Annotated in this window: 111 protein-coding genes, 4 tRNA genes and 1 pseudogene (1 of these 116 running past the window's edge); 67 read left to right on the top strand and 49 right to left on the bottom strand. The window is 60.4% G+C overall.

The window, feature by feature from the left end:
• Nucleotides 1-1,214 carry the 3' portion of a PleD family two-component system response regulator gene (locus tag ABK249_RS14795; RefSeq protein ID WP_037150132.1) on the top strand. 157 nt of this gene lie to the left of the window's left edge, so only the last 1,214 of its 1,371 coding nucleotides appear in the window; its start codon lies beyond the left edge, outside the window; its stop codon occupies nucleotides 1,212-1,214.
• Nucleotides 1,215-1,998: 784 nt separating this feature from the next.
• Here the strand turns inward: ABK249_RS14795 and rpmG are convergent.
• The 7 genes from rpmG to ABK249_RS14760 form a co-directional block, all read right to left on the bottom strand.
• Nucleotides 1,999-2,166 (bottom strand): 50S ribosomal protein L33, encoded by a 168-nt coding sequence (gene rpmG / locus ABK249_RS14790; RefSeq protein ID WP_003547442.1) that lies wholly within the window; start codon nucleotides 2,164-2,166, stop codon nucleotides 1,999-2,001.
• A 91-nt stretch (nucleotides 2,167-2,257) separates the two neighbouring features.
• Nucleotides 2,258-3,442, bottom strand: coding sequence for an MFS transporter (locus ABK249_RS14785; RefSeq protein WP_037150131.1), 1,185 nt, complete (start codon nucleotides 3,440-3,442; stop codon nucleotides 2,258-2,260).
• A gap of 10 nt (nucleotides 3,443-3,452) precedes the next feature.
• Nucleotides 3,453-4,103 (bottom strand): NUDIX hydrolase, encoded by a 651-nt coding sequence (locus tag ABK249_RS14780; RefSeq protein ID WP_227705107.1) that lies wholly within the window; start codon nucleotides 4,101-4,103, stop codon nucleotides 3,453-3,455.
• Between the two features lie 32 nt (nucleotides 4,104-4,135).
• Nucleotides 4,136-4,588 carry a DUF983 domain-containing protein gene (locus tag ABK249_RS14775; RefSeq protein ID WP_037150129.1) on the bottom strand — a complete coding sequence of 151 codons (453 nt, stop codon included), beginning with the start codon at nucleotides 4,586-4,588 and terminating at the stop codon, nucleotides 4,136-4,138.
• Nucleotides 4,589-4,590: 2 nt separating this feature from the next.
• Nucleotides 4,591-6,882, bottom strand: a complete 2,292-nt coding sequence (rnr, locus tag ABK249_RS14770; RefSeq protein WP_227702554.1) for a ribonuclease R — start codon at nucleotides 6,880-6,882, stop codon at nucleotides 4,591-4,593.
• Nucleotides 6,883-6,953: 71 nt separating this feature from the next.
• Nucleotides 6,954-9,620 (bottom strand): type I DNA topoisomerase, encoded by a 2,667-nt coding sequence (gene topA, locus ABK249_RS14765; protein ID WP_227702555.1) that lies wholly within the window; start codon nucleotides 9,618-9,620, stop codon nucleotides 6,954-6,956.
• A 254-nt stretch (nucleotides 9,621-9,874) separates the two neighbouring features.
• Nucleotides 9,875-10,135, bottom strand: coding sequence for a hypothetical protein (locus tag ABK249_RS14760; protein ID WP_227702556.1), 261 nt, complete (start codon nucleotides 10,133-10,135; stop codon nucleotides 9,875-9,877).
• A 371-nt stretch (nucleotides 10,136-10,506) separates the two neighbouring features.
• Between ABK249_RS14760 and ABK249_RS14755 the strand changes: the two genes are divergently transcribed.
• The gene (locus tag ABK249_RS14755; RefSeq protein WP_200883944.1) at nucleotides 10,507-10,746 is read left to right on the top strand and encodes an XRE family transcriptional regulator; all 240 of its coding nucleotides are present in this window, start codon (nucleotides 10,507-10,509) and stop codon (nucleotides 10,744-10,746) included.
• Nucleotides 10,743-11,972, top strand: a complete 1,230-nt coding sequence (locus ABK249_RS14750; RefSeq protein ID WP_037150121.1) for a type II toxin-antitoxin system HipA family toxin — start codon at nucleotides 10,743-10,745, stop codon at nucleotides 11,970-11,972. The genes ABK249_RS14755 and ABK249_RS14750 overlap by 4 nt, the downstream gene beginning before the upstream one ends.
• Before the next feature lie 496 nt (nucleotides 11,973-12,468).
• Here the strand turns inward: ABK249_RS14750 and ABK249_RS14745 are convergent.
• The 4 genes and pseudogenes from ABK249_RS14745 to ABK249_RS14730 all read right to left on the bottom strand — a co-directional run.
• Nucleotides 12,469-12,782: pseudogene (locus tag ABK249_RS14745) on the bottom strand (DNA-processing protein DprA); the annotation flags it as partial.
• Nucleotides 12,783-12,846: 64 nt separating this feature from the next.
• A complete protein-coding gene (gene plsY / locus ABK249_RS14740; protein ID WP_037150118.1) occupies nucleotides 12,847-13,464 on the bottom strand; it encodes a glycerol-3-phosphate 1-O-acyltransferase PlsY in 618 nt (205 codons plus the stop codon).
• 12 nt (nucleotides 13,465-13,476) lie between these two features.
• Nucleotides 13,477-14,763 (bottom strand): dihydroorotase, encoded by a 1,287-nt coding sequence (locus ABK249_RS14735; RefSeq protein ID WP_227705108.1) that lies wholly within the window; start codon nucleotides 14,761-14,763, stop codon nucleotides 13,477-13,479.
• An 11-nt stretch (nucleotides 14,764-14,774) separates the two neighbouring features.
• Complete coding sequence (locus tag ABK249_RS14730; RefSeq protein WP_227702557.1) at nucleotides 14,775-15,716, bottom strand: aspartate carbamoyltransferase catalytic subunit; 942 nt, start codon at nucleotides 15,714-15,716, stop codon at nucleotides 14,775-14,777.
• A gap of 201 nt (nucleotides 15,717-15,917) precedes the next feature.
• On the opposite strand from ABK249_RS14730, the gene ABK249_RS14725 reads away from it, so the two are divergent.
• On the top strand, nucleotides 15,918-17,570 hold the full coding sequence (locus tag ABK249_RS14725) for an acyl-CoA dehydrogenase family protein (protein ID WP_227702558.1): 1,653 nt from the start codon (nucleotides 15,918-15,920) through the stop codon (nucleotides 17,568-17,570).
• On the opposite strand, the gene ABK249_RS14720 is transcribed toward ABK249_RS14725, so the two are convergent.
• Entirely contained in the window at nucleotides 17,552-18,487 is a 936-nt protein-coding gene (locus ABK249_RS14720) for an AEC family transporter (RefSeq protein ID WP_227702559.1), read from the bottom strand. The two genes, ABK249_RS14725 and ABK249_RS14720, sit on opposite strands and share 19 nt — an antisense overlap.
• 180 nt (nucleotides 18,488-18,667) lie before the next feature.
• Between ABK249_RS14720 and ABK249_RS14715 the strand changes: the two genes are divergently transcribed.
• From ABK249_RS14715 to ABK249_RS14705, 3 genes are all read left to right on the top strand, one after another.
• Nucleotides 18,668-19,312 (top strand): TetR/AcrR family transcriptional regulator, encoded by a 645-nt coding sequence (locus ABK249_RS14715; RefSeq protein WP_227702560.1) that lies wholly within the window; start codon nucleotides 18,668-18,670, stop codon nucleotides 19,310-19,312.
• Nucleotides 19,313-19,435: 123 nt separating this feature from the next.
• Nucleotides 19,436-19,606: a hypothetical protein gene (locus ABK249_RS14710; protein ID WP_210052457.1), complete on the top strand. Its 171-nt coding sequence runs from the start codon at nucleotides 19,436-19,438 to the stop codon at nucleotides 19,604-19,606.
• The gene (locus tag ABK249_RS14705; RefSeq protein ID WP_037150111.1) at nucleotides 19,603-19,938 is read left to right on the top strand and encodes a DUF6105 family protein; all 336 of its coding nucleotides are present in this window, start codon (nucleotides 19,603-19,605) and stop codon (nucleotides 19,936-19,938) included. Before ABK249_RS14710 ends, ABK249_RS14705 begins: the two co-directional genes overlap by 4 nt.
• Here the strand turns inward: ABK249_RS14705 and ruvX are convergent.
• On the bottom strand, nucleotides 19,872-20,369 hold the full coding sequence (gene ruvX / locus ABK249_RS14700; protein WP_227702561.1) for a Holliday junction resolvase RuvX: 498 nt from the start codon (nucleotides 20,367-20,369) through the stop codon (nucleotides 19,872-19,874). The two genes, ABK249_RS14705 and ruvX, sit on opposite strands and share 67 nt — an antisense overlap.
• A gap of 126 nt (nucleotides 20,370-20,495) precedes the next feature.
• On the opposite strand from ruvX, the gene ABK249_RS14695 reads away from it, so the two are divergent.
• The 5 genes from ABK249_RS14695 (at nucleotide 20,496) to ABK249_RS14675 (ending at nucleotide 23,924) form a co-directional block, all read left to right on the top strand.
• Nucleotides 20,496-21,197 carry a metal-dependent hydrolase gene (locus ABK249_RS14695; protein ID WP_227702562.1) on the top strand — a complete coding sequence of 234 codons (702 nt, stop codon included), beginning with the start codon at nucleotides 20,496-20,498 and terminating at the stop codon, nucleotides 21,195-21,197.
• Nucleotides 21,198-21,306: 109 nt separating this feature from the next.
• Nucleotides 21,307-21,594: an Asp-tRNA(Asn)/Glu-tRNA(Gln) amidotransferase subunit GatC gene (gene gatC / locus ABK249_RS14690; protein WP_037150105.1), complete on the top strand. Its 288-nt coding sequence runs from the start codon at nucleotides 21,307-21,309 to the stop codon at nucleotides 21,592-21,594.
• A 55-nt stretch (nucleotides 21,595-21,649) separates the two neighbouring features.
• Nucleotides 21,650-23,131, top strand: coding sequence for an Asp-tRNA(Asn)/Glu-tRNA(Gln) amidotransferase subunit GatA (gatA, locus tag ABK249_RS14685; protein WP_227702563.1), 1,482 nt, complete (start codon nucleotides 21,650-21,652; stop codon nucleotides 23,129-23,131).
• 20 nt (nucleotides 23,132-23,151) lie between these two features.
• Entirely contained in the window at nucleotides 23,152-23,622 is a 471-nt protein-coding gene (locus tag ABK249_RS14680; RefSeq protein WP_227702564.1) for a GNAT family N-acetyltransferase, read from the top strand.
• 26 nt (nucleotides 23,623-23,648) lie between these two features.
• The gene (locus ABK249_RS14675; RefSeq protein ID WP_037150101.1) at nucleotides 23,649-23,924 is read left to right on the top strand and encodes a hypothetical protein; all 276 of its coding nucleotides are present in this window, start codon (nucleotides 23,649-23,651) and stop codon (nucleotides 23,922-23,924) included.
• 48 nt (nucleotides 23,925-23,972) lie between these two features.
• Here the strand turns inward: ABK249_RS14675 and ABK249_RS14670 are convergent, their stop codons facing one another.
• Nucleotides 23,973-24,230, bottom strand: coding sequence for a YjhX family toxin (locus ABK249_RS14670; protein ID WP_037150099.1), 258 nt, complete (start codon nucleotides 24,228-24,230; stop codon nucleotides 23,973-23,975).
• Between the two features lie 309 nt (nucleotides 24,231-24,539).
• On the opposite strand from ABK249_RS14670, the gene ABK249_RS14665 reads away from it, so the two are divergent.
• The 6 genes from ABK249_RS14665 (at nucleotide 24,540) to ABK249_RS14640 (ending at nucleotide 28,678) form a co-directional block, all read left to right on the top strand.
• Nucleotides 24,540-25,049: a GNAT family N-acetyltransferase gene (locus ABK249_RS14665; protein ID WP_037150097.1), complete on the top strand. Its 510-nt coding sequence runs from the start codon at nucleotides 24,540-24,542 to the stop codon at nucleotides 25,047-25,049.
• A gap of 76 nt (nucleotides 25,050-25,125) precedes the next feature.
• Complete coding sequence (gatB, locus tag ABK249_RS14660) at nucleotides 25,126-26,628, top strand: Asp-tRNA(Asn)/Glu-tRNA(Gln) amidotransferase subunit GatB (RefSeq protein ID WP_227702565.1); 1,503 nt, start codon at nucleotides 25,126-25,128, stop codon at nucleotides 26,626-26,628.
• A gap of 60 nt (nucleotides 26,629-26,688) precedes the next feature.
• Nucleotides 26,689-27,195: a GNAT family N-acetyltransferase gene (locus ABK249_RS14655; RefSeq protein WP_227702566.1), complete on the top strand. Its 507-nt coding sequence runs from the start codon at nucleotides 26,689-26,691 to the stop codon at nucleotides 27,193-27,195.
• 25 nt (nucleotides 27,196-27,220) lie between these two features.
• Nucleotides 27,221-27,682, top strand: a complete 462-nt coding sequence (locus tag ABK249_RS14650) for a GNAT family N-acetyltransferase (protein ID WP_037150091.1) — start codon at nucleotides 27,221-27,223, stop codon at nucleotides 27,680-27,682.
• A 102-nt stretch (nucleotides 27,683-27,784) separates the two neighbouring features.
• Nucleotides 27,785-28,183 (top strand): NADH:ubiquinone oxidoreductase subunit NDUFA12, encoded by a 399-nt coding sequence (locus ABK249_RS14645; protein ID WP_227702567.1) that lies wholly within the window; start codon nucleotides 27,785-27,787, stop codon nucleotides 28,181-28,183.
• Between the two features lie 75 nt (nucleotides 28,184-28,258).
• Nucleotides 28,259-28,678 (top strand): DUF2155 domain-containing protein, encoded by a 420-nt coding sequence (locus ABK249_RS14640; protein WP_037150291.1) that lies wholly within the window; start codon nucleotides 28,259-28,261, stop codon nucleotides 28,676-28,678.
• Between the two features lie 3 nt (nucleotides 28,679-28,681).
• Here ABK249_RS14640 and aat read toward each other — a convergent pair whose 3' ends face one another.
• The 6 genes from aat to ABK249_RS14610 form a co-directional block, all read right to left on the bottom strand.
• On the bottom strand, nucleotides 28,682-29,299 hold the full coding sequence (aat, locus tag ABK249_RS14635; RefSeq protein ID WP_227702568.1) for a leucyl/phenylalanyl-tRNA--protein transferase: 618 nt from the start codon (nucleotides 29,297-29,299) through the stop codon (nucleotides 28,682-28,684).
• 244 nt (nucleotides 29,300-29,543) lie between these two features.
• On the bottom strand, nucleotides 29,544-30,890 hold the full coding sequence (gene accC, locus ABK249_RS14630) for an acetyl-CoA carboxylase biotin carboxylase subunit (protein ID WP_037150085.1): 1,347 nt from the start codon (nucleotides 30,888-30,890) through the stop codon (nucleotides 29,544-29,546).
• A gap of 5 nt (nucleotides 30,891-30,895) precedes the next feature.
• Nucleotides 30,896-31,363 (bottom strand): acetyl-CoA carboxylase biotin carboxyl carrier protein, encoded by a 468-nt coding sequence (gene accB, locus ABK249_RS14625; protein WP_227702569.1) that lies wholly within the window; start codon nucleotides 31,361-31,363, stop codon nucleotides 30,896-30,898.
• A 28-nt stretch (nucleotides 31,364-31,391) separates the two neighbouring features.
• Nucleotides 31,392-31,832 carry a type II 3-dehydroquinate dehydratase gene (gene aroQ, locus ABK249_RS14620; protein ID WP_037150081.1) on the bottom strand — a complete coding sequence of 147 codons (441 nt, stop codon included), beginning with the start codon at nucleotides 31,830-31,832 and terminating at the stop codon, nucleotides 31,392-31,394.
• A gap of 130 nt (nucleotides 31,833-31,962) precedes the next feature.
• Complete coding sequence (locus ABK249_RS14615) at nucleotides 31,963-32,724, bottom strand: DsbA family protein (protein ID WP_037150078.1); 762 nt, start codon at nucleotides 32,722-32,724, stop codon at nucleotides 31,963-31,965.
• A 322-nt stretch (nucleotides 32,725-33,046) separates the two neighbouring features.
• Nucleotides 33,047-35,932, bottom strand: coding sequence for an Rne/Rng family ribonuclease (locus ABK249_RS14610; RefSeq protein WP_227702570.1), 2,886 nt, complete (start codon nucleotides 35,930-35,932; stop codon nucleotides 33,047-33,049).
• 731 nt (nucleotides 35,933-36,663) lie between these two features.
• Here ABK249_RS14610 and ABK249_RS14605 point away from each other — a divergent pair.
• The 4 genes from ABK249_RS14605 (at nucleotide 36,664) to ABK249_RS14590 (ending at nucleotide 42,485) form a co-directional block, all read left to right on the top strand.
• Nucleotides 36,664-37,809 carry an N-acetylmuramoyl-L-alanine amidase gene (locus tag ABK249_RS14605; RefSeq protein ID WP_152601112.1) on the top strand — a complete coding sequence of 382 codons (1,146 nt, stop codon included), beginning with the start codon at nucleotides 36,664-36,666 and terminating at the stop codon, nucleotides 37,807-37,809.
• Between the two features lie 252 nt (nucleotides 37,810-38,061).
• Entirely contained in the window at nucleotides 38,062-40,518 is a 2,457-nt protein-coding gene (locus tag ABK249_RS14600; RefSeq protein ID WP_227702571.1) for a penicillin-binding protein 1A, read from the top strand.
• A 109-nt stretch (nucleotides 40,519-40,627) separates the two neighbouring features.
• Nucleotides 40,628-41,759, top strand: a protein-coding gene (gene prfB, locus ABK249_RS14595; protein WP_161784755.1) for a peptide chain release factor 2 whose coding sequence is annotated in 2 segments (ribosomal slippage) — nucleotides 40,628-40,696 and nucleotides 40,698-41,759 — 1,131 coding nt in all. Because the reading frame shifts where the segments join, the coding sequence is not laid out codon by codon here.
• Nucleotides 41,760-41,891: 132 nt separating this feature from the next.
• Nucleotides 41,892-42,485: a LysE family translocator gene (locus tag ABK249_RS14590; RefSeq protein ID WP_037150061.1), complete on the top strand. Its 594-nt coding sequence runs from the start codon at nucleotides 41,892-41,894 to the stop codon at nucleotides 42,483-42,485.
• Between the two features lie 183 nt (nucleotides 42,486-42,668).
• On the opposite strand, the gene ABK249_RS14585 is transcribed toward ABK249_RS14590, so the two are convergent.
• Nucleotides 42,669-43,871: a multidrug effflux MFS transporter gene (locus tag ABK249_RS14585; RefSeq protein WP_037150059.1), complete on the bottom strand. Its 1,203-nt coding sequence runs from the start codon at nucleotides 43,869-43,871 to the stop codon at nucleotides 42,669-42,671.
• Between the two features lie 169 nt (nucleotides 43,872-44,040).
• Between ABK249_RS14585 and ABK249_RS14580 the strand changes: the two genes are divergently transcribed.
• Nucleotides 44,041-44,697, top strand: a complete 657-nt coding sequence (locus ABK249_RS14580; RefSeq protein WP_052182831.1) for a TetR/AcrR family transcriptional regulator — start codon at nucleotides 44,041-44,043, stop codon at nucleotides 44,695-44,697.
• Between the two features lie 4 nt (nucleotides 44,698-44,701).
• Here ABK249_RS14580 and ABK249_RS14575 read toward each other — a convergent pair whose 3' ends face one another.
• On the bottom strand, nucleotides 44,702-45,475 hold the full coding sequence (locus ABK249_RS14575) for an NAD kinase (protein WP_037150056.1): 774 nt from the start codon (nucleotides 45,473-45,475) through the stop codon (nucleotides 44,702-44,704).
• A 253-nt stretch (nucleotides 45,476-45,728) separates the two neighbouring features.
• Here ABK249_RS14575 and ABK249_RS14570 point away from each other — a divergent pair.
• Nucleotides 45,729-45,804: transfer RNA gene (locus ABK249_RS14570), tRNA-Thr, on the top strand.
• A 287-nt stretch (nucleotides 45,805-46,091) separates the two neighbouring features.
• On the opposite strand, the gene ABK249_RS14565 is transcribed toward ABK249_RS14570, so the two are convergent.
• Nucleotides 46,092-46,169 (bottom strand) — tRNA-OTHER (locus ABK249_RS14565).
• Between the two features lie 7 nt (nucleotides 46,170-46,176).
• The gene (locus ABK249_RS14560) at nucleotides 46,177-46,377 is read right to left on the bottom strand and encodes a hypothetical protein (protein ID WP_348863202.1); all 201 of its coding nucleotides are present in this window, start codon (nucleotides 46,375-46,377) and stop codon (nucleotides 46,177-46,179) included.
• Nucleotides 46,378-46,491: 114 nt separating this feature from the next.
• Here ABK249_RS14560 and ABK249_RS14555 point away from each other — a divergent pair, with 114 nt between their 5' ends.
• Nucleotides 46,492-46,719, top strand: a complete 228-nt coding sequence (locus tag ABK249_RS14555; RefSeq protein WP_348863201.1) for a helix-turn-helix domain-containing protein — start codon at nucleotides 46,492-46,494, stop codon at nucleotides 46,717-46,719.
• Nucleotides 46,720-46,826: 107 nt separating this feature from the next.
• Nucleotides 46,827-46,973: a hypothetical protein gene (locus tag ABK249_RS14550; protein WP_348863199.1), complete on the top strand. Its 147-nt coding sequence runs from the start codon at nucleotides 46,827-46,829 to the stop codon at nucleotides 46,971-46,973.
• Nucleotides 46,974-47,030: 57 nt separating this feature from the next.
• On the opposite strand, the gene ABK249_RS14545 is transcribed toward ABK249_RS14550, so the two are convergent.
• The 17 genes from ABK249_RS14545 to ABK249_RS14465 form a co-directional block, all read right to left on the bottom strand.
• A complete protein-coding gene (locus tag ABK249_RS14545) occupies nucleotides 47,031-50,069 on the bottom strand; it encodes a hypothetical protein (protein ID WP_348863197.1) in 3,039 nt (1,012 codons plus the stop codon).
• A 74-nt stretch (nucleotides 50,070-50,143) separates the two neighbouring features.
• Nucleotides 50,144-50,878: a hypothetical protein gene (locus tag ABK249_RS14540; RefSeq protein ID WP_348863195.1), complete on the bottom strand. Its 735-nt coding sequence runs from the start codon at nucleotides 50,876-50,878 to the stop codon at nucleotides 50,144-50,146.
• Nucleotides 50,875-52,371 (bottom strand): tape measure protein, encoded by a 1,497-nt coding sequence (locus ABK249_RS14535; protein ID WP_348863193.1) that lies wholly within the window; start codon nucleotides 52,369-52,371, stop codon nucleotides 50,875-50,877. The genes ABK249_RS14540 and ABK249_RS14535 overlap by 4 nt, the downstream gene beginning before the upstream one ends.
• Before the next feature lie 18 nt (nucleotides 52,372-52,389).
• Nucleotides 52,390-54,036, bottom strand: coding sequence for a terminase large subunit (locus ABK249_RS14530; RefSeq protein WP_348863208.1), 1,647 nt, complete (start codon nucleotides 54,034-54,036; stop codon nucleotides 52,390-52,392).
• Complete coding sequence (locus tag ABK249_RS14525) at nucleotides 54,008-54,415, bottom strand: phage terminase small subunit P27 family (RefSeq protein WP_348863192.1); 408 nt, start codon at nucleotides 54,413-54,415, stop codon at nucleotides 54,008-54,010. The genes ABK249_RS14530 and ABK249_RS14525 overlap by 29 nt, the downstream gene beginning before the upstream one ends.
• A 7-nt stretch (nucleotides 54,416-54,422) precedes the next feature.
• Entirely contained in the window at nucleotides 54,423-54,719 is a 297-nt protein-coding gene (locus tag ABK249_RS14520; RefSeq protein ID WP_348863190.1) for a head-tail connector protein, read from the bottom strand.
• 111 nt (nucleotides 54,720-54,830) lie between these two features.
• Complete coding sequence (locus ABK249_RS14515) at nucleotides 54,831-55,184, bottom strand: HNH endonuclease (RefSeq protein ID WP_348863189.1); 354 nt, start codon at nucleotides 55,182-55,184, stop codon at nucleotides 54,831-54,833.
• Between the two features lie 164 nt (nucleotides 55,185-55,348).
• Nucleotides 55,349-55,780: a hypothetical protein gene (locus ABK249_RS14510; RefSeq protein WP_348863187.1), complete on the bottom strand. Its 432-nt coding sequence runs from the start codon at nucleotides 55,778-55,780 to the stop codon at nucleotides 55,349-55,351.
• 63 nt (nucleotides 55,781-55,843) lie between these two features.
• Nucleotides 55,844-56,980: a phage major capsid protein gene (locus ABK249_RS14505; protein WP_348863185.1), complete on the bottom strand. Its 1,137-nt coding sequence runs from the start codon at nucleotides 56,978-56,980 to the stop codon at nucleotides 55,844-55,846.
• A complete protein-coding gene (locus tag ABK249_RS14500; RefSeq protein WP_348863183.1) occupies nucleotides 56,977-57,513 on the bottom strand; it encodes an HK97 family phage prohead protease in 537 nt (178 codons plus the stop codon). The genes ABK249_RS14505 and ABK249_RS14500 overlap by 4 nt, the downstream gene beginning before the upstream one ends.
• A complete protein-coding gene (locus tag ABK249_RS14495) occupies nucleotides 57,494-58,714 on the bottom strand; it encodes a phage portal protein (RefSeq protein WP_348863181.1) in 1,221 nt (406 codons plus the stop codon). The genes ABK249_RS14500 and ABK249_RS14495 overlap by 20 nt, the downstream gene beginning before the upstream one ends.
• On the bottom strand, nucleotides 58,711-59,382 hold the full coding sequence (locus tag ABK249_RS14490) for a hypothetical protein (protein WP_348863180.1): 672 nt from the start codon (nucleotides 59,380-59,382) through the stop codon (nucleotides 58,711-58,713). The genes ABK249_RS14495 and ABK249_RS14490 overlap by 4 nt, the downstream gene beginning before the upstream one ends.
• Before the next feature lie 635 nt (nucleotides 59,383-60,017).
• Entirely contained in the window at nucleotides 60,018-60,215 is a 198-nt protein-coding gene (locus ABK249_RS14485; protein WP_348863178.1) for a hypothetical protein, read from the bottom strand.
• Between the two features lie 148 nt (nucleotides 60,216-60,363).
• Nucleotides 60,364-61,884 carry an AAA family ATPase gene (locus ABK249_RS14480; protein WP_348863176.1) on the bottom strand — a complete coding sequence of 507 codons (1,521 nt, stop codon included), beginning with the start codon at nucleotides 61,882-61,884 and terminating at the stop codon, nucleotides 60,364-60,366.
• Nucleotides 61,859-62,104: a hypothetical protein gene (locus tag ABK249_RS14475; protein ID WP_348863174.1), complete on the bottom strand. Its 246-nt coding sequence runs from the start codon at nucleotides 62,102-62,104 to the stop codon at nucleotides 61,859-61,861. Before ABK249_RS14475 ends, ABK249_RS14480 begins: the two co-directional genes overlap by 26 nt.
• A 25-nt stretch (nucleotides 62,105-62,129) precedes the next feature.
• Entirely contained in the window at nucleotides 62,130-62,372 is a 243-nt protein-coding gene (locus tag ABK249_RS14470; protein ID WP_348863173.1) for a hypothetical protein, read from the bottom strand.
• A complete protein-coding gene (locus ABK249_RS14465) occupies nucleotides 62,369-62,575 on the bottom strand; it encodes a helix-turn-helix transcriptional regulator (protein ID WP_348863171.1) in 207 nt (68 codons plus the stop codon). The genes ABK249_RS14470 and ABK249_RS14465 overlap by 4 nt, the downstream gene beginning before the upstream one ends.
• A 164-nt stretch (nucleotides 62,576-62,739) precedes the next feature.
• Here ABK249_RS14465 and ABK249_RS14460 point away from each other — a divergent pair, with 164 nt between their 5' ends.
• Together ABK249_RS14460 and ABK249_RS14455 are read left to right on the top strand one after the other, a co-directional pair.
• Nucleotides 62,740-63,963, top strand: coding sequence for a tyrosine-type recombinase/integrase (locus ABK249_RS14460; protein ID WP_348863170.1), 1,224 nt, complete (start codon nucleotides 62,740-62,742; stop codon nucleotides 63,961-63,963).
• Nucleotides 63,964-64,083: 120 nt separating this feature from the next.
• Nucleotides 64,084-64,455, top strand: a complete 372-nt coding sequence (locus ABK249_RS14455) for a hypothetical protein (protein ID WP_052182822.1) — start codon at nucleotides 64,084-64,086, stop codon at nucleotides 64,453-64,455.
• A 633-nt stretch (nucleotides 64,456-65,088) separates the two neighbouring features.
• On the opposite strand, the gene ABK249_RS14450 is transcribed toward ABK249_RS14455, so the two are convergent.
• Nucleotides 65,089-65,409, bottom strand: coding sequence for a BrnA antitoxin family protein (locus ABK249_RS14450; protein ID WP_037150054.1), 321 nt, complete (start codon nucleotides 65,407-65,409; stop codon nucleotides 65,089-65,091).
• Entirely contained in the window at nucleotides 65,399-65,656 is a 258-nt protein-coding gene (locus ABK249_RS14445) for a BrnT family toxin (RefSeq protein ID WP_348863167.1), read from the bottom strand. Before ABK249_RS14445 ends, ABK249_RS14450 begins: the two co-directional genes overlap by 11 nt.
• Nucleotides 65,657-66,576: 920 nt before the next feature.
• Between ABK249_RS14445 and ABK249_RS14440 the strand changes: the two genes are divergently transcribed.
• The 8 genes from ABK249_RS14440 (at nucleotide 66,577) to ABK249_RS14405 (ending at nucleotide 75,212) form a co-directional block, all read left to right on the top strand.
• Nucleotides 66,577-66,936, top strand: a complete 360-nt coding sequence (locus ABK249_RS14440) for a hypothetical protein (protein ID WP_052182821.1) — start codon at nucleotides 66,577-66,579, stop codon at nucleotides 66,934-66,936.
• Nucleotides 66,937-68,276: 1,340 nt separating this feature from the next.
• The gene (locus ABK249_RS14435) at nucleotides 68,277-69,317 is read left to right on the top strand and encodes a substrate-binding domain-containing protein (RefSeq protein ID WP_037150045.1); all 1,041 of its coding nucleotides are present in this window, start codon (nucleotides 68,277-68,279) and stop codon (nucleotides 69,315-69,317) included.
• A 67-nt stretch (nucleotides 69,318-69,384) separates the two neighbouring features.
• A complete protein-coding gene (gene pstC, locus ABK249_RS14430; RefSeq protein WP_037150042.1) occupies nucleotides 69,385-70,845 on the top strand; it encodes a phosphate ABC transporter permease subunit PstC in 1,461 nt (486 codons plus the stop codon).
• Entirely contained in the window at nucleotides 70,842-72,197 is a 1,356-nt protein-coding gene (gene pstA, locus ABK249_RS14425) for a phosphate ABC transporter permease PstA (protein WP_227702572.1), read from the top strand. Before pstC ends, pstA begins: the two co-directional genes overlap by 4 nt.
• A gap of 35 nt (nucleotides 72,198-72,232) precedes the next feature.
• Nucleotides 72,233-73,024, top strand: a complete 792-nt coding sequence (gene pstB, locus ABK249_RS14420) for a phosphate ABC transporter ATP-binding protein PstB (RefSeq protein WP_037150284.1) — start codon at nucleotides 72,233-72,235, stop codon at nucleotides 73,022-73,024.
• Between the two features lie 42 nt (nucleotides 73,025-73,066).
• The gene (phoU, locus tag ABK249_RS14415; protein WP_037150036.1) at nucleotides 73,067-73,780 is read left to right on the top strand and encodes a phosphate signaling complex protein PhoU; all 714 of its coding nucleotides are present in this window, start codon (nucleotides 73,067-73,069) and stop codon (nucleotides 73,778-73,780) included.
• A 42-nt stretch (nucleotides 73,781-73,822) separates the two neighbouring features.
• Nucleotides 73,823-74,509 (top strand): phosphate regulon transcriptional regulator PhoB, encoded by a 687-nt coding sequence (phoB, locus tag ABK249_RS14410; protein WP_037150033.1) that lies wholly within the window; start codon nucleotides 73,823-73,825, stop codon nucleotides 74,507-74,509.
• Between the two features lie 13 nt (nucleotides 74,510-74,522).
• Nucleotides 74,523-75,212, top strand: a complete 690-nt coding sequence (locus ABK249_RS14405; RefSeq protein ID WP_037150030.1) for a winged helix-turn-helix domain-containing protein — start codon at nucleotides 74,523-74,525, stop codon at nucleotides 75,210-75,212.
• A gap of 85 nt (nucleotides 75,213-75,297) precedes the next feature.
• Here the strand turns inward: ABK249_RS14405 and arsK are convergent, their stop codons facing one another.
• Genes arsK through ABK249_RS14390 form a run of 3 tightly spaced genes read right to left on the bottom strand, consistent with a single transcriptional unit; the run spans nucleotide 75,298 to nucleotide 78,307 of the window.
• Nucleotides 75,298-76,533 (bottom strand): arsenite efflux MFS transporter ArsK, encoded by a 1,236-nt coding sequence (gene arsK / locus ABK249_RS14400; protein WP_037150027.1) that lies wholly within the window; start codon nucleotides 76,531-76,533, stop codon nucleotides 75,298-75,300.
• Complete coding sequence (locus ABK249_RS14395) at nucleotides 76,530-77,933, bottom strand: FAD-dependent oxidoreductase (protein WP_348863163.1); 1,404 nt, start codon at nucleotides 77,931-77,933, stop codon at nucleotides 76,530-76,532. Before ABK249_RS14395 ends, arsK begins: the two co-directional genes overlap by 4 nt.
• Nucleotides 77,934-77,986: 53 nt before the next feature.
• Nucleotides 77,987-78,307, bottom strand: coding sequence for an ArsR/SmtB family transcription factor (locus ABK249_RS14390; protein ID WP_037150282.1), 321 nt, complete (start codon nucleotides 78,305-78,307; stop codon nucleotides 77,987-77,989).
• A 250-nt stretch (nucleotides 78,308-78,557) separates the two neighbouring features.
• Here ABK249_RS14390 and ABK249_RS14385 point away from each other — a divergent pair, with 250 nt between their 5' ends.
• From ABK249_RS14385 to ABK249_RS14250, 28 genes are all read left to right on the top strand, one after another.
• The gene (locus ABK249_RS14385; RefSeq protein ID WP_227702573.1) at nucleotides 78,558-80,024 is read left to right on the top strand and encodes an NAD(P)-binding domain-containing protein; all 1,467 of its coding nucleotides are present in this window, start codon (nucleotides 78,558-78,560) and stop codon (nucleotides 80,022-80,024) included.
• Complete coding sequence (locus ABK249_RS14380) at nucleotides 80,017-80,652, top strand: 2-hydroxychromene-2-carboxylate isomerase (protein ID WP_227702574.1); 636 nt, start codon at nucleotides 80,017-80,019, stop codon at nucleotides 80,650-80,652. Before ABK249_RS14385 ends, ABK249_RS14380 begins: the two co-directional genes overlap by 8 nt.
• Nucleotides 80,652-81,653, top strand: a complete 1,002-nt coding sequence (locus ABK249_RS14375) for a dipeptidase (RefSeq protein WP_227702575.1) — start codon at nucleotides 80,652-80,654, stop codon at nucleotides 81,651-81,653. The genes ABK249_RS14380 and ABK249_RS14375 overlap by 1 nt, the downstream gene beginning before the upstream one ends.
• Nucleotides 81,654-81,783: 130 nt before the next feature.
• A complete protein-coding gene (locus ABK249_RS14370) occupies nucleotides 81,784-82,866 on the top strand; it encodes an ABC transporter substrate-binding protein (RefSeq protein WP_227702576.1) in 1,083 nt (360 codons plus the stop codon).
• A gap of 24 nt (nucleotides 82,867-82,890) precedes the next feature.
• Nucleotides 82,891-83,958, top strand: coding sequence for an ABC transporter ATP-binding protein (locus ABK249_RS14365; RefSeq protein WP_227702577.1), 1,068 nt, complete (start codon nucleotides 82,891-82,893; stop codon nucleotides 83,956-83,958).
• Nucleotides 83,955-84,836, top strand: coding sequence for an ABC transporter permease (locus tag ABK249_RS14360; protein WP_227702578.1), 882 nt, complete (start codon nucleotides 83,955-83,957; stop codon nucleotides 84,834-84,836). The genes ABK249_RS14365 and ABK249_RS14360 overlap by 4 nt, the downstream gene beginning before the upstream one ends.
• Nucleotides 84,837-84,844: 8 nt before the next feature.
• Entirely contained in the window at nucleotides 84,845-85,639 is a 795-nt protein-coding gene (locus tag ABK249_RS14355) for an ABC transporter permease (protein ID WP_227702579.1), read from the top strand.
• 7 nt (nucleotides 85,640-85,646) lie between these two features.
• On the top strand, nucleotides 85,647-87,140 hold the full coding sequence (locus ABK249_RS14350) for a carboxylesterase/lipase family protein (RefSeq protein ID WP_227702580.1): 1,494 nt from the start codon (nucleotides 85,647-85,649) through the stop codon (nucleotides 87,138-87,140).
• 164 nt (nucleotides 87,141-87,304) lie between these two features.
• Nucleotides 87,305-88,210, top strand: a complete 906-nt coding sequence (locus ABK249_RS14345; RefSeq protein ID WP_265105675.1) for a LysR family transcriptional regulator — start codon at nucleotides 87,305-87,307, stop codon at nucleotides 88,208-88,210.
• Between the two features lie 264 nt (nucleotides 88,211-88,474).
• Nucleotides 88,475-89,446: a LysR family transcriptional regulator gene (locus ABK249_RS14340; protein ID WP_227702582.1), complete on the top strand. Its 972-nt coding sequence runs from the start codon at nucleotides 88,475-88,477 to the stop codon at nucleotides 89,444-89,446.
• The gene (locus ABK249_RS14335; RefSeq protein ID WP_407722060.1) at nucleotides 89,446-90,933 is read left to right on the top strand and encodes an NAD(P)-binding domain-containing protein; all 1,488 of its coding nucleotides are present in this window, start codon (nucleotides 89,446-89,448) and stop codon (nucleotides 90,931-90,933) included. Before ABK249_RS14340 ends, ABK249_RS14335 begins: the two co-directional genes overlap by 1 nt.
• A gap of 34 nt (nucleotides 90,934-90,967) precedes the next feature.
• Nucleotides 90,968-91,885, top strand: coding sequence for an ABC transporter permease (locus ABK249_RS14330; RefSeq protein WP_227702584.1), 918 nt, complete (start codon nucleotides 90,968-90,970; stop codon nucleotides 91,883-91,885).
• Between the two features lie 12 nt (nucleotides 91,886-91,897).
• Nucleotides 91,898-92,755, top strand: coding sequence for an ABC transporter permease (locus tag ABK249_RS14325; RefSeq protein WP_227702585.1), 858 nt, complete (start codon nucleotides 91,898-91,900; stop codon nucleotides 92,753-92,755).
• Complete coding sequence (locus ABK249_RS14320; RefSeq protein ID WP_227702586.1) at nucleotides 92,752-93,942, top strand: M24 family metallopeptidase; 1,191 nt, start codon at nucleotides 92,752-92,754, stop codon at nucleotides 93,940-93,942. Before ABK249_RS14325 ends, ABK249_RS14320 begins: the two co-directional genes overlap by 4 nt.
• Before the next feature lie 7 nt (nucleotides 93,943-93,949).
• Nucleotides 93,950-94,960: an ABC transporter ATP-binding protein gene (locus ABK249_RS14315; RefSeq protein WP_227702587.1), complete on the top strand. Its 1,011-nt coding sequence runs from the start codon at nucleotides 93,950-93,952 to the stop codon at nucleotides 94,958-94,960.
• Entirely contained in the window at nucleotides 94,957-95,874 is a 918-nt protein-coding gene (locus ABK249_RS14310; RefSeq protein WP_227702588.1) for an ABC transporter ATP-binding protein, read from the top strand. Before ABK249_RS14315 ends, ABK249_RS14310 begins: the two co-directional genes overlap by 4 nt.
• Before the next feature lie 4 nt (nucleotides 95,875-95,878).
• Nucleotides 95,879-98,149, top strand: coding sequence for a molybdopterin-dependent oxidoreductase (locus tag ABK249_RS14305; RefSeq protein WP_227702589.1), 2,271 nt, complete (start codon nucleotides 95,879-95,881; stop codon nucleotides 98,147-98,149).
• A gap of 4 nt (nucleotides 98,150-98,153) precedes the next feature.
• Nucleotides 98,154-98,645: a CMD domain-containing protein gene (locus ABK249_RS14300; protein WP_227702590.1), complete on the top strand. Its 492-nt coding sequence runs from the start codon at nucleotides 98,154-98,156 to the stop codon at nucleotides 98,643-98,645.
• Complete coding sequence (locus ABK249_RS14295) at nucleotides 98,642-99,220, top strand: peroxidase-related enzyme (protein WP_227702591.1); 579 nt, start codon at nucleotides 98,642-98,644, stop codon at nucleotides 99,218-99,220. Before ABK249_RS14300 ends, ABK249_RS14295 begins: the two co-directional genes overlap by 4 nt.
• Nucleotides 99,221-99,239: 19 nt before the next feature.
• Nucleotides 99,240-99,626 carry a RidA family protein gene (locus tag ABK249_RS14290; protein ID WP_037150271.1) on the top strand — a complete coding sequence of 129 codons (387 nt, stop codon included), beginning with the start codon at nucleotides 99,240-99,242 and terminating at the stop codon, nucleotides 99,624-99,626.
• 3 nt (nucleotides 99,627-99,629) lie between these two features.
• Nucleotides 99,630-100,772 (top strand): PLP-dependent cysteine synthase family protein, encoded by a 1,143-nt coding sequence (locus ABK249_RS14285; RefSeq protein ID WP_348863156.1) that lies wholly within the window; start codon nucleotides 99,630-99,632, stop codon nucleotides 100,770-100,772.
• Nucleotides 100,773-100,849: 77 nt separating this feature from the next.
• Complete coding sequence (locus ABK249_RS14280) at nucleotides 100,850-102,352, top strand: ABC transporter substrate-binding protein (protein WP_227702592.1); 1,503 nt, start codon at nucleotides 100,850-100,852, stop codon at nucleotides 102,350-102,352.
• Between the two features lie 61 nt (nucleotides 102,353-102,413).
• Nucleotides 102,414-103,256 (top strand): alpha/beta fold hydrolase, encoded by an 843-nt coding sequence (locus tag ABK249_RS14275; RefSeq protein WP_037149973.1) that lies wholly within the window; start codon nucleotides 102,414-102,416, stop codon nucleotides 103,254-103,256.
• A gap of 196 nt (nucleotides 103,257-103,452) precedes the next feature.
• Nucleotides 103,453-103,806 carry an ArsR/SmtB family transcription factor gene (locus tag ABK249_RS14270; RefSeq protein ID WP_037149968.1) on the top strand — a complete coding sequence of 118 codons (354 nt, stop codon included), beginning with the start codon at nucleotides 103,453-103,455 and terminating at the stop codon, nucleotides 103,804-103,806.
• Entirely contained in the window at nucleotides 103,803-104,330 is a 528-nt protein-coding gene (locus ABK249_RS14265) for an arsenate reductase ArsC (RefSeq protein ID WP_037149964.1), read from the top strand. The genes ABK249_RS14270 and ABK249_RS14265 overlap by 4 nt, the downstream gene beginning before the upstream one ends.
• On the top strand, nucleotides 104,327-104,761 hold the full coding sequence (gene arsC, locus ABK249_RS14260; RefSeq protein ID WP_227702593.1) for an arsenate reductase (glutaredoxin): 435 nt from the start codon (nucleotides 104,327-104,329) through the stop codon (nucleotides 104,759-104,761). The genes ABK249_RS14265 and arsC overlap by 4 nt, the downstream gene beginning before the upstream one ends.
• Nucleotides 104,762-104,810: 49 nt before the next feature.
• Nucleotides 104,811-105,884 (top strand): ACR3 family arsenite efflux transporter, encoded by a 1,074-nt coding sequence (gene arsB, locus ABK249_RS14255; RefSeq protein ID WP_037149959.1) that lies wholly within the window; start codon nucleotides 104,811-104,813, stop codon nucleotides 105,882-105,884.
• A gap of 168 nt (nucleotides 105,885-106,052) precedes the next feature.
• Entirely contained in the window at nucleotides 106,053-106,517 is a 465-nt protein-coding gene (locus ABK249_RS14250; protein WP_227702594.1) for a hypothetical protein, read from the top strand.
• A gap of 7 nt (nucleotides 106,518-106,524) precedes the next feature.
• On the opposite strand, the gene ABK249_RS14245 is transcribed toward ABK249_RS14250, so the two are convergent.
• From ABK249_RS14245 to ABK249_RS14235, 3 genes are all read right to left on the bottom strand, one after another.
• On the bottom strand, nucleotides 106,525-107,829 hold the full coding sequence (locus ABK249_RS14245; RefSeq protein ID WP_037149953.1) for a UDP-glucose dehydrogenase family protein: 1,305 nt from the start codon (nucleotides 107,827-107,829) through the stop codon (nucleotides 106,525-106,527).
• A gap of 230 nt (nucleotides 107,830-108,059) precedes the next feature.
• A complete protein-coding gene (cysQ, locus tag ABK249_RS14240) occupies nucleotides 108,060-108,845 on the bottom strand; it encodes a 3'(2'),5'-bisphosphate nucleotidase CysQ (protein ID WP_037150268.1) in 786 nt (261 codons plus the stop codon).
• Between the two features lie 5 nt (nucleotides 108,846-108,850).
• Complete coding sequence (locus tag ABK249_RS14235) at nucleotides 108,851-109,759, bottom strand: TrmH family RNA methyltransferase (RefSeq protein ID WP_037149950.1); 909 nt, start codon at nucleotides 109,757-109,759, stop codon at nucleotides 108,851-108,853.
• A 204-nt stretch (nucleotides 109,760-109,963) separates the two neighbouring features.
• On the opposite strand from ABK249_RS14235, the gene ABK249_RS14230 reads away from it, so the two are divergent.
• The 3 genes from ABK249_RS14230 to ABK249_RS14220 all read left to right on the top strand — a co-directional run.
• Nucleotides 109,964-110,048 (top strand) — tRNA-Tyr (locus ABK249_RS14230).
• 25 nt (nucleotides 110,049-110,073) lie between these two features.
• A tRNA-Gly gene (locus tag ABK249_RS14225) sits at nucleotides 110,074-110,147 on the top strand.
• 267 nt (nucleotides 110,148-110,414) lie between these two features.
• A partial coding sequence (locus ABK249_RS14220) for a GTP-binding protein (RefSeq protein WP_244520023.1) occupies nucleotides 110,415-110,540 on the top strand: 126 nt, incomplete at its 3' end.

Here is a 110,540-nt window from a genome sequence, read left to right as displayed (position 1 = left end):
ATATCATGATGCCAGGCCTGGATGGCTTCGAGGTCTGCGAGCGGCTGAAAGCCAATCCGCGCACCGCCCATATTCCGGTCGTCATGGTGACCGCGCTTGATCAGCCGTCTGACCGTGTGCGCGGCCTGAAGGCCGGTGCCGACGATTTCCTGACCAAGCCGGTCAACGACCTGCAGCTCATCTCGCGGGTGAAAAGCCTGGTGCGGTTGAAGACGCTGAGCGACGAATTGCGCATTCGGGCCGACACTGCACATAATCTTGCGCTCGAGGACATCCTGAAGGGCACGGACGGTCGCGACGAACCGGCCCAGGTATTGCTTGTCGATGGCCGCGCGAGTTCCCAGGAGCGCATCATCAAGGCACTGAAGCCGGTGGCGGACGTGATCGCCATGTCGGATCCGCAGGCAGCACTTTTCGAGGCGGCGGAAAATCCGATCGATCTCGTGATCGTCAACGCCAATTTCGACGAATACGACCCCTTGCGTCTCTGCTCACAGCTTCGTTCTATTGAGCGCACCCGTTTCCTGCCGCTGCTTCTGGTGACGGACCTGGGCGCCGACGATGTCGTCGTCCGCGCGCTCGATCTCGGCGTCAATGACTACATCGTCCGGCCGATCGATCCGAACGAACTTCTTGCCCGCGTGCTCACGCAGATCAAGCGCAAGCGCTACAATGACCGTCTGCGCATGAGCGTCCGTCAGACGATCGAGCTTGCCGTGACCGACGGGCTGACTGGCCTCAACAATCGCCGTTATCTCGACAATCATCTGAAAGTGCTGTTCAACCGGGCAGCCGCGCGGTCCCGCCTGTTGTCCGTTTGCATCACCGACATCGACCGCTTCAAATCGGTCAACGATACCTACGGACACGATGCGGGCGACGAAGTGCTGAAGGAATTCGCCGCGCGTATCCGCTCGACGGTGAGGGGAGCCGATCTTGCCTGCCGCTACGGCGGCGAAGAATTCGTGGTCGTCATGCCCGATACGGACGCGGTTGCGGCGGCCGCAATTGCCGAGCGTCTTCGCGGCATCATCGAAAGCCAGCCCTTTGCCCTGAAGGCGGCCGGCGCCACGCTCAATATAACGGCCTCGCTTGGGATTGCCTGCAACACTTACGGCGCGGAGACCCCGGAGCAGCTCCTGAAGCAGGCCGACCGCGCACTCTACGAAGCCAAGTCGGGCGGCCGTAACAGAGTGGTCGCGGCTGCTGCGTAAGAGCTGTATAAGAGAATTGTCTTGCGGACGGTAATGCAGCCATGCGCGCGAGTTGGGCGCTGTGGAAAAAGCCATTTGATCTATCAATTTTTATAGGCCAGACCAATTTTTTGCGGGTCGGAATTGGTGTAAGAATTTTTATGAATAGTAGTCGGGAAATCCAGCTGCAGTGCAGCATCCGGGTGGCTGCGGATGTATCCAAGGTGTCTTCAGATCAGTTGCACGAGAATAGATAAGCCAATTGGCTCTCAGGTTTTGTCGGTCTTGGAGGGATAGACAGCGCCTGTTCAAGATATTCTTAGGCACTGTCGGCCAATTTCTAAGATTCCAGAACCATCGGGAAACAAGATATCATGGATATGTTTTTTGATGAATATTCGAAAGCACTCAGCAGCGTGTTCTTTCGGCGCCGATTTTAACCAACAACCAAAACAGATCAAATTCCGAATTAAGAATCTGTTGATTTTCTTCCCATTTTGCGCAATTTTGACCGCAATAAAGAAAGAACTCCCGAAGGGGAGATCAATACCCCATGATGCTCAGGTCCGCCGCATCTCCTGGGTCGTGGGGTCGGTCGACCGGCAGGCATGCCAAAGCGGTTCCTCGTGCCGTGATTGCAGGCTGGTCGACCCCCGTTTGAAGGCGCCGCTCCAAGGCCATGGAGCGGCGCCTTTCCGTTTCCGGGCAGCCTGCCACATCCTGAGCACAGTTTTCGGAAAAAAGACAAAAAGAAAAGGCGCCTGGGCCTGTCGGCCAGCGCCTTCCGACAACCATACGATCAAGCTTACTTGATCTTGGTTTCCTTGAATTCGACGTGCTTCTTGGCAACCGGATCGTACTTGGTTTTCGTCATCTTGTCCGTCATCGTACGGCTGTTCTTCGTCGTGACGTAGAAGAAACCGGTGTCAGCCGTCGACAGCAGCTTGATCTTGATGGTCGTAGCTTTCGCCATGGTGGTTCTGCCTCTGAGAAAAATGAAGCCGTGGACGCGGGTAAGCTCCACGGCAAAATCTGGCGCGAAATTACAAATCGCGCCCGAAAAGTCAACTCCGTTTTGACCGGAAAAGTATCCGGCAGGCGGAAACAGCGACATAGAAGCCGAAGAATCCCGCAAGCGCCCAGGCAAAACCGTCATTGCCGGCGACATCGATGGCCGCCCCGATCCCCTGTGGACCTGCCACCGTACCGACGGCATAACAGAAGATGAAGGCAGCATTGGCGGCGGCGAGATCCGGCCCGCTGAGACGCGCTCCCAGATGCGCAAGTCCTACCGTATAGAGGCCGGACACGCAGCCGCCCCAGAAGAACAGGACGACCGCCATCATCAGCCAGTTCTGGATGAGGAAGGGCAGTGCGAGCGAACCGATGACGCCGAGGACCGCCATGGCAGTCAGCAGAGGGCGCCGGTCCTTGAGTTTGTCGGAGAAAAGGCCGAGCGGGATCTGGAAGGCCATGTTGCCGATACCCATTACGGTCAATAGCACGGCCGTCTGGGGCTCGGTGAGAGATTCGCGAAGCGCATAGATCGGAAAGAGTGACAGGCCACCTGCCGAGACCGCACCGAAGGCGAAGACTGCCGCGGTCGCCGTTGGCACCAGGAAGATATAGTGAAAGAAATGCCGATCCGGCTTCGTATCCAGCACGGGACTTTCATGCCGGGCAATGAAGATCGGGATAACGGCGAGCAGAATGACGCCTGCGCCAACCAGGAAAGGCAGGACACCGTCGCTGCCCAGCGCAGAGAAGAGCAGCGGGCCGATCGCGAAGCCGATCGCCAGCACGGTCGCATAGATGCCGAGCACAAGGCCGCGGCGGCGCGGCGGAGCCGCTTCGTTGATCCAGAATTCCGACAGGATGAAGAGCGTCGTCGTCGCGCCATGGAAGGTGAAGCGGAGCGGAAACCACATCCAGAAGTCATCTGCATAATAGAAGCCGATAGCGCTCAAAGCCGCGATCAGCACGGCCAGCATCATGGTCTTTGCGACGCCGTGGTCATGCGCCAGCTTGGTGGTGACGGGAGCGGCGAACATGGAGGCGATGCCGGCCATGGCCGCGTTCAGTCCGATCAAGGTCGACGGTATGCCACGTTTTTCAAGGATGATGCTGAGGAGAGGCAAACCGAGGCCGATGGCGATGCCGACCGCGCTGATGGCGGAAATGGCGGCCATCAGCGACGGCCAGTGTATTTCCTCGACATGGCCGTTGGCGTCAGTCGTCGGCTGAGGCATTCATTATTCCTTACAGTCGGCTGCGGACGAATCGTCCGTGACGCATGAAGTAGAAGGAGACCGGACTGCCAAACGGTAAAGATGGATCGGTAGCCATCAGGTTTCGCACATCCTCCAATACCGCCTGCGTGATGCGCGGGAGTTTCAGACCGTAAAGCTCTGCAATGTCAAGCCAGCGCACATCCTGAAGTTCGCTGGAATCCTTGAGATGCCTCATGTCGAACAGGGTCTCGTCCGAAAAGGCGAGGAAGAAGCGGGTGTCGTAGCGTCGCACGTTGCCGGGCGGCGTGATCGCACGGGCGACATAGCGCAGCCGCGAAAGATCCGCAGCCGCAACCCCTGCGAGACCGGTTTCCTCATGGAGTTCCCGCAAGGCCGCCAGCGCCAGCGCCCGCGCTCGCCTTGATGTCATGCGGGCTGAGGTGCCGGCAAGCAGCTTTTCGGAGACGAGCGGGTCGAGATCGGCGCTGAACGGGAGCGTATGGTCTCCGGCATCGCGCCGCCCGCCGGGAAAGACATAGACATCCGGCATGAAGACATGTCCACTGCCGCGCCGGCCCATCAGCACCCGCGGCCTTTCCGCAGAACGATCGATCAGGATCAGCGACGCAGCATCCTTGGGTCTCACGCCCGCAATCCGGGCATGTTTCAGCGCGTCCATGGCGGATGGCGCGTCTTCCTCGGCGGATGAAATCATGAGATCGGCCCGCCTCGACCGGGATCGGTGGCCTCGTGGTCCGTGCCTCCGAAGCCGTGCATCTTCAGCGCCCATTGCAGGCCGATGACGCCGCCCTTGATCGGCTGGATCGTAAGAATCGCGGCAAGAATCGCGAGCGGCACCCAGATGGCAAGATGCACCCAGGGCGAGACGCGGAAGGCCATGTCGGTCAGCATGTAGCCGGTCAAAAGCACGTGGCCGACCACGAGGATGACGAGATAGGCCGGCAGGTCGTCGGCGCGGTGGTGAAAGATTTCCTCGCCGCAGACGGCGCACGCATCGACCGGCTTTAGGAAGGCCCGGAACAGACGGCCGTCTCCACAATGAGGACAGCGGCAAAGCATACCTCGCCTGATCGAGCGTCCCAGCGGCCGTTCAGGCTCCCGTGCTCCGCCGTATCGGATCGCCTGTTCGCCCTGTTGTACCATTCCTATCTCCTTCGGCCGCTGCGCGGCGGCCGGGTTCCGGGGTTTGCCCGGCCGGTGGATCGGCCGCGCCGCCCCGATTTGTGGAAGGAGCGGATCGCGGTTGGCAGTTTCTTGCCCTCGCTCAGCATTTCGAACCGTAGCGCGCCGGCAAGCGGAATTGCCTCCGCAAGCCGCACATCGACCGCATCGCCGAGCTGATAGCCCAGACCGGTTTTCTCTCCGGACAGCGCTTGATGCGCTTCGTCGTAGATGAAGTAGTCGTTGCCGAGCGTGGATATAGGGATGAAACCATCTGCGCCATAGGTCGGAAGCGAGACAAATAGTCCCGATTTGGTCACGCCGGAAACGCGGCCTTCGAATTCCTCGCCGATGCGGGTCGAAAGATGGTGGGCGATCAGACGGTTGATCGTATCGCGTTCAGCCGCCATGGCGCGGCGTTCGAATGTCGAAATCTCGGCGGCAATGTCGTCGAGCTGGGCTTCCTCTTCCGCGCTGATGCCGCCTTCGCCAAGCCCCAATGATCCGACGAGCGCACGGTGCACGATCAGGTCCGCATAACGGCGGATCGGCGAGGTGAAATGCGCGTATTTCATCAGGTTGAGGCCAAAATGGCCGATGTTCTCCGGGCTGTAGATCGCCTGGCTTTGGGAGCGCAGCACCATTTCGTTGACCATGGTCTGGTGTGGGGTGTCGAGCGCCTTGGCGAGGATGCCGTTGAAGGAATTGGCGCGAAGCTGTCCGCCCTTGACCATCGAGATGCCGATCGTCGCCAGAAATTCCCGAAGCGCTTCCTGCTTGGAAAGCGCCGGCGTGTCATGAATACGGTAGACCAGCGGTTGGCGCTTCTTCTCCAGCGTTTCGGCGGCGGCGACGTTCGCCTGGATCATCATCTCTTCGATGAGCTTGTGGGCGTCGAGCCGATCGGGCACGAAGACGCGGTCAACGGTGCCGTCGGGCTTCAGAACGATCTTGCGCTCCGGCATGTCAAGCTCGAGCGGCTGACGGCGGTCGCGCCCGCGTTTGAGCACCGAATAGGCATGCCAGAGCGGTTTCAGGATTGGTTCGAGCAGCGGCCCGGTCTTGTTGTCCGGCCGGCCGTCGATCGCGGCCTGCGCCTGTTGGTAGGAGAGCTTGGCCGCGCTCTTCATCATGATGCGATGGAAAGTGTGACCCGCCTTGCGGCCTTCCTTTGAGAACACCATGCGCACGGCGATTGCCGGCCGGTCTTCGCCTTCGCGCAGCGAGCAGAGGTCGTTGGAGATGCGTTCAGGCAACATCGGCACGACGCGGTCGGGGAAATAGACCGAGTTGCCGCGCTTCAACGCCTCGCGGTCGAGAGGGGAGCCGGTGCGCACGTACCACGAGACATCGGCGATCGCCACGGTGACGATCACGCCGTCCGGATTGTCGGGCGAGCGGTCCGGTTCGGCATAGACCGCATCGTCATGGTCCTTGGCGTCGGCGGGGTCGATGGTGATCAGCGGTAGGTCGCGCCAATCTTCCCGTTTCGCCATGGTGGCGGGTCTTGCCGCGGCCGCCTCGTCGAGCACGGCCTTCGAGAAGACATGCGGGATGCCGTGAGCATAGATGGCGATCATCGAGATCGCCTTTTCCGAAGCGACGGAGCCGATGACCGAGAGGACGCGCGCGCGCGGCAGGCCGAAGCGGCCGGAGCGGGCGACTTCCGTCTCGACCAGGTCGCCATCCTTCGCCTCGCCGAGATCCTCGCGCTCGATCACCATTTCCTCGCCGCGCCGGTCAGTCGGCAGCAGCCGGATTTCGCCGCTGGCAAGTTGTTTGACGACACCGAGCGAGGCATTGGTACGGCGGTCGATGAGTTTGATGATTCTGGCGGTATAGGCTGGCCCGGTGCGGTCCTTGTTCGGGAAGATTTTCGCCAGAACCCGGTCGTTTAGGCCAGCAGCCGGGACCTTGGCTTTGCCCCGGCCTTCCGACGGCTGCCGGATGAGTACGGCTGGAGCCACGCCGAGTTCTTCGTCCCATTCCGCCGGGCGTCCGATCAGGTCGCCGTCCTTGTCACGGGTCGTGATGTCGAGCACGGTGACCGGCGGCAGGGCGCCGGGACGCGAAAGCGACTTGCGGCTCTTGGTGAGGAGGCCTTCCTCTTCCAGCGTCCTGAGCAGGTCCTTGAGCTCAACCCGTGTCTCCCCTTTGAGCCCAAAGGCCTTGGCGATCTCGCGCTTGGAGGCGCGATCGGGGTTTTCGGCGATGAAGTCAAGCAGGACTTCGCGTGGCGGCACCGCGCCTTGAACAATGACGGGCTTCTCGCTCATCGAAGAGGTTTTCCCGCGCACGGTTCTGTCGGGGCGTCTGCCTGAAGGTCTCGATCTGTCGTGCGGTTCTCTCACGTTCCCGTCTTCTTCGCCTTGGGTGCCGCCTTCTTTGTTGTGGCCTTGGCTGCCGTCTTGGCCTTCGTCGCAGTCTTTTTTGTGTCGCCGCCGGCTTTGGCTGCGACTTTTTTCGGCTTCGTCTTGCCGGCCGAAGCCTTGCCGCCCTTTTCGACGATGAGGGCGATTGCCTGTTCCATCGTCACGCTCTGCGGGTCCATGCTCTTCGGTAGCGTGGCATTCACCTTGCCCCAGTTGACATAGGGGCCGTAGCGTCCGTCGCGCACGGTGATAGCTCCGCCGTCCGGATGGTCGCCGAGTTCCTTCAGCGCCGTCGGCGTGCCGCGGGTCCGGCCGCTCGCGCCGTTCTTGCTTTGCTTTTCGGCGAGAACGGTGACGGCGCGGTTGAGGCCGACGGTGAACACGTCCTCGACCGCTTCCAGGTTGGCATAGGTGCCGTCATGCAGCACAAAGGGACCGTAGCGCCCGATGCCGGTCGAGATCATCTTGCCGGTTTCCGGATGCTTGCCCACGTCGCGCGGCAGGTTGATCAGCGCGAGCGCCTTTTCGTAATCGATGTCTTCTGGCTTCCAGCCCTTTGGCAGCGAGGCGCGCTTGGCGTCCTTGCCGTCGCCGCGCTGGATATACGGTCCGAAGCGGCCGGAACGCAACGTGAGCTGTTCGCCGGTATGCGGATCGGCGCCGATCGCCTTCGGTTCGTTGAGGCCGTTCGCTTCTGCCTCCGCGCCCCCTTCGGAGGAAAGCTGGCGGGTATAGTTACATTCCGGATAGTTGGAGCAACCGACGAAGGCGCCGTACTTGCCGAGCTTCAGCGAAAGCTGGCCGGTGCCGCAGACCTGGCAGATGCGCGGATCGCTGCCGTCCTCGCGCTTCGGGAAGACGAGCGGTGCCAGCGCCTCGTTCAGCGCATCGAGCACGTTGGTGACGCGCAGCTCCTTGGTATCCTCGATCTGGGCGAAGAAGTCCTGCCAGAATTCGCGCAGCACCTGCTTCCAGTCGAGCTCGCCGGCGGAAATCTTGTCGAGCTTTTCTTCGAGATCGGCGGTGAAATCGTATTCCACGTATTTCGTGAAGAAGCTTTCGAGGAAGGCCGTCACGAGCCGGCCCTTGGCCTCCGGCACCAACTTTCGCTTGTCGATCGTCACGTATTCGCGGTCGCGCAGCGTCGTGAGCGTCGCGGCATAGGTGGAGGGGCGACCGATGCCAAGCTCCTCCATCTTCTTGATCAGCGAGGCTTCCGAATAGCGCGGCGGCGGTTCGGTGAAATGCTGGCTTGCATCCACCTTGCGCTTGTCGAGCTTTTCGCGCGCATTGATTTCGGGGAGGCGGCCATCTTCTTCATCCTCCTCGGTTTTATCGGCATCTTCACGGCTGTCGACATAGGCGGCGAGGAAGCCGTCGAAGCGGATGACCGAGCCAACTGCTCGCAGGCCGGCTTTCTGGCCGTTATTGTCCGCCAGAATCTCGACCGTAGTGCGCTCGATCTCTGCGGATGCCATCTGGCTTGCGATGCCGCGCTTCCAGACAAGCTCGTAGAGGCGGGCCTGGTCGGCATCGAGATAGCGGCGCACCTTGTCCGGCGAGCGGTTGAAATCGGTCGGCCGGATCGCCTCGTGGGCCTCCTGGGCATTCTTCGCTTTGGTGGAATAGAAGCGCGGCTTTTCCGGCAGGTAGCGGTCGCCGAATTGGTCGGCGATAGCGTGGCGGGCACCGTCGATCGCCTCCGGCGCCATCTGCACGCCGTCGGTACGCATATAGGTGATGAGACCGACTGTCTCGCCACCAATATCCACCCCTTCATAAAGCTTCTGCGCCACCTGCATCGTGCGCGAGGCATTGAAGCCGAGGTTGGAGGAGGCGGCCTGCTGCAGCGTGGACGTGGTGAAGGGCGGGCCGGGATTGCGCTTGACCGGCTTCGCCTCGATGGTATCGACCGTATAGGCGGCGCCATCGAGCAGTGTCTTCAGCCGGTTGGCTTCCTCGCCGTTCTTGATCGCGCGGCCCTGCAGCCGCTTGCCGTCGGCGGAAACCAGTTTCGCTTTGAACTCGTCGCCACGCGGGGTCCGCAGCAATGCCGAAAGGTTCCAGTACTCTTCCGAGACGAAACGCTCGATTTCCGTTTCTCGGTCGCAGACGAGGCGTAGCGCGACCGACTGCACGCGGCCGGCCGAGCGGGCACCGGGCAGCTTGCGCCATAGCACCGGCGAGAGGTTGAAGCCGACGAGATAATCAAGCGCGCGGCGGGCGAGATACGCATCCACCAGCGGCACGTCGATATCGCGCGGACTTGCGATCGCATCGAGCACGGCTTTCTTGGTGATGGCGTTGAAGACGACGCGCTCCACCGGCTTGTCGCCCAGAACGCGCTTCTTCTTCAACACGTCGAGCACGTGCCAGGAAATCGCTTCCCCTTCGCGATCCGGGTCGGTCGCGAGGATGAGGCCGTCCGAGTTTTTTACGGCGTCCGCAATATCCTTGATGCGTTTCTGCGACGCGCTGTCGACCTCCCAGGACATTTCGAAATCCTGATCGGGTAGGACCGAACCGTCCTTGGCCGGCAAGTCGCGGACGTGACCAAAAGAGGCGAGAACCTTGTAACCCGGGCCGAGATACTTGTTGATGCTCTTAATTTTCCCGGGAGATTCTACGACGACAACTTTCATCTTGCTTCTCTGCAAAAGAGGATTAGCCCGGAGGCGGAGGCTTCCAGGCGGAAACTTAGCCTCCCGACATGGAGGGCGTTTGCGCTGCGGTCAAGAGGCTAGCGTCAAATTCTGGGTTACACAAATTGCAATCTAAAGGCGTTTTGCAATTGGTTACAATTATAAGTGAATGCGAGATGGCCCGTCGCATACGGGAGATATTCACCATATGTGACACGCGGCCGCGTTTTTCCATAGGAGTAAAGCATCGTCCCTCAATATGAGGCGCACGGTCGGCGCGAGGACAAAACCAGACAAAACATCGCCAATATACGGCAGATGCTCGCAGACTTGCTGCAGTTAGCGCCGAGCGAGGGGCGGCGATCCGCAGGGGACATTTTGCTGACGGCAAAGTCTGACATTCGTTCCTCGGCTTCGTTCGGCAGCGTTTCCCAGGCGCGGTAGCCCGCAGCGGTGACAACGGAACGCCCGTCACCCCGGCTGATGTTTTTAACATTGAGGTGGTAGATGGCCACCAGCCTCTCCTCGGCACGCACGGGGTCCAGGGGGCCTGGCGCACCTAGCGGTTTCTCCGGACGCCGTGCGGCCGGTCAGGAAACCTCGCAGAGTATCGCCCATAGCTCAATGTGTCCGCTTTGGGCGATGCGTAGGTACGCGGTACGCATTCCTAAACGCTTGCGTTGATCGTTTTCAAGGAGACATTCGGAGGACGGCTTTGAGATACGACGAAAGCGGGCTGATTGATGCAGCTTGCCACCTCTATTATTAACACTATAGTGTTAGAAATAACATAAATATGGATATTAATAACATTATGGTATTACTTATAACGTCGTCTCATGCCCAGCGGAGGCTGGCTGGGCACGTCCGTGCCCGGCGACTGGCCATGGAATTGACACAGGAAGGGCTTTCCCGGCGTTCGGGTGTGCCTTTGCCGAGCCTCCGCAAATTCGAGCAGACCGGCATAATCTCGCTGGAGGCTTTCCTGAAGCTTCTCATGGTTGTCGGCGGGATGGAAGAGGTCGTGCAAGCTGTGGCACTGCAAGAGACATCCTTTGCCTCCATCGACGATGTCCTCAAGGCCGACGGTAACAAGGTTATCCGCAAACGGGGTCGTCGCTCATGAAAAACCACCCGTCCGCAACGGAAATCAGGGTGGGTCTAGATTTCGATGGCAAAGTCATCCCGGTCGGCAGGCTGGCGACCCGCGAGCGCCGGGTCTATTTCCAGTACGATGCCTCGTTTATCCGGAAGGGATTAGAGATTTCCCCGCTCCGGCTGCCCCTGAAGCCTGGGCTTATGAGCTTTGACAGCATGCTGTTCGAGGGCCTGCCGGGCGTTTTCAGCGACAGCCTCCCCGACGGCTGGGGACGGCTATTATTCGACCGCTTTGCGCGCTCCCAGGGCGTTGCGCCGGAGACGCTTACCCCTCTGGACAGGTTGGCGCATGTCGGTCGCACCGGCATGGGTGCCCTGGTCTACGAACCGGATTACAGCGCCGAGGATGCGGAACACGCCATTAACCTCGACGAACTGGCCCGGCAGGCGCAGGAGGTGTTGGAAGGGGCGTCGGAAGGAGTTCTTAAGGAACTGTTGCTCCTGAACGGCTCCTCCGCCGGGGCGCGTCCCAAGGCGTTGATCGGCGTGAATGCCGGGCGCCGGCGCATCTCGCACGGCGTGGCCCGGTTGCCGGACGGATTTGAGCACTGGCTGGTGAAGTTCGCCAATTCGCAGGATGGCAGCGATGCCGGGGCGGTCGAATATGTTTACGCCCTCATGGCGCGGCAAGCCGGTGTGGAAGTGCCTGATGTCCATCTCTTTCCAGCCCTGAGGAGTGCGGGGTATTTCGCAACCAAACGGTTCGACCGGGAGGGGGAGAAACGGTTGCATATGCACACCGCGTGCGGCCTGCTGCACTCTGATTTCCGCGTTCCGGCGCTCGATTACGAGGACTTGATTGCCCTGACGGGCCTGCTGACGAAAGATGTCCGGGAAATCGAAAAGATGTTCCGGCTGGCCGTGTTTAACGTGCTGGCCCATAACCGCGACGATCACAGCAAGAATTTCTCGTTCCTGATGGACGAGACCGGCCAGTGGCGATTGTCACCGGCCTATGACCTTACGTTCTCCAATGGGCCACGCGGGGAACAAAGCACCATGGTCATGGGGGAAGGGCGCAGCCCCGCCGCCGAACACCTGCTGAAGCTGGGCGCGGCCGCCAAGCTGAACAAGAAGGCGGTCGCCGACACGGTTGAACGGACGCGTCAGGCCCTGGCGCGGTGGCCCGAATTGGCGCGGGAGCATGGGGTCGGCAAGATGACCATCCAGCAAATCGGCAAGGCGATAGCCTGAGCCGCAGCAACTGGGTGAGTTATAGGATGTTGTTCTATAACTCATCCCCGCCAACGGCCTCCCGCAGGGCGGTTTTCATCACTTGGCGGAGGGTGACGGTTTCATGGTGCAGCGTGCTGCGCGACGGCACCTTACCGGTGTCCGGGTTGGCGCGCAGCCGCATCACGCGATACTCCTGCACCATGCCTGCGGTCACGGCGCTCAGGCCCTTGTCGTCGAAGTAGGGAATGAGGTGATTTGTCAGCCGCGCCTCGTGGTCCTTCACATAGCGGGGGTTCCGCTCGCCGTTGGTAATCGCCTCGTATTCCAGAAAGAACTGTTTGGCGGCGCCGGCGAAGGTCCGTTCCTTCTTCAACTGACCAGCCCGGCTCTTGCCCCTGAGTTCGAAATACCAATCCTCGGCAAACTCCTTCGCCTGGGACAGGCTGTCGGTTTTAGTGCTGACGCGCCATTCCTTGCCATTCGAATAGGTGGCGCACTGCCAGACGGAACTGTTCGGTCGGTCGCGGCTGCCCGCGAGCACGGCGATCGTGCCCGTCTCCGGGCTGGCGCGATGGGCGGCGGTATCGATCCCCCGGGCAAGGCCGGAGGTGACCGTATAGCCGGCGCGGCCGCACTCCCGGGCCATCGTCGCCGCAAATTTGGCGCCAGCGATCGAGGTGTTGCTCGGATCGTGCGCGTGGCGCCGCTGCGGGCGGACAGTTCCGGCAGCTTGGCGAGCGCATTTTCGGCCGAGCCGCAATGATTGGTAAGATCACGCAAGGTTGCAGGTTCGACATTGTCGGAACGGATCAGCCTCAACCAGGCGATCCTTTGTCATTTCAACACAATTCCCATCCGTCTTGCGCTGTCGTCCGGCATGTCGGTTGGTCCTCTACCCCTTTTGACCGATCTTGCTTTCCGTGCCCGCGATCAGCCGTTCGATGTTGGTCTTGTGCTTGTACCAGGAGATCAAGGTCATGATCGCCATCACGAGCGCGATCTTTGGTTCACCTATGAACCACAGCACAACCGGTATGACAAGAGTTGCAACCAGAGCGGAGAGGGATGAGTATTTGCTGAGCTTGGCAACTGACAGCCAGAGGACCGCGAAGATAAGGACCATCCATGGGGCGATACCCAGAAGCGTGCCGATATAGGTCGCCACACCCTTGCCGCCCTTGAAGCCGAGCCAGACCGGAAAGAGATGGCCGAGAAATGCGGCGAAGCCGGCAAGCAATCCCGCTTCTTTGCCGAGTAAGTACCAGGCAATCAGCGCCGCGGCGGTGGCCTTCAACGCGTCGAGCAGCAGGGTCGCAGCGGCGAGCTTTTTGTTGCCGGTCCTCAGCACATTGGTTGCGCCGATATTGCCTGAACCGATCGAGCGGATGTCGCCGAGCCCTGCAGCACGGGTGAGGAGGAGCCCGAAGGGGATCGAGCCGAGAAGATAGCCGAAGACGAGCGCGGCAAGCGCGATGGGCAGGGTGATCTGCCAGTTGAAAAGCTCACTCACGCCTTTTCCCCATCAAAGCGAATGAACACACTTGCCCGCCACGTAGGTCGCGACGGCTCGACCCGAGAAACGCGCGTCCTCGAACGGCGTGTTCTTCGAGCGGGACAGAAGCATATCCTTGGCGACGATCCAAGGTTCATCGAGATCGATCAGCGTGATATCGGCTTTTGCACCGGGTTTCAGCGTGCCGGCATCGAGGCCGAAGATCTGCGCGGGCCGGGTCGACATCGCGTCGATCAGTCGCATCAGCGGCACGCGGCCGTCGTGATGCAGGCGCAGCGCCGCAGCAAGCATGGTCTCGAGCCCGATCGCGCCGTCGGCGGCATCCGCAAACGGCAGGCGCTTGGTATCGACGTCCTGCGGGTCATGCGAGGAGACGATGATGTCGATCGTACCGTCAGCAACGGCATCGGCCATCGCCACGCGGTCGTCTTCGGCGCGCAACGGCGGCGACAGCTTGAAGAAGGTGCGATACTCACCGATGTCGTTCTCATTGAGCGACAGGTGGTTGATCGATACGCCGCAGGTGACATTGGCGCCGCGGGAACGCGCGACCCGCATGGCTTCGGCCGATTCCGTCACGGAGATCTTGGCCGCATGGTATTTCGCGCCCGTCAGGCCGGCGATCCTGAGATCCCGTTCGAGCGGGATGATCTCGGCTTCCTTGGGAACGCCGGACAGGCCCAGCCAGCTTGCGAAGAGGCCTTCGTTCATCACGCCGTTACCGAGGTATTTTTCACGCAGTTCCAGCGAGATTACCGCGCCGAACTCACGCGCATAGGTCATGATCCGGCGCAGGAGCAGCGTGTCGGAGAGCGCGCGGCGGCCGTTGGTGAAAGCGACTGCACCCGATTGTTGCAGCAGGCCGATCTCGGTCATCTCTTCGCCGGCAAGCCCCCTGGTGAGCGCCGCCGCCGGATGTACGTTGACGACCGCCTTGTCGCGGGCGGTCTTCTGCACGAACTCGATGAGCGCGATGTCGTCCAGCACCGGATCGGTGTCGGGCATCATGATGAAGGAGGTGATGCCGCCCGCCGCTGCGGCGCGGCTGGCCGATTCGATCGTCTCGCGGTGTTCCGCACCTGGCTCGCCGAGGTAGACGCGCGCGTCGACCAGACCCGGTGTGGCGACGAGGCCCTTGCAATCCTTGACGGTGGCGCCTTCCGGGGCGCCCTGGTTTTGCGCTTGCTTGCCGGCGTCGAGGATACGGCCGTCATCGCCGATGACGATCGTGCCGGTCTCGTCGAGATTGCGCGAGGGATCGATGATGCGGAGGTTCTTGAGGACGGTCGCGGTCATATGTCCGGCAGTCATGCGCGCTCTCCCTGGTTATGCGAGACGAGCAGCGACTCCATGACCGCCATGCGCACGGCGACCCCCATTTCCACCTGCTGTTCGATGACGCTTTGCGGCCCGTCCGCCACCTCGGAGGCGATCTCGACGCCGCGATTCATCGGACCGGGATGCATGACGAGCGCATCGCCCTTCGCGGCCTTCAGCTTTTCGGCGTCGAGCCCGTAGAAGCGGAAATATTCGCGCACCGAAGGCACGAAGGAGCCGGTCATGCGCTCTCGCTGCAGCCGCAGCATCATCACCACGTCGGCATCCTTGAGCCCTTCCGCCATGGAGTGGAAGACCTCGACGCCCATCTCGCGGATGCCGGTGGGAAGCAGGGTCGATGGCGCGACGACACGCACCCTTGCCCCCATGGCGTTCAAGAGAAGGATGTTGGAACGGGCGACGCGCGAATGCAGCACATCGCCGCAGATCGCCACGATGATGCGTGAGAGCTTGCCTTTTGCACGACGGATGGTCAGGGCGTCGAGCAAAGCCTGGGTCGGATGCTCGTGCTGCCCGTCGCCGGCATTGATGACCGAGCAGGCGACCTTCTGGGCGAGCAGGGCGGCCGCGCCGGCGGAAGAGTGGCGCAGCACCAGCACGTCTGGCCGCATGGCGTTCAGCGTCATCGCCGTATCGATCAGCGTCTCGCCCTTCTTCACCGAGGAATTGCCGACCGACATGTTCATCACGTCGGCGCCAAGCCGTTTTCCGGCGAGTTCGAAGGAGGATTGCGTGCGGGTCGAGGCTTCGAAAAACAGGTTGATCTGGGTCAGGCCACGCAACGTGGACGTCTTCTTCTCCCGTTGGCGGGAGATCTTCACGGCCTCGTCGGCCTTGTCGAGAAGATAGGTGATGTCCTGTTCGGTAAGGCCCTTGATGCCGAGGAGATGGCGATGGGGAAAGAAGACCATGGAAACGTCTCCGCTTGCGTTCGGCGGTCTATAAGGTCTGGCGGAAGTCACCGCAAGCGGTCATGACGCTATCTCACCGCTTGTTTTGCCGGTCCTTGGTTACGATGGTTTTCCGGAAGGGGTGCGGCCTTTTGTTGAGAACGGTCGAATTCCTCTTTTCCCGCCGTTCCCAGGCCAGGTAAACTCCGCTAGAACCGCGTCATGAACCAGATGTCGCGTGCCGAAGAAAAATTTGCCGAGCTGAACCAGCCAAAACCCTGGTCCGGCATCAATGCCTATCGTTCCGACCCCTTGATCGTCGATTTGACGAGCGGGCTCAACCGCACGATCCGCGAGGAATACGACCAGCTCGGCCGTTACGTCACCTCTCCGGAGGCCCAGGAACTGGCGCGCATGGCGAACGAGAACCCGCCGAAGCTCAAGACCCATGGGCCGCGCGGCGAGCGTCTGGATGTCGTCGAATTCCATCCGGCGTGGCATGCGCTGATGCGCCGCTCGATGCAGACGGGCCTGCATTCATCCGTCTGGGAAAGCATCCCGGAAGCCAAGGGCCACGAACACAAGGCGCGCGCGACACGCTTCTATCTGACGGCCCAGCTCGAATGCGGGCATCTGTGCCCGCTCACCATGACCAGCGCATCGATCGCCGCGCTGATGGCTTCGCCCCGCGTCCAGAAGGAATGGGCACCGAAGATACTCTCGCGCAAATACGATTCCACCAATCGCCCGGCGCTGCAGAAAACGGCCGTCACGCTTGGCATGGGCATGACCGAAAAGCAGGGCGGCACGGATGTGCGCGCCAACCGCTCGACGGCGGAGCGCGTGGGCGAGGGCATCTATCGCCTGTCGGGCCACAAGTGGTTCATGTCGGCGCCGATGAGCGACGGTTTCGTCATGCTCGCCAAGACCAATGAGGGGATCGGCTGCTTCCTCGTGCCGCGCCTGCTGGAAGACGGCGCCGCGAACGGCCTGCAGTTCCAGCGCCTCAAGGACAAGCTCGGCAACCGCTCGAATGCGTCCTCGGAAGTCGAATTCACCGATGCGTTCGGCTACCTGCTCGGCGATCCCGGCGCGGGCATCCGCACCATTCTCGACATGGTGACGCTGACGCGGCTTGACTGCGCGCTCGCATCGGCCGGCATCATGCGTGCTTCGCTTGCGGAAGCCGTGCATCATTGCCGCGGCCGCAGCGTCTTCGGTCAGAAGCTGATTGACCAGCCTTTGATGACGCGCGTGCTTGCCGATATGGCGCTCGATGTCGCGGCTTCGACCGCTCTCGGCTTCCGGCTTGCCGATGCCTTCGATCGTGCTGCGGCAAGCCAGACCGATGCCGCCTTTGCGCGGGTCATGACCCCGGTCGTGAAATACTGGAACTGCAAGATCGCCCCCTCGCTGATCTACGAGGCGATGGAGTGCCTCGGCGGCAACGGTTACGTCGAGGAGCGGCCGATCGCCCGGCACTATCGCGAGGCACCCGTCAATGCGATCTGGGAGGGCTCCGGCAACGTGATGGCGCTGGACGTGCTGCGGGTTCTGTCGCGTGGCAAGGACCTGTTCAATACGGTGCTTGCCGGCTTCGAACGCGATCTCGGCGCATCCGGAAGGAAGACGGTCGAGGTTCTGCGCGCCGCCATGGCGCTTTGCGAATCGGACGAGGGGGCCGCCCGGCTCCTGGTCGAACAGCTCGCGCTTGCCGCCGGGGCGTCGGAACTGATGCGACTCGGTGCCGGCAAGATTGCCGACGCTTTCCTGGAAACGCGGCTGGCGGGCGGTTGGCGCTCGACCTACGGCATGCTCGATGCCCGGTTCGATGCGCGCTATATCGTCGATCTGCTTTATCCCGCCGCGGCGTAAGCGACGAGCGTCATGATCACCGGTATGCTGAAGAACGAGCCTGCGACCTGCAAGGTCGCTGCAGCAGCGTAAAGGTCTGCGTCGCCGTTCAACTGCTTGGCCAGCAGGTAGCCGTTCATGGCGGTCGGCACGGAGGCGCTGAGCGCCAGCAGAACAAGGCCATTGCCTTCGATACCGGTGAGCAATCCTACGCCAACTGCAACCAGCGGAAAAAAGATCAGCTTCAGGAACACGGCAAGCAGTGTGATCGGTTGCGGCTTCAGCGCATCCATGATCCTCAACCCCGCGCCAACGGTGATCAGCCCGAGGCTGAGCGACGCCTGCGACAACAACTCTACTGCCGTCATGACCGGCTCATAGATCGGAATGTCAACGATGTTGACGAGAATGCCGAGCGCCGTCGAAAGGATGAGCGGGTTGGTGACGATGCGATAGACGAGAACTCTGTAGTTGCGCCCGCGACCCGAGAACCAAAGAAGCACCGTCACATTGATGAGGTTGAGCGGGATGGTAATTGCCGCCATGACAAGGCCGACCGTCGTCAGTCCTTGCTGACCAAAGGTCTTGGCCGCGATGGCCAGCGCCATGAAGGCGTTCCAACGCGTCGCTGTCTGAAACAGCGAGGTGAAGGCAGGAGATCCGACGCGCAATTTGTGAAAGAGGGGCCAGGCGACGAGCAGCCCGCCCGACATGACGACGACCGAGATGATCGCTGCCGAACTGACCGCCAAATCCTCGGTATTCGAGAAATCCGCCTTTACCATCGTCACAAAAAGCAGGGCAGGGAACAGCACCCAATAGCTGCACTGTTCGAGCCCAACCCAAAAGTCGGCATTGATGACGGGTGCGCGTTTCAATGCCACGCCAAGAAGAACGAGCAGAAAAATGGGAAGGATACTTTGGAAAACGACGAGCATCAGAGAGGGATCTGGCTGGAGGGTGTGACCTCGTTATTCCTCCCATGCCGATACTGCAAGGGAGTGTCCGTCAATTCAATGGAGCCGCGCGCAATCCTGTGCATGATTCTTTAAGCCGCTTGCGGGGCCTCCTTGCTCGCATTATCGCGGAATCGGCAACTTGATCGATACAGGCGAAAAATGCTGCAAATCTCCGAAATCACGGCGCATGAAGGTCCGGTCGCAAAGGTGCGCAACCGTGCCGGTACCGAGCGGGCGATTTTCGTCGCGGCGCGTGACCTTCTGGCGGAGCAAGGTTTTCAGGGATTCGGCATCAATGCCGTGGCGCGCCGCGCCGGCTGCGATAAACAGCTCATCTATCGCTATTACGGCGGGCTCGACGGCCTGATCGAGGCGATCGGCGCGGATCTCGGCACCTGGGTCAAGGATCGTATCCCGGAGGATACGGGCGGCATGTTTCTGCTCACCTACGGCGATCTGATGGAGAAGCTCTCGATCTATTTCATGGAAGCGCTGCGCGATGATCCGCTCGTCTGCAAGATCGTCGCCTGGGAGGTTTCCCAGGATACGCCGCAGGTCCGGAGTCTTTCCGAAGCCCGCACCAAGGCGCTCGGCAAATGGCTGGAAAAGATGCGGGGATCGCTGACGCCGCCGAAAGGCGTCGATGCGGCGACCACCAACGCGGTGCTCTTCGCCGCGATCCAGCATCTGGTAATCTCCGCCGCCGTCAGCGGTCAGTTCGCCGGCGTGGCATTGCGCACGAACAAGGACTGGGACAAGGTCGGCAGCGCCATCCGCCGCCTCGTCCGCGCGATTTACGGCTGATCTTTTCCACAGCCCGTCTCCCCCCATTAACCATGCCGACCGGTTTCCGTTGCGGTAATTCCCTGGCCGTCTAAATTTGACATTAACGCATTGTTAACCACGAATTGGCCGGACACGCTCTAGATGGGAACCCCAATCAGGGATACGGCATTGCTGGTCGTCATGACGACGATCTTCGCAGTGCTGGCGCTCAACATTGCCGTTCCGGCCTTGGTCCTGAGCATCATGGCGCTATCGAGATGGCTCGTGTCGTCGGAGATCTATCCGACAGAACCGAGGGGGAAGACCGCATGAAGTGGTTTTTGATTTTATGGGCGGGGCCTGTCCTGCTGCTGACGAGCTGGTACGGACTCTCCTACTACGACATGAGCTTCGGCTTTTTCATGCTCACCCGCCACACACACGACCTGGTCTTCCAGATCTATGGCCATGTTCTCGGCATCCCGCCGGAAACAATCCCGCCGCTGGTCGCCCGTGCGATCGCCTTCGACAGCATGATCGTGTTCGCGATCATCGGCTTCCGCAAGCGAAAGGCAATTGCCGCCTGGTGGCGCCGGCGTCAGTCGTCGCGGCCCGTCGACGCCGCTTCGCTGCCGAGCGACGAGAGCCTGTCGAGCGCTCCCTGAAGAATGAAGCTCGCCGCGGCGGAATCGATCCGCTCGGCCCGCTTCGCCCGCGAGACGTCCATTTCTAGAAGCGCCCGCTCGGCTGCGACCGTCGAAAGCCGCTCGTCCCAGAAGACGAACGGAAGGGCGGTCTTTTCACCCATGGAGCGCACGAAGGCGCGCGTCGCCTGGACGCGCGGGCCGGTCGAGCCGTCCATGTTCATCGGCAGGCCGATGACGAAGGCCGCGACTTTCTCCTTTTCGGCGAAGGCGAGCAGGACTTCCGCATCCCTGGTGAACTTGATTCGCTTGATGACCGGACGCGGAGACGCAAAGCGCCGGCCGAGATCCGACATCGCAAGCCCGATCGTCTTCGTGCCGAGGTCCAGGCCTGCAACGGCCTGCCCGGGTTGGAGGTGCGCGGCCAATTCCTCGATCGTCATCACTGTCATGTGTTCTTCATTCCTTGGAGCGAGACAGGTTTTGTCCTACCTTCTGTCCCACTTTCCTTTAGCCTCATATCGGCTATCTGTCCTTATCATCCTCAAAACCTTCACATCGTATCGGAGGAACCTTCCATGAAGATCACCTGGCTCGCCCATTCCGCCTTCCGCATTGAAACCGCCAAGGCGAAGATCCTGATCGACCCGTTCCTGACCGGTAACCCGGCATTTGCTGGCCAGGATCCCAAGGCCGCGGCTGAAGGTCTGACGCACATCCTGCTTACCCATGGCCATGGCGACCATGTGGGCGACACGGTGCGTATCGCCAAGGAAACCGGCGCGACCGTCCTTGCCAATTACGACCTCGGCGTCTGGCTGGCGAAGAAGGGCGTCGAGAAGCTGGAGATGGGCAATACCGGCGGTACGATCGATCTCGGCGGCTTCACCGCCACTTTCACGCAGGCGCTGCATTCCTCGGCACAGATCACCGAGGACGGTGTTTCCCATGCGCTCGGCAATCCCAACGGCCTGATGCTGCATTTTGATGACGAGCCATCTGTCTTCCATATGGGCGACACGGATATCTTCACCGACATGGGCCTGATCAACGAGTTGCACCAGCCGGATATCGGCATCGTGCCGATCGGCGACCGCTTCACCATGGGTGGCGCGGTGGCGGCACTCGCCTGCCAGCGCTTCTTCGATTTCAAGCACGCCATTCCCTGCCACTACGGCCTCCCGGGTGTCGATCAGACGCCGGAAAAATTCGTCAAGGGCATGGAAGGCGCCCGCACCCGCGTGGAGACGCCGGCTCCGGGCGGCAGCCTCAGCTATTGATATTCACCGCCGATCGGCGGACACGTCTTGAAATAGAGACGCGCTACCTGTTGCGAAGGGCGGGCATGGCCATTATAGCGGAGGGAAAATTTCCCATCGGAGTTATGCCATGTCCGTCGATCTCGCTACCGTAAAACGCGTCGCGCGCCTTGCCCGCATTGCGGTCTCCGAGGAAGATGCCAATCGCATGGTTGGCGAACTGAACGGCATTCTCGGCTTCGTCGAGCAGCTTTCCGGGGTCGACGTGACGGGTGTCGAGCCGATGACCTCCGTGACCCCGATGGAGATGCGCAAGCGGACCGACAACGTGACTGACGGCGACAAGGCCGCCGATATCGTCGCCAATGCGCCGGCCACCGACCACAATTTCTTCCTGGTGCCGAAGGTCGTCGAGTGAGCGCTGAATAGCGCTGTCGAACCCTTTCCATGCATTCGAACCTTCTGAAGAGACCATGACCGAACTCACCAGCCTCACCATTGCCGAAGCCCGCGAAAAGCTGAAGGCCAAGGAATTCACCTCCGTCGAACTGACAAAGGCCTATCTCGACGCGATCGACGCCGCCAATGGGGTTCTGAATGCCTATATCGCCGTGACGCCCGAAAAGGCGCTGGAGATGGCAAAGGCCTCTGACGCGCGCCGCGCCGCAGGCAAGATCGGCGCGCTGGAAGGCATTCCGCTTGGCATCAAGGATCTCTTCGCCACCCGCGACGTTCACACCCAGGCCTGCAGCCATATCCTCGACGGCTTCCAGCCGAAATATGAATCGACCGTTTCCCAGAACCTCTGGGACGACGGCGCCGTCATGCTCGGCAAGCTCAACATGGACGAGTTCGCCATGGGCTCCTCCAACGAGACCTCGCATTACGGTGCGGTGATCAACCCGTGGCGCGCCAAGGGCTCCAACCAGCAGCTCGTACCGGGCGGTTCCTCGGGCGGTTCGGCTGCGGCCGTCGCCGCGCATCTGTGCGCCGGCGCCACCGCCACCGATACGGGCGGGTCGATCCGCCAGCCGGCCGCGTTTACCGGCACCGTCGGCATCAAGCCGACCTATGGCCGCTGCTCGCGCTGGGGCATCGTCGCTTTTGCTTCTTCGCTCGATCAGGCCGGCCCGATCGCCCGCGACGTGCGCGACGCTGCGATCATGCTGAAGTCGATGGCGAGCGTCGATCTGAAGGACACGACCTCCGTCGATCTGCCCGTGCCGGACTACGAGGCCTCTCTCGGACAGTCGCTCAAGGGCATGAAGATCGGCATTCCGAAGGAATATCGTGTCGACGGCATGCCGGAAGAGATCGAGGCGCTTTGGAGCCAAGGGATTGACTGGCTGAAGGATGCCGGCGCCGAGATCGTCGATATCACCCTGCCGCACACCAAATACGCGCTGCCGGCCTACTACATCGTGGCGCCGGCGGAAGCCTCCTCGAACCTCGCCCGCTACGACGGCGTGCGCTACGGCCTGCGTGTCGACGGCAAGGACATCATCGACATGTACGAGAAGACCCGCGCCGCCGGTTTCGGCCAGGAGGTCAAGCGCCGCATCATGATCGGCACCTATGTGCTTTCGGCCGGCTACTATGACGCCTATTATCTGAGAGCGCAGAAGGTCCGCACGCTGATCAAGCGTGATTTCGAGCAGGTCTTCGAAGCCGGTGTCGATGCGATCCTGACGCCCGCCACCCCGTCGTCGGCCTTCGGCGTCGCCGACGAAAACCTCGCCTCCGATCCGGTCAAGATGTACCTGAACGACATCTTCACGGTGACGGTGAACATGGCGGGCCTGCCGGGCATCGCCGTCCCCGCCGGTCTCGACCACAAGGGCCTGCCGCTCGGTCTGCAGTTGATCGGCAGGCCGTTCGAGGAAGAGACGCTCTTCCGTACCGCCCATGTCATCGAGCAGGCCGCCGGAAAATACACGCCGGCCCAGTGGTGGTAACGGGTTTCACGATCCGAAAGATGGCCGCCGCCGACCATAAAATGGTCGGCGAAGTCGGCTTCGCAGCCTGGTCCGCGAGCGATGCGTTCGAGGATAGCTATCTCGATCCCGAAGTGGTCGCCCGTGTCAGACGCGAGTTCGCGATCTTTCCGTCTGAGGTCGAGGGGGAAATCTTTGTCGCGGAGACGAGCGGCGAGATTGTCGGTTGGACGGCGCGTGAAAATGCACCGGACTATGTCTCCGATCTTTGGGTGCATCCGGACCATCAGGGCAAGGGCATCGGCAGGGCGTTGCTCCTCCACCTGTGCGAATTGATGGTGACCGAAAGCGTGGTGACGGCGCGGCTCGATACGCATGCCCGGAATACCGGAGCTATCCGGCTTTACGAGCGCTGCGGCTTCGTCATTATCTGGCGTGGTCGCGAATATTCCAAGAGCATGGGCGTCGAGCTCGAAAAGGTGCATCTGGAAAAGACGCTGATCAGCGGATAGGCAGGAGCCGAGGAGGAGGGCGTTTCATGGCAAATGACGATCTCGCACAATTGGTCCAGGCGTTCGGTAGCCTCGCGGCCAATGGTTTCGTTATGGGTGCGGAATGGCAAGCCGTCCACGAAATCTGCCAGGCCCACGAAGGCGAACCGTTGTTTGATTGGGGCCATGCCCTTTGTCACCGCATCGAAGGCGACGACCGGAATGCCGACTATTGGTACCGCCGTGCCGGCAAAAGGCGCGCCGCAGGCACAGTGGCCGAAGAATGGTCGGCGATGAAGGCAGAGCTTTCGGCTCTCATCTGATAAATATCCGGCCGCGCGCCGATCACGACGCGCGGCCGACCGCCTCTATCATCGATTGTCCTGCTCGGCTCTCACCAGCACCAACCCCCGTTCGGTGATGCGATAGGGCTTGCCGCCAACCGATCTGATTGCCTTCTTCTGCTTGAGCTTGCGGAAGGTGGTGAGGTCGATACCGGAGAACACCCAGCCTTCGCGGGTGAAGAGCTGAAGTTTCTCGATCTTGCGGTTCTCGTCGCGGCTGATTTCGATCCTGCCGCCCTGGGCGAGCAGATGGAGAATGCGCTGTTCGGCGCGGGAAATATCCATGAGTTTTGATGTCCGGATAAGTGCCCTCAAGGGCACACAAAAACATGCCGGCGCCTGAAAGGCGTCGGAACTCTTGTTTTTGTCTGGGCCGGTGCGCCTGTTCGGGCGGCCGGCCCCTTACCGGGTCTCTTTCGAAGAGAACATCAAAACTCCATGAAGCATATCGCCCAAATGCGGAGGCGGCTTCGTTGCGGAATCGCAGCTAAGCCCGTTTTCCCCAGGCGTCAAGCGCCACAAGGCGATGGATGACAGGTTGTGCTGGTAAAAGCGCAGACTCAGTGCTCTACTTGCCGTACAACAGGGGAAAACATGGCCACTATTCGTAATGCGCGTGAAGACGAGGTGGATATCCTGGCGGAAATCGGCTTCCGCGCTTGGGAAAAGGCCATGAACTCCATCGGCGAGATGACCGACATGCGCTTGAGCGCACGGGCGGCATTCCAGCATTTCACGCGCTCCTCATGGCTCACCATCACGGTTATCGAACAGGTCGGGACTGTGGCCGGTTGGGCCGCGCGCGAAAACCTCGATGAACTGATCTCCGATTTCTGGATCGATCCGGTCTTCCAGGGCCACGGGCTCGGCAAGGCTTTGCTGGAGGAGGTCGAAGGCGAGATCGTCCATCAGGGATTCGAGGTTGCCCGGGTGGAGACCCATGCCCAGAATGCGGAGGCCGTCGGCTTTTTCGAGAAGCAGGGCTATTCGATCAACTGGCTCTCGGTCGTCTATTCCCCGAAGATCGATCGCGACGTCCAGTCGGTCGGACTGTCGAAGCGGCTCGTGGCGGAAGCGCCGGATACCTACGGCCCGGGCTTCTGACCCCCTTTAAGCTTGCACCGCACCGCCATTTGCTCTACCTCCAGAAAACTCAATCAAGACCATTCACGAGCATCCGATGACCATTGTCGACGTCCGCACGCCTGATCCGAAACGCTTGATTCCCGGCGCCACCGGCGATTGGGAAGTCATTATCGGCATGGAAGTGCACGCCCAGGTTCTCTCCAATTCCAAGCTCTTTTCCGGCGCTTCGACCGAATTCGGCAAACCGGCGAATTCCAACGTCTCGCTCGTCGATGCGGCGATGCCGGGCATGCTGCCGGTCATCAACGAGGAATGTATCAAGCAGGCGGTTCGCACCGGCCTTGGCCTGAAGGCTGACATCAACAAGCGCTCTGTCTTCGACCGCAAGAACTATTTCTATCCGGACCTGCCGCAGGGCTACCAGATTTCCCAGTACAAGGATCCGATCATCGGCGAGGGCAAGATCGTCATCTCGCTCGGTCCGGATCGTCAGGGTCAGTTCGAGGATATCGAGATCGGTATCGAGCGCCTGCACCTGGAACAGGATGCCGGCAAGTCGATGCACGACCAGCATCCGACCATGTCCTATGTGGACCTGAACCGTTCCGGCGTGGCGCTGATGGAGATCGTCTCCAAGCCCGACATGCGCTCGTCCGACGAGGCCAAGGCCTACATGACCAAGTTGCGCTCGATCGTGCGCTATCTCGGCACCTGTGACGGCAATATGGACGAAGGCTCGATGCGGGCCGACGTGAACGTCTCCGTGCGCCGTCCGGGCGGGCCCTTCGGAACGCGCTGCGAGATCAAGAACGTCAACTCCATCCGCTTCATCGGCCAGGCGATCGAATACGAGGCACGCCGCCAGATCGGCATTCTGGAGGAAGGCGGTACGATCGACCAGGAAACCCGTCTCTTCGATCCGGGCAAGGGCGAAACCCGCTCCATGCGTTCCAAGGAGGAAGCGCATGACTATCGCTATTTCCCCGACCCGGATCTCCTGCCGCTCGAATTCGACGACGCCTTTGTCGAGGATCTGAAGAAGGACCTGCCGGAGCTGCCTGACGACAAGAAGGCTCGTTTTGTACGCGAACTCGGCCTTTCCGTTTACGACGCTTCCGTTCTCGTATCGGAAAAGGCGATTGCCGATTATTTCGAGGCCGTCGCCGAAGGCCGCGACGGCAAGACGGCCGCCAACTGGGTCATCAACGACTTACTGGGTGCCTTGAACAGAACCGGCAAAGATATTGAAGAGACTCCGGTTTCTCCCGCTCAGCTCGGCGGCATCATCGACCTGATCAAGGCCGAGACGATTTCCGGCAAGATTGCCAAGGACCTTTTCGAGATCGTCTGGAACGAGGGCGGAGATCCGGCCGAAATCGTCGAGAAGCGCGGCATGAAGCAGGTGACAGACACCGGCGCGATCGAAAAGGCCGTCGACGAGATCATTGCCGCAAATCCGGAACAGGTCGCCAAGGTGAAGGCGAAGCCGACGCTCGCGGGCTGGTTTGTCGGCCAGGTGATGAAGGCGACCGGCGGCAAGGCCAACCCGCAGGCTGTCCAGGCACTCGTCAAGACGAAGCTGGGGATCGAGGAGTAAAAATCCTCGATCAAGCTGCAAAGAACGGTTCTGATGAGGCGGGACTGCAGGGGAAATGCCATGGTCTATTTCGTCCGCACTGCGAGCGAGAGGGATGTCGAGCAGGTCCACGCTCTGCTCGGAGAGACGTTTCACGCCACCTACGATCCATTTTATGGAGCGGTTCAGGTGCAGCGGATGGTCGATGCTTGGAATTCACCAGCAGCGATCCGCTCGCGTATCCTGAAGAGGGGCGGTGAGTTCCTGGTGGCCGACAACGGCAAGGATATCGGCGGCATAGGTTATGCCGCCATGTATCCGAAGATGGCCAAGACCGCGATGCTCCACCAGCTCTACGTCAGGCCGTCCTGCCAGGGTGAAGGTATTGGACGAGACATCTTCGCCGAACTTGAGACCTGCTTTCCAGACGCAGAGATCATGCGGGTCGAAGTGGCGTTAAAAAATACTCGCGCGCTTTCCTTTTATGAAAGGCTCGGCTTTTCAGAAGTCGACCGCATGGAGGCGTGGGGCGCACCTAATTCCGGTCTGCCGGCAATCATCATGGAGAAGAGATTGCTGCCGCATTGAAGGTGGCATCAGGAAGAGGGGGCACATGGCTGACGTTACGATCCGCAGGGCAAGGGACGCGGATCTTCATCAACTGATCGCGATTTTTGCGGCAGACGATATCGGTGGTCATGGCGATACGACCGACGAGGGGGCCTTCGAGGACTACCTTCGAGCCTTCTATGTGATCGACGCCTCTCAGAACGAGCAGCTTTTCGTAGCGGAGTTCGGCGGCGAGGTGGTCGGCACCTTCCAGATCGTCTTCAACCGCACGCTGACGGCGCGCGGCTCCTTGTCAATGATCATCGAAGCGGTCCAGACACGCACCGACATGCGCGGCAGAGGTATTGGCGCCCAGATGATCGCCTATGCGATCGAGGAGGCGAAACGTCGCGACTGCCGGCTCGTCCAGCTCACCTCCAACATGGCCCGCACGGATGCGCACCGCTTTTACGAGCGACTGGGGTTTGTCAAAAGCCATTTTGGCTTCAAGATGAAGCTCAAATGACGGGTGCGGCAACGGGAATCACTGGACATCAGGCACGACAGATTGCATAAGCGGTCATATAGCGAATTCCGCTATCCTGTTTGCCAAGTCGACGGAAAGCTCATGAAAAACCTCCTGTTGCAGATCTTCACCTGGTGGAATGGACAGACCATGGGCACGCGGTTCTTCACCTGGCGCCATGGCAAGAAAGTCGGCGAAGACGAACTGGGCAACGTCTACTACGAAGGCCCGATGACCTCCTGGGGCAAGCCGAGGCGTTGGGTAATCTACAACGGTTATGCCGAAGCCTCAGCTATACCGGTGAGCTGGCACGGCTGGATGCATTACCGCACCGACGTTCCGCCGACGAAGGAAGACTACAATCCGCGCGAATGGCAGAAGCCGCACAAGCTGAACCTGACCGGTACGCCCTTCGCCTATCGTCCTAAGGGCTCTCTGGCTGCAACCGGCGAGCGCCCTCGCGTGACCGGCGACTATGACGCCTGGACGCCCGGCAACTGACACCTGTTTTGGCCATAATCGCACTCTAGGTCTCGATTCTTACGGGTTGTCGAGGCGGGAAGCATGATGGGATTGATGACGGTTTTTCCACGCAAGCAGTTTGTCGGTGGCCTGATCGCGCTGGCGGCTGTGCTTGTGGCGGATGGCGTGTCGGCCGCGCGGATTTCCAATCCCGTCGCCGTCTTCAAGGGTATCGACAAGATCACCGGCAGGATTACGACATTCGACGTCTATGTCGACGAAACCGTGCAATATGGCGCTCTGCAGGTGACGCCGAAGGTCTGCTACTCGCGCGACGAGACGGAAGCCCAGAAGGTCGATGGCTTTGTCGAGGTGGACGAGATCACGCTCGACCGCAAGATCCGCCGTATCTTCACCGGCTGGATGTTCGCCGACAGCCCCGGCCTCAATGCCGTGGAGCATCCGATCTATGACGTTTGGCTGACGGGATGCAAAGGGAACTCCGACGTTCCACCGCCGAAAGCGACGAACTGAGTTTCAGAATTCCTTGTGCGGCAGATCCACCGCGGTCCTGAGCAGCCTGAGATAATCGTCCTTTGGAATGTCGATGGCTCCGAATGTCTTCAGGTGCTCGGTGGTGAACTGCGCGTCGAGAAGGATGAAGCCTTTGGCCTTCAGACGCTCCACGAGATGAACGAGGCAGATCTTCGAGGCGTTCGTGCGCCTTGAAAACATGCTCTCGCCGAAGAAGGCCGCGCCAAGCGACACGCCATAGAGCCCGCCGACGAGCTGATCGCCTTCCCATGCCTCGACGCTGTGGGCGTGGCCCATGCGGTGAAGGTCGCTGTACAGTTTGCGGATGGTATCGTTGATCCAGGTACTCGGCCGGTCCTCGGCCGGTTCCGCACAAAGCGCAATCACCTGCTCGAAGGCCGTGTCGAAGCGGATGTCGAAAGGTTGTCTGCGGATAGCCTTGGCGAGGCTTTTCGAGACGTGGAAACCGTCGAGTGGCAGAATGCCGCGCATTTCCGGCTCAACCCAGAAGATTTCCGGATCCTCAGCGGATTCAGCCATCGGGAAAAGGCCGATGGAATAGGCACGCAACAGGGTTTGGGGAGTAATCGCCGGATAATATCTGCCGCGCCGCCCTGCCATTCAGACCCTTCTCTAGCATTCCTCGGCAAAATTGGTGGCCGATCTTGCGCCTGAAAATGGGATTAAACAATAACCATCTGTTCTGCCGTAAAAACGGATGGTCAGGTCTTGTGGACAATCAGGATTTGAGCCGCGCGGTATGGGTAATTCAGCCAGTTCCCGTGCGCAGCCCCGAAAATGCTCCGGCATTTTCGGGGAGGATTGCGCGCCCGGACGGCCTGAAACCTGGGACTGTCCAGACGCCCTAGTGTGTGGGCTCACCGGCCAGATAGTGTTCCAGCCAATGAATATCGTAGTCGCCGTTGGCGATATCCGGGTTCGAGACGAGATCCTGGAAGAGCGGCAACGTCGTCTTGATGCCGTCCACGACGAATTCGTCGAGCACGCGGCGAAGCCGCATCATGCATTCGACGCGGGTGCGGCCGTGCACGATCAGCTTGCCGATCAGGCTGTCATAATAGGGAGGGATGCGATAGCCCGCATAGGCGCCGGAATCGACGCGCACACCAAGACCGCCGGGCGCATGGAAGAGCGTGATCGTGCCGGGCGAGGGTACGAAGGTGCGCGGGTCTTCCGCGTTGATTCGGCATTCGATGGCGTGACCCTGGAAGGTCACGTCTTCCTGCTTGACGGAAAGCCCGCCGCCGGATGCGACGCGAATCTGCTCATGCACGAGGTCGATGCCGGTAATCGCTTCGGTGACCGGATGCTCCACCTGCAGGCGGGTATTCATTTCGATGAAATAGAACTCGCCATTCTCGTAGAGGAATTCGATCGTGCCGGCACCGCGATATTTCAGCTTCTTCATGGCATCGGCGCAAGTCTGGCCGATCTTCATGCGTTGCTCGACATTGAGGGCGGGGGAGGTCGCCTCTTCCCAGACTTTCTGGTGACGGCGCTGCAGCGAGCAATCGCGCTCACCGAGATGGATGGCGTTGCCTTCGCCATCGCCGACCACCTGGATTTCGATATGGCGCGGCTTTTCGAGATATTTCTCCATGTAGACGGCCGGGTTGCCGAAGGCCGCCGCGGCTTCCGAACGGGCGGTACTTACCGCTTCATCGAGGTCGTCCTCGGTCTTCGCGACCTTCATGCCGCGCCCGCCGCCGCCGGCCGTCGCTTTGATGAGAACGGGAAAACCGATCAGCCTGGCGGTCTCCAGCGCGTCTTCCGGCTTGACTTCGCCGTCCGAGCCGGGAACCACGGGAATACCAAGCTCCATTGCCGTCTGCTTGGCCGTGATCTTGTCGCCCATCAGCCGGATGTGCTCGGCGGTCGGACCGATGAAGGTAATGCCATGCGCTTCGAGGATTTCGGCGAACTTGGCATTTTCCGACAGGAAGCCGTAACCGGGATGAACCGCGTCGGCGCCGGTGATCTCGCAGGCTGCGACGATCTGATGGATGTTCAGATAGCTTTCGCGCGACGGCGGCGGGCCGATGCAGACGCTCTCGTCGGCAAGCCGCACATGCATGGCATCGGCATCTGCCGTGGAATGGACCGCGACGGTCGCAATTCCGAGTTCCTTGCAGGCACGCAGCACGCGAAGTGCGATTTCACCGCGGTTGGCTATGAGGATCTTGGAAATCATGGGGCTTACTCGATGACGACGAGTGACTGGCCATACTCGACCGGCTGAGCGTCGTTGACCAGGATCTCCGTGACCTTGCCGGATCGCGGCGACGGAATCTGGTTCATCGTCTTCATTGCCTCGATAATGAGGAGAGTTTGGCCTTCCTTCACGGTTGCGCCAACCTCTACGAACGGCCGGGCACCCGGTGCCGGCGAGAGGTAGACGGTGCCGACCATCGGCGCCGTGACGGCGTTCTTGTTGTCCTGAGGAGCGGCGACAACCGGCGCAGCAACCGCGGCCGGAGCGGGTGCCTGAGCGAAGGCAGGTCCCGCCGCAATCGGCGCCTGAACGTATTGCATCGCACCGGCGCGGGACACGCGGATGCGCAGATCGTCCTGTTCGACTTCGATCTCGGTGAGGTCGGTATCGTTGAGGATGTTCGCGAGGTCGCGGATCAGTCCCTTGTCGATCCCGTTCTTCTTCTCAGACATGGCAAACCCTATTGTTCTGTTTATCTTGTCACGCGGTTATGGATTTCAAGGCGTGCAGCGCGAGTACGTAGCTCGCGGTGCCAAAACCGCAGATCACGCCCTTCACGGCCGGTGCGATCATCGAATGGTGGCGGAACTCCTCCCGCGCATGGACATTCGAGATATGGAGTTCGACCACCGGCACGGAAATCGCGCGGATGGCGTCATGCAGTGCGATGGAGGTGTGGGTGTAGGCGCCGGCATTGATGGCGATGCCGACGACAGCCTTGTCGCCGGCCTCATGGATCCAATCGACCAGGACACCTTCGTGATTGCTCTGGCGGAAATCGACCTCGAAGCCCAGTTCCCTGCCGGCTGCGATGCAATCGCTCTCTATGTCCTTCAGCGTGCTTCCGCCATAGATGCCGGGTTCGCGCTTTCCCAGCATGTTGAGGTTGGGGCCGTTGAGGACGAAGACCGTTTTGCTCATCAGTAATCTATTGTTCCATCCAGAAATTCAGCGGCCACCTATAGACCGGTGAGACGGCAAGGAAAAGCCCCCGGCTTGCCGAAAGCCGGTGCGTCCACTGCAACGAAAGACCGGAGGGTCGAAAGCCGCCTCAGCAGGTCGCCTTGCCGCAGGCGCGGACATTGGCGACCTTCGCCTCTATCACATCGAGACCGACAGCGCCGAAGACCGCCTCATTGCCGACGATATAGGTAGGCGTTCCGGTGATGCCAATGCTGTTGGCAAGCTGGTAGGCCTGCCGCACCAGGTCGTCATTCGGGTTTTCCACCATCGACTTTCGGATCGCCGCCTCGTCGATGCCGAGAGAGGTTGCCACGGCGATAGCTGTCTCTTCAGAGGCGTGCGCCTGCTCGCCGAGGAGCGCTCGATGGAATTCGGCATATTTGTGCGGTGCAAGCAGGCGGATGGCGTTTGCAACCCGGTGTGCGGCTAGCGAGTCCGGCCCGAGAATCGGGAATTCTTTCAGAATGAAACGGATATTCTTATCCTTGGCCAGGATCTCGTCCATGTCGGAGAGCGCCCGCTTGCAATAGCCGCAATTGTAATCGAAGAACTCGACGATCGTGACGTCGCCCTTCGGATTGCCGAGGGTGATATCGGCCGGCGAGGAGAATATTTCCGTCTTGTTTCCCTCGATGGCTTGGGTGGACTGTGCGACGCGCTGGGCCTGCTGCTTGGCCTCCAGTGCGTTCTGTGCCTCGATCAGGACCTCGGGATTCTGGGTCAGATATTCCCGGATGAATTCGCCCATCTCTTTTTTCTGCTGGTCATCCAGCGCGAGGGCGGGCACGGCGGTGGAAAATGCCAGGGCCGCCATCGAACCGGCAGCAAGCGTCTTGAACAGGCGGGTCATCCATATCCTCATCGGTCGGGGCACACGAATCCGGCGCACCATTGTTTCGGTTTGCGCTGAAAGTAAGCCAGTCGGGCCCTTCAAGAAACTGCAAAATCGTCGCCAAGCGGTTTCGGCCGCGTCACAACTGCGTATGCGGGTTTGATCTCCAGCCGCTGGATGCCCTAAATTGGATTCGTATTCAAGCAGTTGGCGGTGTTTCCGGAATCTCTCTGGTAGGCCGTTGAATCGATTTCTCACCTCGAGGGAGAGGCGGCAGGCCAAATGAAAAACGGCCGCTCACGAGCGACCGTTTTGTGCTATCCGACCCGATGGGCGCGGCTTAGAAGAAGCCGCGGCGCTGCCACCAGCCGGCTTTCTTGGGCTTTGTCGGCTCGCCGTTCGAGGTTGCCGCCTCGGAACTTTTCACGACGGCCTCGGCCGAGGAAGAGATGTTCGAGGCGCGGTTGGCGCGGCTCGGCTTCGCATCGCCGGCATCGGCCTGTTCGACTTCCGACAGAGGGGATTCTTCGGCCGTCGCTTCAGCGGCAGCTTCAGGCTCCACGCCCAACGCAGCCTCGACCTGCTCGACGACAACCTCCACCGGAGCGGTTGCCTCCTCCATAGGGGATGCCTCCGTGTCTGCCGTGGCTGAGGCCTTGCCGCGACGGGAGCGACGTGGCTTGGCGGTGGTTTTGCTGGCCGGAGCCTCTTCCGTCTCGGGGGATGCCTGCACGGCTTCCACAGCGACTTCCTCGGGAGCTTCCATTGCCCCCACGGTTTCACCTTCCTCTGATCCATCGGCTTCCGCACCTTCGTCGGAACCGTTCAGTTCAGGGATTTCGTCGCCGTTACGATTGCGGCGGCCACCACGCTTGCCGCGGCGGCGGCGCTTGCGCTGTGAGCCTTCGTCCCCCTGGTCGTCCGACGTTGCTGTGGTTTCGGGCAAATCGTCCTCACCGTCGTCGCCTTCGTCCTCGTCGGTGATGGCGTCGTCCTCGGAGCCGGTCGGTGCGGCCTGGGCCTCGCCTCCACGGTCACCGTTGCGGCCGCGGCGCCGGCGCCGGCGCTTGCGCTTGCGTCCGCCCTGTTCCTCACCCGGCTGGGCACGGTCCTGGGGAGACGCGGCCTGTACTTCAACTACTTCTTCGTCCTCTTCCTCATCCGACTCGATGACGTAGTCATCCTCATCTTCGACGGGAAGTGCCGCAAGCTGCATCAGGCTTTCGATCTTGACCGGGTTTTCCACCGGTTCGCCTCGGTCGATGGCGAAATGGCTCGAGCCGATGCTGACGTCCGATTCGATGAAGATCGAGACGCCGAAACGTTTCTCGTAATCGGTCACTGTCGCGCGCTTCTGGTTCAGCAGATAGAGCGCGATATCCGGCGTAGTGCGGACGTTGATGTCATGCGTGGTATTTTTGAGCAGATATTCCTCGACACCGCGAAGCACATGCAGGGCGACGGACGACTGTGAGCGCACATGGCCGGTGCCGCCGCAATGCGTGCAGATCTGCGTCGTCGATTCAAGCACGGAAGCGCGAATGCGCTGGCGCGACATTTCGAGCAGGCCGAAATGCGAGATACGACCGACCTGGATGCGGGCGCGATCGTTCTTCAGGCAATCCTTGAGCTTCTTTTCGACGGCGCGATTGTTGCGCTTCTCCTCCATATCGATGAAGTCGATGACGATGAGGCCGGCAAGGTCGCGCAGGCGAAGCTGGCGTGCCACTTCTTCCGCCGCTTCCAGGTTCGTCTGGAGCGCGGTCTCCTCGATCGAATGTTCGCGGGTCGAGCGGCCGGAGTTAACGTCGATGGCGACGAGTGCTTCGGTCTGGTTCATGATGAGGTAGCCGCCGGACTTCAGCGTCACCTGCGGCTGCAGCATTCGGTCGAGCTGTGCTTCGATGCCGGAGCGCGAGAAGATCGGATGCAGGTCGCGATAGGGCTGGACCACCTTGGCATGGCTCGGCATCAGCATCTTCATGAAGTCTTTTGCTTCACGATAGCCTTCCTCGCCGGAAACGATGATCTCGGAAATATCCTTGTTGTAGAGATCGCGGATCGACCGCTTGATCAGCGAACCTTCCTCGTAGACTAGGCATGGGGCGGTCGAATTGAGCGTCAGCGTACGGACGTTTTCCCACAGACGCATCAGGTATTCGAAGTCGCGCTTGATCTCGACGCGGGTACGGTTGGCACCGGCGGTACGCAGGATGACGCCCATGCCTTGCGGCACGTCGAGCTCGCGGGCGATTTCCTTCAGGCGCTTGCGATCCTGCGGGCTGGTGATCTTGCGGGAAATGCCGCCGCCGCGTGCCGTGTTCGGCATCAGTACGGAATATCGGCCGGCAAGCGAGAGGTAGGTGGTGAGCGCTGCGCCCTTGTTGCCGCGTTCCTCCTTGGCAACCTGGACGAGCAGGATCTGGCGGCGCTTGATGACTTCCTGGATGCGGTATTGCTTGCGCGGCTTGCGGACAACGCGGTCCGGAACCTCTTCCATTGCATCTTCGGCGCCGACCGATTCGATCACTTCCTTCTCATGGCCGTCGTCATCGTCGTCGTCATCGTCATCGCGACGATGACGGCTATCGACATCTTCCGAGATCGTATCGGTATCGACCATGGCGGCCATTTCACCGGGCGTGGAGCCTTCGTCGTCGCTATTGGAAACGGTGGCCGTTTCGCCCTCGGACGTTGTGTCTTCGGCGACAGCTTCCACCACCTTCTTGCGGGAGCGGCTGCGCTTCGGCTTCGCCTTCGGCTTTTCCGCCTCTTCGCCGGTTGCTGCCTCTGCTTGGACCGGCTCGGCTTCTTCCGCAACCGTCTCGGCCGGTTGTTCACTCTCGCCCGGTCCGGCGGCGATGCCGATGTCCGGCTGTTCCTCGTTGGCGAGATCGATCACCGGATCGGCAGATTCGGCCTCGGCGATCTTGCGCTGGTCCTCCGCCTCCTGCTGCATTAGGGCCTGACGGTCGGCCAGCGGTATTTGATAATAGTCGGGATGGATCTCGGCGAAAGCCAGAAAACCGTGGCGGTTGCCGCCGTAGTCAACAAAAGCGGCCTGCAGGGAGGGTTCGACCCTCGTCACCTTCGCCAGATAGATATTGCCGCGTATCTGCTTCTTATGTTGTGATTCGAAATCGAACTCTTCGATGCGGTTGCCGCGAACGACGACTACGCGCGTCTCCTCTTCGTGAGACGCGTCGATAAGCATTTTGTCTGCCATTGAAATTCTGCTCCTCGGCGCTGCCGGGGGCGTGCAGGAAAGTCCTTGGTGAGGACTGACCCGTCATGCAAAACGGTCGTTGCGCCGGATAAAGATGTTCCCGTCGGGCGCGGTTGTGGCGGCAACCGGAAAGATGACGGGGCTCCTTGCTCCCTTGATCTTCCCAGGTACTGAAAATTGTGCCGCGACATCAAAAACCAAACGAGAATGACGATACCTAAGGCCCTCGGGCCCGATGAATGTGCTCGGTTATGAGCGGTGGGTGGCACGCCACCCCGGATTGTTCCGGCCACCGCCGGATAGATCGAGTATCAGGAATAAAGTGTAGCGACGGCGGATGACTGTCGGTCTTCGGCGCCGGGTCCTCGTTGCGGCTGGCAGCCAATCGGCAGACTATCCCGTCAACACTTTAACCTTCATGCGCGTTGTATGGTTTATCTGTCACAATAGCAAGGGAAAAGCCAAGTTCGCCATATTCTGGATGGAATTAGGTTTCCTATGGATGGCAAGGAGCAGGCGGTTGATTCGCATCTTTCGACGTGCAAATGCCTTCCGGATCGGACAGTTTGATGCGGGTTAACCGAGGGGCGCCGGGGGCTTTGAATGCAGGTTTCTGTTTGAGGGCGGGCGTGAAGGTAAGTGCAGTGGAAGCCTGCGGCGCGGACCCGAAAGACATTTGGGCGCGAATCGCTGTTGTGTTGCCGCTTCTGATCGGCTTTGTCGCAGCATTCATGCCCGCCTTCGCGCACGCGGCGGCGACGCAACCGCTTCTTGCTTTCAGCGCGCGGGTCGCCGGCGACGATGCGCGCACCCGCATTGTCATCGATTTTGAAAAGAAGCCGGAGTTTTCGGTCCATTACCTCACGGCGCCGGAGCGGGTGATCGTCGATCTGCCGGCGACCGCCTTCGGGTTTCCCGCCGAAGAACTCGCGGCCCGCGGCCTCTTCAAGGACATTCGCTACGGCACGATGGACGAATCGAGCGCCCGTATTGTGCTGACGGCCAAGAAGCCAGTGAAGCTTGTGCTTGCCGAAGCGCAGCCGAACGACAACGGTAGCTATCGCCTGGTACTCGACGCCGAAATGACGTCGAAAGATACCTTTGCCAATCTCGTCAAGACACAAAGCTGGGAAATGCCCATCGAAGCGGTCTCTGATGCGCTCGGGCTAGCCGAGCATGACAATGTCTTCACGGTGGCCGTCGATGCCGGGCATGGGGGGATCGATGCCGGTGCGGCAGGGGCGGGGACCAATACACCGGAAAAGACGATCACGCTTGCCTTTGCCAAGATGCTCGCCGAGCGGTTGAACGAGATCAACGGTATCAAGGCCTTCTTGACGCGCGATGACGATACCTTCCTGTCGCTTTCCGAACGCGTCACGCTCGCGCGCCAGGGGCGTGCGGATCTCTTCGTCTCCCTGCATGCCGACACGCTGGCGCAGAAGGATATCCGCGGTGCGACCGTCTACACGCTTTCCGACAAAGCTTCCGACCGGATGGCGGAAAATCTCGCCGCCCGCGAAAACCTGTCCGACGAGCTTGCCGGCTACAGTATCAAGAGCGGCCCTCCGGAGGTTGCCGATATTCTGCTCGACCTGACGCGCCGGGAGACGCAGGCGTTCTCGATTGCACTCGCCAACAATGTCGTTGAGTCCTTCGAAGGCCAGGTCGGACTCATCAACAATCCGCATCGTTACGCCGGTTTCCAGGTGCTGCGGGCGCCCGACATTCCGTCCGTACTTTTGGAGCTCGGTTTCCTGTCCAACCTGGAGGATGAGAAGTTGCTGCTGGACGAAGGCTGGCGGGAAAAGGTCACCGGTCGACTTGCCGATGCCGTCCGGCGCTATCGGGATCGTGCGCTGGCAAACGGAGGCTGATGCGCGGCTCGCGTGGCTGCACTGCCACAAGCGGCGGCAATGTCGGGCCGTTGGTCGCGGTGGGATGGGATTTGGCGGCTCAAGCCCTATTTTACTCACATTCGGGCGGTTACTCGACGAATATCAAATGCAATGGATGACGGACGATTGATCCGCTTTTGCCTTGCGCTCATGTAATCACCGTGCAAAACGCCTCAATCCGTGCGATGGTGTGTTTCACGCGCCGAAGGAAAGCCGAACGGTAGCTGCGATATGGTCAGATTGATTGGTTATCTCTTTGGATTGGCTTGCGTCCTGTTTTTGGTCGTGGCTGCCGGCGTGGGTATTTATCTCAGCGGGATGACCAAGGATCTGCCGAATTACGAGGTGTTGGCTTCCTACGAGCCGCCGGTGGCCACCCGCGTTCATGCCGGCAACGGCGCACTGATGGCCGAGTACGCCCGGGAGCGGCGGCTCTTTTTGCCGATCCAGGCGGTGCCGGACCGTGTCAAGGCTGCCTTCCTGTCTGCGGAAGACAAGAATTTCTACAATCATCCCGGCATCGACATCACCGGCCTCGGTCGCGCAATCATCACCAACCTGCAGAACCTCGGCTCCGGTCGCCGTCCGGAGGGCGCATCGACCATCACCCAGCAGGTCGCGAAGAACTTTCTGCTCACCTCCGACCAGACGATCGACCGCAAGGTCAAGGAGGCTATCCTCTCCTTCCGCATCGAACAGACCTATTCGAAGGACAAGATCCTCGAACTCTACCTGAACGAGATCTTCTTCGGCCTGAATTCCTACGGCATTGCGGGTGCCGCGCTCACCTATTTCGACAAGTCGGTGACGGAGTTGACGACGGCGGAGGCCGCCTATCTGGCAGCCCTTCCTAAGGGGCCGGCGAATTATCATCCCTTCCGCCGGGAAAAGCAGGCGATCGAGCGCCGCAACTGGGTCATCGATCGCATGGCGGAGAACGGTTACATCACTCAGGCCGATGCGGACGATGCCAAGAAGCAGCCGCTCGGCGTCAAGCCGCGCCGCAGCGGCACCCATCTTTTCGCTTCGGACTTTTTTTCAGAAGAGGTCCGCCGCCAGATCATCGACCGTTACGGCGACAAGGCGCTCTACGAAGGCGGGCTTTCGGTCCGCACCTCGCTCGATCCCGATCTGCAGATTATCGCGCGCCATGCCCTCCAGAACGGTCTTCTCGATTATGACGAGCGTCGCGGCTTCCACGGCCCGATTTCCCAGATCGGCATGACGGGCGATTGGGGGCCGGAACTTGCCAAGCTGCCGTCGCTCCGCGACGTGCCGGAATGGAAGCTTGCGGTCGTTACCGACGTTTCGGCGCAATCAGTTTCAGTCGGCCTGCAGCCGTCCACCGATTCGAACGGCAAGGTCGATCCCGCTCGTGAAACGGGGACGATTGCTGCCGACGACATGAAATGGGCCTTCCGTGACGCGACCGGCGCACGCAAGACGGCGAAGTCGCCGGAGGGCGTGCTGAAGCCGGGCGATGTCGTCTATGTCGAGCCGATTGATGAAGCGGCAAAGACCTACCGGCTGCGCCAGCCGCCGAAAGTGCAGGGCGGTTTCGTGGCGATGGATCCCAATACGGGGCGTGTGCTCGCCATGGTCGGCGGCTTTTCTTATGCGCAGTCGGAATTCAACCGCGCCACGCAGGCGATGCGTCAGCCCGGTTCGTCGTTCAAACCTTTCGTTTATGCGGCAGCGCTTGACAACGGCTACACGCCGGCCTCCGTCATTCTCGACGCGCCGATCGAGGTCGTTACGGGCGGCCAGGTATGGAGACCGGAAAACTATGGCGGCCAGTCAGCCGGCCCATCCACGCTCAGAACAGGCATCGAAAAGTCCCGAAATCAGATGACCGTGCGCCTGGCCCAGGACATGGGCATGGAATTGGTCGCCGAATATGCCGAGCGTTTCGGCATTTACGACAAGATGCTGCCCGTGCTTGCCATGTCGCTCGGTTCCGGCGAGACAACGGTCATGCGTCTGGTCTCGGCCTATGCCGTGATCGCCAATGGCGGCAAGCAGATCAAGCCGACGGTCATCGACCGCATTCAGGATCGCTATGGCAAGACGGTCTTCCGTCATGAGGAGCGCACCTGCGAGGGCTGCAACGCCAACGACTGGGCGAACCAGGAAGAGCCGACCGTGATCGATAATCGCGAGCAGGTTCTCGACCCGATGACCGCTTACCAGATCACATCGATGATGGAAGGTGTTGTTGCTCGTGGTACGGCCGCAGGTAAGATCCCGGTGAAGGACCGTCCCGTCGCCGGCAAGACCGGGACCACCAACGACGAGAAGGATGCCTGGTTCGTAGGCTTCACGCCGAACCTGGTCGCCGGTCTCTATCTCGGCTTCGATACGCCGGCGCCCCTCGGTCGCGGCGGTACGGGTGGTTCGCTCTCCGCGCCGATCTTCGGTCAATTCCTGGCGGAGGCCGCCAAGCTGATGCCGGCGGAAAAGTTCCATGTGCCGGAAGGCATGCAGTTCATCGCCGTCAACCGCAAGACTGGCATGGCGGCCATGGAAGGCGAGCCGGATACGATCGTCGAGGCCTTCAAGCCCGGCACGGGACCGGCCGATGTCTTCCAGGTCATCGGCGAGGGCGAATATATGACCCAGGACCAGATTTTCAACAATTCGCCCCAGGCCCAGCAGGCCGTGACTTCGGGCATGCCGGGTCTCTTCTGATCGTATTCTCGATAGGTCGTATATCGGACGCGGGCTTTACATCCGGGTCCGGTGCAACTATGTCCACGGCACCTTTAAATTCCAAACATAGCGGGTAAGAGCAAGCGCAATGCGTGCGGAAATCATCAATGTAGTCGACGAAATCAAGCAGGCCATAAGCCTGCTGAGGAGGCATCTTTGACTGGGACCAGGCGGTAAGACGGCTGGACTGGTTGAACAACAAGGCAGAGGACCCAAACCTCTGGAACGATGCGGCTGAAGCGCAAAAGCTCATGCGTGAACGTCAGCAGCTCGAGGACGGCATCAGCGGTGTGAAAGTCCTCGAACAGCAGCTCAAGGACAATATCGAGCTCATCGAACTCGGCGAGGAAGAGGGCGACGAATCGGTTGTCCGCGAAGCCGAGGATGCGTTGAAGGCATTGAAGGCCGAGGCGGGCCGGCTCCAGGTCGAGGCGATGCTCTCGGGCGAGGCCGATGGCAACGACACCTACCTGGAAGTCCATTCCGGAGCAGGCGGTACCGAGAGTCAGGACTGGGCCAACATGCTGCTTCGCATGTACATCCGTTGGGCCGAGCAGAACGGCTTCAAGGTCGAGGTGCTGGAAGTCCACGAGGGCGAAGAGGCAGGCATCAAGTCCGCGACGATCCTTGTGAAGGGACACAACGCCTATGGCTGGTTGAAGACCGAATCGGGCGTTCACCGCCTGGTGCGCATCTCGCCCTATGACAGCAATGCGCGCCGGCATACGTCCTTTTCGTCCACCTGGGTCTATCCGGTCGTCGACGACTCGATCAACATCGAGATCAACGAGAGCGATTGCCGCATCGATACCTACCGTTCGTCGGGCGCCGGTGGCCAGCATGTCAATACGACCGACTCTGCGGTGCGCATCACGCACATACCAACCGGTATCGTCGTCGCCTGCCAGCAGGAGCGTTCGCAGCACAAGAACCGTGCCAAGGCGTGGGAAATGCTGCGTGCGCGCATGTATGAAGCGGAGCTGAAGAAGCGCGAGGACGCAGCGAATGCGGAAGCGGCATCCAAGACCGATATCGGCTGGGGTCATCAGATTCGCTCATACGTGCTGCAGCCTTACCAGCTCGTGAAGGATCTGCGCACCGGCGTGGAAAGCACGGCGCCGGGCGATGTGTTGGATGGCGACCTGAACGAATTCATGGAAGCCGCGCTTGCGCACCGCATCAGTGGCAAGCCCGACGTTGCCGTTGCCGACGTAGACTGACGAAATGATTTCAAGCTGATCCGAAAAAGCCCTGTCCGCAGGGCTTTTTTGTGCACGGCATCTGTCGCTGCACGTTCGTTCAAGACATGGGATTTGTCGTCATGCTACCGGTTTCTCGATGGGAGACCGGTCATGGACAACATAGTCACCTTCCTCGGTGCCGCCTTCGCTTTGACCGGTAGTCCCGGGCCGAATACGCTGAGCATCGCAGCGGCAGGGGCCGCTTTCGGGGCACGCCGCAGTCTCGGCTATATGGTCGGATTGCTTGCGGGCATGATTGTCGTGATGAGCGCTGTCGCCGCAGGCTTGACCAGTCTGGTATTGGCCATCCCCAATATGCTGCAGGTTCTGGCGCTCCTGGCGGTCGTCTATTTTCTCTACCTCGCCTGGAAAATAGCGACTGCGCCGCCGATTGGCGAGGAAACCGCAGCGGGGAGGGCTCCGACTTTTCCAGGCGGTGTCTTCCTGTCGCTCGTTAATCCGAAGGCCTATGCCGCGATGGGCGCCTTGTTTTCCGGTTTCACATTGGCCGTCGCCGATCCTGCAACGGACGCATTCTTCAAGATAGCTGTGCTGACGCTCGTGATCGCGGCAGTCAATCTGGCCTGGTTGTCTGCCGGGGCCACGCTGACACGTCTGTTTCGCGATCCTCTGGCCAACCGGATCGTCAACATAATTTTCGCGGCGCTTCTTCTCCTGTCGTTGCTGCCGGCTCTGATCCGGTAGGGAAGCTTGTGCCAGGCAGCCCACGGTTTGTCGCGGAGGGCACCTCTTGATGAAGGTGTTTATCGGCTGCATCGGCGGTACGCCGAACACCTTGCGGCGGGTATCAGGCGAACCTGCCCTTGAGGGAATCAAAACGGCCGGGCTTCATTGGCCCCGGCCGTACTGCTTCGAAAGATTCGCCTTCTATTCCGCCGCGGCCATGGCGCCGGCACGGCTGCGCAGCACGACCAGCGACAGCAGGAAGACGATCGTTGAGCAGATCGCGATGATCGTGATCATCGGCAGCGAGGTGCCGTCGACGAACAGGCCACCAACGCCGACGACGATGGCGGATGTCACGAACTGGATCGTACCCATCATCGCCGAGGCCGTGCCGGCGATCCGCCCGTGATGTTCCAGTGCCAGTACGGCGGCCGTCGGGATGATCATGCCGAGGAAGCCGTAGCCGCCGAACAGGAAGGCCGCCATCACGTCCAGCCTGTCGATACCGAGCGACGTGACGAATGCAAGGGTGACCATCATCGCCGCATAGCCGAGCACAGCACCGCGGATCACCTTCCGGAGCCCGATCTTGCGGGAAAGCCAGCCGTTCAGCTGCGACATGCCGATGAAGGCGACTGCGTTGCAGGAGAAGACGACGCTGTAGAAGGAGGGCGAAAGCCCGTAGTGCTCGATCAGCACGAAGGAGGAATTGGCCACATAGATCATGTAGCTCGACATGCCGAAGGAGGCGATGAAGACGAGCCCGAGATAATAAGGATCCTTAAGCAGGGTCGCATAAGATCGGAGCGCGCTGCCGATACTGCTTTCGCTGCGTGCCGCGGGCAGACGCGTCTCCTCCAGGAAAAACGTCGCGACGACGAGACCGAGAGCGCCCGCGCCGACCATGACCCAGAAGATCAGCCGCCAGTCGCCGAAGACGGTGACGATGCTGCCGGCAAGCGGCGCCAGGATCGGTGAAACGCTGAAGACCAGCATCAGCCGCGACATGAGCTGGGCGGCGGCAGGGCCGGTATGCAGGTCGCGGACGATGGCGCGCGAGATGACGACGCCGGCGCAGGCGCCCGTGCCCTGCAGGAAGCGGAAGGCGATCAGCCAGTCGATCGAAGGCGACAGCGCGCAGCCGATCGCGCCGATGGCATAAAGCATCAGGCCGACATAGAGCGGCCGCTTGCGGCCGAACATGTCGGAAAGGGGACCATAGACGATCTGCGATACCGCCATTGCAGCGAAAAAGGAAATGAGGCTCGCCTGCACCGCGTGGCTGTCGGCGTTGAGGTTGGCGCTGATGGTGGGAAGAGCCGGGAGATACATGTCGAGGGCGAAAAGCCCGATAGCGGAGAGCAGCCCGAGCGATAGGGCATGCGACGGTACTCTGCTTTGCATTGGAAAAAACCTTTCCCGTCACCACATCTGCCGTGATACGACAGGGCGGAAGACGATTATGGGAGATGAATATGAAAGCCGGCCGCGGGCGGGGAAATAGGCTCAGGCAATCATGTAAAACATTTTGGACACAATTGTCCAATTGGTCAAGTGCCTGTATGGTCATGTCATGAAAAATTCGTCTGCCGAACTCACGCACGAAGCCGGGATATGGCCGGCGCCACAGAACAAGCGCCAGGCGATCCTGAATGCCGCGGCCGATGTTTTTGCCGAGCAGGGCTTTGCCGGCGCAAGCATCGACGCGATTGCGGCAAGGGCAGGGGTCTCGCGCCAGACGATTTATAACCAGTTGGGCGACAAGGATAATTTGTTCAAGGTCGTGGTATCGGACATTACCGATCGCTCCAGCGCCGGTTTCTTCCGCGTGCTCGATACATTTCCCGTCGCACCACAGGATCTCGAAAAGGAGCTGGCGCTGTTTTCGGCGCAGCTCTTGCGCAAGGCACTGTGCGATCCGAACGGTCGTTGGCTGCGCAAGCTGGTGGAGACGGAAGGCGCGCGCTTCCCAGGGCTTTTCGAGACCTGGAAGGAATACGGACCGGGCAAGAAATATCCCGCGATTGCCGCGCGACTCGCCCAGCTTGCCCATGCAGGGTATCTCGAAATCGACGATCCGGGACTGGCGGCTCGTCAGTATATGGCGCTTCTGGCAACCGACCTGCGCTACGATCAGCAGATCGGCCGACAGACGCCGGAATCGGAAATCGATCGCATGGCGTCGGATGCGACGCGTACTTTTCTGCGCGCATTCGCCCGCAAGCGCTGAGATTTCAGTTATTGAACTGTTCGGCGAGAATTCGGTCGGACCAGGAATGGTTTGGATCGGAGAGGATGCGCGCGGTAATGTCCGTCGATTGCGCCACGCGTACATGCAGGACCGACTTGACTTCCGCATTGTCGGCCACCGCGTTGACGGGGCGTTTTTCCGGTTCGAGGATGTCGATGTCGACGCAGACATGGTTCGGCAGCAGTGCGCCTCGCCAGCGCCTCGGCCTGAATGCCGAGACCGGAGTCATGGCAAGCAGCGGCGCCTCGAGCGGCAGAATTGGGCCATGGGCGGAGAGATTGTAGGCGGTGGAGCCAGCCGGCGTCGCGATCATCAGGCCGTCGCAGATGAGTTCTTCCAGCCTCACATGGCCGTCTATCACGACCTTCAGCTTCGCCGCCTGATATGACTGCCGGAAGAGATAGACCTCGTTGATGGCAAGTGCGACGGATGTCGAGCCGTCCTCGTTGGTGGTCGTCATCTTGAGCGGATGGAATTCGTTCTCGATCGCGTCGCCGATCCGCTCGTCGAGCTTTTCAGTGCGGTAATCGTTCATCAGGAAGCCGACCGAGCCGCAATTCATGCCATAGACGCTCTTTCCCGTATTGATCGTCTCGTGCAACGTCTGGAGCATGAAACCGTCGCCGCCGAGCGCCACGATCACATCGGCCTCCGCAGTCGGGACGTTGCCATAGAGGCGCACGAGCTCTTCGAGGCCGGATTGCGCCTCCGGTGTTGCGGAAGCGATGAAGGCGAGCTTTTTCGGCTGGGGCGACATGAAAGGACCTTTAACGGTGTCGCCGACTGACGCGGCGCGCAACGGATGCTCTAACCAGGTGAGCTAACACGGCCCGGTGAGGAGGGCCGTGCCGGCGGGACGGTCTTAGGTACAGGAAAAACCGGGTTCCGGACAAGCGCCTTGCGTCGTTGGAACGTGCCGCGGCGGCGCGAGCGGAATGGAAGGTTGATCTGATCGCGACGTTTTTCCCTTTACAGGAAGGAAAAATCTGCTAACTCCCCGTTTCGAAAGTGCCCTTGTAGCTCAGTTGGTAGAGCACCTGATTTGTAATCAGGGGGTCGCGGGTTCGAACCCTGCCGGGGGCACCAGTCATTTCATAGTCATATCAATGACTTAGTGACCAATCCGCCAAAAAATGGCGGGTTTTTCATGCGCCACTTGTTTAACCAGAATTACCATGTTTTCCGGGCTTTTACTTAGAGTAGCTGGGATTCGTTGGAACATGGATGGCGCATGCCGTCAGCACGCAGTTCGTTGGTGTGCAAAATTTTCGCACCAACGGAGCCGCCCTGCTTTCACAGGACGGCTTGATACCGTATGAGACGCGCCCCGCTTGTGTGGTCGCGGTGTGGTGGTGGCGCGTCTCCGGTGTGGGTGGAGCCCCTGGCCCGATTCGAACGGGCGTCATCCTCTACGGCTTCGCGGGGTAGAAGACCCGGACCGATACAGGGGCGAAACTCTCAGTTGGCGACGAGGTATCCAGAACGGACAGCACGCGTCGGCCTCTCGACACGGTCGCCCTTGACGTGGATGTAGAAGATTTGCTCGCCGCTGGACGTGACAGACCGCGCAATAACGCTCGCCTTCATTCCATGAAACTTGACCCGCTGGCCGATGGCGAACTGCCAGGAAACTTGCTGATCGTTAACTACGACACTCATAATTCCAACCCCTCGAATTGTCACTGTGATTATCACCGTGTATTAGAGGTGTACGACACAGTTGCATTTAAGTCAAGCACACTGTGATAGCCAAAAAGTACATGGTGATATTTTATGACTCCCTCACAAATGAGAATGGCCAGAGCAGGACTTAAAATCGGCGTTCGAGACCTTGCAAAAATGGCAGGCGTGACCACTGCGACAATTACGCGCTATGAAAACGAGCACGCCGACTTACTGGCAAGCACGCGCGATAAAATACAGCGCGCACTTGAGGAAGCCGGAGTCGAATTTCTCCCGGAAAACGGAGAAGGACCGGGCGTAAGGCTCAAAAAGCGCTGATCTAAAATCTGACAAATTTGTCAAGATATCAGATGTTTAGCCAATCTATCACGCGTTGACTTCACTCCGATTCCCGATCTATGGTGGCGGGAATATGGGGGTATGCCGTGAAACAGACTAAGCCAGAAAAGCGTGCCGCGGCGGAATATGCCAAGGCAGCGACGCCAACCGATTCCGAAATGGGCTGGCGTCGCGATGATGTAGAGCTCGCCTTCGTCGCTGGTGCCGAGTGGCAAAAGCGCGAGGCAGCATGAGGCGCGACCGTAGCCGCGCCTAATTTCGACCGGTCTTTTACCTATTTCGAAACACAGTCACTTGTATCTACCGAATGCCGCCATCGCCATAGAGCGACCGGTTCGACTCTGGAAAGAGAACAGCCTTCCTTCCGCTTGAGTCGTACTAATGCCGTAGGCGTTTGGCCACGCTTGAGCGACAGACCCTACAGACACTCCTATAACAAGTGGCGTTGCTACGAACGCCTGCGGAAACGTCCAAGTTTGAGCGGCGGACTGAAAGCCGCTACCGTCTGCAGTACCGACTGAAATCCCTGAGAACGTCTGGCTGAAGCACTCCATGCGACCAGAAGCGAACTTGATCCACCTCCCCACCGTGTCATCTCCACCTTCCTCAAAGATCGGGTCTCCCGTGTAGCGAGCAAGATTCCCGTTCGTCGGACTAATATAGACGTTAGGAAGGTTGCTGACGGTATTGTCGCGAGAGTCGAGGAGGTTCACGCGACTGTTAAACGTAAAGTTCCCTGTACTGGATTCCCACGTCGCAGCAACGCCAGTCTCGTTGAGTATCTCCAGGTCACCATCATTCTTCGATTTAAGACCACGATATGTGTCGTTTTGTGCGTCGTGATGCCCGAAGACAATGCTATCTGGGCGCCAATGCACGGCGTGGAAATATCTGGCCGCACCGGCCGCCGCGCGGTCGGTTCTAGCGCCGCCGCCGGTCACAGGCCGCTCGATGGAATAGCCATAGTTTGAGCCGGTCTTGTTTGTGCCTGGACTCCAATTGCGCCACGTTACATCGAACTCACGCAAACCACGGCGCACCCATCCATTATCGAAGCTTTCGCCGAAGATATGAACGGTGCAGTCATCCGTCGCAACTCCAGGACTGACCCCAGCATAGAAATCAATCTCAAGACCGGTTACTGCTGCTCCAAGGGTAATCTGGTTTTTCAGCCTTGTGTGCGGGAAATAAATCCGGTTGCATCGCTCAAGGAACACATGGTTATGGTTCTTGCCGGCCAGCCAGATATCGTTGATGTTTTGCGGGGAATACCCCTTCTCCTGCCCCTTGATGACAAGCTGCGGGCGCGGTTGCTTCCACGTCGCCGTTCCGGAGAAATCAGAAACGTACTGGATGTTCATTGAGAACGTCGTGGCGCTGTAGACTTCCTGAACCCGAAACGAGCTTCCGGAACGAGGCACAGGGGTGTCGTAGCCGGCGACCCCGGTCCCGTCCATATCGATCAGGTTGCTACCTTCGAATAGCAAGCCGCGCTGGAAGTAATGCGGCGTGGATAGCGTAACCTTGATGTTGTTGGTGTCGGTCGTGTCCCGAACGATCGAAGTGATCGTCTTGGTAAGCCTGTCCATGCTACCCTGCGGGTAATTGGCCGCACTCAGGCTATCGAAATAGCACTCCCAAATCTTGCCGACACGGATGGTGGATTCTCCGAAGAAATCGAGATCTTCAACGCCATCTTCCGTATCTGTATCGGAAATAATCGTGTTCAGATCGCCGCCCGTAACGAAGAAGTTGTATCTCTTGTTGCCGCGAGCATTGACGCCGCGCAGGTTAAGGCCCCCAGGTCCGCCGGTCGAGAACGGCCCGACAGATGCATTGCCAGCCCACGGCTGGACGCACACGCCGTCGCGGTTATTGTCGTGGCAATGGACGCCTTCGAATTCCGTATCGATGGCGGTCAGCACCAGCATACCGTATTTATTGGCGTTGAAATTGCAGTTTCGAATCCTTCCATGGTTGTCGCGGATGAACATCAGCCCAGCATTTGTATAATTATACGCGAAAACGTTCTCGATCAGGCACTCTCTGGTGCCGCTATACGTGCCGTCGAAGACGGCAGCCCAATTGTCGGGATCGCCATAAACGATCCCGTTTGCGTGCGTGCCAGCTCCGTCGAAATCAACGTTCGAAATTCGCGCGAACTGCGCAGCGCCGGCAGACGTGCTGTTGTCGTTGTAGAGCGCAATCGTCATCCCTACGATGCACGACTGATGGCCGACGCCGACCATGGTCGCCATACCGCCCTTCGGGTTCCATGTGTACGTCGTCCCGAATACGAACCTGCCTTGTGGAACGAACAGCCACGCTGAATTCGCGACCATTGGATTAACGGACATAGGCATGCTGTTGACGGCGTGGTAGGCGTTTATCCAGTTTGTTAATGCAGCGTCTTCCGCCGTGCCGTCGCCCTTGGCGCCAAACCAACGAGGAGATACCCTGCCATCCTGCAGAAATTCCTCGCGGACGAAGACATAGTTGCCTGTGGCGTTCTCGATCGCTAGGCCATGGTTGTCGATCGGTCTGGTCCAGTCTGCTGCGGCAAAGGTGATAAAACTACCGCCGCCGCCATCTAGTGACGTTGTGTGGCAGGCAATGGACGGACGAATGCTTAGCGACACCATGGTCTCAACAGACTCGTCTGGAAGCGCTGAGAGCGTTGCGATATTGGCAAGATTGCCAGCGTTGGCGGCTGCCGCTGCAGCTTCGGCTGCCGCAACAATCGCAGAACTCGTCTGATCGCTAACCAGTCGAAATGTCGAGCCAGACACGACGCCCATAATAATCATGCCAGCAGCTAGACCGCCGACGGATGGGTCGTTACCGCTATTGGTCTTGATCGCTAGAGGAGCGCCGCCATTGAACGAAACGGTAACGGCTGACGTTGTGTTCGCCTCAAAAACGTTCATCCATACTAGGGCAGATGCCGAAACTGGAATGCTCGTCGTCGCCTGAATTGCGTTTGCTGTGCCTGCGCCGACATCGGAAGCGATGATGAATGAAAAAGGCAGATCAGCAACGCGCGTCCACGAGCCGGTGCCAGACGCGCCGCTCTTCATGTAGATGCCATTATATGCTGTGGTGGCGTCGCCGATTACCCAGGCCGAAGAGTTGGCATCGTGTGCCAGATCAGCGAATAGGGCAGCGCGAGACGTGTAGATAAACCCGCCGCCGGCAGTGAAAGCATTGATAATGCCTTCATAGCCGGTCAGCAGCGTGCGAATGTCAGGTTTTTTTACTTTGTGGTTTCCGGACGCCGGGACGCCATCTGTCTCGTAGTCTCGGTAAACAGTTGCTGCAGTAGTAGCCATGATTTTTCCAGTCATGAAAAAGCCCGCGCAAAGGCGGGCGAAATTGAATTGTGGTTGTGGTGAGCGACTGGCGGCTATTCGAAGCCAGTACCGTCGTCGAATAGCGTTCCGTCATCGAACGGGATGCCGTCGGGATATTCTTCGGCGCGCGGCTCGATCGGCCGGCCGACTTCATCGGGCCAGGTCACCAGGCGCTTTTGCTCGTATCCATCAGCCGTCACCGTCACGAGGTCGAGGAAGCCACCGATGTTGAAGAACGGCTCGGTCTCTGGGTAGACTGGTGACGGACGCTTGCGCCCGCGCATGTATTCGAACAGCGCCGGACCTGCTTTTTCGAGTGGGCCAAGCATGTCGTCGAGGGTCAACCCGAGCGCCGGCAACTCGTCGACGCCCGGCATTTCGCCCTGCAGGAAGCCTGTCGGCGACTGCCGCAACTCGAAAGATGCGCCGGAGTCGTCCTGAAAGGTCTGAAAGCTCCAGCACATCGGGCCGCTGGTTTCTGAGATGCCACCCAATGCGATGCGTACCGGGCTGTCATAAGCTGCGGCTTCGGCGCATGCCGCGAGCGATCCGGAAACAATGGCAATCGTCTCGTCGACGGAACATGTAACTTCGGCCACCTTCAGGATCATATCGGCCAGCGCATCGATTGCGGGAACAGGCCCACTGCCAACGATGGCAAGCGGAATGTGTGGCGATCTGCGTACCTTGTCGCTGATGCCGACAAGGATTCCGTCCGGCGTGTAGCTGGCCCCGTCGCTTAGGATCTCGACTCGGTCACGGAACGGTCTAAATAGGAATGCAGTCATGCTGCCGCCCTTTCAAAAATAATAAGCTTGCCGTTCAAGGCACCTTGCGCGGCCGTCTCAGCCTGTAGGGCCAAGGTCCGCTCTTTGATTTGCTCGATTTCGCGCTGATACTCATTGGCGCCGCGGCCACCGCCGCCGCGGCCACGTCCTCCTCCGCCAGAAGACTTTGATGGAGGTGGAGCAAAGTCGCTGGTTGAAACAGGCTTTACCGCAACCGGCCTGCGAGCTCCGCCGCGCGTCTTTGATCCGCCCATCTGGCCGTTTGTGCTGCCAGTTACAGCCTCGATGCCGTTTGGCCCTACCTGATAGCCTTCGACAAAATCAGGAAGCGCCGCAGCAGCCGCCCTGACCTGCGCCAGCTTTCCGAGAACTTCATCAAGCCGCGCCATGGCCTCGACGTTGTCAAAGCCAAGTTCCGTGTTGAGCTTAATGCGCTCCTGAAGTAATTCAACCTCGCGTTCGAGAGCCTTGACGTCGTCCTCAGCCTTTTCCTTGTCGACATTGATAACATTGCCTTCGGCGTCAGTGGTGCCGGTCAGCTTGTTCAATTCGTCGAAAAGCTCGATCGTCGACAGGTAATCGCGGAATGCTTTGTCGGCGGACTGAATCTTGCTAATCAGGCCGGCAACGTCGAAGTCGTTGATTGCCTTTGCTGCGTTGTTTACGCCGCCGGCAAAGCGCTGGCTTGCCCCGGTAGCATTATTGAATTCACGAACGGAATCGATAAGCGCAGTCTTTAGATTTACAGTTGCCTGTTCGATCGTGAATACAGAGCCCGCAACCTTCTGCTGAAGAATCGGCGCCCCAGCTTCGAACGCTCTAAAAAACGCCTCAGACGAAATCTGTCCGTCGACCACAAGGCTTTTCAGCTTGGCTACGGAACCGCCAGCTTCTTTTAGGCCGGCAGCAACGGCCTGCGCGATTGTCGGTGCGCCCTCTAGGATGGAATTGAATTCCTCCGCCTGCACCTTGCCGCTGCCTAGCGCCTGGCCAAGCTGCAGAAGCGCTCCGCTTGCTGACTGTGCATCCGTGCCGGCGACGCGAAGAGCTAGAGCGACGTTGTTTGTGAAGCCAAGCAACTCCTCAGTGGTGACGCCAAGCTCTTTTTGGGCGAGCGCTGCCTTGCCGTACAACCCGGCAAGCGTTTCGATGGGTGCGCCGTTTGCGATGGCGGCCTGGTTAAGGCGTTTATAGACTTTTTCGAGCTCTGCGCCTGAAAGGCCCGCAACCTTTAGGGCGTTATCAATCTTCGTAGCGGCATCAGACAGCGCGCCAACCTCGCGCAGCAACTGTGCTGACGCAAACGCTCCGGCGATCTGCAGGCCGGTCCTTGCGAACGATGCCGCAATGGCTTTGCTGCTGGTGGTGGCCTTTTTCTGAATCGCGCCAAGCTGCTTGTTAGTCACGCCTTGCGCGCGTTTCATCGCGTTTTCAAATTTCTTGATATCGGCAGACAAACTGACGACCAATTTTTCCAAGTCCTGCGCAGCCATGCTGGCTCCTTCGTTTTTTTAAACCGCGAACAAGCTCAAATCGCTAAGGTCCGCGTCCTCGTATGAAGAGCGGCCAGAGGCGCCTTGAATGGCCCGTCCTGAAGCGATGATTGCCGCAACGGCAGGGTCGATCTTGTCTATCGACCGTTCCTTGACTGGCCGGCGGTTGCCGCTGGCGTCTGCGTATAAGACGACGTTGCCGACAGCCCATCGCAGCAGCGGATTGCCGCCGTGAATGAACTTTCGGTCAAACATCGTTGCTTCGAAATCGATGACGGGCCGCGCGAATGTGCCTATATTTTGCGGAAACTCGGCAACCGGCAGGCCATCTTCCTCTAGGGATTTCATGATGTCCTGCGCGTGCCATCGGTCGAATGCGACTTCCTCGACCTGAAAACGCTCTGTGAGACCGCGGATGTAGTTTTCAATAACCGCAGTGTCGATGGTGTCGCCGGGGCACTCGGTCAACCATCCTTGGTCTCGCCATAGGGGATAAGGCACGCCGTCTGTACGCCTGCGGATTGCACCTTCAGGGCAGAACGTCTGGACGTGCAACGCTATCCGACCGTCACCAGCGGGGATTGCCAGGCCTACCGCCGCAAGGTCTATTCGCTTGGCAAGGTCAACGCCAATCCACGCTGGCCGCCCCTCTAGGGCAGCAAGGTCCAGTTCGCCGGCATTTTCGTCCCATACATCAAGCGACCATTCGGGATTCGCCGCGCCGTCTAGCCACACATTCAAATGAAGCTGGCGGATCATTTCGCGGTCGGCTGGCCTGTGCTCTGCCTCCCGCACCATTTGGCGCAAGCCATCAACGTCCGGATACGGCGGATTGCATGACAAGCCAGGGTTTACGCGATGCCAAACTGCCTCGTCTCGCCAGTCTTCGTCAGGATCTGCCTCGAATATAATCGGTAGGAAGGCGTCGTCAGCAATCTGGCCAGTAGCTACCGCCTTTGCATATTTGTATGTCTCATACGCAATGTTTTCGTGGCCGACGCCAGCCGTTGTCGTGACGACAAGCAAGCTGCCTGGCGTCTTCACAAGGCCCGTTTTAATCGCGTCCCATAGGTCGCGCTTTTTCCATGCGTGGAGCTCGTCCACTAGGGCAAACACAGGCGTGCGTCCGTGCGCAGTAGCGGCATCGGCAGACATGGCGCGATAGAACGCGGACGACTTACGATGCGTGATGCGATTTTTAGTGTCTTGGACTTGGAAAGCCACCTCAAGCTTGGGATGCGCCTCGATGATCCCTTTCATCTCTTCCAAGGCAATGCGCGCCTGGTCACGGTCAACCGCGGCGCTAACAACCTGGCTTCCGGGGATGCGTTCTGGTCCCAAATGCAGCATGGCTAGAGCCGCGCCTAGCGTCGTCTTGCGATTTCCGCGGGGAATGAGCGCGAAAACAGTCTTAATCCGCCGCGTGCCGTCTGGCTTAGTGTCTCCATAAACCTTCCGAATGATGCGCTCCTGCCATCGGTCAAGCTGAAAAGCGCGGCCAGGTGCCTTTGATTTCGGGTGTTTTAGCGCCTTGAGAAAGGCAACGGCTCGCTCGCCTTTGCCGTGAGGATCTGGAATCGGGCTATCGTCGAAAAGCCATGCGGGATAGGACGCAAACGCAGATTTTGCGTTTGCGTCAGATGCTACTGAGGGCGTCGTCGTCATCGTCAATTGCGGCGCCCCCTTTATTTTTAGTGCGCGATGCTGGTGTCAGGCCAAGTTCCGCCGCAAGCCGACGCGATGCCTCGACGGCTTCCTTGACGAGCGTAGTGGCCGGGTGTCGCTTCAACTCACCAGTCGGTGACACGTATGTCTGGCCGTCTTTTGCTACGATGGCTTGCGCCTCGCGCATGCTGCTGACTGCTAGGCAATATGCCTCGACCGTGCCGAGCTCGTGCGCTGCGATCTTGTGATCAGCCACAAGCTGCGGCAGGACTCGCCGCCACTCTGCTTTCGCGTGCGCAGGCAGCCAGGCCGGCGGATTAGGAGCTACCGTCAGTGCGCCGTCGAGCGCCGTTACAGCGGCCTTTCTTCCTCGTGCCATAGGTCACCTATTCAAACGCATAGGAGCGACGCTCCCGGACGATGTCCCAGACGGACAGCGGCGTGTCGACGATAGTTGCCGCGACGACGGAAGCCTCGCGGTTTTCGTACCAATGGCCGACGAGAAGCATGACAGCCTCGATGACGTCGGAAGGAACGGTTGTGAATTCGGTTTCGATTGTGTAGCCTAGCAGTGACTCAAGATGAGCCTGCGCAGCGTCAATTTTCGACGTGATGAGCGCGTCATCGTCGTCGTAGAGAACTCGAAGATGCTCTTTCATGTCGTCCAGATCGACGATTGCCATGGATGAAAATCCTATATGCGGTGAATACAGAAGAAGGCTTCCGCGCTGGTCCTGGCCGAGCGGCGGGAAATTGACGACCTACCCCCACTTTGTGTTGCTCTACTGCAACACTCAGGGCTTGCGGCCGAATCCGCCTTCCTCGCGGATGGCTTTGCGCCTGTTGCAGATGGCATTGAATGGCTGCCAATTGGACCGCGACCAAAACAGGTGCATGTCGCCTTTCGGTCCTACGATGTGGTCGACCATATCGGCCTTCCGACCGCATCCACAGGCACAGAGCGGATCGCCAAGAGCGGCAAGCCAAGCTTGGCTCTCCTTACGCCACTTGCCATCATAGCCGCGGCTGGCGGCGCTTCCTCGTGCTGCGTCGTTGGCCTTCTGTGCAGCTACTGCACGTCGTTGACTGCAGTCGCAGCGCGTACCTTTCGGCACGCTGAAGCCGCACGGGCAGATGACATTGACCATGGTCTTTCCTTTTTGAATTGGGTGGGGAGAACCCGGCAGAGCTCTCCCCGTTGCGCAGGGCACCACCCCCACTTGCCTTTACACGCATCGCTTACATGTCCATGGGCGGCGACGATGCATGCTCTTGGACTGGCCAGGCCCCGTATGGATGCCGCCCAATCTGGTTACGCTACTGGCCGCGATGCAGCGTTGCCCTTGATAACACTGGCCGCAATGGGCGTGCCTGCGGCATGCGTGCCGCCGAAGTCTGCCAGCAGCTTGAGGTAACGCTTGTTGCCGATGTAGCCGACCTTGGTGATATCGGCTGCGGCGTGGGCTGCAATGAGCGACTTGATGATGCCGCCAGTGCCAACGGATGCCAGGCCGATAACGTCGTCAACAGTGACCGCCGAATAGGTGGAGTCGTCGTCGGAATGGGTGAGTTTGAATTCCACCTTGTTCGTGCCGGTGAACGTGATGCCGCCCACGCCAACGGAAATCTCGATAACGGCGGAGTCGAAGCCAAGCAGGTCGACTGCGGCGGGAGTGTTGTCGGCGTCGTAAACGGCCGCTGGGATGGCAACGGCAAAGCCGAGATTGTGATGAAGATCACGCATAGGAAGTCCTTTCGAAATGGGGAAGTAGGGCGGCGCTATGGCCGCCCGTTGATTGATGCGCGATTAGGAAGTCGCGATCTTCAGCTTGCGAAGCGCTTCGGCCATAACGACGTCAGCACCTACACGGCGGCGTGCATGGAAGCGAACCTTGCCGGTGGTTGCCTGCGTGAACGGGTCGCGAAGCATGGACATTGCGACGCGGTCATAGATCCGATATGCGCGGTTGAAATCGCCGAAGGCAATCGGGAAGGCGCCAGCGCCGATGTCTGGCATATCGACAGCCTCGATGATCGGGCGGCCGAGCAGCGTTGCCGGCTGGCCTGCCTGATACGACGGCTGCCAGATATACTGGTTGGTGGTATCCTTCAGGAGGCGAACAGCAGCAACGGTCGTTCCGTTCATCATCCACACGCCATTATTTCGGTAGAACGCCGGAAGGTCGTACATCATCGTGATGAGCGAGTCGGCCGTGATCGTCGATGCCGAGCCGGATACAACCTCAGTAATGCCGGCGGCAGCCATGAAGCCAACAGGCTTCTTCACGCCGTTGCCAGACACAAGCGCGACACCTTCGAGCCGGCCGAACTCTTCCGCCAGGTCGCTAGCGACTTCAGCCTCGACGTTGACAGCAGCGTCTTCAAGAAGCTGGACGCTAACGTCAACGTACGCCGCCATTTCATGAACAGGAATTTCAACCTGGCCGTAAGCAGACTGCGTTTCGGTGCGGGTTTCGGTTTCACCTACCCACGATGCCGTCGGCGTGCCGGTGCGCTTCGGAAGCACAACGCTGCCGGATGCGGTGGAACCGACGCGAGCAGCCTGGCGAACAGGCGAGATCTCGACGAGGTTCTTGAGAATTTCCGTCTGGAACTCCGCGGGGGCTAAGTAGCCGCCTCGCGTGTCGTCAGAGACGACGAGAGACTTGCGCTCCTCAGCCGGCATGATCTCGACGCCATGGCGAAGGAAGGACGTGAATGCCTTGCGCTCTTCGGTCGGTTCGTTGTCGTTGGCTGCCTTGCCGATGATGTTCGGGCGGGCAAGTGCGGTTTCAAGCTCGGCAATGCGAGCGACTAGCTTGTTGTCGTTATCCGCCTTTGCCTTGACTTCGGAAGTCAGGGCTTCAAGTGCGGTCTTTACCTCGACGATCTGTTCGTCGGATTCAGATTCGGATTTCGTTTCAAGAATGAGAGCGTGGCTCATTTGATGCCTTTCAATTTGCGGGTGGTGTCGTTCAGGGCGGCTACGAGCTCGGAAAAGCTGGTGGCCTGGTGTTTGACGGCCGAAATGGTCGCCGCTTCGTTCATCGCGAATGTCACAATCGACACCTCGCGAAGTTCAACTTCATGTAGAAGTCGCGTACCGGCTTTGCGGTCTAGCTCGTCGCGTACAGTACGATAGCCGATGGAAAGCGAGTCGTAGGCTCCGGCCTTCATGAGCGCGTACGTCTCACGGCCTTTGACGGTATCGAGGATAAGGCGACCAGTTGCCTTAAGCCCCTTGCCGTCCTCTTCGAATGACAGCCAGACGCCAACGGGCTCGCGGGTGTCGTGCTGGAGCAGCATCTTAACCTTGCTTGCCGGATAGGAAGCCATGGACTTCTTGAACGCGCCAGGCATGACCACGTCGCGGCCACGGTCCTTTACGCCGAACACGCTCGCATAACCTGTGAACGTGCCGTCTTCGGCGATTGCCTTAGTGTCGAGCTCTACAAAACTACCGGGGCTGTTTGCCATCGGCGGATTCCTTTGGTGGTTGTGTGTTGTCATTGGCTGGCCGTGCCGTATCGATGGCAGGGTTTGCGAACTCGTCGCCGCCGTCGCGGGGTGGCATGCCGAGCCAGTCTCTAGCTTCGTTCGGATTGAGAACGCGGCTCGTGATGAGCGTCGAGATTGCCGTTGCGCGGGCCATAAGGTCTGCCTGGCTCGTGTCGTCGATGTCGAAGGCGAAGCGATGGTCTGCCCGCTCTTCATCCGACAGCAAGACACGGTTGAAGGCTGCCTCAAGGATGCGAAGCCATGGAATCAAGCAGTAGGCGACAAATTCCTTGGCCTGCTGTTCCGAGTTGCCCCATGTGTTGCGGGTGAGTTCGAACAGCATGCCCGGGGGGACTCGGAAGGCTCTTGCTATTTCGAGGATCTGGAACGTCCGGCTGGCCGTGAACTCGCCGTCGACGCTGGTTAGCGCCATCTGCTTGTAAACGGCGCCTTCATACAGGATCGCAGTCTTACCGGCATTGGCCCTGCCGCCGAATGCAGCCTTCCATCCTGCAAGCATGGCTTTGACGCCAGAGTCGCCAAGGTTTTTCGGCGTCTCGATAACGCCACCAGGGCGGGCGCCGTTGGTCCAGAGCCCGTTAGCGTATGCTTCCATCGCCGATGCCGTGGCGATTGCACTGCGGGCCATTGAGAGCGGGCATTTCGTGAACGGGCCGCGGACGCGCATGATATTCTTTGGCGATGCGAACTGGCCGCCGATGCGGTATTTTGGCTCGCCTGTTTTGTCGTCTTCGTCGACAGTGATGATTCCGTCTCGGTAGACGATCAACTCACGCGGCTCGCCGTTGACTTTCGTCACCCAGCACAAGGCGCCAGTGTCTTTCGTGAGCGCACCAGCGACCAAATCGCGGATGAGCTCAAAGCCGCTTGTCCAGCCGTTTGCCTGGCCGGTGAGCAGCTTCAGCGCCGGATGTTCAGCTACGTCTTCTTCGGCATCGCCGACCTTGCGCTTGAGTTTCAGGTCAAGGCTGGCCGCGGCTTCGGAGATAATCCGGACAGCGGCACTCACGGCAGGCACTGAAAGCGCTTCGGCGTTGCTGATCGACGTGCCGGCCGGGATAGCGCCGAACAGTTCCAGCAGTTCCGCGGTGGGATCGCCGAGACTTTTGGTTTCTACCTCGACTGGCGCCGGTGCCGTTTTGCTGAACGGCCACATCATTCGCCATCCTTCGCATAGACTGCAGCGGCGCGTCCGATAAGATCGATCGCAACCTCATGAAGAGGGATGATGACAGACGATGCGCATGTCACGTCAGGAGAGGCGGTGCGCTCGAAAGACCAGACGCCGCGTTCCTTCATTTGGACAACCAGCAGGTCGCCGCCAGGAAGGTCGTATGCTGCTTCGTTCGCGATGGGCTGGACGGATAGCATTGCGATGCGTAGACCGACTCCGAAGGCGCTCAGGTCGCGCACAATAGACCAGAAATACAAATCGTTTCCTGACAAGAATATCCGGCCGCCGGTCTTCGAACCCATGAAGTCATTGAAGGGGCAACGGGCCATCCATGTTCTCAGCGTGTCTTCAGGCACGCGCAATAGATCAGCGGACTCGGCAACGGAAAACGCTGCCTGCCGCCATAGTGAAGGCAGTGTCATTGTGGTGTTTCCTGTGTGTTTGCCGAAATCGGCGATTGACAAAAATAACGGCGGGATGCGCAGCCCGAGGAAAAAGCGCGCATCCCGCGATCGACCGACGACAAAGGAGTAACGTCGGGATTTGATTGCCGCCAGTTCATCCGTGGTCGGCAAAGGTGCGCCGTCTGCCGACTGGGTAAAGATCGGCGACGGCTTCGCTGTTTTGGCAGCAGCGAATAAAAAAGCCGCCACAATGGACGGCTGAAACTTTGGGAGGGCGTCACACTACAATGGACCTGAAACGGCGTGGCGGTCCCCTCATTGGAAACTTTGAGCCAATCGAGGTGAACCCCTTCATAATAGTACGCAGCAGCGCGTCACGAAAAACGAACAAAGAGAAAATATTCTCTCAACCGTAAGGGACTTGCAACGGGGTGGCATACGGTCATGCGGCGCGATTGCGGAAGTGATTGATGAGTTACCCTCTCACTAATACCGCTCAGCATGCTGTTTGAGTGTACACTCACCTGGCTATATCGTTACGCGAACCCCTCACATGTACACACCATGGCAACGGTAAAAAGGGACGCTAGGCGACGAAACTCGGTGTGATTATTCCCCACATTGGAAAGTTTCGTGCATTCGGCGCATGCGTCGTGTCTCACACGTACACACCACGGCAGCGTTGTTTTCCCTACCTGTGCGCACGAAACTGTTGGAAGGATATTCTCCGTACCCTTCCCAACATTTCAGCGTGTTGAGTATATACTCACGCAAAGTCGCTTCTTCGTACCCTTCCCCTTATTAGAAACTTTCGGGCAATCGAGTACGGACTGCTATTCGCCTTCCTCATATATCCACACCATGGGGATATGGTTTTCTGCCACCTATGCCTGATATTTCTTCACAACAGACGTTGTGTTGTCGTTTGCGGAACTTCCCCAAAATCTTGGGGAAGTAGCCAGCCGCCTCAACTCGTCGACCAGTTCCGACTTCTCTTCATGAAACCGAAAAGGATCTCGATGGCTCGGCGCCAGCCGCTCCAGCCGGTCGGCGATGTCGTTTAGGTGGATGGTGAGGGTCATTTAATTTCTTCTATTTTTATGGGTACATTCTAGGGTACATAGGGTACACCCTAAAGGGTGTGTACCCGTACCGTACCCTAGAATGATGATACCGTGCTTATGTGGGTACGAGGGTACATTTAGGGTACATGTACCCTCATGTACCCTGTCACGGCACAATGAAACCAGCCTCGGTCTCTGCGACCAAACCAGTGCCGATCAGCTTTTCTTTCGCTCTCCGGAACCGTGTTTTAAGAGTGTTTTCTTCGACGTCAGGATATTCTCCATAAAAGCCATGTCGCCATTGACCTTGCGGCACGGCTACATCGCCATCATAGAGCTTCCGCAGCACATCCAATGCCTCAGCAGCGTGCCCCTCAAGTTTAGCAACCAGATGCTCACCGGCAGTCTTGCCGTCAGTAGGTACTGCAACAGGCGCCATAGTAGGCTGGCCGTCTTTTTCGCCTACCTGCACTCCCTCCATGCGGAAACGAGTGATAACGCCTTCGTCACCGTCGTTGGTGCCATCGCATTCAAGCAGGTAGCCGCCCGCCTCTTTCTTAACGAGGAATGACGCGTCCACGGCGCCATCAAGATCGATTGCCCCTTTGCCTCGCTCTCCGGTCCATCCGGTGTGATGAATTACCGTAAGGTGAGTACCCTCGACGCTCTCGCGGATGTGGTCGCATGCCCGCACAAACTTTGTCATGTCCTTGCTGGCGTTCTGGTCGCCAGGGCCGAATGTCCTTGTGAGCGTATCAACTATTATCCACCGGCAAGGATAGCCGCATACGCCCTCGGCAGCCTTTACTGTTGCTATGATGGCGTTCGCGTCAGCAACTCCAGATGTAAGATCCATCATCCCGCCGAGCACCACTAGTGGGATGTCGTCGACGCCATGGTATTTGCGGAATGCCATCATACGCCGCTTTGTGAGGGCTTTTCGTTCCGCAGCGATATAGATGACGAGACCTTGCTTAACCGGGCGCCCATGCCACTCCATGCCTGCAGCGATATGGCATGCAAGGTCAGTAGCGATCACGCTTTTGCCGGATCCTGGCTTGCCGGAAATCATGGTGAATTCGTCAACGCCGAAGACACCCTTCAGGATTTCCTCCTTTGACTGGTCTTCCTCGATGTCGCCGAACCAGTCCACAGTGAAACGTTCACGAGGCTTTTTCGACGCCCCTGGCACGTTATCATTCGCAGCCGAACGTCCAGCGTCAACGGCTTTGTGGTGCAGCATCTGGTAGAACGATTTAACAATGTTGTTAGGCTCCCGCGGAGCAGGTGGCCGAGCGCCGATATCGCGACAAATAATGCCAACGGCTATATTCGCGTCCATTTCCGGGCCGTCGATTTGCTCAACGTTTGGCTGGCCGTCCTCGCGGAGGTAGATTAGCATACTTGTGTCGGGTGAGCATCCGTCGATGCGATCGACGAGGACGCAGGCGCGTGCGGCAACGGCATGGTCTGATGGCCATTCATCGGCCGGCAAGGGCTCGAGGTTTGCAGGGTCCGCGCTGTCCCAATCAGGCGTACCGTCCGGCTTGGCTGGGGCAATCACGACGTTGGTTATCGCGTGGTCGTGCGCAGCTAGACTGTCGCAAATTCCGAAAATTCTCTTCTCTCGGTATGTGTCTCGTAGTTCGTCGATATTGCTATCAAGCTGCGGTGCGGTGTTCGTCATTATGGCGAATCTCTCCGGATGCGAGCGCCACCAGCGCTTCGGATGTTTCAGGTGTGAAAGTGACGACTGCGCTGCCAAACGCAGAAGGGGAGAAGACTCTGAGGCCTGCACTCGTTTGTTTTAGCGCAAGATTAAACATGCGCATGCCGTCAAGTTGCACGTCGAAGCGCGCAAGAATGTTTCCGCCAGTTTTTTCAGGGCGGATTGCAATGATATGCATTGATGTCTCCGATTGGTGACTTTGGTTAGGAGTCCCAGGGTGATTTTGGTTGCGTAGTCTCAACCGCAAAGGTTAGGGCCGGATACCAGTCGCCATTGTCGTTGACGCTCACGACGTAGTATGGTTGGGCGCAATTGTCATCGACGACAATCGCAACGGCAACGACGCTTTTATCAAGGCCGTTCTTTGATTCTGCGTCTGGTGAAAAGATATCCGAGAAGACGTCAGCCTTCCCATGTAGCGGGGCTATTGGCGTAATAATTTTCATGCGCTTGCCCTCTCAGCTTCGGCCATCCATTTGGCGAGCGTCGAGCGGCGAGCCGCGACGGAACCGCCTAGTTTGAAGTGCGGTGCGATACCGTCATAGCAAAGGCGATAGACCTGGCGCTGCGTCACGCCTAGAAACTTCGCAATAGCAGGCGCCCCCATCAGCAAATCGCCTTCGATTGCATTGTCATTGGCTGCGTTCATTTTTTCTCCTTTTCTGGGTTGACACGTGATTTACAAATCTGTAGAGTGATTTCTGGGTCATTCTGTCTATTCTCTTACACTATTTTTACAGATTTGTCAAGGTTTACCTTGCTTGCCGTCGTGCGCCATGCTTTCATGCGACATCCAAATCAGGAGGTCATTGAATGGCGACAATCACGAAGCGAAGATGGAAGACGAGCAAGGGCGTTGAACGCGAGGCGTGGGTGCTTGCCTATACCGATGCGGGCGGCAAGCGGCATAAAGAGCAGTATGAAAAGAAGCGGGTTGCTGAAGCTCGCCGCACCGAGGTGACTCACCAAGTCGTTAGCGGGACATACCGAGCCGATGCGGCAAGCACGACTGTCGCAGAGGCCGTCAAAGCATACCTCAAGCACCTATCGGGCCGTCGTGACCGTGGCGAGCACGTGACCGAACACTACTACCGCACAACGGAAGGCCAGTTGCTCAACTACGTCGCGCCGGAGGGGGAGCGGCCAGTTGAGTTCAATGGCGGGATAGGGGCCGTGAAGCTTTCCCAGTGTACCGCCAAGGTGGTCGGCGACTTCCGCGATCGGATGCGAGATGCCGGGGTCGGCGTGGTCACGACGCGGCGAGTGCTTGGAAGCCTGTCGCGCGCGTTGCGGTATGCCGTCGCTAATGACCTCATAGCAGTCAATCCAGCGGCAGAAATCACCGTGACTGGCAAGCGGGGCGAGGGACCTAAGAAGGTCGTTGCGCCGTCCAAGGCAGACGTTGCCGCAGCACTGGCTGAAGCAAAGGGAAGCCTTGCGATCCGCATGCGCCTATCCGCTTCGGCTGGCGTCCGCGCCTCGGAGCTTTACGCTCTCCGCTGGAAGCACGTGGCATTCAACGCTGGCGAGCTAACCGTCGACAGCAGGGTTGACGCCTATAAGAACGAAGACACGACGAAATCAGAGGCAGGCGTGCGCCAAGTTCCACTCTCATCGGCGATGCTGGCCGAGCTTAGAAAGTGGAAAGACGCGGCCGCGAGTTCCGAATCTGATGACCTAATATTTCCGAACGCCAAGGGCAGCTTTCTCGATCACAAAAACATTCTGAAGCGCGAGTTTCGGCCACTAATGAAGGCCGCGGCGGCAAAGGCAAAAGAGGAAGGGAGGAAGTTCAGGCCGTTCAATTGGCATGCTCTCCGGCACTTCGCGATCAGCCTGTGGATTGAAGCCGACCTCAAGCCGAAGACAGTTCAGACCTTCGCCGGCCACTCCACCCTGGCGCTGACTATGACGCGGTACGGCCACATGTTCCCATCCGACAGCCACCGCAATGTGATGGATCAGATCTCGTCGTCCATCTTTGGAGCGGCCCCGAATGGCGCACAAATGGCGCACGACGAGCCAGAAGCGGCGTAAAACAGGCATTTCCATCCTGATTTGTAATCAGGGGGTCGCGGGTTCGAACCCTGCCGGGGGCACCAGTCATTTCAGGCTTTTTCGCTGCTTCCACACCTCTCGGAAAATCTCGGGGGCACAATGGGGGCAAAAGCAGTGGTCGAGACCACCTCCGAACTCCAGAAATTTCTATCCACTCAGTTCCGGTTCGATGCTGATCTCAGCGAAAAGCTGATTGAGCTGACCCCGCCCTGCAAAGCGTTGCTGGAGCAGTACGATACAGTGATGATGACGGCCGGCGGTGCTGAGGCTGCCGTGGTCGCGTCTTTGGAGGCGGCGGCGAATCGCTTCCTGCGGAGCAACCTCAAGCCGAATAGCAAAGTCAGCCAGAAAGCCACCCTTGAAGCGATCGAGCGTCACAGTCAGGCCCTAATAAGCCTCCTGACGTCGTCAGCGATAGATGGCTCTATCGCTGACCCTTTTCGGAATCAGATAAGGAACGAATTGACGTGATTGGGCAATAAGACGGGAGTTCTCACGGTTCGAAATGAGAAAGACGTATGGGGTGCGGCGGGGCGCCTAATATATCATATGATCCAGTTCGGCATCTCTGAAGCAGGTGAAGCAGAATATCTGGTAAACATGAGAAATGCCTTCTGTTGGGGGTACAACTCCTTCGATCTTTCCACGCTCCCACAAAACGAATACGATCATCTCGCTCGCCTATTCCAACAATGTCTTGATGTTCGCGCCTATGCTCCACTGGGCTATCCCGCTGATGAGATGGAAAGTTCTCTTAGGGATCGGATTGCTCGGACGCGTGAATTGCAGGGCCGACGACTACCGCATTGACTGTTTTGGGGGAATTTCCTTTCGCCCCTGTTCTAATTCGGCAGGGAAGCAAAATATTACCTGACACTTTCAATTCTCGCAGTTTGAAAACCGTGTTCTTCTGTCCCTCGAAATGGAGATCAGAGGGTCACGAGAATGCCGCTTATCGCTACCAGACAGCGCAGGCAGAAAGATCCGATCGTTTCGATCATGCTGAACGGCGGCCGGGTGTTCGAGACGACCGATATAGCAACGCGAAGTGGCTTTAAGTTTGAAAGGGCTCGCCATCGCCTAACCACCGCCCATCGAGGAGGGCTAGAGGCCTGCGGCTTTGCGCAGCGCTTCGTTCATTCGGCTCTGCCAGCCTTTGCCCGTTGCCTTGTAATGGTCGATGATATCCGGATCGAGACGCAGAGATACATGCTTGCGAGGCTTCTCAATCGGAGGTCTCCCGCGTCTAGCCCTCTCCCGGTCGATACTTGCGGCAAGATGGGGCAGGGCTTCCCGGAACGGCTTCGCCTTCGCAAGCTCCTCATTGGTCGCTTCCGGCGCATCCGGGTCGGATGCAATCATCCGTTGGATTTCGGCCTCTTCCTCTTTGGTGAGGGGCCTCTTCGATGAAAACTTAGTAGCCATGGACTTTCCTTTCCTTGCTGCTTGCCGGCCGCATTGAAATGACGGAGATGGCTTCGGAGCCAAGCGGCGTGAAGATCACGGCGATGACGATCATGCCCCTGAATTCACCGATGGCCTTAAGCCGATCCTCCCGTGAGGGGATGATGGTGGAGGCCTCGAAGAAATCCATATCGAGATCGGCAAAGTCGAGGCCGAAGTGCTTTTCGATATTGGTCAGGCGCTTGTGTTCATCGTAAGTGATCCCCATGATTTTGTGTAGCACATTTAATGTGTCGCGCCAAGGATAAAAGTGCTACAGAAAATGCAAGGCAGCTCCTCAGGCGAGCATCAGTGAGAGAATGGCAAGGCCCACGATATTCAGCGAGGAATTGGCGGATACAGCAGCGGAGTTTCCTTCGGTTCCCAAACCGCAGCCAGCGCTGGTGATTTATCCAAGCATATCTCTCTGTGGGGTACTCAATACGGCTTTAACGTTACCGGAAATTCGCTGAAAGGCGGTGCGGTCATGACCAGTTGTACCCTCCTCGAAGCGATCGATACCATAAGGCGGAATGGAACGCTTACCTCGCGAAATCCCTGGACGACGACAAAGCCCTGTACTTCTGCGAAGGATCGCTCGATGTTCGTGAGACATGGGAGCCGCCTGCGGAGTGCCGGATGGAGGCCAGCGCCGCTCTCGAGACGCGCTCGAAACGTACGAGGTCGGTGACACCGCCGTCATCCCCCAATGATGAAAGCCACGCTCGGTTGGCTGGAACTGGAAGCACGGCGGAGGGCAGCAGAATGAAAAATCGAAAGTGCCGAGGCGGGACGAAATGTCCGGGCACAGTCGTCCGATTTTGCCGCTACCCGTCACTCGAATTGTTGAAACAGGTAACGAGCTTAGGCTGGGGGCAAACGCTCAGGCCCGCTACACGGCTTACAGGAAGCAGAAGCTCCCCAAGCTGGATGAGAGGAACTTGCGGCAGACCCATCTGCTGACGGCCGGATGCAAAAAAATGGCCCGTTATAGAGCGGGCCAAGTGGAGTGACTAGGAAAGTACAGGCTTAACGCTTGCCGTCCATGAACGTTCCCGATCGCATCCTTCAAAATGGTGCCTTCAGATACTTCTAAGGAACCGTGGAGTGATCTGCGTTGTTCTGCTTCTATAACCAGGAGGAAGCGTCATGAAGACAATTTCTTTGCTTTCAGTCTCCATCGGGGTTGCTGCTTTCACGTTCCAGCCGAGCTTTGCAGACTGTGTGGACGTAACCGGGTCTGTGAATAAGGAAGCGCGCAGCGGCATCGCCAAGGATGGTACTCAAGCCCCCTTGGAAAGCGGCGCCGTTACGGGAACGCGGACGGAGTCTCCGACCGGGACGACAACGACCAGCGCAGATGCTGGCGGCAATGCTCCTCAAAAAGATGGCCGAGCAATGCCGATGGGTGAGAGCCCCAATCTTGCTACATCTAACCAGGACGTTGTCTCGCAACAAAAGGGTGGTGAAACGGCCGCAGCGACTGCCACAAAAGATAAGTGCAATTGATCTCGGACGGACGCCTTCGTCCGGGATAAAGTATCATTGAACAAAATGATGCAGGTCTATCTGTTGGGCCCAAGGTCTGATTGGGGCGGGCAAAGGTCGGATTGCAGGAACGGCGCCGCGGGGTTCTTGTTCGGAGGGCGCAGTTGTTGGAGGTTCCCATGAAAGATCGTATCTATCGCGCCCGCTGGACAATTTATCCGGTGCTTAGTGGCGTTGTCGGCTTTGCTTTAGCGGCCGTAGTAAACGGCTTCTGATCGGGTGATTTCAGCCACGATTGGCATGCTCACCGAATCTGAAACAAGGACGGCCGGGGGCTCCACCTATCCCGGCCGTCTGCATCTCATCGGAACCTCTGCCCCAGAGAAATGCGCGGCCAATAGAAATGCAGAGCAGGGGCAAAGCAACCTTGGCGGTGAGCCGACCACCCGGAGTGCTCTAGAGCCGCCAGTTTGCCAGTCAGAGAGTGTTCCCAAGCCTGTTGTGGCGCCCGCTGGCGGAGCATCGAAACCGGCTCGCGAGGCTGGCGACTAGACGAATGGGCTTCTCTCCATCGCGAAGGAAACGAGCTCATGCCGGCCGCTGCGCAAATTTAGGTGAACCAGACATAAAGAAGCAGAGCGATGGCGGCGAGGGTGAGTGTCGCGCCGTATTTCTTGGCGCGCGCTTCGGCGACTCGTTGAATATCCCATTCGTAGATCATGCGGCCCCTCATCAAATCGGATACCGATATTTTAGGTGTGGCTACTTGAGTGAGGCTGGATATAGTGGACTCGGCGTATGCCATGGGCAGCGTACGCCGAGCCGCCGCAGGGGGGGTATCCGTGGGGGCGGACCTGCGGCGTCGGGACTGTCCGGCACGCCGCTCTATGGTTCCAGTTCCGTTAGCGAACATGGCTAACGTATCGTGAATACCCACAGGCTGCGTGCCGGGACAGGACAGCGTTACCGCACGCTTGCAGTTCTCATGTGGCGGCGATACGGTTCTTTACCGCTCATGGCGATCAGATGGAGGGATGAGCGGCGATGACTGGAATTCCGACGATGGCCGACGAGCCGTTCTCCGTCTCCTCGGCATGCCGAGCTCGATAAGCCGCCGGCAAGAGTTTTACTGTGAAATGAGTCTTTGGAATCGAATTCTCATTGATCGGCTTCAAGGTTCTGATTTTCTTGAGAAAAACCCTTGTGTGCGCTGCATATTCTTCAAGCGACTGGACCGTGTTTCCCGGTTGGTCACGGCGACGCTAAAGAACTGATATAAAACTGTCACAAAACTGTTATGTAGCCCCTGTAGAGGGGAGGCGGCGCCAGAGCGTCAATCGGAATTCTACGGGAGAAAATCCATGAAGAAGTATCTAGGAAGCTGCGCAGTCGCCGCAATTCTGCTGGCCACCGCGGGCGTCGCAACTGCTCGCGATCAGATCCAGATCGCCGGCTCCTCCACCGTCCTTCCCTACGCGTCGATCGTTGCTGAAGCCTTCGGTGAAAACACCGACTTCCCCACTCCGGTCGTTGAATCCGGTGGCTCGGGCGCCGGCCGCAAGAAGCTGTGCGAAGGCGTGGGCGAGAACACCATTGATATCGCCAACTCCTCCTCGCGCATCAGCAAGGCTGACATCGAACTCTGCGCCAAGAACGGCGTTGCTGAAATCCAGGAAGTCCGGATCGGCTACGACGGCATCGTCTTCGCCTCGGACATCAATGGTCCGGAATATGCCTTTACCCAGGCTGACTGGCACGCCGCGCTTGCCGCCAAGGTTGTGAAGGATGGCAAGTTGGTCGACAACCCCAACAAAGCCTGGAACGAAATTCGCGCCGACCTTCCGGCACAGCCGATCCTCGCCTTCATTCCGGGCACCAAGCACGGTACCCGTGAAGTGTTCGATGAAAAGGTCATCATCGACGGCTGCAAGGAAGACGGCACCTACGACGCTCATCTGGCTGCCAACAATGGTGACAAGGCCGCAGCAACCAAGGCTTGCATGGCGCTGCGCACCGATGGTGTCTCGATCGATATCGACGGTGATTACACCGAGACGCTCGCCCGCGTTGCCGCCAACAAGAACGGCATCGGCGTGTTCGGCCTGTCTTTCTACCAGAACAACACCGACAAGCTGCGCGTAGGCACGATGTCCGGCATCATGCCTTCGGTCGAGACGATCGCCAAGGGCGAGTACCCGGTTTCCCGCCCGCTCTATTTCTACGTCAAGAACGCGCATCTGGACGTGGTCCCGGGCCTGCAGGACTATATCGAGTTCTTCGTTTCCGACGACATGGCTGGCCCGAACGGTCCGCTGGCGGCCTACGGTCTGGTTTCCGATCCGGAACTGGCCAAGACCCAGGCTGCCGTCAAGGCACGCACTCCGATGGGGCCGCTGAACTAATTCAGACGCCGTTCCGGCGGCGCGTACGCGCCGCCGGTCTCTTTTCGCTTGATGGGTGGCGGGCAAGATGGACGTGGGCATCATTATCCTAATACTGGCGGTGCTTGCGGCACTGGGTCATGTGGTCGGCAGGCGGCGGGCGCTGGCTCTTGCCGCGAAGAGTGGGGTCAAGCTCCATTCCCTTCCCGGTTATTATGGCCAGACCGTCGCATTGTTCACGGCCGTTCCGGCCTTTGTCGTTCTGGTCGCCTGGCTGTTTGTTCAGCCGGGGATTGTCGAGAGCCGCGTGAGTGGCATGATCCCCGACAGCGTAATCCCGGAGGGCGGTGCGCGCAGCCTGGTCATGTCCGATGTCCGCCGCATCGCGGGCGGTCTCGATGCCGTTCTGGCGCGGGACGGGCAGAGGGGAGCGGATGTTCCCATCGAAGCGCTGGACTTCAACAATGTTCGCGGCCGCCTGGCGGAAGTTGGGGTGGCCTTGGGCGGCGACGTGCCGTCTGAGGTCTTCGAGGCGGCGAAGGCCTTCAGGGAGAACTCCAGGACCGGCAATCTAATGATGACGGTTGTGGTTCTCGCAATGGCCGTTGTTCTCGGCATGCTTGCCTACCGGCGGATAGAGCCGGAGCTGCGTGCGCGCAACATCAGCGAGAGTTTTGTCAAGTCGTTGCTTCTCGGGGCCTCCCTGGTCGCCATCTTGACGACGATCGGCATTGTCGGGTCGTTGATTTTCGAGACTTTTGAGTTCTTCCAGCGTTATCCGGCGCAGGATTTCTTCTTCTCCACCGTGTGGAATCCCCAGTTCCGCGGAGGCTCCGATCTCGGCATTCTGCCGCTGCTCTGGGGCACTTTCTATGTGTCGATCATCTCCTTGATCGTCGCCGTTCCGCTTGGCTTGATGATCGCGGTCTTTCTTTCCGAATATGCCGGACCGACGACGCGCGGTATCGTCAAGCCTGCGATCGAGGTTCTGGCCGGCATCCCGACGATCGTCTACGGCCTCTTCGCCCTGGTCACCGTCGGTCCTTTCCTGCGCGATTGGCTGGCGCAGCCGCTCGGTCTCGGCACCTCTTCGTCTTCGGTGTTGACCGCTGGCCTGGTGATGGGAATCATGATCATTCCCTTCGTCAGCTCGCTCTCCGACGACATTATCAATGCCGTGCCCCAGGCCCTTCGCGACGGTTCCTACGGACTGGGGGCCACACAGTCGGAGACTATCAGACAGGTCGTTCTGCCGGCCGCCTTGCCCGGTATCGTGGGTGCAATCCTGCTGGCGGCAAGTCGCGCGATCGGGGAAACCATGATCGTGGTCCTTGGCGCGGGCGCTGCGGCGAAGCTTGACCTCAATCCTTTCGAGGCGATGACAACGGTCACCGTCAAGATCGTCAGTCAGCTGACGGGCGATACGGAGTTCGGAAGCCCCGAAACGCTGGTTGCATTCGCGCTTGGCCTGACCCTCTTCGTCATAACGCTTGGGCTGAACGTGCTGGCCCTTTACATCGTGCGCAAATACCGGGAGCAGTACGAATGACCGACGTGACCGTATTCGGCAACCCAGCCGTTCCGGCAAAGGGAAAGTCCCTTCTTGCCCTCGATGAACGAACCCGTCGTCGCAACAATGCGGAGGCCCGGTTTCGCCTGATGGGCAAGATCGCCGTGGCGATCGGTATCGTCGCACTGATCGGCCTCCTGCTGTCCATCCTGTCGAACGGCCTGTCGTCGTTCCAGCAGACCTACATCACCCTCAACGTCAATCTCGACGCTGCCGTTCTCGACAAGGCCGGCGATCGCAAGCCGGAGAACATCGCGAAGGTCTCGACCTTCGGATATGCGCCCATCATCGAGAAGGCGCTCCGCGACGCGATGGCGCAGAAGGGCATCACCATCGACGGCATGAACGCAAAGGCCGCCGCCGAGCTGATCTCCAAGGAGGCTCCCGCCGATCTCCGCAGGTTTGTGATGGCCGATCCATCGGTGATTGGCCAGACTCATTCCTTTGATCTTCTGGCCGCGGGCCGTATCGACGGATATTACAAGGGGCGCGTGACGATGGAGAGCGCGAAGCTCGACCGCAATACGTCCCCCGAACAACTGATGCTGGCGGACAAGCTCAAGGAGGCGGGCATTCTGACGACCCGTTTCAACTGGAGCTTCTTCACGGCGCCGGACGCCTCCGATACCCGGCCTGAAGCGGCGGGCCTGGGGATTGCGGTCATTGGCTCCGCCTATATGATGCTGATCGTGTTCGTCCTGTCGCTGCCGATCGGCGTGGCTGCATCAATCTATCTTGAGGAATTTGCGCCGCAGAACCGCTTCACCGATCTGATCGAGGTGAACATCTCGAACCTTGCCGCGGTTCCCTCGATCGTCTTCGGTATTCTGGGCCTTGCCGTACTGATCAATTTCTTCGGTCTGCCGCAATCGGCGCCGGTTGTGGGGGGGCTTGTTCTGACCCTGATGACGTTGCCGACGATCATCATCGCCACTCGCGCCGCCCTCAAGGCCGTTCCACCGTCTATCCGCGACGCAGCGCTAGGTGTTGGCGCATCGAAGATGCAGTCCATCTTCCATCATGTTCTGCCCTTGGCGATGCCCGGTATCCTGACGGGGACGATCATCGGGCTGGCCCGAGCTCTCGGGGAGACTGCGCCTCTGCTGCTGATCGGCATGGTCGCCTTCGTGCGCGAATATCCCGCCGGTCCGCCGGATGGCTTCTTCGATCCGGCGTCGGCGCTTCCGGTCCAGGTCTATAACTGGACGCAGCGCGGCGACCCGGCATTCGTCGAACGTGCGTCCGGTGCCATCATCGTGCTTCTGGTATTCCTGATCCTAATGAACCTGGTCGCAATCATTCTTCGCCGCCGCTTCGAGCGCCGTTGGTAAAGGGGTGTGTAATGATGAATAATATCTCAACGACGATGACGACGACGCCGACGAAAGCTCCACTCATGAATGAACCGAAGATTTCCGCCCGTAACGTGCAGGTTTATTACGGCGAAAAGCACGCCATCAAGGATGTCAATATCGATATCCGCCCTCGGTCCGTGACAGCCTTCATCGGTCCGTCGGGCTGCGGCAAATCGACGTTCCTGCGTTGCATCAACCGGATGAATGACACGATCGCCAACTGCCGTGTCGAGGGCAACATATCGATCGACTCGGAGAACATTTACGATCCCAAGGTGGACCCGGTTCAGCTGCGCGCCAAGGTCGGCATGGTGTTCCAGAAGCCGAACCCTTTCCCGAAGTCGATCTACGAGAACGTCGCCTATGGCCCGCGCATTCATGGTCTGGCGCGAAAGAAGTCGGAGCTGGACGATATCGTGTCTTCGGCCCTGCAGAAGGCAGGACTGTGGGGCGAGGTGAAGGATCGTCTCGACAGCCCAGGTACGGGCCTTTCCGGCGGTCAGCAGCAGCGCCTGTGCATTGCGCGCGCCGTTGCCGTCAGCCCGGAAGTGATCCTGATGGACGAACCCTGTTCGGCGCTCGATCCGATCGCCACCGCCAAGGTCGAGGAGCTGATCCACGAACTGCGCGAAAACTTCACGATCGTCATCGTGACGCACTCGATGCAGCAGGCGGCCCGCGTATCGCAACGCACTGCCATGTTCCATCTCGGAAACCTGGTTGAGGAGAACGATACCGACAAGATGTTCACCAATCCGGATGACCAGCGTACGCAGGACTACATCATGGGCCGCTTCGGCTGATCGCCGGTTGCGGGCCCTTTCTGACAATCTGAGGATAAGACCATGTCTTCGACACATATCCTGTCTGCCTATGACGACGAACTGAAATATCTGAGCCGCCGGATTTCGGAGATGGGCGGGCTTGCGGAGCAGATGTGCGCGGATGCAGTGCGGGCACTGGTCAATTCCGATGCCGCCCTTGCCCAGAAGGTGATCTCCGACGACGTGATCCTCGACCATGCCGAGCGCGATATCGGCGACAAGGCGATCGTGACGATCGCCCGCCGCCAGCCGGTTGCGGGCGACCTGCGCGACATCGTCGGATCGCTGCGCATCGCCTCCGATCTGGAGCGGGTCGGCGACCTCGGCAAGAACACTGCCAAGCGGGTGATCGCGGTGCAGGGCACCGGTGTGCCGCGCAAGCTCGCGCGCGGCATCGAGCACCTGTCGGACCTGGCGCTGACGCAGCTGAAGGAAGTGCTGGACGTCTATTCTAGCCGTTCGGCCGAGAAGGCGGAGGCGATCCGCATCCGCGACGAGGAAATCGACGCGATGTACACGTCCCTGTTCCGCGAGCTTTTGACCTACATGATGGAAGATCCGCGCAACATCACCACCTGCACGCATCTTCTGTTCTGTGCCAAGAACATCGAGCGTATCGGCGACCACGCCACCAACATCGCCGAGACGATCTACTACATGACGACCGGCGCCCAGCCGGAAGGCGAGCGTCCGAAGGACGATACGTCGAACACGCTCGGCGCGATCACGGAATAATGGCGCCGAATGACGATGGAATGGTGACGGAGCTAAGACGGAATGCAGCCGAAGATCGCGGTCGTGGAGGATGAGGAGGCGCTGAGCGTGCTTCTTCGCTACAACCTTGAAGCGGAAGGTTATGAGGTGGAGACGATTCTGCGCGGGGATGAAGCCGAGATCAGGCTTCAGGAACGCACGCCGGATCTTCTGATCCTCGACTGGATGTTGCCCGGTGTTTCCGGCATCGAACTCTGCCGGCGGCTGAGGATGCGGCCGGAGACGGAGCGACTGCCGATCATCATGCTGACGGCGCGCGGCGAGGAGAGCGAACGGGTCCGCGGGCTTGCGACCGGCGCCGATGACTATGTCGTAAAGCCGTTCTCGACGCCGGAACTGATGGCGCGAGTGAAGGCGATGCTGCGGCGCGCGCGTCCGGAAGTGCTGTCGAGCGTCCTGCGCTGCGGCGACATCGAGCTGGACCGGGAGACGCACAGGGTGCATCGCAAGAGCCGCGAAGTGCGGCTCGGCCCGACGGAGTTCCGGCTTCTGGAATTCCTGATGGCCGCGCCCGGCCGGGTCTTCTCGCGCTCGCAGCTTCTCGACGGGGTGTGGGGCCACGACATCTATGTGGACGAGCGCACCGTCGACGTGCATGTCGGACGCCTCAGGAAGGCGCTCAACTTCTCCAACATGCAGGATGTCATCCGCACCGTCCGCGGCGCCGGATACTCGATGGAAGGACACTAGGGAGAGCACCGCGATGGGAGCGCGAGTTGTCGTGGTGATCGATGGCGATGAAACGCTGCGCGAAGTGCTGCGGTTCTCCCTTGTCGATGAAGGTTTCGACGTGACGCTGCTTTCGGCGGGCTCCGAGCTGATGGAGCGGTTGGTTTCGAGCCTTCCCGATGTACTGGTGCTGAGTTCGTCCCTTCCGGGGCTGAATGGCATCGAGATCTGCCGAAGACTTCGTACCGAACCAGCAACGATGCGGGTGCCCGTGGTCCTGCTTGTTCCGGCGGAAAGCGAGAGCGACAGGCTGACGGGTCTCGCTGCCGGCGCGGATGACTGCCTCGTAGAGCCATTCCCCTCCGTCGAGCTTGCCATAAGGGTGAAGAACCTTCTTCGCCGCATGCATCCGAATCTTCTGAGCCATATGATCAGGGTCGGAGACCTGACCCTCGACCGCGAAGCACACAGGGTCCACAGGCAGAAGAAGGAAGTCAGGCTCGGCCCCACCGAGTTCCGGCTTCTCGAGTTCCTGATGCGGTATCCGGGACGGGTCTATTCGCGGACGGAGCTGAAAAGGTCGCTCTGGGGTGATGGTGCAACCGTGGACGAGCGCGCCGTCGACGTGCACATCGGTCGCCTCCGGAAGGGCATCAGCCTGGGCAAGGCTGACCAGGTGATCCGGACCGTCCGCGGAGCGGGCTACGCCCTCGGCGACGTCTGAATTTTCTCGCGATCGTTGGAAGGCCTATGCTGCTTTTCTTTAGGGCTTCGCCGAGGGGCCTGCATCTCCTGTTTGTCGTGTCTTGTCAGGCCTGCGAACCACCGAAAGGTCCAGCTGCTGGTCTTGTTGCTCTGTAGCGGGCGAAGGCGATCGCTCCGAACAGGCCGACGGCCGCCGCGCCTCCCAGAATGCTGATCGATACTGCCTGGCCGACCCCCCAAGTTCCCAGCATGACAGCGAACGCAAAGGGGGCAAGTGCTGAGGAAAACTGGCGTGCGGCGGTCACCCAGCCGAGCCGTGCGCCATAACCGTGCCTTCCGAAAAGCTCCAGTGGAAGCGTTCCCCCGACGATGCTTGCGAGCCCCGATCCCAGACCGAACAGGATCGCGAATGCGATGAGACCGGGGAGCCACGGACTTGTCGCCATCAGGACGATAAGGGCGACGGCGAGCAATCCCGCGGAGATCACGGCGAGCACCGTCTGTGACAAGCGCCCTCCGAAGATCATGTTCAGGAGGCGGCTGGCGACCTGCGAGGGACCGAAGAGGGTGGAGACCATGAGGCCTGCCGTGCCAAGCCCAAGTGCTGTCAGCAGCGGAACCATGTGGACCAGCACGGAGGCCAGCACGAATCCTTCCAGGGCAAAGCCCGCAAGCATCAGAATAAAGACGCCACTGAACGCGGGGCCGGCTTCAGGCTGAACGGCCATCGCTCCGGATTGATTTACTGATGCCCGTGGTTCGGGCACGTCGCGGGGCAGTCTCCCGACCCACCAATGGATCGGAAGGCACACGGCGATATTCAGGATCGCGAAGACGAGGTAGATCTCACGCCAGCCGAGATAGTCATGCAGTGTTGCCGTGAGCGGCCAGAAGAGCGTTGATGCGAATCCCGCGATCAGCGTCAGATGGGTTATGCTGCGCTGTGGCTTGCTGCCTCCAACCTGCACGATCGCTGCAAATGCCGTGCTGTAGAGAACGAAGCTGGAGGCGATCTCCATTGCGACGAGTGAAATACCGAACGTCGTCGCATTCGGCGATGCGGCCGCGCAGCCAAGCGAGATGGCGGCAGCAAGCGAACCGGGGACCATGAGCCGGCCGGCTCCGAACCGGTCCGCCCAGTTTCCCGCTCTCGGTGCGAACAGTCCGCCAACCAGCAGCGCCACCGATAGCAGCCCGAAAAGCCTGTCTTGTTGGATGGAGAAGTCTCGTGCCATGTCCGGCGCGAGGATGCTGAAGGAATAATAAAGGGTACCGTAGCCGATGATCTGTGTTGCGCCGAGCGCCCAGATCAGGCGCGCGGGAGCTTTCCGCTCGGTCATTCTGCAGGTTCCACATCGTTCCGTTCCACCGCAGTGGATGTACCACAGCCACAACCAGCTTTGCCATCAGTCTTGGCCTTCATGTCGGCGATGCAGCACGCGTCGACTTCAGAAAGAGCAGGACCACCGCAGCAGCCACCGGACGCTGCCTCTGCGAGCACTGGATTGGTTACGCTGCAGACACCGGTTTCCGGGAGAACGAGATGCACCTCGCGGGCGGCGTTGCTGTCGCCTGCGAGTTCCGCCACGGCCGAGCGGACCTGCTCGTACCCCGTTGCCATGAGAAATGTCGGCGCGCGCCCATAGGATTTCGAACCGACGATGAAGAAGCCGGGTTCCGGTTGGGTCAACTCGACCACGCCATGCGGCGGCACCGTTCCGCAGGAATGCAGGTTCGGATCGATCATGGGTGCGAGACGGTGGGGGGCTTCCACGGCCGGATCGAGATCGAGCCGGAGTTCCTTCAGGATGTCGAGATCGGGACGGAAGCCCGTGGCCACCACGATGCGGTCGACGGCAAGCCGCTCATGCCGGCCGTCGTGCAAAGCCTCCACGTCGAGGCGGCCGCCATTCTCGCGGACGGACTGGACTGCGAAGGGGGCCAGCAGCTTCACGCGGCCGCTGTCGATCGCCTCCTTCGCCGCCAGCCCGAGATCGCCGCGAGCCGGAAGCTGATCGTTCAATCCGCCGCCGAGAAGACGGTCGATTCCATTGCGGCGCAGCGCCCATGATATGGCCGTGGTCGGCGCGGTCTTCTGGACTTCGAGCAACGCCAGCACCACGTTGATGGCGGAATGGCCACTGCCGACGACGAGGATCGATGCAGCGGCATAGTCCGGCTTGCCGACGCCGGATACGTCCGGAATCCCATAGGCGATCCTGCCGCCCGCTTTGCTTTCTCCGATAACCGGAAGGCCGTCCACGCCCATCGGGCTTGGGCGTCTCCATGTCCCGGACGCATCGAGGACAGCCTTCTCTTCACCAGAGGCATCGACATAGCGGATCACGAAAGGCGAAGCGCCGCGTCCCCGGCTGGTGACTTTGTCGAGGTTCTCGCGCGTCACGGCGGTCACGGTCGAACCGTAGGCGACATGTGGGGCGATTTCCGCGAGCCGGGCGAGGGGATCGAGATACCGTTCGACGATCTCCGCCCCGGTCGGCAGTTCTTCGGGATCCGGGGCAATCCAGCCCGACCGGTGAAGCAGTTCGGCGGCCGAGTTCTCGATGACATAGCGCCAGGGCGAGAAGACACGCACGTGCCCCCAGGCCCGCAGCGACGTTCCCGCCGACGGCCCGCTTTCCAGGACCAGTGGACGGAGGCCGCGCTTCATAAGCTGCGCTGCCGCGGCGAGACCCACGGGACCCGCACCTATAACTGCTATGGGTAGCTTCGAAGGCATTTACCTGTCTCCTTCCGTATTTCTAGTTAATTCGAAATATGTGGGCAAAAAAATCAGGCCACCGCGGCCGCCTCCACGTCCTCGCATCGGCCGTCCGCACAGCACTCATCGGCCAGATAGCCGATCAGCGCCGACATTGCCTTGTAGTTTGCCCGGCAGATCAGCGTCGTTCCGTTTCGCTCCTGCGTCACCAGTCCCGCATCGATCAGCTTCCTGCAATGATGCGACAGAGTCGAAGCCGGAATCTCCAGCCGCTGTTGGAGGCCGCCGACCGGGAGCCCGTCGAAGCCCGCCCGAACCAGCGTGCGGTAAATCCGCAGCCGCGTCGGGTTGCCCAGGGATTCCATCTGTGAGGACGCTATTTCGATATTCATGGAAATACCGATACCGCGCCGAGCGTGGCCCGTCAAGCACTTCTGCCGGACGTGCTTCCTTGCCAAGCCCAAGGCATGCAATGCCGGTGCTGCCAGGTCCTTACAACGATCCCGATTGTTCACAATTAAGGCGGCGGTCGAATGTGCCCCGTTTTTCATCAGACGCTTTACATTTCTGTTTTTGTATCGTAATGAAGGTGTCATTCGTTTTCCGAATTATAGGTCGCTCGTGACGCTCTCTGGTTCATCCTTGCACCGACCAGCTTCGCTCGAAGATCTCGAGCGCAGGCTTCAGCTCGATCTCCTGTGGCTCAACCAGCCGCCGAAGGCCTGGCTTCCTAGGACCGAAGTCGATAGTGCCGAGGTTCTGGACGTGGCCGTAATCGGGGCCGGTCTCTGCGGGCTGGTGACGCTGGCCGCCTTGAAGAAGGTCGGCATCTGCAATGTCCGCGCCTTCGACCGCGCTCCGAAAGGGCGGGAGGGCCCCTGGATCACCTATGCGCGGATGGAGACGCTGCGTACCCGCAAAGATGCCGCGGGGCCGGCGCTCGGCATCCCGTCGTTGACTTTCCGTGCGTGGTTCGAGGCGCAATATGGCGCTCAGGCCTATCTCGATATGGGCCTCATTCCACGTCCCATGTGGATGGACTATCTCGTCTGGTATCGGCGGGTCCTCGATCTCGACGTGGTCAACGACGCCACCCTGTCGGCAATCGGCTTTCGCGAAGATGGCCTGATCGCTCTGGACTTCGAAAGGGCCGGAGCGAAGGAGCAGGTTCTCGCCCGCCGCGTGGTTCTGGCGACCGGCCTCGACGGGCTCGGCGCTCCGACGCTTCCAGATGTCGCCGCCCGCGTGCCGTCGCGCTTCGTGAAACACGGCGCCGATGTCATCGACATGGCTTCCTTGAAGGGCAAGCGCGTTTCTGTCGTCGGCGCCGGCGCATCGGCGATGGACAATGCCGCAGCCGCCCTGGAGGCGGGTGCTGCGCGCGTCGACATCTTTGTGCGTCGTGCCGATATCCCGCGCGTCGACAAATTCACCGGGGTCGGCAACCAGGGCATGACGCAGGGTTATGTCGGCCTGCCGGATGCGGACAAGTGGACCTATATGGTTGCCGGCGAACGGGCCCAGATCCCGCCGCCGCGCCACAGCGTGCTGCGCGTCTCGCGCCATCTGAACGCCTTCTTTCATCTGGCAAGCCCGATAAGTGAGCTCGTCGAGGCCGGCGATGCGGTGGACGTGGTGACGCCGAAGGGGCGTTACCGGACCGATCTGGTGATCTTCGCGACGGGTTTCTCGGTCGATTTCGGCAAGCGGCCGGAATTTTCCGCGCTCGCCGGCAAGATCCTGCTCTGGCGCGACGCTTACACTCCGCCCGCCGGGTGGGAGCATGAAGGTGTTGGTTCGACGCCCTATCTCGGCCCTTCTTTCGAATTTCTGCCGAAGCCGGGGCTCGATCCCGGTCTTGCCGCCTCGGTCTCGCGGGTCGCCTGCTTCGCCTATCCGGCGGTTCCCTCGCACGGAAAGATCACCAGCGGGATACCTTCGATCAGCGATGGCGCGGCGCGCTTGGCGACGGGTCTCGCACGGTCGCTCTTCGTGGAGGACCGGACCTACCATCTCGATCGCTTTCTCGCATTCGATACGCCGGAACTTCTGGGCGACGAATGGACGGACGCGGATATTGACGAGGACATGAGCATTGCCAATGGATGAACGACGTCCGGAGCTTCAGATTTTCTACGGCATCTCGTCGCCATGGGCCTATTTCGGCGCCCAAAGGGCGGTTGCGATTGCCCGTGAGAATGACGCAGGCGTGCGGCTCAGGCCGATCCGCATCATCGAGGCGAATGGCGGCATCCCGCTGCGCAAGCGTCCCGATGCGCGCCAGCTCTACCACGAGGTCGAACTGCGCCGCTGGCGGGACTATCTCGGCATGCCGCTTAACCTGAAACCGAAATTCTACCCCTGCCGCACGATCGAGCCAGCCGCGCAGGCGGTGATCGCGCTCCAGAAGGCGGGCCTCGACGCGATTTCCTTCTCGTTCGCCGTGCAGCGGGCGCTTTGGGCCGAGGACCGCGACATCGCCGACCTCTCCACCCTCCGCGATATCGCGCGGGCAACGGCCGGCGAGACTGCGGCAGGGCTCGTCGCCGATCCGCAGCCGGACGATATCGTCGCGGAGTGGCACGGCAATCTCGCGGAGGCCGAGCGGCTTGGTGTCTTCGGCACGCCGACCTACGTCCTCGGCAAGGAACTCTTCTGGGGGCAGGATCGCCTGGAATTCGTCGACCGCGCCCTGAAGGCCGGCAAGACCATTGAAATGCGCAAGGAAACGGCGTGATGACCGACGCAAGAAAACTGCATGATAACGCAATCATCGTCGATGGCCTCCAGACCTGCCAGTGGAGCCGGTCGATCTTCGAGGAAATGCGCGCCGGCGGCCTGACGACCGTCAACGTCTCCTCCCTTCTCTGGGAGAATTTCCGCGAAGGGATCGGCTACGTTTCCGAGTGGAAGCGCTTCCTGCGCGAGAACGACGACATCATCCGGCCGGTCCGTACCGTCGCCGATATCCATGCCGCCAAGGCGGAAGGCAAGACCGGCATCATCATCGGCTGGCAGAACACCTCGCCTTTGGAAGACAAGCTCGACTACGTGGAGATCTTCAAGGATCTCGGCGTCGGCATCATGCAGCTTACCTACAATACCCAGAACTATTCCGGCGCAGGCTACCTGGAGGAAGTCGACAGCGGGCTCACCGGCTTCGGCAGGGAAGTGCTGGCGGAAATGAACCGCGTCGGCGTGCTCTGCGACCTGAGCCATGTGGGCGACAAGACCAGTGCCGACGTCATCGCCTATTCGAAGAAGCCGGTCTGCATCTCGCATATCCTGCCGCGGGCGCTGCGGGACGTCAAACGCAACAAGCCAGACGAATTGTTCGTCGCCTGCGCCGAAAAGGGCGGCCTGATCGGCGTCAGCCTCTTCGCGCCGGGCCTTGCCGCCGGCAACGACGCGACGGTGGAGGATTACCTCGATGCCATGTCTTACGTGATCGACCTCGTCGGCGAGGACCATGTCGGCATCGGCACGGACTTCTCGCTAGACCGGCCGCGTCCCGGTCCCTGGCTGCTTTGGGCCAACAAGGACAAGGGTACCGCACGTACGCTGACCGAATTCGGTTCGGTCAAGATATCAAAGCCCAAGGGAATCCAGCGGATGACCGAGATGCCGAACCTGACGGCCCGCATGCTGGCACGCGGCTGGGGCGAGGAACTGGTGCTCAAGCTTCTTGGCAGGAACTGGCTGCGCGTGCTCGACGCGGCCTGGACGCCGATGGCCTGATCTTCTCCGGCATGGACTGTCGGTAGGAAGAATTGCCTCGGCTTATCGAGCGGGAGACCGCGTTTGCGGGATCAGGGAACTGCATGGGGATATAAGAACACACGCCATGCCTAAAACTGGAGAGACGGACATGACGATACGCATGCAAAACGGAATTTCGCGGATGTTCCTCAGCGCCGGCATTCTTGCAGCCGGCCTTGCCGCATTTGCCGGCGCGGCCCAGGCCCAGGATGCCTCGATCAAGGGAACGGTGAACGTCGTCGGTTTTTCCGGCGTTTTCGCCGACAATTACCAGAAGTTCATCATCGCTGCCTTCAAGGAAAAATATCCCGGCATCGAGGTGACGTACCAGCAGAGCAAGAATTCCGCAGAGACGCTCGCCCTTTTGACGCTTCAGCAGGCGGACCCGAAGATCGACGTGGCCCTGATCGACGTCTCGGTCGCCATCAAGGCCAACAAGAGCGGCATTTTCGCCAAGCTCGACCCGGCCAAGGTCCCGAGCCTTGCCGAAATGCCGGACTGGGCCCGCCTCGACGGCGACAAGGCGGTCGCCTTCTCGCAGGACAATCTGGCGATCCTCTACAATACCGACAGCGTGAAGCAGCCGCCGACAAGCTGGAACGACCTGACCGACCCGAAATACAAGGGCAGGATCGCCGCGAAGCTTGGTGATACGCGCGGCGTCATCCTGCTGCCGATCCTCGACAAGCTGAAGGGCGCCGACTACAAGGACACCGTCGATCCGGCGATCGACATGCTCAAGGAAATCGCCCCGAACGTCTCGACCTGGGAGCCGGCGCCGGATTGCTACGCCGTCGTCCAGAGCGGCGAAGTCGACCTTTCCATCTGCTGGAACGGCCGCGCGCAATACCTGCACGACACCCAGGGCGGCAAGATTGCTGTTGCCGCGCCGAAGGAAGGCTCGATCGGCCAGACCAATACGATCGGTCTCGTCGAAAACTCCAAGAATGCCGAGGCGGCACAGCTCTTCATCAACTATGCGCTGGGCACCGAGGCACAGGCGACCTTCGCCGAAAAGAGCTTCTATGGACCGGTCAATACCAAGGTGACCCTGCCGGACGCGGTTGCCGCGCGCATCTACGGCTCCAAGGAAGCCCAGGCCGCCCAGATGTCGCTCGACTGGAACTTTGTCGCGGAGAAATATTCCGCCTGGATCCAGCGCATCAACCGCGAAGTCATCGCGCTCAACTGATCTGTCTTGAGGGAACTGGCCGTCATGGCTGATCATCACGTCATCATCGAAAATCTCGTGAAGACCTATCCAGGCGCCCAGAAGCCTTCCGTGGATCACGTCAGCTTCTCGCTGCCGCGCGGCGAGATGCTGGCCCTGCTCGGGCCTTCCGGCTGCGGCAAGACGACGATCCTGCGCATGATCGCCGGTCTGATCGCCCCGACATCGGGCGCGATCAGGCTCGACGGCAGGGACGTTTCCTCCATTCCCGTCTACAAGCGGAACATGGGCATGGTCTTCCAGGCCTATGCCCTGTTTCCCCACATGACGGTCGCGGAGAACATCTCCTTCGGCCTCGAAATGCGCAAGGTCGGCAGGGCCGAGCGCGAGGAGCGCGTCAGGAAGGCACTCGACCTCGTCAAGCTTGCCGGTTTTGGCGAGCGCAAGGTCAGCCAGCTTTCCGGCGGCCAGCAGCAGCGCGCGGCGATCGCTCGTTCGCTGGTGATCGAGCCGGAACTCCTGTTGCTCGATGAGCCGCTGTCGAACCTCGATGCGAAACTGCGCGATGAGATGCGCGATGAAATCCGCGACATCCAGGCACGCACCGGCGTGACCGCCATCTTCGTCACCCACGATCAGGACGAGGCGCTTTCGATGGCCGACCGTCTGGCGGTGATGTCGGCAGGCAGGCTGGAGCAGATCGGAACCCCGCGCGAAATCTTCGACCGGCCGCAGACCGATTTCGTCGCCTCCTTCATCGGTGCCGGGACCTTTTTCGAAGGCAAGGTTGCCGGGCCGGGCATGGCGGTTGTCGACGGCCTGCCGCCGCTTCGTTTCGTCGGTGAAGCCGCTGTCGGATCGCCGGTCAGGCTGATGGTCCGGCCCCATCGCCTGCTCCTCGCAGGAGAGGACGGCCAGCCGAACAGCTTTACCGGCACCGTCGAGCACATCGTCTATCGCGGTCAGATCCTGACGCTGAGCGTGCGTTGCGGCAGCCGTCTGCTGCAGGCCGATCTGCCAACGCATGCGGGTGTCCTGCCGCAGAAGGGCGATCAGGTCACCCTGACCGTCGCGCCCGAAGACGTGACCCTCATCGGTCGGGAGGCTGCATGAGCGCCGCCGTGACAGCGCCTGCAGCCGGCGCGCCGGCCGCCTCGCGAGGCATCCTCCTGCTGCTGCTTCTGCCCGGCCTCGTCGCGCTGGTCGTCACCTTCCTGCTGCCGCTCCTCTGGCTGTTCCGTGCCTCATTCGCATCTTCATCTGTCGGGGCGCTGAGCGGCGGCGACTGGACATCGGAATCCTATACGACCGTTCTGTTCGATCCGTTCTACTGGCGAGTAGCCTGGAATACGCTGGTTCTCGGCTTCAATGTCGCGATCTTCGCCGTCATCCTGTCCTATCCGATCGCGCTCTTCCTGGCCCGGACGCAAAGCCGCTTTCGGGGCGTGCTGACGGCGCTCGCGGTGGCACCTCTGCTGACGTCGTCCGTCGTCCGGACCTACGGCTGGATGGTGATCCTCGGAGACCGGGGCGTCATCAACAGCACGCTGCAGGCGCTGTCGCTGACCGATGGCGTCATCCGTCTCACCAACAACAGCTTCGGTGCCACCGTCGCGCTGATCGAAATCCTGATGCCCTATGCGATCCTCGCCATGCTCAGCGGCTTCGGCCGACTGAACGTTCAACTGGAGGAGGCAGCCGCGATGCTCGGCGCCAACCGGCTCAAGGTGTTCACGCGCATCGTCCTGCCGCTCAGCCTGCCCGGCGTGCTGACGGCGGCGCTCCTCGTCTTCGTGCTGGCGATCTCCTCCTTCGTGACGCCGCGCCTGATGGGGGGAGGGCGCGTCTTCGTCCTCGGCACGGAAGTCTTCAACGAGGCGACGGTGACGCTCAACTGGCCGCTGGCTGCGGCGCTCTCGGTCATGCTGCTCGTGCTGTTCAGCAGCATCATCCTTCTCTACCAGCGTGCGCTGCGCGCGCTCGAAGTGTGAGGTCGGCCATGCAGAACACCTCGATCCTCGGCCGCGTCGCCTGGAATACGCTGATCACGCTGCTTTATCTGTTCCTGCTGGCGCCGATCGTCATCGTTTTCATCATCTCTTTCGACACGCGCCAGTATCTCGCTTTTCCGCCGGAAAGCTTCTCGTTGGGATCCTATGTGAAGGTCTTCCACAATGCGAAGTTCATTTCGGCCTTCTGGCGCAGCCTGGCGATCGGCACGATTGTCGGCATCGTTTCGGTTTCGGCCGGCATGCTCCTGTCGCTGTCGCTGGTGCGCTACAAGTTCCGCGGCAAGGCGGCGGTGAATTTTCTCATCCTCGCGCCCTTCCTCGTGCCGCATATCGTGCTGGCCGTCGGCATCATGCTGGTCATCGCGCCGATCGGGCTGCTCGACACCTATCCCGGCATCGTACTTGCCCATCTCGGCATCACGATCCCTTACACGGTACGGACGATCACCATGAGCCTGATGGCCGTCGACACGCGCGTGGAGGAGGCCGCACTGGTGCACGGGGCGTCTCCGGCCATGGTATTCTGGCGCATCACCCTGCCGCTGGTGCGTCCCGGCCTGATCGCCGGCGCCGTGATCGCCTTCCTGATCTCCTTCGACGAGGCGACGATTTCGCTCTTCATCGTCTCGGTCAAGGCGTCCACGCTGCCGACCGAAATTTATCACTATCTCGAATATTCCACCGATCCGCAGATCGCCGCCCTTTCCGTCATCCTGATCCTGATCTCCATCGGCGTCGTGGTCGCGGTCGAAAGATTGGTCGGCCTGCGCAGGGCAATATGAGGTCGGCATGACAATCGTCGAAACAACGGGCGGTCCTGTCGAGGGTTTTCGGGAAAACGGATATCACGTCTTTCTCGGGGTTCCCTATGCCGCGCCGATCACGCCGGAGCGGCGCTTTGCGGCGCCGCAGCCGGTGGCCCGGTGGCCCGGCATCCGCTCTGCCAGGACACTCAGCGCAGTCTGTCCGCAGATCCCGACCTACGGTCCCGTAGGCAAGGCGGCCGCATCGAAACTGGAGTTCGGCACGGACTTCCTGACGATCAACATCCGGACGCCGTCGGTAACCGGTTCCGCTCCGGTACTCGTCTGGATCCATGGCGGCGGCTATGCCGTCGGTTCGGCGAACGAGGCCATTCTGCAAAGCGGCGCCTTTGCGGCCAGTGGCATCGTCGAGGTCACCGTCAACTATCGGCTGGGCGCGCTCGGCTTCCTGCATCTGAACGACGGTTCGCCGGACAATCGCGGCCTGCTCGACCAGATCGCCGCGCTTCAATGGGTTCGCGACAATATCGAAGCCTTCGGCGGTGACCCGAAGCGCGTCACCTTCGCGGGCCGTTCCGCCGGTGGCTTCGCGATCGCGGCGGTCATGGCCATGCCGGCGGCGCAGGGTCTCTTCACCAGGGCGATGCCGCAAAGCGGAGCGAGCACCGGCATTTCCACGATGGACGATGCGCAGAAGCTCAATCGTCGCATGCTCGACTACCTGCAGGTGACGGAGGCCGAGCTTCACGACATGCCCTTCGAGACCCTGCTCGTTGCGCAGCGCGATCTCTGCAACGAATCCTACGAACGGCATGACTTCGAGCGGGACGGCTCGGCCTCGATGCTGGGTGTCCCCTTCGTCCCGGTCATCGACGGCACCTCGCTTCCGCGACACCCGGAAGCCGCCGCAGCGGATGGCGAAACCATGGCCGTGCCGATGATGATCGGCTGCACGACCGGCGAATACGTGACCCATGCGACGGCGCAGCCGGACATGGATTTCGAGATCGCCGCAAGCCTGCTGCACGAACGCGTGCGGCCGATGGGGCTGACCGGGGCCGGGATCGTCGAGCGCTATCGGCGTGCGTTGCCGGATCATTCTCCACGCGGCATCTGGCGCGCCGTCGGTGGCGATCTTGTCTTCCAGAACCCGGCGACGCGCTTCGCCCGCCTGCGTGCGGTCCACCAGCCCGTTTACAAATACCTCTACGGGCCGATCGGAGCCGATGAACTCGGAGCGCCGCACGGCGCCGAAGTCGGTGAGGTCTGGTACCGGCGCGGCATGGATGTCAGCCATCTGCCGACGCGGCAGGCCGTCACCCAACCGGATTTCGCGACGGTTGTTCACGACGTCTGGGTTTCCTTCATTCGCGACGAGATGCCGACGTCGCCGGCCGGTGACTGGCCCCGCTATTCGGCCTCGCAGCCAGAGGTGCTGCATATGGATAGCAGGGATTTTCGCGTCATCGCCGACCCCTTCGATGGGCGCACCGCGCTTTGGAGCACCGCGGGCGCGTGAAAAGGATCTCGCGACCGTTCACACCGATAAGCGCCCGTTCTGAACCGGACTGGTCCGCCAAGGATAAGATGGCTATACCAACCACGTCGACGAATGCTGGAATGTCACTCGTAAGGGTGAAGACGGGAAACCCTATGCCTCCGGAATATCTTGATACGCGGCAATTGGAGGCCTTCGTGGCCGTGATGTCCATCGGCAGTATGACGGGTGCTGCTAAGGCGCTTGGAAAATCCCAGCCGGTAGTGACGAGGCTTATTCAGGAACTGGAGCAGGAACTGGGTTTTCCGGTACTGCATCGCAACGGGCCGCGGATCGCCCCGACCGAGCAGGGGGTCGCTTTTTTCTCCCAGGCAGAGCTGTTCCTCAGCGGGCTGCGCACCATCAGCGAAAGGGCCCGGCAGATCGAGACTGCTCCGGCGAAGGCGGTGGAACTTGCATCGATTCCGGCGATCGCCGCGAGTGTGATCCCGCTTGCGTTGCAGGAGTTGCCAAAGGAACTCTTTCCCGAACACGTCCATGTGCAGAGCATCGCTTCGGAGAATGTCGTCCAGGCGGTTCTGGCGCGGACGGCCGATGTGGGCATTGCCAGCCTGCCGCTCGACAATCCGGGTATCGACGTCCACTGGATCGGGGAGGTGCCATGCGTGGCCGTCGTGGCCGCTGGCGACGAACTGGCGGGGAAGGACATGCTGCAACCGGCCGATCTGCACGGCCGCCGGCTGATCGCCTCGGCAAATCCGTACCGGTTGCGGATGCGGATTGATCGCGCATTTGCCGAGCATGGCATCGAGCCGGGCGGCGTCATCGACAGCAACGCCACCTATGTCTCGCTTTCGCTGGCGCGCGCGGGGCTTGGAGTGGCGATCGTCGAGTCGGTCACTCTGAGCGGCTTGCCGATCAAGGACGTCTCCGTCATCCCCCTGAGCTTCCACGTCCCGTTCCATTGGGGCGTGATCACGGCGACGGGACTTCCGCTGTCGGCGACCGTCCGGCGATTGATCGATGCGATCGAGCACCAGGCATCGAAGCTGACCAGCTTTATCAAGCACGACAGCCTGCCGAGCATATAGGCGTGATGATGGTTGTCGCCAGACGGTGACATTTAGCCTTGAAACGAACGCGAGATGCTTGGGCGTAACCAGTATGGCTGCGCCCGGCACGTCCGTTTGAGCGCGTCGAGCGATCGCGGAGACCTTCGAAAGCAGGGCAGACGCTCGAACATCGAATCCCGAAAGCACATTTTTTAGGCGGGATTTTCTATTGCCTCAAACCTTATTATGCACTAAACGAATTGACATAGATCAATGCTGCAATTTGCGCATTATGGGTTGGCGATGGAAATCAAGCAGCTCGAAGTCTTTCTGGCGGTCATGTCGGCGGGCAGCATCACCGCCGCGGCGCGCCTTTTGGATCGCTCGCAATCCCAGGTGACACGGCTTGTCCAGGAACTGGAGGCTTCGGTCGGGTTTCCGCTCTTCGAACGGAATGGCCCGCGCATCACACCCACGTCCAAGGCGATTGCCTTCCATGCCGACGCGGAACGTTTCCTGACCGGGATCGGCCAGCTCCAGGAGCGGGCGAAGACAATCGCGTCCTCTGAGCTCGGCCCCATCGAGATCGCCGCGATCCCGGCCTTCGCGAGCGGTCTCCTTCCGCTGGCGCTGGCCGAGATGCCGGAAAGCCTGCTTCCCCGGAGCATCCATCTGCGCAGCATTTCGGCCGAGGCTGCGGTCCAGTCCGTGCTTGCCCGCACGGCCGATCTCTGTGTCGCATCGCTGCCGGTCGAGCATCCTGGTCTTGAAGTGCATGGCCTATTTCAGTCGCCTTGCGTGGCGGCGGTCGCGGTGGATGATCCTCTGGCCGCCAAGCCGACGATTTCCATGGAAGATTTCGCCGATCGTTGCCTGATCACCATGGCGAACCCCTTCCGTCTGCGCCGCCGCGTCAACCAGGCGCTTGAGGTTGCCGGTGTCCGGCCGTCGCGCATCGTTGATACCAATGCGGCGCTCAATGCGTTGCAACTCGCATCGACCGGCTTCGGCATCGCGATCGTCGAGCCCGCCACCGCCTATGGCGTCGAGCTGAAGAATGTCGAAATCCGCCCTCTGGACATGAACGTCCCGTTTCTCTGGGGGATTTTCTCGGCGGCTTCCAGGCCGCTTCCGGATGGCGTCCTTGAGCTCATCCAGTTGATCATCAGGATTTCAGCCGCCCGCATGCCCGGTTTCATCGCGCATGATCCGGGTCATATCGAACGCGTTGCCGATGCCACGTTCGGCGCCGGCCAGCATGCACAGGAGCATTGATCTTGAACGTCCAAGCCAAGCAGCCGGCGACGGGTCTGGCAGGTCTCGAAAGCAGACTGGCCGACGACCTTTCGCTCCTCGAGCTTCCTCCCAAGGAGTGGGTGCCGGCGACCGAATACGACGGCAAGCGTGTCTATGACGCCGTCGTCATCGGCGCCGGCATGTGCGGGCTCGTGGCGGCCGCATCGCTGAAGATGCTCGGTATCCACAACGTCGTCTGCCTTGACCGGGCTCCGCAGGGGCTCGAAGGGCCATGGGTCACATTCGCCCGCATGGAGACGCTCCGCTCACCCAAGCAACTGACGGGGCCGGCCCTCGGCTTGCCGTCACTGACCTTCCGCGCCTGGTATGTTGCCCAGTTCGGCCAGGACACCTGGGAGGCGCTTGGCAAAATCCCGAAAGAGCAGTGGATGGACTATCTGGTCTGGTATCGCAAGGTGCTCGACCTGCCGGTTCGAAATTGCATCGCCGTCACCGGCATGGCGCCGGTCAATGACGACCTGATCGCAATTGATGCGACCGACTTCGCAAGCGGAAAGGATGAGCGGCTCTACGCACGGCATGTCGTGCTTGCAACCGGCCGCGACGGTCTCGGCCGCGGCTACGTGCCGGACTTCGCACACCACGTGGACCGCAGGTTCTGGGCGCATTCGGCCGATGACATCGACTTTGCTGCCCTGAAGGGAAAGCGCGTCGCCGTGATCGGTGCCGGGGCCTCGGCCATGGACAATGCTGCGACCGCCCTCGAAGCAGGGGCCGCCGGCGCCGACATGATCATCCGCCGCAAGGAGATGCCGCGCATCAACAAGTTCACCGGCATTTCCAGCCAGGGCGTCGTGCAGGGCTTTGCGGGCTTGAGCGACGACTGGAAGTGGAAGTTCATGGACTATGTGCTGGGCGCCCAGACGCCGCCGCCGCGGGACTCCACGCTCCGGGTCTCCCGTCATCCGAACGGTCGTTTCTTTCTGGCGACCGGGGTGACCGGCCTGCGTGAAAAGGGCGACGGGGTGATTGTCGAGACCAGCCGCGGCGACCTGGAATACGACTTCGTGATCTTCGCGACAGGCTTCCGGGTGGATCTCGATGAGCGGCCGGAACTTCACCATTTCGCGCCCTTCATCCGGTTCTGGCAGGACACCTATGCGCCCGCCGAGGGCATGGAGAACGGCGAGCTCGCGACTTCGCCCTATCTCGGTCCCGATTTCGAATTCCTGGAAAAGGCACCGGGAAGCTGCCCGTCGTTGCGCCTCGTTCATTGCTTCAATTACCCGGCATCGCTCAGCCACGGAAAGCTGTCGGGCGATATCCCGGCCGTCAGTGATGGCGGGCGCCGGCTGGCGCGCGGCATCGCCCGCAGCCTCTTCGTCGCTGATCGCGAAACCCATTTTGCCAACCTGGTGGCGTACGAGACGCCGGAATTGCTTGGCGACGAGTGGACCGATTCCGCCGCAATGCTCGACGATCTCGAAAAGGGTGCGGCGGAATGAGAGACACGGTTCTTGCCACTGCGGGGCCTTGCCCATGAACCGCTACCTGGCAGTCAAGCTCGCAGAAGCGCTGCTCGCCATCTGGGGCGTAGTGACCATCGTGTTCTTCGTCAGCCGTGTGCTGGGCGACCCCGCGGTGCTGCTGCTTCCGGTCGGAGCCGACCAGCAGGAGATCGACGCGCTGCGGGTCTCCCTCGGCCTCGATCGGCCGATCCTCGAACAATATGCCCTGTCCATGTTCGCGATGCTGTGTGGAGATTTCGGCATCTCCTTCCAGCATACTCGTCCCGCGATGGACGTGGTTCTCGAACGCATGCCGGCGACCATCGAGCTTGCCGGGACCGCATTGCTGTTCGGTACGCTGATCGGTGGCGCCGCCGGCGCGGTTGCCGCCTTGAAGCGCGGCACCATCTCCGAATTCATCGTCATGATCGCGGCCCTGCTGGGGCAGGCGACACCCGTCTTCTGGCTCGGCATCATGCTGATCCTCGTCTTCTCGGTCGATCTCGGCTGGCTGCCGACCGGCGGCTCGGGCACGATCGCCCATCTGGTCCTGCCGGGGCTGACGCTTGCGGTCTTCGTCTCCGCCTCCATTGCCCGGCTTTTGCGGTCGTCGCTGCTCGACATCATGCGCGAGGACTATGTCCGCACCGCCCGCGCCAAGGGCCTCATGCCGCGCACGGTATTCTTCTGGCATATCGCCCGCAACGCGCTGATCCCGGTCGTCACCATGATCGGCATCATCGCCGGCGAGTTGCTTGGTGGCTCCGTGGTCATCGAGACCGTGTTTGCCTGGCCGGGCGTCGGACGCATCATCATGCAGGCGATCCAGGCCCAGGATTTCCCGGTCATTCAGGCGGGTGTCGCTCTCGTTGCCGCTATCTTCATCCTCATCAACCTGCTGGTCGACCTGCTCTACGGCGTGCTCGATCCGCGCATCAGCCGGCAATAAGGGGGGCGGTCCATGAAGTCCTTCTTCCTCGCCCTCCTGAAAAGCCGCGCCGGGCTGTTCGGCTTCGCGCTCGTCGCCATCTTCGTTCTGGCCGCGCTGCTTGCGCCCTATCTCGGCCTGCCGGTCCCGACGCGCTCGAACCTCGTCGCCCGCATGGCGGCACCCACCTGGACGGGGCTTTTTTCGCCGGGCGCCCATCCGCTCGGCACAGACGAGCTCGGCCGCGACATCCTCTCGCGCATCGTCTACGGGAGCCGGGTGACGCTGACGATCGCCACGGCCGCCGTCGTTCTCGGCGGCATCGTCGGCACGCTTCTCGGCATCGTCGCCGGCTATTATCGCGGCATGGTCGATCGGGTGCTGATGCGCATCGTCGACATCCAGCTCGCGCTGCCTCTCATGCTGCTCGCGCTCCTGGTGATCGCGGCGCTGGGGCCATCCACCACCAATCTGGTCGTCGTGCTCGCGCTGACGAGCTGGCTGCGCTACGCCCGCATCATCCGCGGTCAGGTTCTGGCTTTGCGGGAGAGGGAATTCATCCTTTCCGCGCATGCGATCGGGGCAGGGACCTGGCGCATCATGATCAAGCATCTCCTGCCGAACGTCCTGACTCCGGCGCTCGTGATTGCGACCCTGGAGCTCGCCCGCATCATCATCATGGATGCGGCGCTGTCCTTCCTCGGCCTCGGCGTCCAGCCGCCGAACCCAAGCTGGGGCCGCATGCTGGCCGATGGCCGCGTCTACATCTCGACGGCCTGGTGGATCGTCACCTTCCCGGGCGTCGCGATCCTTTTGACCGTGCTTAGCGTCAACCTCCTGGGGGATTGGCTGCGCGACTATTTCGATCCGAAATTGAGGACCATGCGATGAACAAGATATCCCCATCCAGCCTGCCGCCCCGCGTCGGACGCCTCAAGGCGGGTATGGCGAAACAGGAGGTCGATGTCATCATTTCCTTCAAGCCGGAGAACAGCTTCTATTTCACCGGCTTCAACCCGATCATCTATTCGCATCCGGTGATTGCCATCCTCACGCGTGACCATGATCCGATCATGCTCGTGCATGCGCTGCGCGACGATCATGGCCGGGCGAGCGCCTGGGTACCGGACATTCGCCTTTATGGCGCATGGTCCACCAAGGTGACGATGGGGCCGAATTGGCAGGATGCGCTCGCCTCCATCCTCGGCGACCTCGGCGTTGCCGCAAAGACGGTCGGAATCGAGGAGGAGTTCGTCTCGATCCAGCGGCTCGGCCAGCTTCGCAAGGCCTTGCCGGACGCGACATTCACCGATGTCAGCCATCTCATCGACCATTGCCGGCTGATCAAGGATCCCGACGAGATCGCCCAGGCGCGTATTGCCGCGAAGATCGCCGACCTCGGCATGGATACCGCGGTCGAAACGCTGGCGGCAGGCGGAACGGAGCGGGATGTCGCGGTCGCCTCGATGCATGCGATGAACAGGCTCTGGGCGGAAAACTATCCCGATGTGGAGGTCTGTGATTTCGGCTCCCTGGAGGGCGGCGTTCAGAACGGCCTCTGGACCTGGGTGCTCTCCGGCCCGCGCATGTTCTTCAATTGCGATAACCCCACCCAGCGCAAGCCGCAGCGCGGCGAGGCGGTCTCGGTTCTCATCTGGACGATCGCCAACGGCATCCATGCGGAAAACGAGCGGACAGTGGCCATGGGGCCGCTGCCGGAGGTCAACAGGCGGGCTCTCAACGCCATCCTCGAAATCCGCGAGGAGGTCGACGCAATCATCAGGCCCGGCACACCCTACAGGGACCTGTTCGAGAAGACCCGTGAGGGCCTGAAAAAGCGCGGCTATGGCGCCAATATTCCCGGCCGAATCGGCCACGGAATCGGGCTCGGCGCCCATGAGCATTCCTCGCTCGATGCCAATTCTCCGTTGGTGCTGGAGCCGGGCATGATCTTCACCTTCGAGCCCAATATCCGTGTGCCCTGCGTTTGCGCCACGCAGATTTCCGACACGGTTCTCATGACCGAGACCGGCCGCGAATACCTGACCCGCTCCGCCGGCGGCTACCTGGAGGTCTGAGCGTCCGATGGCTCCGCTGCTCGAGGTCCGTAATCTTACCGTCGCGTTCGACACGCCGTCCGGCACGGTGCATGCCGTCAACGACGTATCCTACACCCTTGAGGAGGGGGAGACCCTCGGCATCGTCGGCGAATCCGGTTCGGGCAAGAGCGTGCATGCGCTTTCGATGGTTGGGCTGATCGCCACGCCGCCGGGCCGCATCGTCAGCGGCGAGGTGATCTTCAACGGTCGCGACCTGCTGAAACTCTCTCAGCGCGAGCTTTTCGAGGTGCGCGGCAAGGAGATCGGCTTCGTCTTCCAGGACCCGATGACCTCGCTCAACCCGGTGCTGACGATCGAGCGGCAGATCGCCGAGCCGCTGCGCCGGCACTTCGGCATGTCGACGAGCCAGGCACGGGCGCGGGTGATCGAACTTCTCGAACTGGTCGGCATTCCCGATGCCGCCCGCCGTGCCCGGCAATATCCGCACGAGTTCTCAGGCGGCATGCGTCAGCGGGTGATGATCGCCATCGGCATTTCCTGCAACCCGAAGCTCCTGATCGCCGACGAGGCGACGACGGCGCTCGACGTCACCGTCCAGGCGCAGATCCTCGATCTCGTCCGCGATCTGAAACGCAAGATCGGCACGACCGTCATCTGGATCACCCACGACATGGGCGTGGTCGCCGGACTGGCCGATACGGTGCAGGTCATGTATGGCGGCCGCATCATGGAGCGTGGCCCGGTCCGCTCCGTTTTCCACGATCCGCGCAGCGCCTATACTTGGGGTCTTCTGAAATCGCTTCCACATGGCGGCCGGCGCGGTATCAACCGGCTCTACCAGATTCCCGGCAATCCACCCGATCTGACGAAGGAACCGGTCGGCGATCCTTTCGCGCCGCGCAATCCCTTCGCTACGGAGCGGTGCAGATTGGAAACGCCGCCGCTTGTCAATGCTGCCGACAGCACTCCCGGCCATCGGGTGGCGGCCTGGTACGACCTGCGTGCCGAGCTTGCGCGCATGGAGGCACAGGCATGACCGAGCTTCACGCCACCCCTCTCGTTTCCGTCAACCGGCTTTGCAAGACCTATGGTGGTGAAGGGGGGCTGTTTGGGTCCCGGACAGTTGCGCTCAAGGCCGTCAACAATGTCAGCTTCGACATTGCGGCCGGCGAGACGCTCGGCCTCGTTGGCGAATCCGGCTCGGGCAAGAGCACGACCGGACGCGTGCTGCTGCAGCTCGAGGCGCCGACAAGCGGCGACATTCTCTTCAGGAACAAGAACATCACCGGCCTGTCGAAGACGATGCTCAAGCCCTACCGGCGCGACATGCAGATCATCTTCCAGGATCCGTATGCCTCGCTCAATCCGCGCATGACGGTCGGAGAATTCGTCGCCGAACCGCTCGACGTGCACGGGCTTGCCGGGGCGCGGTCGGAGCGGCAGGACCGGGTCGCCTCCCTCTTCAAGAAGGTCGGCCTCGACCCCTCGTTCATGAAACGCTATCCGCACGAGTTTTCCGGCGGGCAGAGGCAGCGCGTCAACATCGCCCGGGCGATTGCGCTCAACCCAGCCTTCATCGTCGCGGACGAGCCGATCACCGCGCTCGACGTGTCGATCCAGGCGCAGATCGTCAACCTGTTCCAGGATCTGCAGGACGAGCTGGGGCTAACCTACCTCTTCATCGCTCACGACCTGTCGATGATCCGCTACCTCTGCCATCGGGTCGCGGTGATGCTGCGCGGCCGTATCGTCGAGATCGGCCCCTGCGAGGCGATCTTCGAGAACCCGCAGCATCCCTATACGAAGGCGCTCCTTTCGGCGATCCCGGTTCCCGACCCGGATATCGAGCGCAACCGCCGACCCATCGCTTTTGATGTCAATGCCAACCTGCCGCCCGAGGAAGCCTCGCTACGGGCGGTCGGGGATCGGCACTTCGTCCTCGGAGGTTAGCGCCATGCACCTGTTCGCGACCCATTTCGGAACCTATGAGGTCGGCTGTGACGCGAACGGGAAACCGCGGCTCCTGCCTTTCCGGCATGATCCCGATCCCTCGGAAATAGGGCTTGGCTATCTCGATCTTGCCGATCATCCCGAGCGCATCCGTGCGCCCATGGTTCGGCGCTCCTGGTTGGAAAATGGCCCGCTGGCCGGCACGGGCGTCGGTCGGGGCAGGGAGGGATTCGTCGCGGTGGGCTGGGACGAAGTCACAGGCCTGATCGCCGATGAATTGAGGCGTGTTCGCTCCACCCACGGGAACCAGGCGATCTTCGGCGGCTCCTACGGCTGGGCGAGCGCTGGCCGTTTCCATCATGCGCAAAGCCAGCTCAAGCGGCTTCTCAATCTCGCCGGCGGCTTCACCTCCTCGGTCAACAGCTATTCCTACGGTGCGGCCGGCGTGCTGCTGCCGCATATCCTGGGGAGCGAGTACAAGGACGCCTGCGATACATCGCCCTCCTGGAGCGACATTTTGGAGAACTGTGAATTGCTCGTCGGCTTCGGCGGCTTCCGGCTGACCAATGCGCAGGTCGAGGCGGGCGGCACCGGCAGCCATCGCGCGGTCGAATGGCTGCGCCGCTGCCAGGAAAGGGGCGTTCGCATCGTCGTATTCAGCCCGGCGGCAAGCGATGCGCCCTTGGGCCCGAATGTCCGGCACGTCCCGATCCGCCCGAACACGGACGCGGCCGTCATGCTCGGCATGTGCCACAGGCTGTTGACCGAGGGATTGTTCGATTGCGAGTTCCTGAAGCGCTGCACCACGGGCTTCGGAGAGTTCGAAAGCTATCTGGTCGGGGAGGGGGACGGCATTGCCAAGGACGCGGCCTGGGCGTCGGCAATCTCCGGCGTGCCGGCCGAGACGATCATCGAAATCGCCGAAGACCTGCACGACCATCGCAGCCTGATCAACGTTGCCTGGTCGCTGCAGCGCGCCCGTTTCGGCGAACAGCCGTTCTGGGCGGCGATCACGCTTGCTTCCATGGCCGGCCATGTGGGCAGGAAGGGCTGCGGTTTTGCCTTCGGCCTGACCGCTGTCAATGCCGTGGGCCAGCCGGTGCGCCGGCTGAAGGGGCCGGCATTCGAGCAGGGGCGCAATCCGGTGAGCCATTTCATACCGGTCGCGCGCACAACCGAGCTTCTTGAAAATCCGGGCGGTCGGATCGACTACGACGGCCAGGCCCTCGAACTGCCCGATATCCGGCTCGTCTGGTGGGCGGGCGGCAATCCGTTCCATCATCACCAGGACCTCAACCGCCTTGCGGAAGCCTTCCGGCGCCCGGAAACGGTGATCGTCACCGAGAACATGTGGACTGCGACGGCGAAGATGGCGGATATCGTGCTTCCCTCGGCCTTTCCATTCGAGCGTGATGACGTCGCAGCCTCTTCGCGAGACAACTGGCTGGTCTACAGCCGGCGCGTCATGGAACCGCCGGAAGGGGTGCTTACCGATCACGAGGCCTATTGCCTGATCGCCGACAGGCTTGGCTGCCGCGAAGCGTTTGATGAAAACCGCTGCGTCGACGACTGGCTGGCTCATATCTATGAAGGTTATCGGGAACGCTATCCCGAACTGCCCGACTTCCAGTCCTTCCGCCTGCGGGGCTTTGCGGCCCTTGACGAAGGGGAGGAGGCGCCGGCGCCCGCCGATCATTTCCGGCGGTTCGCGAAGGACCCCGAAAGTGCGCCGTTGAAGACGCCGAGCGGCCGCATCGAGATCGCCTCCGGCACGATCGGCAAATTCGGCTATCCCGATATCGGCTTGCATCCCGCCTGGAGGGAGCCGGAGGAATGGCTCGGCGCGCCGCTTGCGTCAAAACACCGGTTCCATCTTCTTTCGCCACAGCCTGCGCACCGCCTGCATGGACAGCTTGAATATGGTCCCGCCAGCCAAAGCGCCAAGTTGCGGGGGTACGAACGGTTCACGTTGAGCGCCGTGGATGCAAAGGGGCTCGCCGTCGAGGATGGCGATCTTTGCGAACTCTACAACGACCGGGGTCGTACGATCGCAGCCGTGACGATCGATGCGGATCTGATGCCAGGTGTGGCCGTGCTGCCGACCGGCGGCTGGTTCCGCCCGGATAGCGACGGGATCGATCATGGCGGCAATCCGAATACGCTGACGCCGATCACGGCCGCTTCCCGCCTGTCTCAGGCGACCGCACCGAATTCCTGCCTGGTTTCGATCCGCGCATGGCGCGGGCCGGCACCGGAACAACAGCATGAGGACTGAATGCATGGATCAGATTGATATCCTGTCAGGGATAAAGCCGGGTTCCGAACTGTACCGGATCCGCCGCGAGCGGCCGGACTATGTGGAAGGGACGGAACTGTGCCGTCAGACGGTGCTGGAGCCCAACCATGGATTCGACATCGGCCACGCGATGCGCGCAGCGCTTGCCGCCCGCATGGCGCGGCTGATCGGCCGGAATGATCTGGCGCGGACCTATGACCTGATGCTGGACGAGGCCGGCAGCGACGAGACGCTGGCGGCGATCGCCTCTGCTGTCGAACTTCCGACGGGTGCGGATATCTTCACACAGGCGCTTGTCCGCCATGCCGATCTCGTCACCAAAACGCCGCGTAACAACACCAGGGCCGATATCGAGCGTCTCGAAGCCGCCGGACTTTCGAACCCGCAGATCATCGCGCTCTCGGAACTGATCGCCTTCGTCAATTTCGAGGCCCGGGTGATCGTCGGCCTGGAAGCGTTGGAGCGGGTGGCATGAGTGCGTCGCGTTTCAAGGTCAAGGCGCTCGCCTGGGCGCCCTATATCGAGCCGGTCGATGTGGCGACCGCCACGGAGGACCAGCTTGCGGCCATGCAGGTGACGCCTTCCAACACCAAGGTGTCGCCCTATGTGCGCACGCTCGCGCACGACCCGGAATCCTATGTGGCACGGACGAAGCTCTTCAATGCCATCATGTATGCCAAGGGGGGACTCGATCGGGCCGAACGGGAACTCGGCGCGCTGGTCGCGTCCGCCGTCAACCGCTGCGTCTATTGTGCCTCCGTTCATGCACGCCGCTACGTGGAGCTTTCCGACCGTTCCGACGTGGTCGAGGAAATCTACATGCGAGGCCTCAACGGTCCGTTCGAGCCGAAGATCCAGGCGATCGTCGATTTCTGCAGGACGCTGTCGGAGACGCCCTCGCATGTCGGCCAGGATCAGGTGCAGACGCTGCGCGACCACGGCTTGTCGAAAGCCGAGATCGTCGACCTTATCCATTCCGCAGCGATCTTCGGCTGGGCCAACCGCCTGATGCACACGCTTGGCCATTCCACGCCGGTTGACGGCCGATAACATGAACAAGGAGAACACCATGAACGCCATATCGACCGAGAATGCCCCAGCCGCGATAGGGCCTTATTCGCAGGCTGTCCGACATGGAGATTTGCTGTTCGTCTCGGGGCAGCTTCCGATCGATCCGTCGACCGGCAATTTCAATTCCGACGATGCCGTCGAGCAGATGAAGCAATGCCTGAAGAACATTGCTGCGATAGCCGAAGCGGCCGGCACTGATCTGTCGAAGACGATCAAGACCACGATCCTGCTGACCGATCTTTCCGGTTTCGCGGCGATCAACGAAGCCTACGGGGCGGCGTTCTCCGCGCCCTATCCGGCGCGCGCCACCTTCGAGGTCTCGGCCCTGCCGAAGGGCGCCAAGGTTGAGGTCGAAGCCGTCATCGCCATTCCTGCAAAGGCCTGATCCATGTCGGATACGCAATCCTGCCCGTCCTGCCCGCCGGTGATGCGGTTGCCCGAAAGCGAGGATCGCGACTGGGCGCGGCACGCGATCGGGATATTGCAGGGCGACGGCCGCCGCTCGGCCGACACCCATTTGGTCAACCCGGTCTTCAAGGGGTTGAAGGGCATCTCGATCTACCTGAAGGACGAGTCGACCCATCCGACCGGCAGCCTGAAGCACCGGCTTGCCCGTTCGCTCTTCCTCTACGGCATCTGCAACGGCCGGATCCGGAAGGGCACGACGCTGGTGGAAGCCTCGTCCGGCTCGACCGCGGTCAGCGAGGCCTATTTCGCGCATCTTCTGGACCTGCCCTTCATCGCGGTGATGCCGCGCTCGACGAGCAGCCAGAAGATCGAGGCGATCGAGCGCTTCGGCGGGCGCTGCCATTTCGTCGAAAGCCCCGGCGAGGTCTATCACGTCGCCCAGCGCCTGGCTGAGGAGGCTAAGGGCTATTATCTCGACCAGTTCACCTATGCGGAGCGGGCGACCGACTGGCGCGGCAACAACAACATCGCCGAAAGTATCTTCGAGCAGATGCAGGCGGAGCGCCATCCGCATCCGGCCTGGGTGGTGATGAGTGCCGGCACCGGCGGCACCTCAGCGACGATCGGGCGCTACATCCGCTACCGGAATTTCCCGACGAGGCTCTGCGTCGTGGATGTCGAATATTCCGCCTTCTACGATGCGTATTGCTCCGGCGACGTGAACGTTACCTGCGAGAGGCCCTCGCGCATCGAGGGGATCGGACGGCCGCGGGTCGAACCGTCCTTCATTCCGGGCGTCATCGACCACATGATCAAGATCCCGGATGCGGCGTCGATTGCGGCCATGCACGTCCTGTCGGAGCGGCTGTTCCGGCGCGTTGGCGGTTCGACCGGCACCAATTTCTTCGGGCTGTGCTGGATTGCGGGCTGCATGATGGCGGCCGGGGAGGAGGGCTCGCTGGTCTCGCTGATCTGCGACAGCGGCGACCGTTACACTTCCACCTACTACAACCCCGACTGGCTGAGGGAAAACGGCATCGACATCGAGCCGCACAGGCAGATGATCGAGACCTTCCTCGATACCGGCAAGTTCGATCCGCTTATTCTCAAGGATACGCGATAGAGGAAAGACCGTTCCTTGCGGATGCACATAACGGCATGAAAAAGAAAGACATTCGAGAAACCAGAAGGAGACGGAACATGGACAGGAAAATGATATCTGCGGCGATTGCCGCCTTTTCGCTGAGCGCCCTGATGTCGACCACGGCGCTGGCCGAGGGCAAGACGCTGACGATCGGCATTACCAATACGATCAACACTTTCGATCCGCATATGACGGCATCGGTCGGCACCGACCTGAGCCTGCTCAGCCATATCTATCCGTCGCTCGTGCTGCGCGCGCCGGACATGAAGATCGTGCCCTCGCTGGCCACCGAATGGAAGAGCGTTGACGACCTGACCTGGCGGATCACGCTGCGGTCGGACGCTACGTTCAACGACGGAGAGAAGATCGATGCGGAAGCGGTGAAGTGGAATTTCGACCGCGTCCGCGACCCGGCGCTCAACGCCCGCATCAAGGCGTGGTTTGCGCTGATCTCCGACGTCAAGGTCATCAGCCCGACGGAGCTGGAGATCAAGACGAGCGCGCCCTATCCGGCGATGATCGAGCAGCTCTCGATGTTCTTCCTGCTTCCGCCGAAATGGGCGGCGGAGCACAAGCCGGCAACCGAGACGGCGTCGGGCGGTCCTTACGTGCTGAGTTCCGTCAAGCCGGGCGAAAGCTTCACGCTCAATGCCAATCCGCAATACTGGGGCGATAAGCCTGATTTCGATCAGGTTGTCATCCGTGTCATCCCCGAACCGGCGAGCCGCGTCGCGGCCCTTCTTGCCGGTGAAGTCGACTTCGTGAACTCGATCCCCACCACCGAAATCCAGCGCATCAAGGACAATGGCAGCGCCCAGGCCGGCGCCGTGCCGAGCACGCGCACCGTGTTCATCAAGTTCAACACGACAAAGCCGCCGCTCGACAACAGACTGTTCCGGCAGGCCCTCAATTACGCCGTCGACAAGGAAGGCATCGTCAAGGCCATCTTCAACGACCAGGCCGAGATCGCCCGTTGCGAAGTGATGTCGAAGACCTATTTCGGCTTCAACCCGCACCTGAAACCTTATCCCTATGATCCGGACAAGGCGGCCGAACTGCTGGAGCAGGCAGGCGGCGCCCCTTCCGAGCCGATCGAGTTCGATGTTCCGAGCGGAACCTATCTCAACGGCGGGGAGGTGGTGCAGGCCGTCGCAAGCCAACTCGAGGAGATCGGCGTCAAGACAAAGATCGTCGAGATGCAGTTCAGCGCCTACATGGACAAGTACCTGAAGACGAAGGATCTTGCCCCCTTGAGCCTGCTCAGCCAGGCTTGGCCGACGATCGATGCCGACGGTCTCCTGACCTTGTTCGCGCCGGGCAACATGTACGCCTATTGGGATAATGCAGATTTCGGCAAGGCGCTGGCGGACGGCCGTTCGACCATGGACAAGTCCAAGCGCCAGGAGGCCTACAAGAAGGCGACCGAGGTAATGTGCGATGAAGCGCCTGCGCTTTTCCTCTACACGCAGCCGGCAACCTTTGGGCTTTCCAAGCGCATTACCTGGACGCCGCGCGGCGACGATTGGGTCCGCGCCTTCGACATGAAGCCCGCCAACTGATGATCCGGCATCCCGCGCTTGCACGGCGCGGGATGCCTTCCTGCCAGATCGAGGACAATCCATGCCGACAGTGACCCTGAACAACGCCACCTTCGTTTACGACGATATCGGTGATCCGGATGCGGAAGCCATCATCGCACTTCATGGCGGACGCGGCATCGGCGATCGGCGCGGCGAATTCAACGCCTACAAGCCGCTGTCGGACAACTACCGCCTGATTGCCTACGACCAGCGCGGATGCGGCGAGACCAGCCTGACGCCGCCCTATACGTTCGAGCAATTGGCAGATGACGTCGAAGCCTTTCGCGTGAACCTGTGCGGCGGCCGCAAGATCATCCTGGAGGGAGGTTCTTTCGGCGGCATGATCGCGCTGACCTATGCCGTCAAATATGGGCACAACCTGTCCCGGCTGATCCTGCGCGGCACGGCGGCGAGCTATCATCACGAGGACGACGCTATGGTGGTGTTCAAGGAGCGCCTCCACAAGGCGACGAGCGCCTCGCTTTCGATGCTCGACAAGATGTTTTCCGACAAGGTGAAGGACGATACGGAGCTTCGTCTCATCTGGCTCGCCCTGCAGCCGCTCTATTATGAGAAGTTCGATCCGGATGCCGCGCTGGAACGGACCCGCACCATGCACCTGCATGCGGAAACTCATAATGCGCTCTTCAAGGAACGGCTCTACGACCTGCGTGATCGCCTCAAGGACATCCCTGTGCCGACGCTGGTTATCTGCGGTGCGGAAGACTGGATCTGCCCTCCCAACCATTCCCGGTTGATCGCCGAGCGGACCCCCAGGGGCGAGCTTCTCGAAGTGCCGGGGGCGAACCATGCGGTGCATGCTGAAGCAAATGGCGTTGTCGTTGCGGCAATACGGGAGTTTCTGGAACGGACCGCAGCCTGAAGGGGCAGGTTTGATGGCCTCCCATCCATGGTGCGAAGCGGCGAGGGGCGGTATCGCCGCCAGCTGCGATCTTACTCAGGATCGCCCACATCATGTCAGCTGAGAGACGACGGAGTTAAACTGGACAGAAGCGAGCTTCGCACCGCTCTTGTCGATATTCCATTGACTTCATCCATATATCGAGTAATCTGGATATATGGAACAGGAAAAAGCCATTCTCGCCCTTGCGGCGCTGGCCCAGCCGACGCGGCTTCAGGCCTTCAATCTGCTCGTTCAGCACGAACCGCTCGGGATTCCTGCCGGCGACGTCGCGAAAATGCTGGCCGTGCCGCAGAACACCATGTCCTCGCATCTGAGTGTCCTTGCCCGTGCCGGCCTCATCCATGCCGAGCGAAGGAGCCGGTTGATGGTCTACAGGGCCGACATCGCCGCGCTGCGCGATCTGACCTTGTACCTTGTCAAGGACTGCTGCGGCGGCAGGGCTGAACTCTGCGAACCGCTGATTGCCGAACTTTCCCCCTGTTGCCCTCCGCAGAAGGTGTCATCATGACCAAGACCACATTCAACGTGCTTTTCCTTTGCACCGGAAACTCCGCCCGTTCGATCATCGCTGAAAGCATCCTGAAGAAGGATGGTGCGGGAAAGTTCAACGCGTACTCGGCCGGAAGCTATCCGAAGGGGCAGGTTCACCCGCTCGCAATCGAGACGCTTCAGGGGCATGGCTATCCGACCGAAGGCCTTCGCTCCAAGAGCTGGGATGAATTCGCAGTCCCCGGTGCGCCGGAACTCGATTTCGTCTTCACCGTCTGCGACAACGCTGCGGGCGAGGCGTGCCCGGCATGGCCTGGCCAGCCGATGACCGCCCATTGGGGGCTGGAAGATCCTGCCGCCCTGGAAGGGACGGATGCGGAAAAGCGCGTCGCCTTCGGCCAGACCCTCCGTTACATGAAGCTCCGCATCGCAGCCTTTGCCGCGCTTCCGGTCGAGAGCCTGGAGCGCATGAGCCTGACCACGAAGCTCCGCGAGATCGGCCAGATGGAAGGCTCCACGTCGAAGAGGGCTGACGTCGCATGACCGAACCGATCGACATCGTCATCTATCACAATCCTGATTGCGGGACGTCACGAAACACACTCGCAATGATCCGGAACGCCGGCATCGAACCGCACGTCGTCGAATATCTGAAGACGCCGCCGAGCCGGGCATTGCTGATGCAATTGATCGCGCGAATGGATATCCCTGTCCGGGATCTTCTGCGCGAAAAGGGCACACCTTATGCCGAGCTGGGGCTCCAGGATGAAACCCTGACCGACGAGCAACTCCTCGACGCGATGATGGAGCATCCCATCCTGATCAACCGCCCGATCGTGGCATCGCCGATCGGCGTCAAGCTCTGCCGTCCATCGGAAGCCGTGCTGGACATTCTTCCGATGCCTCAAAAAGGGGCGTTCGCCAAGGAGGATGGCGAAGCCGTCGTCGACGCGGAAGGCCGCAGGGTTTCCTGACCCGGCTCCCGCCGCCGTCACCCCGAACTTTTCAGAAAGAGGCTTTGCCATGCAGCCCGCTCGCCCTACGATACGTCTTTCGTTCCTCGACCGCTATCTGACGGTCTGGATATTCGCCGCCATGGCTCTCGGGCTGATCCTCGGCACGGTTTTCGAAGGCCTGCCGGCCTGGCTGAACAGCATGTCCATGGGCACGACCAATATTCCGATCGCGATCGGCCTCATCCTGATGATGTATCCGCCGCTCGCGAAGGTTCGCTACGAGGAACTGCATCAGATCTTTGCCGACAAGCGGATCCTCCTTCTTTCCCTCGTCCAGAACTGGATCATCGGTCCGGTGCTCATGTTCATTCTGGCCGTCGTCTTCCTGCGCGGCTACCCGGAATACATGACCGGACTGATCCTGATCGGTCTTGCGCGCTGCATTGCCATGGTGCTCGTCTGGAACCAGCTCGCGCGCGGCGACAACCAGTATGTCGCGGGTCTGGTCGCCTTTAACTCTATCTTCCAGATCCTGTTCTTCAGCGTCTACGCGTGGTTCTTCCTCTCTTTCCTTCCGCCATTGTTTGGGCTGGAGGGCAGCGTCATCGACGTCTCGTTCTGGACGATCGCAGAAGCCGTCCTCATCTATCTCGGCATCCCGTTCCTGGCGGGCTACCTGTCGAGACGCATCCTGACAGCTGTCAGGGGCAGGGAGTGGTACGAGAAGGCGTTCCTTCCGAAGATCAGCCCGATCACGCTGGCCGCGCTTCTTTTCACGATCGTTGCGATGTTCAGCCTGAAAGGCGGCGACGTCGTCCGGCTGCCATTCGACGTCGCGCTGATCGCCATCCCGCTGACCATCTATTTTCTGGTCATGTTCACGGTCAGCTTCTTCATGGCGAAGACGATCAATACGGATTATCCGCGGACCACCGCAGTCGCATTCACCGCAGCCGGAAACAACTTCGAACTAGCGATCGCCGTCGCCATCGCGGCCTTCGGTCTCGCGTCGCCGGTGGCCTTCGCCGCTGTCATCGGTCCATTGGTGGAAGTGCCGGTCCTGATCATCCTCGTTCAGTTCGCGCTGTGGATGGGCAGGCGCTACTACGGCTCTCAGATGGATCGTGTCCCCGCCGAGTGACATCGTGGCATTCAGGCGGGACCTCTGCAGTCGATTGACAAGGGCCGGCAAAATTCTCACCATCCCGACATGCCGTGCCGACAATGTGAACTTATCAAATACGCGACCAGTTCCTCGCCTTTTGCAAACCTAGCAGGACCGTTCATCTACGTACTGTTTTCCGAATGCGTGGCCCGCAAGGCTCATGCTCTCGACCCTGCGGCATATGTCTTCAAACTCGGGTTCTCCGGTGGCGGGCAGGACCGGTTTCGTTCTCTGATCGAGGGATGGCGCTACAAGGGCGGGAGCACTGCACCGCTTGGCAACTGCAGGAACTGGGTGTCTATCGGCGTCTGGAAGATGAAGACGGCTGAGGCATTCGAGCGCAAGTTCATCAAGGTCGCAGTCGAGCGCCACCGGATTCTCCAACCTCACGTCTATCTTGATGGGGAAAGACCGATCGAACAGCCCCGCTCCAATGGCGAGACCGAAATCTACTGGTTCAACGACCAGGATTTCGTGGACCTGCCGCTCTATCAGGACCGGGTATGCACCGAGGAGCGGGGAAATTTCGCCGCGCTCCAAGGCATGTTCGATGCCATCAGGGAGCGCGGCGACAAATTTAGGGCGGAACTGGCCGTCCCGAAGAAATAGGCTTCTGCTATTTCACCTTTCCGACGCCGGAATAGGTGAAGCCGTGAGCTTCGACTTCCGGCCGACGATAGACATTGCGCAGGTCGACAAGGATCGGGGTCTTCATGACGGACTTGAGGCGCTCAAGGTCGAGCGCGCGCAATTCGTTCCATTCGGTGACGAGAACCGTGACATCGGCGCCTTCGGCGGCCTGATACGGACCGCTCGCAAACTCGATCTCCATGAGCTGTTTGGCGTTTTCCATGCCTTCAGGATCGTAGCCGGAGACGATCGCGCCCGCATCCTTGAGCGTCTGCACGACGGCGATTGCCGGGCTGTCGCGCATGTCGTCCGTATTGGGCTTGAAGGTCAGTCCCAGCACGGCCACCTTCTTGCCCCGAACGTCGCCGCCGGCAGCGGCGATCACCTTGCGGCCCATGGCGCGCTTGCGGTTGTCGTTGATGGCAATCGTCGTTTCGATCAGGCGGACAGGGCTGTCATAGTCCTGCGCGGTCTTGGCAAGCGCCAGCGTATCCTTCGGGAAGCATGAGCCGCCATAGCCCGGGCCAGCATGCAGGAACTTCGAGCCGATGCGGCCGTCGAGGCCGATGCCGCGGGAGACATCCTGCACGTCGGCGCCGACACGCTCGCAGAGATCCGCCATCTCGTTGATGAAGGTGATCTTCATCGCCAGGAACCCGTTCGCGGCATATTTGATGAGTTCCGAGGTGCGGCGGCTGGTGAAGAGGAGCGGCGACTGGTTGAGGTAGAGCGGCCGGTAGACTTCCGTCATCACCCCACGGGCGCGCTCGTCGGAAAGGCCGACGACGATACGGTCCGGGCGCTTGAAATCCTCGATGGCGGCCCCTTCGCGCAGGAATTCCGGATTGGAGACGACGGCGAAATCCGCATCCGGATTGGTTTCCCGGATGATCCGTTCGACCTCGTCGCCGGTGCCGACCGGTACTGTGGATTTCGTGACAACCACGGTGAAACCCCTCATCGCTGCGGCGATTTCGCGCGCTGCGGCATAGACGTAACCAAGGTCGGCATGGCCGTCGCCGCGGCGGGACGGGGTACCGACCGCGATGAAGACGACGTCGGCGTCGGCGACTGCCTGACCGAGATCGGTGGTGAAGGAAAGGCGCCCCGCCTTGACGTTCGATTCGACCAGCGCGTCCAATCCGGGCTCGAAGATCGGGATGACGCCTTTCTTCAGCGCCTCGATTTTTTCCACGGCTTTGTCGACGCAAACCACATCATGTCCGAAGTCCGCAAAGCAGGCTCCCGAAACCAGGCCGACATAACCCGAACCAACCATCACAATACGCATTTGCAATCCTCATCACGGTCGAGCAGAACATCTGCCCTGATTTTAAGCTTTTCCTACCGCATCCAGCTTTTATTGCAACGCATCATTCAGAGCAGGATTAATTCCACTTGGATTCCTGCCGATCAACTGAAACTGCATTTGCCGGCGCAGCGACGTCCTTGGCCGGACATCGACCGGCTATATGACTTTGATATGAAAGCCTTCGACGGGTTGTTCATAAGCGTGACCGGCTAGCAGGGGTTCTGACGTCTGCCCCAGGCGATGAAATCGGGATTGGCAAAATCCGCCATGCCGGGTTGTCCGGTCTTGCCGTAGCGGAGCGGTTCTCCATTAAGGTCCAGGGTCGATCCGCCGGCCGCACGCAGCACCGCATCGCCGGCCGCCGTATCCCATTCCATGGTTCGTCCAAAGCGGGGATAAAGATCGGCAGCCCCTTCCGCAAGCAGGCAGAATTTCAGTGAAGAGCCGATAGAGCGGATATCCGATGCGCCGGACTGCTTGAGGAAAGTCTCTGTTTCGACGGAACCGTGGGAGCGGCTCGCGACGCAGACCGGGGGCGTTTCGACGGGCCGGGCCGAAATCCGCTGTCGGCTGCTGGTCAGGTCATCGCCGACGATGAGTTTCATGGCGCTCCCATGTCCGCCGAGATAGGCGACATGCAGAGCGGGAGCATAAACCACTCCGAGCACAGGCTTGCCTTCTTCGATGAGGGCGATGTTGACGGTGAAATCCTTGTGTCTGTTGATGAATTCCTTTGTCCCATCAAGCGGATCGACCAGGATGAAGGAGCGGCCTTCGATCGAAGGCACGCGACCTGCGGCCACTGATTCCTCCGCGATCACCGGAATGTCGGGACAATCCCTGGCGAGTTCGGCGAGGATGATCCTCTCGGCTTCCTCGTCCGCCTCGGTGACCGGCGAGCGATCGGCCTTGTAACGAGTATCCGGTCCCGCCCTGTAGATATCCAGGATGGCCTTTCCCGCAAGAAACGCGGCTCTTTCGAACGTAGCCAGCATGGACATCACGACGCCCTCGAAGCGTTTGAACCATTCACGGACAGTCGGACGAGGTGCTGGCGTGTGGCATAAAGGGCGATCGCGGCCGCATTGGAGACGTTGAGCGATTTGATTGCGCCGGGCATGTCGAGCCTAGCGAGCGCCGACACGGTCTCGCGGGTCTTCTGGCGCAATCCCTTGCCTTCCGAGCCGAGCACGAGTGCAATACGGTCACCGACAAACGTGTCTTCAAGCGGAGCGGGGCCCTCCGAATCGAGCCCGATCGTCCGGAAGCCGAGCTGGTGCAGCGCGCCGATCGCATCGGCGAGGTTGGTCACCTGTATATAAGGTATGAGTTCGAGCGCGCCGGACGCCGATTTGGCGAGGACACCGGATTCGGTCGGGCTATGTCTCTGGGTGGTGATCACCGCGCCGGCACCGAAGGCCACCGCCGAACGCATGATCGCGCCGACGTTGTGCGGGTCGGTCACCTGGTCGAGAACGAGAAGCAGCGGGCTATCCTTCAGTGCCTCCAGCCTGCGAAGCGGCAAAGGCCGGGTTTCCAGCATGACGCCCTGATGGATGGCCTCCGGGCCAAGCACCCCGTCGATATCCTGCGGCGAGACGAATTCGACCGGGAAGGGAAGGGCGGGCGCTTCGCCGATGTCGAGACGAGCGAACGCGTTCTGTGTTACCGACAGCTTGATCAACTCACGCTCGGGGTTGTCGAGCGCGGCGCGCACGGTATGCAGGCCGTAAAGAAAGACCTGATCCGGCTGAAGCTGTGGCGGCTTCCAGTCCTTGTTGGATTTCTGCCGCCTCTGCGGCGGCATCGGGATTTCGCCGCGGTCGCGCTTGGCGTCGCGCACGGCGCGCCTCAGCGTGGCATAATGGCTGTCGCGGCCGGATTTGTCTTGTTTGCTGTCCTTGCTCATGGCGCTTTATAGCGACGCCGATCCGTTCGGCAAAGCCCCCGCGTGGTCGAGGTCCCTGTGCATAGCGGTCGTTTTTTTCGTCATTTTTCCAAAAACCTCGTGTTGACAGACGGGAGCGGGGCAGTCATATACGCGGCGCAGATCGCGGGGCACCGAAAGCACCTCGATCTGACGAGCTTGGTCAGTAGATCCAGACGGAAAACTGGAGGGATGCCCGAGTGGTTAAAGGGGACGGACTGTAAATCCGTTGGCTCAGCCTACGTTGGTTCAAATCCAACTCCCTCCACCATTCTGTCGCCGGATCGGACCACCCCGCGGGTATAGCTCAATGGTAGAGCAGCAGCCTTCCAAGCTGAATACGCGGGTTCGATTCCCGCTACCCGCTCCATATCTTCTCCGATGCATCCCTTTAAGTGCGGTTGTTTTGTCGGACCATGACGCCCGCTTTCCCGGGCGGCAATGTCGATTGTCATGTGGCGTCCTGAATGACGTTGCGGTATCGCCAAATCCTGAGGCAGTTCTGCGGGGATTTTTCGTGTTCCCCTTGTCCGGCCGCGCGTCGCAATTATGTCTTGCGCATTCTTATGGAAAGCCTTAAACGGCGACACCAAACCCGGGCGCCGGGTCCACCTCTTATGTTCACAGGAAGCATTCAATGGCAAAGAGCAAGTTTGAGCGGAATAAGCCGCACGTCAACATTGGCACGATTGGTCACGTTGACCATGGTAAGACGTCGTTGACGGCAGCGATTACGAAGTATTTCGGCGAGTTCAAGGCTTAT

It is taken from the genome of Neorhizobium phenanthreniclasticum, from assembly GCF_040066075.1.
GTDB lineage: Bacteria > Pseudomonadota > Alphaproteobacteria > Rhizobiales > Rhizobiaceae > Neorhizobium > Neorhizobium petrolearium.
This window is presented reverse-complemented; position numbering and strand designations above follow the sequence as displayed.

What these genes read in the sequence shown, in the direction of transcription:
- ABK249_RS14520 (WP_348863190.1), bottom strand. Translation starts at nt 54,719, where the DNA reads ATGGCAATCGTCGATCTGGACGACATGAAAGAGCATCTTCGAGTTCTC.
- ABK249_RS14665 (WP_037150097.1), top strand. Translation starts at nt 24,540, where the DNA reads ATGGCCACTATTCGTAATGCGCGTGAAGACGAGGTGGATATCCTGGCG.
- ABK249_RS14780 (WP_227705107.1), bottom strand. Translation starts at nt 4,103, where the DNA reads ATGGACGCGCTGAAACATGCCCGGATTGCGGGCGTGAGACCCAAGGAT.
- ABK249_RS14300 (WP_227702590.1), top strand. Translation starts at nt 98,154, where the DNA reads ATGGATCAGATTGATATCCTGTCAGGGATAAAGCCGGGTTCCGAACTG.
- ABK249_RS14375 (WP_227702575.1), top strand. Translation starts at nt 80,652, where the DNA reads ATGACCGACGCAAGAAAACTGCATGATAACGCAATCATCGTCGATGGC.
- rnr (WP_227702554.1), bottom strand. Translation starts at nt 6,882, where the DNA reads ATGAGCGAGAAGCCCGTCATTGTTCAAGGCGCGGTGCCGCCACGCGAA.
- ABK249_RS14515 (WP_348863189.1), bottom strand. Translation starts at nt 55,184, where the DNA reads ATGGTCAATGTCATCTGCCCGTGCGGCTTCAGCGTGCCGAAAGGTACG.
- ABK249_RS14365 (WP_227702577.1), top strand. Translation starts at nt 82,891, where the DNA reads ATGGCTGATCATCACGTCATCATCGAAAATCTCGTGAAGACCTATCCA.
- ABK249_RS14235 (WP_037149950.1), bottom strand. Translation starts at nt 109,759, where the DNA reads ATGAGCAAGGACAGCAAACAAGACAAATCCGGCCGCGACAGCCATTAT.
- accB (WP_227702569.1), bottom strand. Translation starts at nt 31,363, where the DNA reads ATGTCTGAGAAGAAGAACGGGATCGACAAGGGACTGATCCGCGACCTC.
- ABK249_RS14440 (WP_052182821.1), top strand. Translation starts at nt 66,577, where the DNA reads ATGAAGACAATTTCTTTGCTTTCAGTCTCCATCGGGGTTGCTGCTTTC.
- ABK249_RS14590 (WP_037150061.1), top strand. Translation starts at nt 41,892, where the DNA reads ATGGACAACATAGTCACCTTCCTCGGTGCCGCCTTCGCTTTGACCGGT.
- rpmG (WP_003547442.1), bottom strand. Translation starts at nt 2,166, where the DNA reads ATGGCGAAAGCTACGACCATCAAGATCAAGCTGCTGTCGACGGCTGAC.
- ABK249_RS14360 (WP_227702578.1), top strand. Translation starts at nt 83,955, where the DNA reads ATGAGCGCCGCCGTGACAGCGCCTGCAGCCGGCGCGCCGGCCGCCTCG.
- ABK249_RS14285 (WP_348863156.1), top strand. Translation starts at nt 99,630, where the DNA reads ATGTCGGATACGCAATCCTGCCCGTCCTGCCCGCCGGTGATGCGGTTG.
- ABK249_RS14600 (WP_227702571.1), top strand. Translation starts at nt 38,062, where the DNA reads ATGGTCAGATTGATTGGTTATCTCTTTGGATTGGCTTGCGTCCTGTTT.
- pstA (WP_227702572.1), top strand. Translation starts at nt 70,842, where the DNA reads ATGACCGACGTGACCGTATTCGGCAACCCAGCCGTTCCGGCAAAGGGA.
- ABK249_RS14465 (WP_348863171.1), bottom strand. Translation starts at nt 62,575, where the DNA reads ATGAACGCAGCCAATGACAATGCAATCGAAGGCGATTTGCTGATGGGG.
- gatA (WP_227702563.1), top strand. Translation starts at nt 21,650, where the DNA reads ATGACCGAACTCACCAGCCTCACCATTGCCGAAGCCCGCGAAAAGCTG.
- ABK249_RS14785 (WP_037150131.1), bottom strand. Translation starts at nt 3,442, where the DNA reads ATGCCTCAGCCGACGACTGACGCCAACGGCCATGTCGAGGAAATACAC.
- ABK249_RS14505 (WP_348863185.1), bottom strand. Translation starts at nt 56,980, where the DNA reads ATGAGCCACGCTCTCATTCTTGAAACGAAATCCGAATCTGAATCCGAC.
- ABK249_RS14265 (WP_037149964.1), top strand. Translation starts at nt 103,803, where the DNA reads ATGACCAAGACCACATTCAACGTGCTTTTCCTTTGCACCGGAAACTCC.
- ABK249_RS14670 (WP_037150099.1), bottom strand. Translation starts at nt 24,230, where the DNA reads ATGGATATTTCCCGCGCCGAACAGCGCATTCTCCATCTGCTCGCCCAG.
- ABK249_RS14320 (WP_227702586.1), top strand. Translation starts at nt 92,752, where the DNA reads ATGAACAAGATATCCCCATCCAGCCTGCCGCCCCGCGTCGGACGCCTC.
- phoB (WP_037150033.1), top strand. Translation starts at nt 73,823, where the DNA reads ATGCAGCCGAAGATCGCGGTCGTGGAGGATGAGGAGGCGCTGAGCGTG.
- ABK249_RS14340 (WP_227702582.1), top strand. Translation starts at nt 88,475, where the DNA reads ATGGAAATCAAGCAGCTCGAAGTCTTTCTGGCGGTCATGTCGGCGGGC.
- ABK249_RS14470 (WP_348863173.1), bottom strand. Translation starts at nt 62,372, where the DNA reads ATGAAAATTATTACGCCAATAGCCCCGCTACATGGGAAGGCTGACGTC.
- ABK249_RS14775 (WP_037150129.1), bottom strand. Translation starts at nt 4,588, where the DNA reads ATGGTACAACAGGGCGAACAGGCGATCCGATACGGCGGAGCACGGGAG.
- ABK249_RS14310 (WP_227702588.1), top strand. Translation starts at nt 94,957, where the DNA reads ATGACCGAGCTTCACGCCACCCCTCTCGTTTCCGTCAACCGGCTTTGC.
- ABK249_RS14735 (WP_227705108.1), bottom strand. Translation starts at nt 14,763, where the DNA reads ATGACCGCGACCGTCCTCAAGAACCTCCGCATCATCGATCCCTCGCGC.
- ABK249_RS14615 (WP_037150078.1), bottom strand. Translation starts at nt 32,724, where the DNA reads ATGACCCGCCTGTTCAAGACGCTTGCTGCCGGTTCGATGGCGGCCCTG.
- ABK249_RS14695 (WP_227702562.1), top strand. Translation starts at nt 20,496, where the DNA reads ATGAAGATCACCTGGCTCGCCCATTCCGCCTTCCGCATTGAAACCGCC.
- ABK249_RS14330 (WP_227702584.1), top strand. Translation starts at nt 90,968, where the DNA reads ATGAACCGCTACCTGGCAGTCAAGCTCGCAGAAGCGCTGCTCGCCATC.
- ABK249_RS14480 (WP_348863176.1), bottom strand. Translation starts at nt 61,884, where the DNA reads ATGACGAACACCGCACCGCAGCTTGATAGCAATATCGACGAACTACGA.
- ABK249_RS14555 (WP_348863201.1), top strand. Translation starts at nt 46,492, where the DNA reads ATGACTCCCTCACAAATGAGAATGGCCAGAGCAGGACTTAAAATCGGC.
- ABK249_RS14370 (WP_227702576.1), top strand. Translation starts at nt 81,784, where the DNA reads ATGACGATACGCATGCAAAACGGAATTTCGCGGATGTTCCTCAGCGCC.
- topA (WP_227702555.1), bottom strand. Translation starts at nt 9,620, where the DNA reads ATGAAAGTTGTCGTCGTAGAATCTCCCGGGAAAATTAAGAGCATCAAC.
- ABK249_RS14705 (WP_037150111.1), top strand. Translation starts at nt 19,603, where the DNA reads ATGAAGTGGTTTTTGATTTTATGGGCGGGGCCTGTCCTGCTGCTGACG.
- ABK249_RS14680 (WP_227702564.1), top strand. Translation starts at nt 23,152, where the DNA reads ATGGCCGCCGCCGACCATAAAATGGTCGGCGAAGTCGGCTTCGCAGCC.
- ABK249_RS14535 (WP_348863193.1), bottom strand. Translation starts at nt 52,371, where the DNA reads ATGGCTGCGCAGGACTTGGAAAAATTGGTCGTCAGTTTGTCTGCCGAT.
- ABK249_RS14755 (WP_200883944.1), top strand. Translation starts at nt 10,507, where the DNA reads ATGGAATTGACACAGGAAGGGCTTTCCCGGCGTTCGGGTGTGCCTTTG.
- arsB (WP_037149959.1), top strand. Translation starts at nt 104,811, where the DNA reads ATGCAGCCCGCTCGCCCTACGATACGTCTTTCGTTCCTCGACCGCTAT.
- pstC (WP_037150042.1), top strand. Translation starts at nt 69,385, where the DNA reads ATGGACGTGGGCATCATTATCCTAATACTGGCGGTGCTTGCGGCACTG.
- ABK249_RS14750 (WP_037150121.1), top strand. Translation starts at nt 10,743, where the DNA reads ATGAAAAACCACCCGTCCGCAACGGAAATCAGGGTGGGTCTAGATTTC.
- ABK249_RS14350 (WP_227702580.1), top strand. Translation starts at nt 85,647, where the DNA reads ATGACAATCGTCGAAACAACGGGCGGTCCTGTCGAGGGTTTTCGGGAA.
- ABK249_RS14435 (WP_037150045.1), top strand. Translation starts at nt 68,277, where the DNA reads ATGAAGAAGTATCTAGGAAGCTGCGCAGTCGCCGCAATTCTGCTGGCC.
- ABK249_RS14510 (WP_348863187.1), bottom strand. Translation starts at nt 55,780, where the DNA reads ATGCGTGATCTTCATCACAATCTCGGCTTTGCCGTTGCCATCCCAGCG.
- ABK249_RS14295 (WP_227702591.1), top strand. Translation starts at nt 98,642, where the DNA reads ATGAGTGCGTCGCGTTTCAAGGTCAAGGCGCTCGCCTGGGCGCCCTAT.
- ABK249_RS14280 (WP_227702592.1), top strand. Translation starts at nt 100,850, where the DNA reads ATGGACAGGAAAATGATATCTGCGGCGATTGCCGCCTTTTCGCTGAGC.
- ABK249_RS14405 (WP_037150030.1), top strand. Translation starts at nt 74,523, where the DNA reads ATGGGAGCGCGAGTTGTCGTGGTGATCGATGGCGATGAAACGCTGCGC.
- ABK249_RS14605 (WP_152601112.1), top strand. Translation starts at nt 36,664, where the DNA reads ATGCCCGCCTTCGCGCACGCGGCGGCGACGCAACCGCTTCTTGCTTTC.
- ABK249_RS14715 (WP_227702560.1), top strand. Translation starts at nt 18,668, where the DNA reads ATGCTGCAAATCTCCGAAATCACGGCGCATGAAGGTCCGGTCGCAAAG.
- ABK249_RS14585 (WP_037150059.1), bottom strand. Translation starts at nt 43,871, where the DNA reads ATGCAAAGCAGAGTACCGTCGCATGCCCTATCGCTCGGGCTGCTCTCC.
- ABK249_RS14560 (WP_348863202.1), bottom strand. Translation starts at nt 46,377, where the DNA reads ATGAGTGTCGTAGTTAACGATCAGCAAGTTTCCTGGCAGTTCGCCATC.
- ABK249_RS14485 (WP_348863178.1), bottom strand. Translation starts at nt 60,215, where the DNA reads ATGACCCTCACCATCCACCTAAACGACATCGCCGACCGGCTGGAGCGG.
- ABK249_RS14290 (WP_037150271.1), top strand. Translation starts at nt 99,240, where the DNA reads ATGAACGCCATATCGACCGAGAATGCCCCAGCCGCGATAGGGCCTTAT.
- ABK249_RS14355 (WP_227702579.1), top strand. Translation starts at nt 84,845, where the DNA reads ATGCAGAACACCTCGATCCTCGGCCGCGTCGCCTGGAATACGCTGATC.
- ABK249_RS14390 (WP_037150282.1), bottom strand. Translation starts at nt 78,307, where the DNA reads ATGAATATCGAAATAGCGTCCTCACAGATGGAATCCCTGGGCAACCCG.
- ABK249_RS14610 (WP_227702570.1), bottom strand. Translation starts at nt 35,932, where the DNA reads ATGGCAGACAAAATGCTTATCGACGCGTCTCACGAAGAGGAGACGCGC.
- ABK249_RS14245 (WP_037149953.1), bottom strand. Translation starts at nt 107,829, where the DNA reads ATGCGTATTGTGATGGTTGGTTCGGGTTATGTCGGCCTGGTTTCGGGA.
- aroQ (WP_037150081.1), bottom strand. Translation starts at nt 31,832, where the DNA reads ATGAGCAAAACGGTCTTCGTCCTCAACGGCCCCAACCTCAACATGCTG.
- ABK249_RS14540 (WP_348863195.1), bottom strand. Translation starts at nt 50,878, where the DNA reads ATGACTGCATTCCTATTTAGACCGTTCCGTGACCGAGTCGAGATCCTA.
- arsK (WP_037150027.1), bottom strand. Translation starts at nt 76,533, where the DNA reads ATGACCGAGCGGAAAGCTCCCGCGCGCCTGATCTGGGCGCTCGGCGCA.
- ABK249_RS14380 (WP_227702574.1), top strand. Translation starts at nt 80,017, where the DNA reads ATGGATGAACGACGTCCGGAGCTTCAGATTTTCTACGGCATCTCGTCG.
- cysQ (WP_037150268.1), bottom strand. Translation starts at nt 108,845, where the DNA reads ATGCTGGCTACGTTCGAAAGAGCCGCGTTTCTTGCGGGAAAGGCCATC.
- ABK249_RS14475 (WP_348863174.1), bottom strand. Translation starts at nt 62,104, where the DNA reads ATGCATATCATTGCAATCCGCCCTGAAAAAACTGGCGGAAACATTCTT.
- ABK249_RS14640 (WP_037150291.1), top strand. Translation starts at nt 28,259, where the DNA reads ATGACGGTTTTTCCACGCAAGCAGTTTGTCGGTGGCCTGATCGCGCTG.
- gatC (WP_037150105.1), top strand. Translation starts at nt 21,307, where the DNA reads ATGTCCGTCGATCTCGCTACCGTAAAACGCGTCGCGCGCCTTGCCCGC.
- ABK249_RS14325 (WP_227702585.1), top strand. Translation starts at nt 91,898, where the DNA reads ATGAAGTCCTTCTTCCTCGCCCTCCTGAAAAGCCGCGCCGGGCTGTTC.
- phoU (WP_037150036.1), top strand. Translation starts at nt 73,067, where the DNA reads ATGTCTTCGACACATATCCTGTCTGCCTATGACGACGAACTGAAATAT.
- ABK249_RS14575 (WP_037150056.1), bottom strand. Translation starts at nt 45,475, where the DNA reads ATGTCGCCCCAGCCGAAAAAGCTCGCCTTCATCGCTTCCGCAACACCG.
- ABK249_RS14525 (WP_348863192.1), bottom strand. Translation starts at nt 54,415, where the DNA reads ATGGCACGAGGAAGAAAGGCCGCTGTAACGGCGCTCGACGGCGCACTG.
- accC (WP_037150085.1), bottom strand. Translation starts at nt 30,890, where the DNA reads ATGATTTCCAAGATCCTCATAGCCAACCGCGGTGAAATCGCACTTCGC.
- ABK249_RS14725 (WP_227702558.1), top strand. Translation starts at nt 15,918, where the DNA reads ATGAACCAGATGTCGCGTGCCGAAGAAAAATTTGCCGAGCTGAACCAG.
- aat (WP_227702568.1), bottom strand. Translation starts at nt 29,299, where the DNA reads ATGGCAGGGCGGCGCGGCAGATATTATCCGGCGATTACTCCCCAAACC.
- ABK249_RS14580 (WP_052182831.1), top strand. Translation starts at nt 44,041, where the DNA reads ATGAAAAATTCGTCTGCCGAACTCACGCACGAAGCCGGGATATGGCCG.
- gatB (WP_227702565.1), top strand. Translation starts at nt 25,126, where the DNA reads ATGACCATTGTCGACGTCCGCACGCCTGATCCGAAACGCTTGATTCCC.
- ABK249_RS14730 (WP_227702557.1), bottom strand. Translation starts at nt 15,716, where the DNA reads ATGGTCTTCTTTCCCCATCGCCATCTCCTCGGCATCAAGGGCCTTACC.
- ABK249_RS14315 (WP_227702587.1), top strand. Translation starts at nt 93,950, where the DNA reads ATGGCTCCGCTGCTCGAGGTCCGTAATCTTACCGTCGCGTTCGACACG.
- ABK249_RS14495 (WP_348863181.1), bottom strand. Translation starts at nt 58,714, where the DNA reads ATGATGTGGCCGTTCAGCAAAACGGCACCGGCGCCAGTCGAGGTAGAA.
- ABK249_RS14675 (WP_037150101.1), top strand. Translation starts at nt 23,649, where the DNA reads ATGGCAAATGACGATCTCGCACAATTGGTCCAGGCGTTCGGTAGCCTC.
- ABK249_RS14460 (WP_348863170.1), top strand. Translation starts at nt 62,740, where the DNA reads ATGGCGACAATCACGAAGCGAAGATGGAAGACGAGCAAGGGCGTTGAA.
- ABK249_RS14710 (WP_210052457.1), top strand. Translation starts at nt 19,436, where the DNA reads ATGGGAACCCCAATCAGGGATACGGCATTGCTGGTCGTCATGACGACG.
- arsC (WP_227702593.1), top strand. Translation starts at nt 104,327, where the DNA reads ATGACCGAACCGATCGACATCGTCATCTATCACAATCCTGATTGCGGG.
- ABK249_RS14395 (WP_348863163.1), bottom strand. Translation starts at nt 77,933, where the DNA reads ATGCCTTCGAAGCTACCCATAGCAGTTATAGGTGCGGGTCCCGTGGGT.
- ABK249_RS14450 (WP_037150054.1), bottom strand. Translation starts at nt 65,409, where the DNA reads ATGGCTACTAAGTTTTCATCGAAGAGGCCCCTCACCAAAGAGGAAGAG.
- ruvX (WP_227702561.1), bottom strand. Translation starts at nt 20,369, where the DNA reads ATGACAGTGATGACGATCGAGGAATTGGCCGCGCACCTCCAACCCGGG.
- ABK249_RS14445 (WP_348863167.1), bottom strand. Translation starts at nt 65,656, where the DNA reads ATGGGGATCACTTACGATGAACACAAGCGCCTGACCAATATCGAAAAG.
- ABK249_RS14275 (WP_037149973.1), top strand. Translation starts at nt 102,414, where the DNA reads ATGCCGACAGTGACCCTGAACAACGCCACCTTCGTTTACGACGATATC.
- ABK249_RS14270 (WP_037149968.1), top strand. Translation starts at nt 103,453, where the DNA reads ATGGAACAGGAAAAAGCCATTCTCGCCCTTGCGGCGCTGGCCCAGCCG.
- ABK249_RS14650 (WP_037150091.1), top strand. Translation starts at nt 27,221, where the DNA reads ATGGCTGACGTTACGATCCGCAGGGCAAGGGACGCGGATCTTCATCAA.
- ABK249_RS14500 (WP_348863183.1), bottom strand. Translation starts at nt 57,513, where the DNA reads ATGGCAAACAGCCCCGGTAGTTTTGTAGAGCTCGACACTAAGGCAATC.
- ABK249_RS14545 (WP_348863197.1), bottom strand. Translation starts at nt 50,069, where the DNA reads ATGGCTACTACTGCAGCAACTGTTTACCGAGACTACGAGACAGATGGC.
- ABK249_RS14530 (WP_348863208.1), bottom strand. Translation starts at nt 54,036, where the DNA reads ATGACGACGACGCCCTCAGTAGCATCTGACGCAAACGCAAAATCTGCG.
- ABK249_RS14720 (WP_227702559.1), bottom strand. Translation starts at nt 18,487, where the DNA reads ATGCTCGTCGTTTTCCAAAGTATCCTTCCCATTTTTCTGCTCGTTCTT.
- ABK249_RS14655 (WP_227702566.1), top strand. Translation starts at nt 26,689, where the DNA reads ATGGTCTATTTCGTCCGCACTGCGAGCGAGAGGGATGTCGAGCAGGTC.
- ABK249_RS14305 (WP_227702589.1), top strand. Translation starts at nt 95,879, where the DNA reads ATGCACCTGTTCGCGACCCATTTCGGAACCTATGAGGTCGGCTGTGAC.
- pstB (WP_037150284.1), top strand. Translation starts at nt 72,233, where the DNA reads ATGACGACGACGCCGACGAAAGCTCCACTCATGAATGAACCGAAGATT.
- ABK249_RS14645 (WP_227702567.1), top strand. Translation starts at nt 27,785, where the DNA reads ATGAAAAACCTCCTGTTGCAGATCTTCACCTGGTGGAATGGACAGACC.
- ABK249_RS14455 (WP_052182822.1), top strand. Translation starts at nt 64,084, where the DNA reads ATGGGGGCAAAAGCAGTGGTCGAGACCACCTCCGAACTCCAGAAATTT.